Origin of the sequence: Lachnospira pectinoschiza, from assembly GCF_900103815.1 — a bacterium.
In the GTDB taxonomy this organism is placed as follows: domain Bacteria; phylum Bacillota; class Clostridia; order Lachnospirales; family Lachnospiraceae; genus Lachnospira; species Lachnospira pectinoschiza_B.
The window spans coordinates 461371-576713 of record NZ_FNHZ01000001.1 but is presented as its reverse complement, the minus strand read 5'-3'; the positions used below and the strand labels follow the sequence as shown (position 1 = coordinate 576713).

Sequence of the window (115343 nt, the reverse complement as noted above, 5' to 3'; positions counted from 1 at the left end):
CTGATGAAAATGCTCACACAAACAGCAATCTTATCGAAATGATTAGCGACCTTTCCTACGATGCTCTAACTGGTGTCTATAACAAAAAGACTATTACAGAGTATGCAAAGAGCCTGATTTCCGCTAATAATGACCACAAACACGACAATTACATGGACGCCTATCCTACAAATCTAGCCATTATCATTCTTGACGTGGACAATTTTAAGAAGGTAAACGACCTTTATGGTCACATGTATGGCGACAAGATTTTGGCAAGGATTGGTAGGAAACTTAAGGAAATCATTGGTGATGGCGGAGTTATTGGACGTATCGGCGGTGATGAATTTTTAATAATCCTCTTTGATATTACTGATGAAAATCTTTTGCGAGGTTATCTAAGAGCGGTTAGAACCCAGATAAAATGGGAGTTTATAAATGATTTTGCGGACTTTAACATAACCTGTTCTATTGGTTCTTCCATCTATCCAAAGGATGCAAGTAACTACGACGAACTCTTTAGAATTGCGGATTTCTGCCTCTATATTGCCAAGGAAAAGGGCCGCGATAGATACGTTTTCTATAGAAAAGAGATTCACGAAGAGGCATATATTAAGAGCATTACAAGTTCGGATAAAAAAAATGTTTCCGGCCGTGAGGTTAACGAATTACGCTATATTTCTAAGGTTATCGAGCATTTTGCAAGGAATAAACGACAAGCTGTATCTGACCTCTTAACTCACATTCAAGAGACCTTTAATGTGGATAGCGTAAACATTTACAGAGGAGAGAATCTCGAGCTTCACAAGACTTTCGGTCAGGTTCTTGATAACTCTTCTAACGCCCTCTACGCAAAGAGTCCAGGCTTTAAGAGCATGCTTTGTGAGAAAATGTTTCTTGAATCTAGCTTTGTTGGCAGAGTTGCAGATGTAGCACCAGAATTTAGTGAGGCTATGCATCAGCGAAATGTTATATGTACAATTCAAATTGTCCTTGGAAATGATATGAATAATATTACCGGCCTTCTAACCATTGATAAGGCAGGAAATGCTCCACAAAAGTGGGCAGAATATGAGATTCAAACTAGCCTGATTGCAGCTTATCTAATAAATGTGCTGATTGCTGATGAGGACAGGCCTTATTTAAAGTAATAGGCAATACATTTTCATAAAAATATAAAGACCTTAAGTCTTCGTGATGTTTCTATACTCACTAAACTTAAGGTCTTTTTTTATTATCTATGCTAAAGCATCTTCTTTTTCTTCATATACCAAATTACAAAAATACAAACCACCACGATGCCTATACAGATTATGGCAAAGCCGTAAGGAACTGTGGCAAATGGCATATATTTCTCTGCAGTGTTCATTCCCCATATTCCTGAAATAATGGTTGGAATGGCCATTAAAACAGTAAGGGATGTAAGTCGCTTCATTACATTATTTAGTCTATTGTCAATTACTGATGAGAGAAGTTGTCTTGTACCATCAATGACATCTCGATAAATAGAGGTCATCTCGATAGCCTGCTGATACTCGACGGTTACATCTTCAAGTAATTCCATATCTTCTGGGTACTGTTCAATTCTTTTGTATCTTCTAAGTCTTTCTAACACGATGCTATTTGACCTAAGCGATGTGGCGAAATAAACCAATGTAGATTCTAATTCATGAAGCTCGATTAAATCCATATCAGTTGTGTTTCCCATAACTCTTTCTTCTATCTCGATTCGCTTCTTATCAATTAAACGAAGGTTTATCTGATAACTTGCTGCGGAACGATAAAGAAGCTGATAGATAAAACGCATCTTCTTTTTAGTGCTAAATTCTTTTATCTTGTTTCGAATAAAATAAGTAAGAATAGGTGTTTCTTCCTTACAAATCGTAATTATCGTATCTGATTTCAAAATAATACCTAAAGGAATTGTGGTATACATCTTCTTCTCATGTCTAACCTCTGGAGTTGGGATATCCACTAAGATAAGAGTATATCCGTCTTCAAGGCTGATACGAGAGCTTTCTTCCTCATCAAGAGCTGTAGCTAAATCGGTTAAATCGATTTCGTACATTTCAGCAATTTCATTTAGCTCTCTGCTTGTGGGGCCAACCATGTTGATCCAGCAACCTTCCTTAGGCTGTTCTAATTGTGATAAAACTCCATGATCAGTTCTAAAAACTTCATACATGATTGAATTACCTCCTAGCACCAATTTTATTCTTCTTTTTTGTCGCACTCCTTATTATGCTGTCCGGCCATGGCGCAAGACGCACAGTTACCGCTACAGACATCTCTAAGTCCATCTTTTTTATGAAAATATGACACTGCCAAAAACATTCCTACTAAAACAACTAGTAAAACGACAGCCACTAAAATATTAACTAAATCCATATTAAGCACCTTATTTCTATAAATTCAAGTCTCTCCTAGGAGATATTACCGCACTTAATTTTAGCATATTGAGAAAAGTTTTTACAGTAAAATTATTTTCTAACCTTATCGCAATCTTCCCAATTTCTTCTTCTAGGATTAATCCTAGATGTGAAAGCACTCTTCCAAATTGTTGGATTAAAGAGCATTAACATTGGGAATAACTCTAATCTTCCTGCTAACATATCAAAGATAAAAACGAATTTACTAAGTACGCTAAAGGATGCAAAATTGCAGGTTGGTCCTACATTTGCAAGACCAGGACCAATATTATTAATTGTTGCAGCTACGGATGTGAAGGTAGTTACTAGGTCTTGATTCTCTAGGGCAATCAAAAGGCAAGACACAGTGAAAACGCAAATAAAAGTCATGAAATAAACATTAACTGATCTAAGGGTCTCATGTTCTACTGTCTTTCCCTCAATTCTAATAGCCTTAACAGACTTTGGATGAATATAAGAATGGAATTCCTTAATAATAGTCTTAAAGCTAATTATAAATCTTGAAACCTTGATACCACCACCTGTGGAACCTGCACAGGCACCTACAAACATAAGTATTACCAATATAAATTTTGAGAAAGCCGGCCAGGTATCAAAATCCACTGTTGAATAACCAGTTGTTGTAATAACTGTGGCAACCGCAAAGCTTGATGCTCTTAGGGCCTGCTCTAAATTTGAAAACATATGGGCAATATTTATGCAAATAGCAAGTGTACTTGCAACAATAATTCCAATGTAAACCTTAACTTCTTCTACGTTTAAGGCCTGTCTAAAATGCTTAAATAAAAGATAGTAATAAGCATTAAAGTTTACACCAAATAAAATCATAAAGATTGTTACAATCCACTGAATAAGCGGGCTGTAACCACCAATACTTGTATTCTTAATACCGAAACCACCAGTACCTGCTGTACCCATTGATGTACAGATTGAGTCAAAGAAACTCATACCTGCAAAAAGTAAAATAATAATTTCAATTACTGTAAGTCCGATATAGATTCCATAAAGGATTCTTGCTGTTCTTCCAATTCTAGGAACCAGCTTTCCTACCTGAGGTCCCGGGCTTTCTGCCTTCATAAGATTGATATTAGATCCACCAGTCATAGGTAAAATGGCAAGAAGGAATACTAAAACTCCCATTCCGCCAATCCAATGAGTGAAACTTCTCCAAAATAGAATACTTTTTGAAAGACTCTCAACTTCTAGTAAAATTGAGGCACCAGTTGTGGTAAAACCAGAAACTGTCTCAAAAAGCGCATTTACATAATTAGGAATTTCACCACTTATTGTAAAGGGTAAGGCACCAAAAATACTCATAAAAATCCAGCTAAGAGCAGTGGAAACACAACCCTCTTTTAAATAAAAGACGGTATCCTTGGGCTTTTTTATTACCATTAATTGTCCTATTACAATAGCTAGGGCAGCTGATATTAGAAAGGCAGGAACTGTACTTTCTCCATAAATCAAAGCCACCACTACTGGGATAAGCATTAAAACTCCCTCGATTTTTAATACATTTCCCAACACAATTCGTATCATGGAACTATTCATAATTAAACTCCGATTTCATTCATTTTCTTAATTTATGCCAAAATGTCTTCGATTCTGTCAAAACCTGTATGAGTTGTAATGATAACTACTGAATCTCCCACCATAATTTCGTCATTACCAGTTGGAATAATTATCTTACCCTTTCGACTAATCAAGGCAATAAGTAAGCCTTTCTTAAGCTTAATGTCCTTTAAAGGCTTGTTAGTAAGCTTCGAATTCTCACGTACATAAAATTCAATACCTTCAGCTCTTGAATCAAAGAGGTGATAAAGGGTTTCAATCTCGCTTCCCATAGATTCCTTTAAGGCTCTAACATAGGCAATAATAGCCTCACTAGTTATGTATCTTGGGTAAATTACGCTACCAAGGTCTAGGCTATTGATTACATTTTTAAAGGCTGTTCTGTTAACCTTAGTGATAACTTTGGCGTTACTAACCTGTCTTGCATGAAGGGTTAGCATAACATTTTCCTCATCAATACCAGTTAAAGGTACGAAGGATTCTACATATTCGAGCCCCTCTTCCTTTAAAACCTCCATATCAGTTCCGTCGGCGTTAATGATTGTAGCCTCTGGTAAAAGGTCAGTAAGTTCCTTGGCTCTATTGACATTGTTCTCGATAATCTTAGTCTCAATGCCTGCAGAAATTAGCTGTTTTGTTAGATAAAATGAGGCACGACCGCCACCAACAATCATTGTGTTCTTTACAGATCGTGTCTCGAAACCAAACTTCTTTAGGAAATGCTTAGACTCTTCTCTTGAACTAATAAAGGAAACTACGTCTCCTGCTAAAACCACATCCGCACCTGATGGAATAATAACTTCGCCGTTTCGCTCAATTCCACAAATCAAGCCCACAGTCTTTGAATCGCCGCAAATATTGGCAATCTGGTTATTAACCATTGGACTTTCCTTAGGTACCTTGAATCTAATCATATCAGCTCTGCCTCTTGCAAATGTATTCACTTCCAAGGCAGTTGGCAAATAGAGCAATCTTGCTATTTCCCTTGCTGCTTCAAGCTCTGGATTAATCACCATAGCAAGGTCTAGCTTACTTCTTAAGTATTCTGTTTCTTCGCTGTAATCTGGAGTTCTAACTCTTGCAATAGCTGAGCAACCTGAAACATGCTTAGCCACTGTACAGCATAACAAATTAAGCTCATCAGAACCTGTTACAGCAATTAGTAAATCTGCATCGGCAACATTAGCACTCTTTTGTACTGTAAGGCTTGCACCATTACCAATGATTCCTAAAACATCATACATTCCTGACAAAGCTTCAACTCTTGTCTTGTTCTTATCTATAATTGTAATATCATGTCCTTCTTTTGAAAGCTGCTCCACTAGTGTAGAGCCTACCTTACCTGCGCCCACAACAATGATATTTAAACCTTTATGGTCTTCTTTGTGGTTCTTAAATATGTTCATGACAATGCCTCTCTTTTCAAACTAATTATCTACTTAATTCTTTAAGCTCATTTAAGAGTTCTAAATCTGATTGAGTAACTCTGATATTAGTTGTAACCGCTTTCTGACCAGGCTTTGTTACTGTTAATTCAATAATTGAATCAGCAGGAATGCCACTTGAGAAAGTGTCTGACATAAACGCTACAAATTTAGGATGGTTGCCGCTAAATTTAGACAAAGCATCCTTGATTTTCAACATATTCATTGGGTTAAAAGCCATATTTTACACTCCGTTCTATTATAATCACATATAAGATTGTAGATTATAAAATAATAAAGTCAAGACAATTTTAGCACACTTGAGAGCAGTTTCCATGCAAGTTAATAATATTTATACTAATGTATTGAAACTTGCTATATAAGTGTTTTATTTATGATTTTTCTGTAAGTCAAGACTCGCTCGTAAGTCTAGCGCCGGATTCGGGTCTGCTAAAGGTGTAGCAAACAAATTCCTGTCCGAATCCGTGCGCATCCTCGCAAAGCGTACAACTCAGTCGGAGCTTGTACTCCGACTGAGTTAAAATGGGAGTGAATGCCCTATTATTATAACCCCTAAGTTAATCCCCTATACTAATATGTCGTCATATTGTTTGTATATTATTAGTATTTTTGAATTTTTTTGAAAAAATTGGTTGACAAAAAATCTAATATTGTGTAATATATAACTCGTGCTTGAGAGCACAACAATCTAAGACATGCGCGAGTGGCTCAGTGGTGGAGCACCTCCTTGCCAAGGAGGGGGTCGCGGGTTCGATCCCCGTCTCGCGCTCTATAGTTAAGAAGAAGCAATTTTGCTTCTTCTTTTTTTGTCGCGTAGGGGCGGGAACGAACCTCGCGACCCCGGTCGCGTCTTCGATCTCTCGCCTGTCGGCTCGGTCGTTTCTTCTGCCTTTCAGGCAGAGGTGTCCACTGGATGATGTTGAACCTTCGCCATTAGATGTTGCTTCGCAACTCGGCTCAGGCTACATAACAACTGCAAGCAGTTGTTACATATACCCGCAACGTCTCGCACTCTTCCCTCCCCAATTATGAGAAATAAGTTGTGAAAGTCCCACCAGCACTGCATTCGAGGGGTGCATTCGAGTTCCGGCAATTCAGAGAATTATTAAGCAAGTCCTGTATATCACACTAATTCCGTTCTTCAATTTCACTTTTTGGACTTTTATGAGAGATTTCTTTATTTACAGGCACTGCTTTACGGGGATTCCTACTTGCTTTCCTATTCCTAAAAGGCTTGTTTGTGCCTATATCATCTTTTATTTCGCTCCACAAGCACAAATTTTTCTTCTATATTTATAGCTCCAAAAATTTCTTGTGACTTTTTCCAGCTACTATTAAAAAAGAAGCACAGGATAACTCTTCTTACTAATGAGAGCTTGAAATTCCTGTGCTTTTATTGTGAATATAAGCTCATTACAGGCACACCATGTCTTTTTTATTCAAAAATCAAGAAAAGGGTCTGTGCCTTTTAGGAGACAAAACAAGATTTCCAAGCACAATCCCTAGGTTTGCAGCCTACCTCACAGCTTCCGAGGCCCAGAAGCCCCACCATTTCTAAGCAAGTTGTGAAAGCCCCACCAGCACTGCATTCCAAGGACACTTTCGAGTTCCGGCAATTCAGAGAATTATTAAGCAAGTTCTGTATATCACACTAATTCCGTTCTTCAATTTCACTTTTTGGACTTTTATGAGAGATTTCTTTATTTACAGGCACTGCTTTACGGAGATTCCTACTTGCTTTCCTATCCCTAAAAGGCTTGTTTGTGCCTATATCTTCTTTTATTTCGCTCTACAAGCACAAATTTTTCTTCTATATTTATAACCCCAAAAATTTCTTGTGACTTTTTCCCGCTATTATTAAAAAAGAAGCACAAGATCACTCTTCTTACTAATGAAAGCTTTAAATTCCTGTGCTTTTATTGAGGATATAAGCTTATCACAGGCACACCATGTCTTTTTTATTCAAAAATCAAGAAAAGGGCCTGTGCCTTTTAGGAGACAAATCAAGGTTTTTAAGCACAATCCCTGGGTTCACAGCATGCCAAACCGGCTAAACAGCAGAAATCCCCGGGTTCACAGCGCACCAAACCGGCTAAACAGCACAAATCCCCAACCGCAAAAAAGCTGGCGCTTTCGCGCCAGCTTTCCCACTAATCTATAGTCTATTTATTTTTGTTTCTTAAAGCCTGTAAAACCTTTAATTACAACTCTTCCCACTGATCTAACAAATCTTTGAATACCTTAAGGGCGTCGCTAACCACTTCTGGCTTTGTCATGTCTACCTTGGCGAGCTTTAGAAGCTCGATTGGGTGCATGCTGCTGCCGCTCTTTAAGAATTTCTTGTAGCCCTCTAGGACTTCCTCGTCACCTTCTAAGATTTTTAAAGAAATGGCGATTGCAGCAGAATAGCCTGTTGCATACTGGTAAACATAGAAAGGTGTGTAGAAATGAGGGATTCTCGCCCACTCATAGGCAATGTTATCATCAATTATCATGTCCTTGCCAAAGTACTTCTCATTAAGGCCCTTGTAGAGTCCGCAAAGGTTGCTAGCTGAGAGAACCTCGCCATTTTCCACCATTTCGTGAGCCTTCATTTCAAACTCAGCAAACATAGTCTGTCTATAAAGTGTACCCTTAAACTGCTCAAAATAGTGATTTAGCAAATACTTCTTCTGCTCCTTATCAGTACAATTCTTTAGAAGATACTGCATAAGAAGTGACTCATTTACAGTTGATGCAACCTCAGCTACGAAGATTCTGTAACCCGCATAAACATAAGGCTGTGTGTTATTTGAGTAGTAAGTGTGCATTGCATGACCTGTCTCGTGAATTAAAGTAAAGACATCATTTAAAGTGTCTGTGTAATTTAAGAAAATATATGGATGTGTTCCATAGCAGCCCCAAGAGAAAGCCCCTGAACGCTTGCCTTTATTTTCATAAACATCAACCCAGCCATTCTCATAGCCAGACTTAACGATTTCAACATAGTCCTCCCCCATTGGTGCAAGAGCCTTTAGAGCCATCTCCTTGGCCTCTTCATAGGAAACTTCCCAGTTAAAGTCCTTCACCATTGGAGCATAGATGTCGTAAAAATGTAACTCTGATAGTTTAAGCTCCTTCTTACGAAGAGAAACATATCTATGCATCAAGTCAAGGTTCTCATTTACTGTGTTTATGAGACTTTTGTAAACATCAGTAGGGATGAAAGAACCGGATAGATATCTTTCTAGGCTTGAGTTATATTTTCTTACATCTGCATAAAATACGGCCTGCTTTACATTTCCATAAAACATGGCTGCAATGGTGTTAATGTTATCCTTATATGAAGCGTAGAGGTTCTCAAAAGCTGACTTTCTAAGCTCTCTGTCTTGACTCTCCATTAAAGCGCCGTAGCGGCCATTTGTAAGGTCGTGCTCCTCGCCCTTTGAATCGGTAACCTTCTTAAACTTCACATCTGCGTTATTAAACTTTGAGAAAATGTCACCACTGACGCCAGTTACGTTAGCAACCTTTGCAAGAATCGCCTCCTCTTTATCTGAAAGAGAGTGCTCCTTTGTGGCAAGCATATCCTCGATTAAATGAGCATACTCACACATTGGCTCTGTCTTTATGTAGCCACGAAGAGTTTCTTCATCAATGGCCAAGATTTCAGGCTCTAAAAATGAGTACTTCTCTGCCATCTTTACAGCTATAGCCTGGGCTTTTCCTGACATCTCCTGATACTGGGCATTTGATGTGTCCTCGTAATATTTCATAAATGCGTAGACATAAACTCTCTCGACTTTATAATCCACCTCATCTGATTCCTTAATTGCAGCGTATAGATTTTCAACGCCTTTGGCAATCTCGCCCTTATATTGGCAAGGGATAGCCGCTAACTTTTCAAGTTCCCCTAAATCCTCTTTCCAGGCAGCATCACTAGCATATATGTCATTAACTGCCCACTTAAATTTATCATTAATTTCCTTACGTTCCTTAAGTGCCATAGTTTTCTCCTTTCCCATTCCTTTGACTTTAACTATTTTAACAAATGTATTCTCATGAGTAAATTCTTTTATTCATCATAATTTCCCATTAGCTAAACAAAAGCTTAAAATAAAAAAAATCCAAGCAAGTATTACCTGCTTGGAAATGTTCTTAATTATAGGCTGCGACTACATTTTTAGCAAAATCCTTAATGTTCATTAGGTCACAACTATTCGGTCTGTCCTTATGCATCAGGCCAAATTCACCCTTGCAAAAGAACTCTTTATCTGAAAGCTTTAGGCCTGTCTCGCCCTTTCTCTTTCTCTCTTCTATACATTTTTTTATCTGACTGTGAGTGGACTTTCTTATAGCAGAAGAGGAAAAATTATAAATCGTCCCCTTCTCTAATTCAAGATTATCTATAAAAGACTTCACATTAGGATCTGCATCCTCGTAATAAACCGAGTTTCCAAGAAACAAGATGTCTGTGTCCTTGTCCACCGGATGGCTTATATCAAGGGCTTCCACTCCAAGGGCCTCTGACATTGCCTTCGCAAGCTTTCTGGTATTCCCATTCTTACTTCTGCTAAAATATCTTACTGCAATTTTCATCTACACAACTCCTTATAAACTATACACAAATCCTAAAATGTATAATCTATAAGTCCTGATTCACGTACAATTTAGTCAATTATATATGCTATGTATATTGATTGCAAGTTAATAATTTGACAATTCTGTAAATAATTTGTAAGCATTTCTAAAAAATTTTATGCCTCAAGCTCAGGTAAATAAGCTGACACAGCTACTGCAAGTGCGCCCTTACCGATATGACATGAGATACTAAGGGATAATGGATCCATGTGGATGTCGTATCCTGGGAATTCCTTAGATAATAATTCCTTCCACTCTGCTGCCTCTTCTGGATTTCCTGAATATGCAGCCTCAAGGTGAAGCTTACCTTCCTTTGCGAAGTTAGCAAAACGGTTCTCGAAGTCATTTTTCATAGCTTCAATCATCTTCTTTTTAGCAGCTTCCTTACCTCTTGTCTTAGTGTAGGCATCAAGCTTCTCGCCTTGAATCTGTAAAACTGGCTTTAAGTTTAAAACTGTACCAATTGCTGCAGCTGCAGGTGTGATTCTTCCACCCTTCTTAAGATACTTTAAAGTCTCAAGTGTGATATAGATACTTGAATCAAACTTATGCTTCTCTAGGATCTCCTTGATTTCCTTAGCTGAATAACCCTTCTTTGCAAGCTCAAGTGCATCTAGGGCTGACTGTCTCATAGTAACAGAAATTCTCTGGTTGTTAACAACACAAACCTTTCCGTCATAATCATCAGCAAGCATTGTAGCTGTCTGGCATGTGCCTGAAAGGCCGCTAGACATTGGGATAAATACAAGTTCATCGTAGTCCTTTAAGACCTCATCAAATGTATCCTGTAATTCACCAACTGATGGCTGAGATGTAGAAATATCAGCATCTCCTTCAAGCTTTACGTAAAATTCTTCCTGTGTTAATGTAATATCTTCAAGATATTCCTTACCATCAATGAAAAATGGCATAGGAATTACTCTTATTCCTAATTCTTTGCTTTGTTTTTGTGTAATACCACTATTGCTGTCTGTAACAATCGCAACTTTGCTCATAAGTCCTCCTTAAATCTAAATAAGCTACCAAATAAGTAGCTTAACTTTTTTCCAAGAAATCAAACTTGCTTATAACTTGTAACCTTTTGTTAGGCAATGATATAATCATAATGCATTTAAAACATTTTGTAAATAAAAGTTTTAAAAGGTCTAGGCCTCAATACCTAGTATTTAAAACCACTTGTCGTGATTTTACCCGTAAAAATTTCCGCTAAATTCTAAAAAAACGCGACAAATATTCGTATAAAAGACATTTTGGAGGAACAATAATGGAAATCAAAAAATTAGATTATATAGATGAAACAATCTCAGCCGCTTTTAATGACTTCTTAGGAAAATGTAGTGACTACGAGCCTTACTACTCAAACCAGTACAACCCTAAGTTTCTAGGCTACGCTCTCTTTGAAGGTGACACTATCATTAGCTACCTTGGAGCCCTTTTAATTAACTTTGAAAAGCCAGTAACCTCTGATATAGAATTAGATGAGGCTAGCAAAAACATTTTCGAAATCTCAGCTCTTACCCTTCCAGAATATAGAAACAAGGGCTGTTTTACTAAGTTGCTTGGAAAATGTATCTCTGACTGGCAGAATAGCTCAAATTTTATTATGCCACTAGAGGAGGAGTTTAAGGAGGCTAGCTTTGTTTCTGACTATCTTTATTCAGAGTATCTCTATGTTTTAAAGAAAGAGGATTTTGTAGCTAATCAGGAGACGCTTTCAAAGGACAGCTTAAAAATCGACCACTACTGCGCCTTTACAGAAGATCACCAACATTATTATTTATATTTATCAGCAGAAGATGCTTCTAATTCTGGTGAAGCTCTTGAAGCAGATGAAAGCTTAGAATCTAGTGAGGTTTACGGCCTCGAAGATGAAGATGTTCAGATTCTTAATGCCTGCTTTAACGAGGAAGAACCTGCTGCCGTGATTAATATTAGTTTTGAAAAATCTTACGCTACAATTTACGGAGTTTTTGTTGATGAAGATAAGAGAAATTTAGGACTAGGCTATGCTTTGCTTTATGACTGTTTAGAGGAACATTTTTCTAATTATGACTTGCCTCTAATTCTAAATGTAACTAGCACTAACATTCCAGCTTGTAAGCTATATAAAAAGGCTGGCTTTAAAGCAGCCAGCCAAGTTAATTTCTATGCAATTACATCGCCCATGTCATAAAGGCCAGCGCCCTTGCCCTTAAGGAACTTAGCAGCGCTAACTGCTCCCTTTGCAAAGACTGCCTTTGAATAAGCAGTATGTTTAATTTCGATTACTTCGTCTTCGCCAGCAAAGAATACTTCATGCTCGCCAACGATTGTACCGCCTCTAACAGCACTAATACCGATTTCCTTAGGATTTCTCTTCTCTCTAAGCTGACTTCTATCATATCTATAGAAGTAATCATCATCTAAAACTTCCTTCATAGAATCAGCTAGAGCAAGTGCTGTACCAGATGGTGCATCAATCTTCTTATTATGATGCTTCTCAACGATTTCAATATCAAAGCCCTCTGGTGCGAATACCTTTGCAGCTTCCTTTAAAAGCTTGAAAATTGTATTAATACCAAGGGACATGTTAGCTGACTTTAAAACAGCTACACGTGTTGAAACATCCTTAATTCTTGCTATCTGTTCATCAGATAAACCAGTTGTACAAACTACTACTGGAACCTTCTTTTCCTCTACATAATCAAGTAAGGCATCAATAGCCTTAGCTGCTGCAAAATCAATAATTACATCAGCTTCAATATTACAATCCTTTATTGAGCTAAATACAGGATATGTGTTATGTCCATCGTCAAATGGATCAACACCTGCAACTATCTCAATGTCCTTATCGTTATCACAAATTCCTGTAATAACTCTACCCATATGGCCATTACAGCCATGCATAATTGCTCTTGTCATTTACTACCTCTTTTATATCATTTTACTTTAGTTATTAAAGTACGCCGTATTCCTTAAGGGCACTTTCAAGTCTCTTAAGATTAGCATCTTCCATTTCGCATAAAGGAGCGCGAAGTGGACCAACATTCCAACCCATTAAATTAAGGGCATGCTTAACTGGAATAGGATTAACCTCACAGAATAATGCATCTACTAAATTAAGAGCCTTAAACTGTAATTCCTTAGCCTTCTCAACGTTACCTGCCATAAACTCAGCGCAAATATCATGTGTCTGCTTTGGTGCTACATTTGATAATACTGAAATAACACCCTTAGCTCCAATAGACATAAGTGGGACAATAAGTCCATCTTCACCTGAATACATATCAAGTCTACCTTCAGCTAATGCCATCATCTTACTTTCCTGTGTAAGATTACCTGTAGCTGCCTTAATAGCAACGATATTCTCAACATCCTTAGCTAACTTAACAGCTGTCTCTGGCTGAATATTGCAGCCTGTTCTACTTGGAACATTGTACATAATAATTGGTAAGTCTACTGACTTAGCAATGGCACTGTAGTGCTTATAAAGACCTTTTTGTGTAGTCTTATTGTAGTAAGGTGTTACAACTAATAAACCATCTACACCTACCTTTTGAGCTTCCTTAGATAAATAAATTGCTGACTCTGTGCAATTAGAACCTGTACCTGCAATAACAGGAACTCTCTTGTTAACATATTCAGCTGTAAATCTAATAGCTTCAATATGTTCTTCGTTAGTTAATGTTGAAGCCTCACCAGTTGTACCACAGATAATAATAGCATCTGTAGAATTGTTAATCTGGAAATCGAGAAATTCTCCAAGCTTCTCATAATTAACTTCACCATTGTCCTTCATAGGTGTAATAATTGCTACACCTGCTCCAGTAAATACTGACATAACTTTCCTCTTTCTGCCATTTGCGGCTACTTAATATTTAAAAAGTTCTAGTTAATTACCTAGGTAAAGGTTAAGGCAAAACAAATGCCAGTCAAATAGACTGGCACCTAAAGAATCTTCCTAAATATTAATTAATCCTTAAGTAGCCCTCCATCTTATGATGACAGTCGTATGGTTATTGACCATACTCCCAGCATAAATACTCCGGCATATCTACACTTCGGCGCAATTCCCTTTCACACTTATTCTTAGGACTCCGGGTCCTCCTAATAGCTACTAATCAATCACGCAACCTCTACCTTATATAGAAATAAAATTCCTATCACTTATTAAATTATATTGTAAATAACTTCTTATTTACAAGTGTCAATATAGCACTTGAAAATATCGATGTCAACCAATTACAACTAGTTAAATGTATATATTTTATTCTGAAATTTTCTTAATCTGACTTACTGAAACTTCGTATGCTACTCTAATCTCAGTTTTGTCCTCAGAAATCTTCTTTGAATACTCTCTAGACTGTACTCTACCAACAACCTGAATGTTAGCACCAATCTTAATATCTGAAGCATATTTTGCATTACGGCCCCAAGCAATACATGGAATGTAATCTGACTTACCGTACTGTCTGTTAACAGCTACTAATAAATCTGCGATTTCTCTACCAAGTGGAGTCTTTCTATAAACAGGTGGCTTACAAACGAAACCATCAAGGAAAATCTGATTAGAAGGAATCTTATGTGGATGCTCTTCTGTTTCCTCTTCCTCTGCCTTTACAACTTCCTGCTTCTCAGCTGCATATAAATCATAGTATTCATTAAATTCATCATGATTTTCTAATTCTTCTGCAAAAATAATTTCCTTAACGAAAACAGATAATAATAACTTTCTACCTGTCTCTTCATGTCTGTTATATGATCTAAACTGACCTAAAATAACAACATCCTTACCCTTACAATCTGAATGCACATCAAATAATCTGTCTGAAACAATAATAGGAATAATATCTTCCATATCACTAAGTCTTGAAACTGCTACATTACAAATGTAGAAACCTTCACCAAAGCTTTCGTGACTGAACTGGAAATCTGAAACAACCTTTCCTACTATTCTGACTTTGTTATTCTCTGCGATTTTCTCTAACATTTCTCGTTTTCTCCTTCCTTTATCCCAAAAAAGTATCAACAACAGCTAGTCTTTTGTTTTCTCTGTTGCTTGACTAAAAAATAGTGTAAAATAAAACTTTGTAGATTTTGTGTTCAAAATACATTTTTTTACTAATAACTATCTTATATTAAGAATTTTCTTATGTAAAATTTACTTAAATATAGCATACATTTAAAATATTGTATACACAATTTTTCTTAAAAATTTTAGTTTAACTATTGTACTAATTAAGATACAATATTTTCTATTTTTAGACTATTGTAATTTGAAAATATTATGATAGAATTAAAAAGTTGCTATTACAACAGGCTTAATTTTTAAGCCCTACTTGCTAATTAATAAATTAGATTTCGTATTTATAAAGAAGAAAGGACTAAACAATGAGGACAAAACGTGAAGATATTCGTAATATCGCTATTATCGCCCACGTAGATCATGGTAAGACAACTCTTGTTGATGAGCTTTTAAAGCAGAGTGGTACTTTTAGAGCTAATCAGGAAGTTGCAGAACGTGTCATGGATTCTAACGATATTGAACGTGAAAGAGGAATTACAATTCTTTCTAAAAACACTGCTATCACTTATAAGGATACAAAGATTAACATTATAGATACTCCAGGCCATGCTGACTTCGGTGGTGAGGTTGAGCGAGTTTTAAAGATGGTTAATGGTGTTATTCTCGTTGTCGATGCTTTTGAAGGTGTTATGCCACAGACAAAGTTCGTTTTACAGAAGGCACTCGAACTTGAATTATCAATTATTGTTTGTATCAATAAGATTGATAGACCAGAAGCTAGACCAAACGAAGTTATCGATGAGATCTTAGAATTATTCATCGACTTAGACGCTAATGAAGACCAGCTTGATTGCCCATTTATTTTCGCTTCAGCTAAGTCAGGTTATGCTATGGCTGATTTAAATGATGAGAAGAAGGATATGGAACCATTATTCCAGTGTATCGTTGATAACATCCCAGCTCCAGAAGGAGATCCAGATGCTGATACACAGATGCTTGTTTCAACAATCGATTACAACGAATTCGTTGGTAGAATCGGTGTTGGTAAGATTGATAACGGTTCAATCAAGGTAAATCAGGAGGTTATGATTGTTAACCATCATGATTCTTCTGTTCATAAGAGAGTTAGAGTTACAAAGCTCTATACTTTCCAGGGTCTTAACAAGGTAGAAGTTAACGAAGCTACAATCGGTGAAATCGTTGCTGTTTCAGGTATTGCAGATATTCACATCGGTGATACATTATGTTCAGTAGATAACCCTGTAGCTATTCCATTCCAGAAGATTTCAGAGCCAACACTTTCTATGGATTTCATGGTTAATGACTCTCCACTTGCTGGTAAGGAAGGTAAATTCGTTACATCTAGACATTTAAGAGATAGATTATTTAGAGAGCTTAACACTGACGTTTCTTTAAGAGTTGAAGAAAACCCAGGTTCAGAAAACTCATTCAAGGTTTCTGGTAGAGGTGAATTACATCTTTCAGTTCTTATTGAGAACATGCGTCGTGAAGGCTATGAATTTGCTGTAAGTAAGGCAGAAGTTTTATTTAAGACTGATGAGCGTGGTAAGAAGCTCGAGCCTATGGAATTATGTTATATCGATGTTCCAGATGAATTCTCTGGTTCAGTAATCCAGAAGTTAAGCCAGAGAAAGGGTGAGCTTCTTGGTATGACACCTATTAATGGTGGTTACACAAGATTACAGTTTAACATTCCTGCTAGAGGTCTTATCGGTTACAGAGGCGAGTTCATGACAGATACAAAGGGTAACGGTATTATTAACTCATCCTTTGAAGGTTATGAAGAATATAAGGGAGATATCTCTTATAGAAAGACTGGTTCATTAATCGCTTATGAAGATGGTGAAACAGTTACATACGGTTTATTTAATGCTCAGGATCGTGGTACATTATTCGTTGGACCTGGTGAGAAGGTTTATGCTGGTATGATTATCGGTGAGAACCCTCGTACAGAAGATATCGAAGTTAATGTCTGCAAGACAAAGCATCTTACTAATACTCGTTCATCAAGTGCTGATGAAGCATTAAGACTTGTACCACCTAAGGTATTAAGCTTAGAGCAGGCTCTTGATTATATCGATACAGACGAGTTACTTGAGGTAACTCCTACTCACCTAAGAATCCGTAAGAAGATTCTTGATTCAACAGCAAGATATAGAGCTAACAAGAAGTAATTTCTCATCTACTTGCTTTTCAAACACATTTATTTATGCTAGATTATAGAAAGTTAAATCTAGTTTTAGCAAATTTTAATATCTAAATCAGAGGGCATTATTGCCCTTCTGATTTGATAATATAATCGCGATTATTCCCCAATTTTCGCGCCTTTAGCTTAAGAGATCCCCAATTTGTTCTTAGCTAAAGATTGGATTTAGTTTAAAATTTTTCACTTTTAAACTCAGAAGATTTGTAGTATATTCTTTAGGTACTACACTAAATGGTAATGTTTTAAAATTATTAGAAACATTGCATCACGTTTTATTTTATTTTTTTGGAGGTTGCAAACATGGAAAACGATTTAGGTGCAAAGGTTAAGAAGTTAAGAATTTCCCACGGTCTTACACAGGAAGATGTTGCTAAGGCATTAGACGTAACACCTGGTTATATCAGTAACGTAGAGAATGGACGTAATCTTATGACATTAAGAATGCTTTCATACTATGCTGAACTTACAGGAGTTTCACTTGATTACTTAGCAGGTTCTGTAGATAAGGAATATCAGAAGACAGCTCTTGACAACGAAATTATTCAGTTAGTTCAGAAGCTTGATACTGACAAGAAGGAAAAGCTTATTTCTACATTAAGAATTTGGGCTTAATCACATATTCTTGTAAATAGTGAATATAAATAAAAGAGGTTAAATTATCATCCCCCTATGTAGATAATTTAACCTCTTATTTTTTTATTTATGAAAATGTCACAAAAAGGCTTAACTGTAAAGCTTCCCTACGCTTTTCCCTGCGATAAGGCTCTTAGACTAACTTTGTAATGACTTCATCTTATAGAAATGTCCCTTAAGTGCCATAAGCTCATCAAAGCTTCCGTACTCAATACATTTTCCATCAGCTATAACTGCGATCTTGTCAGCATCTCTAATAGTTGAAAGTCTATGGGCTACAATAAATGTAGTTCTATCCTTTGTTAGGTTATTAATAGCGGACTGAATAAGCTTTTCAGAAATACTATCAAGAGCTGATGTAGCCTCATCAAATACAATAACCTCTGGATTTCTAATAAGGGCTCTAGCAATGGATATTCTCTGTCTTTGACCACCAGATAATTTTCCACCGTGCTCTCCCACCATTGTTTCAAGGCCTTCCGGTAATCTATCAATAAGCTCGCGAAGGTTTGCTGCATCTACTACCTTTGATAGAGTCTCCTCATCTGCATCCTCCATACCATAAGTGATATTGTCTCTTATAGTTCCTGAGAAAATAATAGAGGTCTGCGGAACCACCGCTATATGCTTTCTATAGGTCCTTAAATCGATTTCTTCTAGATTATGTCCATCAACACTAACAATACCCTCAGAAGCGAAATTAAAGCCAATAACAAGGTTTAAAACCGTAGATTTACCAGCACCCGATTCACCCACTAAAGCTATAGTCTCTCCCTTATTAACATGGAGGTTAAGGCCCTTTAATACATGACTTTCGGAGTTGTTATATCCAAATTTAACATCTTTAAAGTCGAATTCTCCGTATACATTTTCAAGGGCATACTTGCCTTCATTATCCTCAATGTCTTCCTCAAGTAATACCTCGCCAATAGAGTTAACGGATTCAATACCCTTAGCAATTGTAGGAACTAAGGCCATAAGTGAAGATACCTGATTAACAATAGTTGCAAAGTAACTTTGATAAAGGGTGATATCACCAGGAAGGACTGTGCCCTTAATTGCAAGAAAGCCTGTGAAAGCTAGACAAACCACCTGGAATATCTGGAAAATAGCCCAACCAACGGAGCCAAACAAAGACTGGATAATATCTAGCTTATAGCCTTTTTCTGCTACAGTAAATAGCTGGCCGCTGATTTTTTCAACCTCTTCCTCTTCTAGGGCATGGGCTCTAGTAACAGGAATAAGCTCCACCATTTCCATAACTCTTGCAGAAGTCTCTTCCATCTCTCTTCTAAACTCGTTGTTACGCTTCTTCATAATATTTCTAAAGAAAACCATAGTTGCTGCAGCAATAGGTGTTGTTATAAGAAAGAAGCTAAAAACCAACATACTCTTAGAAATTGTTACACAAAGAGCGATGGTAATATTAAGTGCGATATTTAGAATACTTAGAAACATCTGAGTTGAAAGAGTTTCTACTGCTTCTACATCTCGCATGATCTTTGATTGTAATCTACCAGCCATGGTTTCCTTATGATAGGAAATGGATAGCTGCTGTAGTTTTCTAACTAAAGCCTTACGTAAACCTGTTTCACAATATCTTGTGGCAAGGGATTTATACCTTGTGTAGAGATAATTCATAGGTACATTAAGTATAATAAGACCTATCATAATAACAGCCTGAATAATAATTCTTGTATGAAGATTTGGGCTGTTTCCTGTAACATCGTTAATAATATTGGCTGTTACGATTGGTAAAACCCACACTGGTGCATGCTTTATAAAGAAGAAAATTACTGCAAGTAGGAACTTGTTGTAATTGCCCTTATAAAGTCTAAAAAGGATAAAGAGCGGATGACCTTTATGCCTTCTATAGCACTCAATGAACCAACTTTCCACATCAATTCCTTTTGGTGCTTTTAAATTCATTTTTTGCCCCCTTAAATAAGCAGATTCTTTAGATAAACTAAGATAAGCTTCTAAAATAAATTTCTTAAGCCATCCTTACAATCTGCCTCTTTTAAAAAACTAGGCCTCGATGCTTTTACACCAAGGCCTAAAAAATCACTTATTAGTTTCTCTCAATTTCATCAACATTTGTTGCAACAATTGCTTCGCCTTCATTACCTGTAATGTTTACATTTTTAAGAATAAGCTTCTTGATATTGCTTACTACTAAGCCCTGCTTGCTAGCCTCATCACAACCAAGCATCATAGCAGCTACGCCAGACTTTGCATTCTCAGCATAGTTAAAGTCAATATTTTCAAATCTTAATTCTTCAATCTTCATCTCTGGAAGACCGCAGATATATGCGCCTGCAACGTGACAATTTGTTGCCTTAATGTCCTTAAACTTTAATCTCTTAATTGATGGAGTTCTATCATCCACTGGAAGAGGATTCTTTGAACCAACGTATTCTGTCTTACCATCTGGATCGCAGAAATAGAAGCTGTTTACAACAAATGGAGTCATTACGTTGTCCATGTCAATATTTTCAAAGCTAATATCATCAAGAACTGATAACTTACCTCTACCACGTCTTGTCTTAACTCTTAAACCTCTATCAGTGTTCATAAAGAGACAATCCTTAATGTGAACATCCTTAACACCTGCAGCAATCTCAGAACCTACAGTTACAGCACCATGGCCATCTCTCATACAGCACTGTCTTACTGTCATGTTGCTTGTAGGAGTCTTTAAGCTCTCAGCCATGTAAATCTTACCTGACTTAATAGCGATACAGTCATCACCTACTGAAATGTATGTACCAAGTACTAATACATCCTCGCAGCTCTCTGGATCAAGACCATCTGTATTATGTGAATTTGCAGGGTTCTTAATCTTAACGTCAATAAACTTTAAGTGCTTACTAAAGTATGGATGAATTGTCCAAGAAGGTGAGTTCTGAACAGTAATACCATGCATTGTCACATTGCTACAGTGGTTAATAAAGAATAATCTTGGTCTCCAAGCGATGTTACGAATCTTGCAGTTATTCCACCAGTTTTCAAAGCTTGTGTTACCCTCGATTGTACCTTCACCAGTAATTACAACATTTGATACATTTATACCACAAACAATTGCTGAAAATGTATCAAGTGGGTTACCTTCCCAAGAGCCTAAATTGTACATAGTCTCTTCATCGTAGCTCTCAATCATACCAGGTAGGATTGGGAACTTCTCTCTATCTGTGTAAGCTGAAAGAACGGCACCCTTAGCAAGCTCAAGAGTTAAGTTATCCTTAAGGAAAATGCTTGAAATCTTATAAACACCTTCTGGAACCAATACTCTTGAATCCTTTGGACAAGCCATAATTGCGCACTGGATAGCATTTGTATCATCATGCTCTCCATCACCATAAGCGCCAAATTCTCTAACATTTAATGTAACGAATTCGTAATCTGTATGAACTGTGAGCTTTTCAACCTTCTCGCCCTCGTAGTTAACTGCGATTTCATAATCCTTATCAGGCTTTAAACCATAGATTGATGTAATAACCTGCTTAGATTCCTGATATTCTTCACCGTTTACTAAAACTGTAAACTTCTTCTTTGTGTAATATTTCCCACCATCGTCTAATTCAATAACGATGCTTCTTGCTGTCTTATTAACTAATTTTAACTCCATAATACGCCTCCCTTTAAACGGCCATAATCCTGATATTCTCTATTCTTGATGCTTTCTGTTGCTGCTAAAATGTATGCAGATTTTACATTTGCACTAGCATCCATTAAAGATTCAAGATCTTCGTTTACTAAATCAAAGAGTGAAGCTGCCTCGCACTCATACTTTTCTGTATGAATAAGGTTCATTCTACAACCCTTAAAGATTGCATAAGCAAAGATTAAGTCATATTCCTTGTTCTTTCCAAGTGTAAATCTAGCAGAATTAAGGATTGCCTTAATAGTCTCCTTGTAGAATTCTCTAAGCTTAGCCCAAATCTCATAAAGAGCCTGGTCCATAAGTTCTAGTGTATCTACTAAAGCTGCTGCGAAGTAAACTAAAGGCTTTAATTTCTTCTCTGTGCCGTTTTTAAGATCAAGTACAGTATCTCCTAACATATTTGAAAAAATGGCCTTATACTGAGCGATAATGTCGTTGTAGCGCTCCTTACCACCATTCTTAGTTTCATAATTCATATAGAAAGAAAATGCCTTAAATGTTACACATAAGCATTCCTTGCCGTGGCTATTAAGGAAATAACCCTTGTCTGACTTCTTAACCTCATCAAGTGTCTTTGCAATAGCGCAAGCAAGGTCTGTGTACTTTTCTTCACCTGTAAGGCTTGCTGCCATATAAACTGCGTTACCTGCAAGGAAGTTTTCAACATCGCCTGTCTTTGCACAGTTAAGGCCTGTTTCTGACACTGCAGCAGATAAGCCATTTTCTAAAAGCTCCTTAAAATCTTTGCCAAAATCCTTTGCGCCATAAGCAACTGCATTAAGATACTTTGCTGCCTCATCAGCCTCAAGACCCTTTAAGTCCACTGACTTTGCTAACTTAATCGCTGCTTCATACATGCTATTTACATCATAATTAGCCATATCTTCTCTTCTCCTTTTATTTACATTTCTGGATTGTAATTAAAGTAATCAAATTCGCCATATAATGGCTTCTCAAATCTAGTATCTAGATTCTTTTGATGCTCCCCGCCATAGACGTAAAGTCCAAGCATAGCACCTGTAAATCGCTTTCCCTTCTTAATACCCTCATCGCATAGATAATAAACATTATCCAAATGCAGATATTTTGTATAATGACGTCCATCATAGCTGTAAGAAAAGCTTCTTTTAAGAAAATGTGTATCCACTCGCAAATACAAGAAGGATTTAGTCTCGTCAAGCTCGATATCTGGGTAAGAAATATAATCATCCCCGATACGCTCCTCTACCTTTAAGACAAATCTCTCGCTCTTATCTTCAAGTCTATAAACTCCAAACTTAAGATAGGTATTCTCATCATAATAGCAAGTCATACCCATATTCTGTCCTGCCTTTAATTTCGGCATTCTAAGGCAAGTATCAGCACTAAATTTAAAGGAAGTCTGTCTTCTTAGTAAAATGTTTTTCGCCTTGATAGAATCAAGATCATAGACACTTCCCTTAATTTTTACATAAGAGTTTTCAAGTACTATTCCATCCATTTCAGGTACTCTTGGGAAAAGCCACTCTGTACTTAAATAAGACTCCTTAAAGTCGTCTTTATATTCATTTTCCCAGACAGTTTCTGGTAAATCCGGCTTTTTCTGTAGGTTTGAAGGGCCTTTAAGATTATTAACAAGTGGCCAACCATCCTTAGTCCAAGTTATAGGATCAAGGGCTGTCTCTCTACCAAGAAGTGAATAACCCTCACCAATCTTTCGACCACAAAGATAAACCATATACCAGTCGCCATTTTGTGTCTGAACTGGCTTACCATGGCCACAACGCTGAATAATTGCAGACTCATTAGTCTGTCTCATAATAGGATTGTAAGGACATGGTGTGTAAGTTCCCATAAGTTCCTTACTTCTTGAAACAGTAATTCTATGTCCTGGTCCTGTTCCACCCTCTGCTTCAAAGAGATAGTAATAACCATCTTTCTTAAGCAAATGTGGTCCCTCCGGTGCTCTCTTATTATCCCCATAGAATAACAACTTAGCCTTTGAAATCTGTGTTGTTGCATCTTCACTTAATTCAAAGATTCTAGCACCTCTATTAAGAAGCATATATCTTCTTCCATCATCATCATTAAAGATTGATGGATCAATTCCGTCTTCATCAATAATTGCCGGCTTACTATATGGGCCTTCTGGATTAGTAGAACTAACCACAATCTGCTTTCTATATACATTTCCATCATCATTAAGTCTATATGTGGCGGTTATGTAAAATTTACCATTATAGTAAGAAATATCAGGAGCCCAATAACCTCTTCCACCTTCAAGCTCATCTAAATTAGCCCAAGCTGGATTAGTTATGGCATAACCTATTATTCTCCAATGCACCAAATCTGTAGAATGGGATACTGGAATACATGGATAATAGATAAAAGATGAATTAACCATGTAGTAGTCATTGCCAACCCTACATATTGATGGATCTGGGAAAAAACCAGTTCTTATGGGGTTTTTATACATTTGCTCCAAACCAACTCCAAGAACAGATTCATAATACTCTTCCAAATCAAAATACTTATTGTCATGGGCAATATCAAGAGGTGTAACTAAGTCGTTATCCCCCTCAACAATTGACATTCCAACTCTTTCTACCAAATACTGACAAGTTGGCACATTTCCCGACATACTTGCATAATGTAACATGCTCCTGTGATTATCATCGTAAATGTTCATACTTGCCCTAGAATACTCAACTATATATTTAACAATATCTAGATTACCTGTCTTAGCTGCAAGAAATGGCATCATTACGCCATCCTTATCAAGGCCATCAATTAAGCTAGGTTCTTCTTCAAGAATCTCTTTAATTGCTGGTAAATTCTCTAGATAAATTGCATCTTCTAATGTATACCTGACCATACTGCCTACCCCTTTTGCATCAAAATCTTTTAACATTGTATCATACAAAAGATTTCTATTCTACTTATTAAAGTCAATTAAAGACATGTTTTACATATAATTTTGCTTTGGTAAAAAAAGGGTCGCTACCCCAAGGATAGCGACCCCTATAAAATTCCTTAAAGGAAATTATTCCTTAACGGCACCTACATTAACACCCTGAACAAAGTACTTCTGACAGAATGGATAAATGATAGCGAATGGTAATACCGCAACGATAGTAGCTGCACTTGAGATTGTCTCAGGTGAAACTGATGAATCATTAGGAATATCACTATCAGAAACCATTGAACGAAGTCTGATCTGGAAGTTATATAAGCTGTTCTTAGAAATATATAACTTGAAGTTTGTATAATCATTCCAGAATGAAACTGAGAACATCAAACCGATTGAAGCAAGAGCAGCCTTTGATAATGGAAGGACGATCTTGAAGAAGATACCCATTGGAGAGCATCCATCGATCTGAGCAGCTTCAAATAAGGATTCTGGAATACCTTCGAAGAAGTTTCTCATAAGAACTAAGTTATAAACGTTGATTGACATAGGTAAGATAACAGCCCAAAGTGTGTTCATTAAGCCTAATTCCTTAATAACGAGGTACTTTGGAATCATACCACCATCGAAAATCATTGTGAATAACAACATATATGCAAAGAAGTTTCTTCCTGGCATTTCCCACTGAATAAGTACATAACCACCAAGAGTAACAAGTAATAAACCACAGAATGTACCAACAATAGTTGTTACTACTGAAATTAAGAATGGCATATATAAACTTGTTCTGTTGATAATAGCCTGGTAACCACCAAGTGTAAATTCTACTGGATGTAAATTGAGACCATAAGCTGAACGAGCATCTAATGAATCACAAAGTACCTTCCAAATAGGAATAATAATTATTAATGAAATTAAAATAAAGATAAGTCCATTAACAAGTGGGAAGACCTTGAATTTCTTCTTTTTCTTTCTAACTACAATCTTATCATCACTCATTATATTGCCTCCTTATACAATTCCACGTCCGCGGACCTTCTTAGATGCATAGTTACAGCCAAGTACGAGAATCATACCAACAAATGACTTAAACAAACCAACTGCTGTTGTATAACCATAATCTGAGTTACCACCAGCGAATGTCTTATCATAAACATATGTCTGTAAAACAGATGCAACTGAGTCTACAGCCGAACTCTTAGTTACGAATACTGATTCGAAAAGGTTCATAACCTTAGCAAGGTTAAGAATGAATACAGTAATAATTGTATTAGCAAGTGCTGGAAGAGTGATGTAAATCAATCTCTTAAATCTGTTAGCACCATCAATCTGAGCAGCCTCATATAAATCAGGACTGATACCAGATAATGTAGCAAGGAAGAGGACTGTTCCCCAACCTGTATCCTTCCAAAGGTTCATTACGTAGAAAGTTCCTCTCCAGTAATGTGTATCTGCAAGGAATGAAATAGGTGAATCAATAAGGCCTACATTAATTAAGAAACCATTAATAACACCTGAACTATTAACTGATAAAATCATTCTAAATACAGAGAAGATAACAACCCATGACATGAAGTGAGGGAGGTATACAATAGTCTGTACTGTCTTCTTAAATGGCATATTAACAATTTCATTAAGAAGTAAAGAAATAATAACTGCAAATCCTGTATTAAGAATTAACTTAACAATAGAAAGGATAAGAGTATTTCTAAATGCTCTCCAGAAGAATGTATCGTTTGTTAACATTGTCTGGAAATGATATAAACCAATGTAATATGGATTACCAATTACATATCTTGTGAATGCATAACGACATCCAAGCATTGGCCAGTAGTTAAAGATGAGAATCATAATTAATACTGGTAAATACATGAGGTAGAAACCTCTATAATAGTAAAGCTTTAAACCTAAACTCTGGTTAAGTGAGTTAGATAAATACTTTGAATCTACTCCAAGATCCTTCTTGAAGTGCTTTAAAACATCGATGAATACACCAGCGATAGCAACGATTAAACCAATAACCATTACATATACACCAACGCCAATATGATATGTATTTCCATCATATCCGTTGTTAAGAATATCCATTAATGTTGTATATTCTTTTCTAAGTCCACCGCCTGTTGTCTTACCAACAACGATTTCATAAGTAAAGCCAAAGTAAGAAATTACCCAAACAATCATAGCTGCAACTGATGCGCAGATTGAGAAGATTTCTTTCTTAGCTACAACGAGAAGCACACCTACTACTAAAAGTAAGATAAATAAGTACCACATAACTGGCACTGAAATGTTCATAAAACTGAATGCAAAAGCCTTTGGTACATAACCATCAAGAACTTCTTCACCAGACTGTACGAATGGTAGCATAGAAGCAATAAGCATAATTATAAAACCAAAAATAGAAATAACCTTAAGGTTACCTGCTGGCTTGCTTACCTGTGCGCCACACTTTGGACAAATCTTAGCGTTCTTAGGTAATTCTGAGTTGCAAGATTTACACTGCATCTTTATACCTTCTTTCCTATATTTTTTCATAGCTATCATCAGTACTTGATAACTAAAATATAGAATCCACATCGGGGGGAAACCCCCGACATGAATTCTTATGATGTGGCGTCGCCACAAATCTAGCTTAAGCTAGCTGAATTATTTCTAATTCGGATTATTCACCTAAAGAGTTAAGTGACTTAAGTACAGCTTCAACCTTAGAACCAACTGTATCTGTATAGTACTTCATACCATCTTCAACTGTCATCTGACCAAGAGCAACCTTAGAGATAACTTCGTTTCTAGCTGTGTTGATATCTGTAATGTTGTTACCAAGAGTCTCTGTCATTGGAAGTGGAGTAGCCACATCTGAATGAGAAGAGAACATCTCGAAGTTTTCAGTAACATTTTCTGTTAATGACTTAGCACCAGGATCTGTACCATTGAATGATGCAATAGCAAGAACTGGATCAATGTGATTCTTCTTCATAAGAGTTGTTGGATCTTCTGGAGAAGGTAAGAAGTGGAATTCACCTTCGCTGTATGTGTAAGACTTAACAGCATCGCCTTCCTTAGCTGTAGCAAGTGTTACAGTTTCTGCCTTATCATCCCAGTGAGTTCCCTTAGCACCGTATTCCCAAGCCATCTGTACATCGCCACCATCGAGCATTGTATCGATGAAGTACTTGTAAATACCTTCTGCCTTACCTGCATCAGCAGCAGCAGATGTAATACACCAAGCTGTTGAAAGTCTTTCTGTGTAAGTACCAAGTTCTTCGATTGGGTAAATAGCAACTAATTCTGAGTCAAGACCCTTATTAGCAAGGTTAGTTACTAATGTATCAGCCCATGTACCAGCCCAGTATGTGAATACACCAGATTCTGTTGAAGGATCTGTTGAGTAGAACTTGTTACGAGCCTGTGAAGTTGTCTGACCTTCTGTTTCAGAATCAATGATGCCATCCTTAACAGCGTCCTGAATTCTCTGAAGAGCGTCCTGCATAGCTTCTTCTGAGAAACCATCAACATATTCACCATCAGCATTCTTATAGAATGTATATTCAGCATCCTGATAGAATTCTGGTAAATAGTTAGTATATGGAGCTTCTGTTCCGATCCAGCCTGGAGCTGAAATTACGTAATCTGAAGAAGAAGCATCCTTCATCTTCTTTAAGATGTCATAGTACTCTGAATATGTAAGAGTCTTATCCTTAACATCATCTACTGATAAACCAGCAGCCTTTAACCAAGAAGCCTTGATGTATGTACAGCAACCATTACCACGGAATGGTGAGAAACCATACATAGCTGATTCGCCATCAGCACCTAAAACTACGTTAGCTGCTTCGATCTTCTCTGCAGCTGAGATAAGTCTGCCTGAATTCTTTGTTTCAGAATTTTCCCAAGCATCTGTCATATCCCAAAGGTAACCGTTGTTAGCGTAAAGTGCTAAGTAATCAGATGAAAGAAGAACTACATCAGGAATATCACCTGATGCGAATGTACTTGCTACCTGATCATAATAAGCACTGTGTTCTGGACGGATCCACTCGATGTCAAGGCCTGTTAACTCAGCAAGATAATCATAGAATGCCTGACCACCGTTAGTATCCTTTACAACTGTACCATCGACCATTACTGAAAATGTTCCTGGCTTTTCAACTGAACTCCAGTCCACTGACTTAGACTTAGAGTCGTCGCTTGATGAATTTGAAGCACCACAAGCAACAAGACCCATTACTGATGTAAGTGTTAAACCTACAGCAGTAAGCTTTTTAATTGTCTTTTTCATAAACCTTAAAACCCTCCTTAATTGGTTTTGGGGAACAACCCCCTTTTGTTGGTATTCCCAACATGGCTATATTATCATTTTTGTAATATTTTAACAAGGCTATTTTTAACATTTCTTGTATTTTTTTTGGATTTTTTATGAATGTCAGTGTTTATGCGGGTTTTAAATGTTTACAATTTCTTCATTTTTGTTAAATCTTTATCAAAACTTTAAATTAACAACTTAAATTATAGTTTTCAGAAGCTTAATTTTATGTAAAATGTGCACAAATCATTTTGACATGTTTGATTATTTTTCACTACTTTTACAAATAAAAAGGGAGTTTATTTGTAATTTGACCTTTGTATTGTAACTTTTTACTACTCTTCATTTTTTATTCATAATTTACTACTGTTAATATTGGTCTGCTATATCCTTTTACAGATTTTTTGTTGCACTTTGTTAACAATTTGAATTTCACCCGAGAATTCGTTTTGGAGTTTTTGCACAAAATCATCAATTTTTTCGTTTTCGATAACTAACTTCATGTGCACTTTTTCAGTATATTCTGTTTCTTGAATATCTATTCCAAAGTTATCGCAAATGTATTGTACCTTAGAGAGATTGCCATATTCAAAGTCAATTTCCCCCGTAATTCCATCTATAAGATTAGCAAGTACACTATTATTAAGTCCTTCAATAGTTGCACCCTGATAAGCTCTTACAAGTCCACCAGTTCCAAGTAAGATTCCACCAAAGTATCTTGTTACTACTACAAGGCAATTTGTAAGCTCTCTTGTTGTAATTAAATCAAGTATAGGCTTACCTGCAGTACCTGAAGGTTCTCCATCATCTGAAAATCTCTGGATTTCTCCTTTATCTCCTAACACATAAGCATAACAGTTATGTCTTGCATCCCAGTATTTTTTCTTTAATTTATTAATATACTCCTGGGCCTGCTCTTCATTTTCAATATATAAAACATGGGCTATAAAACGAGACTTTTTCTCGATAATTTCACCAATTCCCTTTTCTAATACTAGTTTCATTTTAATTGCTCCTATATCTCTTTTATGATATAATTTAGACGCATATCAGTCAGACATCTAAAGTTTACACATCTACATCTATACGTAAACTATGTGGTCGCTGGGAGATCAGCTAAGTTTATTTCAATCGAAGTATATTTAGCTTAAGTAAGCAATTCACATTGTTTACTTTCTATTTCATATCTATTCCAGCACACACCTGATATAATATCATGCCATGTACAATCGGTACAAGAAAAATGAGGTGAATATATGAATTACGGTGGACGAGGCATTAATGACAAGAAGAAGCTTCTAAACTCATCTGCCACTAAGCTTGAAACTAAGCTTGGGGTATTTTGTGTAAAGATTCTTCTTATATTTGCTATCGCTATTGTTGTTGGTGGTTCATGTCTAGTCTTTGGTGCATTTCAGGGTATTATCGAGAGTGCCCCTGATATATCTACTATTGATGTATCCCCTAATGGGTATGCTACTAAAGTCTATGATAGTAACGGTGAAGAGATTCAAACTTTAGCCTCTTCAGGCGCCAACAGAACTTATGTAACCCTTGATCAGATACCAGTTGAACTTCAAGAAGCCTTTGTTGCTATTGAAGATGAACGTTTTTATGAACACAACGGTATTGATGTAAAAGGTATTATACGAGCTGCTGCTATTGCTGTAACTCACGGAGGTCTATCGCAGGGTGCCTCAACAATTACACAGCAGTTGCTAAAGAACAATGTATTTAATGCATACAACGAAACTACAATCGAGAAGATAAAGCGTAAAATACAGGAACAATATCTAGCAGTTAAACTAGAAACGGTAATGTCAAAGGACGACATTTTAGAGAATTATCTAAATACTATTAACTTAGGTAATGGATATTATGGAGTTCAAGCAGCCGCAGAAGGCTATTTTAATAAAGATGTTTCCGAATTAACGCTAAGTGAATGTGCAGTAATTGCATCAATCACTAAGAATCCACAGGGATTAAACCCAATCAACTATCCGGATAAGAACAAATCTCGTCAGTTACAGGTTCTATCTAATATGTTAGAACAGGGCTATATAACACAGGCTCAATATGACGATGCTGTTGCAGACGATGTTTATGCAAGACTTGAGGGTCTTACAGTTACTGCATCAAGTTCTACTTATTCTTATTTTGTTGATGAGGTTATTGAACAGCTCACAGATGATTTAATGGAGCAGTATGGTTACACAGAAACTCAGGCTTCTAACCTAATTTATGGTGGCGGCCTACAGATTTATACAACCCAAGACACTGGTATGCAAGAGATTGCAGATGATATCATTAACGATACATCGAACTGGCCAAGTTCAACGCAATTCTCAATTAACTTATCCTTCACAGTTAAGGAGACGGATGGCACATACCACTACTACTCACATAGTACGATGTATACTTGGTTTACTCAGACTAAGGGCGATTCTTCATTTTCATTAACACAGACAAGTGAGGATAAAGCCAATTCCTTAATTAAGGAATACGAAGAGGCTATGTTAGCAGATGGCGGTACACTTTCTTACGAATCAATTGATTTCGTAATTCAGCCACAGGTATCCTTCTCAATGATTGAACAGTCTACAGGATATGTTAAAGTCTTGGTTGGTGGTCGAGGTGATAAAACTGGTAACAGAACTCTTAACAGAGCAACAGATGATGTTACTAGACAGCCTGGTTCTTCAATTAAGCCATTAGTAGCTTACGGACCAGCCCTTGATACTGGTGCTATCACACTTGCAACAGCAATTGATGATGCTCCATACTACTACAGTGGTTCAGATTCAAAACTTGTAACTAACTACGATAAGTCTTACAGAGGTTTAATGACAGTTAGAGAAGCTATTACTATTTCAGAAAACGTACCTGCAGTTAAGGTACTCACACTTATAACTCCACAGGTTGGTTATAACTACCTCGAAGAGTTTGGTATTTCAACACTTGTTTCACCATCTAATGCTATTAATGGTAATCACGATGTGGTTCAGTCATTAGCTCTTGGTGGTATGACACGAGGTGTTTGTAATGTCGATATGACAGCAGCCTATGCAACTATTGCTAATGGCGGTGTTTATACAGAACCTATTTACTATACACAGGTTCTTGATAGTGAAGGCAATGTATTAATTGATAATACAACAGCTAACACTCACAGAGTTTTAAAAGAGACAACAGCATGGCTATTAACTTCAGCCCTTCGTTCAGTTGTTACAAATGGTACTGCTAAAGCTGCTAACTTCTCAGGTCAGCCAGTTTGTGGTAAGACAGGTACAACACAGAACGATACAGATAAGTGGTTCTGTGGTTACACACCATACTATACAGCTTCAATTTGGGTTGGTTACGATGATAACTCAACAAAGGTTAACAACGTAAGCCACACTAAGATTTGGGGCCAGATTATGTCAGCAATTAATAGCTACACCGGTGATGCGGAAGGAAGCTATGAACAGCCAGAAGGCATTGTTCAGACGGAAGTTTGTAGCAAATCAGGTGATTTACCATCAGACCTTTGCTCACAGGATGAAAGAGGTAGCACAATTATTAGTGAATACTTCTCAGAGGACAATATCCCAACTGAGACATGTAGCACTCACGTTAAGGTTACAATTTGTAATGAATCAGGTGCAATTGCAGTAGCTGGTTGTACATCTACAACAACTAGAATCCTTACATTAAAGGAATCTGTAACAACACCACTTGGTGCATCAGATGACGCATCAAATTACACAACGGCAGATGCAGCATACTCTATAACAGCTGATCAATTGACGAATTTCTGTACAATTCATTCAAATACAGCCACGACGACGGACTCAAGTGGAACATCGACGGGTACTAGTAGCTCAAGCACAAGTTCGTCAAGCACTAACACTCAACAAGAAACAGAAAGTTCTGAAGAAGAATCTTCTACAGAAGAAACAACTACTAAGAAATCTTCAAGTTCAAGTAGTTCGAACAGTTCAAACAAGAGCAACAACAGTGCTAACAGTAGCAATAATTAATTAGAATTAAATCTCTAATATAAAAAAAGACTGGTAAGTAAATTATTACTTACCAGCCTTTTTAATTTCTTTATTTTCTTAAAATATCAAGGGTATGACCACCTGCTCCAATCAAATCCTGTCTTTCACAGGTTGATAGATGGTATTTAATGAATTCCTCATACTCCTCTTCTGATAAGGCATTAAGGAATTGTCTAATATAATTTGCAGGGCCATCAGGAGAAATAATCTTCTCTCTTTTAAGTCCTAGTTCTTCATTTAATTCATTAATGTTCTCAATTCGCATATAGTCGTATAAATCCTTAGTAGAAGAAATTGTCTTATAATCCTTATCAAATCTTCCCTCTTCTAGACATTCCATTATATGCTTTTCCTTAAAGGCATAAGTTATAACGCTATATTCATTCATAATATAGGCAACCAAGATATATCCTCCTGGTTTTACAATTCTCTTAGCTTCGCTAAGAGCCTTTAACTTATCTTCCTTTGAAAATAGATGATACATTGGTCCAAATAGAAGTGCCATATCAAAGCTATTATCCTCAAAACGCTTTAACTTAAGAGCGTTACCTTGATATGCCTTTACATTTGCACCCTTAGCCTTTAAAAGGCCTAGGTTATGCTTAACAAGTTCTACTGCTGTTAAGTCATAACCTTCATTGGCTAGGGGAACGCTATAAGCACCTGTCCCTGCTCCAATGTCTATAATCTTGATGTCACTTTTTGAAGTGACACCTTTTAAAATCTCGTCTAAATAAATATGCACATATTTCATAGTTGTAACAAATTCAACATGACCATGTCTAGATAAGAGCCTCTTATCTTCGTTGAACTTATTATAGTGCATCTCTATTTCTGTCATTGCCATTTATAAAACTCCAATTAATGTGATGACACATATTCGCTGGCTTCCTTCGCATATGTACTATTGCTTGTTGAGAAGTCATCAATAATAATCTGATAATAAGTCTTAGCATTCTCTGTATCATTTAATGCTGCATAGCTTAATGCTGCATAATATACATAATTAACGTTAGTACTGTCGCACTTGTAAGCCTTTACAAAATACTGTGCTGCTGTTTCGTATTCTTTACTCTGATAAGCTGACCTACCACTCTGATAGAAGCTTGAAGCTGCATTAGATAAGGTAGCACTTGCTATTGTATTATAAAGTGCCTTAGCTTCATCTGATGGAAGTGAACTTACATCAATATCCATAATATATTCAGCGGCTGCTGTTGTATCGCCGTCAATGTATGCATTTGCACTACTAATTAATGAAACTAATAATGCATTAGAACCGTCTGTTCCTGAAACACCACTAAGCTGTGACTCAAGAGCTTCCTTTTGAGCTGTTAAGTCATCCACCTGTGTCTGAAGGGATGTAACCTCAATATTAGCTGATGAGAGCTGTTCAGAATAATCCGATAATGTCTTGTTGTAATCACTTGTTAAGCCCTTATTTCTTGCTGGCATAACAAGGAACCAAATAAGAGCTGCACCAATTACTACACCTGCTAAAATGTTAATAATTGTAATACCGCCATTGCTTGGCTCTTTATATGTTGATTTTGGAATAATAACATCATTACCGTTAAGAGGCTTATTCTCTTCATTATTCTTCTTACGCTTTGGTAAGAAAGACTTAGAAACATCCTCTTTCTTTAATGCCTGCTTGCGCTTAATTTCAGTATCATATCTTAAGGCAACTGTGTTATTCTTATCCACCTTTAATACATAGTTAATACACTTTTGTGCTCTCTGATCATCATCATTCTTAAGATAGAGAAGAGCAAGAAGCAACTGTGCCTTAAGTAATGAAGGATTAGAAAGTGTAATCTTCTTTAACTGAATAATAGCTAAATCAGTATTATCCTCTTTAGCATACTTTAAAGCCTGATTAAACTTCTTAATAGTACCTGTCACCATCTCAAATCTATTCTGATTAGACTGAATTCTTTTGATGTAGTCACTAGCCACATTGTCATCGATTGCAAAATTCTTAGAAATTACCCACTGTGTAAGGGCTTCAACAACTTCGCCCATCTCGCAGTAAACTAAACCTAAGAGGTTTCTTGCATTAACATTATACTTGTTAATCATTAAAGCAATCTTTAATGTCTCAATTGCACCAGTTAAATCACGAACTTTAGCCTTCTCAAGTGCAAGATTATAATATTTATCTGAAGCCTGGCATGTCTTTTTGTAGATTCTTACATCTTCATTACACTTAGGACATGTATTATTAGCTGTGAGAAGACTTCCACATTTAAAACATCTCATAATAACTACTTGTCCTTTCTATCGCCTGAAATAATATTCTTCATTAAATCTGTAATATCTGGTATATCGTTATTATAAATTGCATCTTCAGCATCCTCTACCTCTAAACTAGGCTGAAACTTCTGAATTTCTTCATCAAAATCTATCATCTATTTATCCTCCAATTCTTAATTAACACATTCTTTTATCTCTCCCACTAAATAAAGAGAACCCACTGCAAAAAGGAGTTCCTCTTCATCATAGGAATTTATAAACTCACCGGCATTATCTACTGACCTAATTTCCTTATTGGTATATTTTGAAAATGTATCAATAATATTTTCCTTAGAAACCTTCCTTAGGCCTCCCACTACTGTTATGTAATATTCATCAAAACAAGCTGATTCCACAAGCTCGCGAATCATCTGGCTATAGTCCTTATCACTAACAACTGAAAAAAGTAACTTAGTCTTCTTATCACTTATCTTGATAATCTCCTTAACAGACTCAATAAATCTAGCAATACCCTCTGGATTATGTCCTCCATCAATGAAGACATTCTTCTTTACTAGTTCCATTCTGCCTGGCCATCTTGTATTCTTAATGCCTATTTTAAATGCTTCTCGATCAAAATTTATCACTTTCTCACGTGCTAAAACTGCAAGCGCTGTTAAACACAGTGAAGAATTCAAAACTTGATATATTCCATTAGACCCTATCGAAAAACAATCATTCTTATAATAATCATTATCAAGGAAAAAATCAATATTTGCCAAAGATATTTCCTTAATATGATACATCTCTTTATTCACACTGTAGATTTTAAAGAAATTATTGTTCGAATTTACTTCATTAAATCTGTTTCGAATTACTTTTGTAACCACCGGATCATTTGAATTAAAGACTAGAGGCACATTTTCCTTAATAATTCCTGCTTTTTCTGTGGCAATCTTCTCAATTGTGTCTCCAAGAATGGCTGTATGCTCAAGACTTACTCCCGTAATTATTGAACAAATCGGACTTTTAACCGCATTAGTTGCATCAAGTTTTCCACCAAGACCTGTTTCTAATACTACAAAATCCACATTATTCCTTTTGTAATACACCATAGCCACCGCCATAAGTAAATCAAAGTAGGCATACTCCTCATCCTTTGCGGCAAGCATTACAGTGTTTAAGCAGGCCAAAAAGTCCTCATCAGAAATATCTATATTATTTATCTTAATACGCTCATTAATCTTAACTAAGTGTGGGGAAGTAAAAAGTCCCACCTTATAATTTAGCTCCTTTAAACAGCTAGCTAGAAAGGCACAACAAGAACCCTTTCCATTAGTTCCTGCTACATGAATTACATTTAAATAATTTTCCGGATTTTTAAGACTCTTAAGAAGTCTAGTCTCTCTTTCAACTCCAGTTTTACTAGCAAACTGTCCTAGCTCGTCTAAATATTTACACGCACTCTCATAATCCTTAAATTGCATTACAAGTCCTCTTTCTAAATCTTACAAGTTTTGTCCTTTAGCTTATGTCGCATTTCTTCAATCCGCGAAAGCTTAGGCTAGATAATATCCTTGCAAAGAAAATTTTCTATCTTTATAGTGGCATATTCCCTTATGGAAATATAAACCTTAATCTCCCTTTCTTCAAGAGATAAATCATAGTAATTATCCTCTTGCTCAATTTCAAGAAGCATCCTCTCAATTTCAAGTCTCTCCTCAAAGCTAAAGCGGATAATTAGATTTTGGAAAATGCTTGGGTCAAATTTAAGCTTATTAAAACGCTTACTCCACTTCCCCATAAGCTCATCTGCCCTAAGACTAAGCTCTGAAAAGCTCTTCTTTTTAAGCTCTGACAAAGTTTCTTTTTCAAGCTCGATACTTTTTTTATTTTCCTCAAGTTGCTCTTTTGTTTGAAGCAATTTATTAGACTTCTTCTCAGCAATATCCGAGCTTCTATCCATTTTACGCTTTGTTTCATTCACCTTATTATAATAGACCTTTGTTTCTGGCTGAGGTCGCTTTTTTTCAAGATAGTCAGCCTTCTTTGCATCAAGCAGATCAAACTCTTTCTTGGCCTCATAAAAGCCCTCCATAACCTCTTTAATCTCCTCATCTAGCTTAAGAGCTGTGGCCTCAAGACTATCTCTTTTCTTTTCTAACTCATCTATCTTTTTTTGAACCGCAATCTCTCCCTTTAGGCTCTCCCTAAAAAGTCTGTCCTTCTCTTTTTCTTCCTCTAAGATTGTGTCACTAGCCCCTGATGGCAGCTTCTCATTACCATAAGAAAACTTCCTGCCTGAGCTCCTACTTAATTTGAAAATGAGTCTCGCTATCAAGATTCTAGAAACCCTTCCAAGACCTCTAATAGTCTGGAATACCACACTTAAATCCACATCTAGAAACTTAAAGGCATCCTCCCCAAGTAATTCTAAGCTAAGCTTTAGCTTCTCCACATCCTTTCTCTTTCTTAGAGCCAAGATAATTCCCTTAGCATTAAAGGCTGTGGGCATAATAGCCTCCTGAAGCTTTCGCTTATTTTCAAGACTAAGTCTAGCAAGGGCCCTGTCTAGTAACTTAATAGTTTCTTTTAAATCATCCTCAGATAGATTTTGCAAATGCGAATAGAAGGCGTTAATTAAAAGCTTCTCGTAATTTGCAGCAATCTCATCAATCTTTGAACCCACCGGCTTATAAAGATTTATATTAAAGCCGTAAGCTGCAATATCCACCAAGGCTTTTGTAAAAATCGGACTTTCAACATCCCCTTCATATTCCTTGCCATTAATCTCCTTGTAAGCCTGCAAAAGCTTTTTATACATGTCCTCCATAAGCTCTTTTCTAGATAGCTTTGAAAGCTCCACATACCTATCCATGACCTCGTCAGAACTTGTCTTATATTTGTAATTTATCACCTGTTTACTTGTAAAGGTTTCTGAAAATGCATTTGCCACATCCGCAAGGCCAGACAAGATGCGGTTTCCCGCCTCCTTTGCCACGCTAGACATATTTACTCCATCAAATAGTGCTATCTGCATTCTTATTTCATTATCAACAAGTAAATTCATAAGCTTTACAATATTAGCCATAATTCTATCCTCTCAAAAGCTTTAAGCCAATCCCCTTTAGGCTCTAGTCAAACTGAAATGTATTAATAATCTCGTTTCCTGCTTCCTTATAAGTTTCAAACTCCTCTTCTGCACAAGCAAAGGTAACAATATAGACCTTCTTGTCCCCTTCATTATAGAAGTAAGTCTGCTGACCCTTCACCACGTATCCATTAGTTGTATAGCTATATATAAGAGAAGTTGTGTAAACTCCGTTAATATCCTTACTCTCTCCATCCTCAACTGCATAGCCAGACTGCACAAGCTTAGTCTTTGCAGCATCTAAATACTTATCTGCATCCATTGAAGAATATGCTGATAAATCTTCAATGATAATATTAAGGTTTCTTGCAAAATCCCCAGTTATATTAGTGTCATAAATCATTAAATCTAGACTTTCATTACTTGTCTTTGCATCTGCCCAGTTACTTGGAGCAGAAATTGTGTAACCTGTTCCCTCGTAAAGGTTACCTAGATTCACCACATTTCCTTCAGAATCCACTTCTGTCACTTCTGTACTCTTATTTGTTGTTCCCTTAGACTTTTTCTTACCTCCGCAGGCAGCCAATGAAAATACACTAATTGAAACTAAACCTAATAGCGCCATTTTCTTTAATCTAGTCTGTAAAGTCTTGCTTATCATATAAGCCCCTCCTTATTTATTATGTGGAAAATGTATCTCCACTTTGTATCCAAAAAATGCAGGAATTCATTCTATCCTGTAAAATTGCTATCTTAAATAATTTTAATACAAAAAAGAACAAAAGAAAAGCGTATAAAAGCTATATCTGTAAAAAACAAACATCTCTTTTATACGCTTAACAATCGTATGAACTAATATTTATAAAAAACTAAAATCTATAATTTAAGACTTTCTAATCTATGATTAGCAAACGCCCTGAGCAAGCATTGCTTCAACTACCTTCTTGAAACCAGCAATGTTAGCACCAGCTACGTAGTTGCCTTCCATGCCGTATTCCTTAGCAGCTTCATCGATATTGTGGTAGATACCAACCATGATGTTCTTAAGCTTAGAATCAACTTCTTCGAATGTCCAGCTAAGTCTTTCAGAGTTCTGGCTCATTTCAAGAGCTGAAGTAGCAACACCACCAGCATTAGCAGCCTTACCACCTACGAAGCAAACGCCGTTAGCCTGGAAGTATTCTGTAGCATCAATTGTTGTAGGCATGTTAGCACCTTCACAAACATACTTAACACCGTTAGCTACTAAAGCCTTAGCATCTTCAAGGTCAAGTTCGTTCTGTGTAGCACATGGAAGTGCAACATCTACCTTATACTGCCATACACCGTGCTCACCATTCTTCTTTGCGAAGTACTGAGCAGATGGCTTAGCTGCAGCATATTCTGTAAGACGAGCTCTCTTAACTTCCTTAACTTCCTTAAGAAGTTCAACATCGATACCTGACTCATCATAGATCCAACCTGTTGAATCTGAGCAAGTAACAACCTTAGCACCTAACTGCTGAGCCTTCTCAATAGCGTAGATTGCAACGTTACCTGAACCAGAAACAGCAACTGTCTTACCAGCGATGTTATCGCTATGGCACTTAATTAACTCTTCTGTTAAGTATAATAAGCCGTAACCTGTAGCCTGAGTTCTTGCAAGAGAACCACCGTATGTAAGACCCTTACCTGTAAGAACACCTTCGTAAAGGTTCTTGATTCTCTTATACTGACCAAACATGAAGCCGATTTCTCTAGCACCTGTTCCGATATCACCAGCAGGAACATCGATGTCAGCACCGATATACTTAGCAAGCTCTGTCATGAAGCTCTGGCAGAATGCCATAATTTCTCTATCTGATTTACCCTTAGGATCGAAATCAGAACCACCTTTACCACCGCCGATAGGAAGTGTTGTAAGTGAGTTCTTGAAAATCTGCTCGAAACCTAAGAACTTAATAATACCTAAGTTTACTGATGGGTGAAGTCTAAGACCTCCCTTGTATGGTCCAATAGCGTTATTGAACTGTACTCTAAAACCTCTGTTAACCTGAACCTGACCATTGTCATCAACCCAAGGTACTCTAAACATGATCTGACGATCTGGTTCTGTGATTCTTTCAAGGATAGCGTTCTTTCTGTAAAGCTCCTCATTCTTCTCTACAACTGGTCTTAATGAATTAAGAACCTCTGTTACTGCCTGAATAAATTCTGGCTGGCTAGCATCTCTCTTTGATACTAAGTCTAAAACTTCATCTACATATCCCATAATTTCAAACTCCTTTAGATATTTTTATAGATGTAGGCTACGTCACATTCTTTAAGCTTCCTTCATTTCTTAAAAAATGTGTCTAACACGTAGCGCTAGCATAGCTTTTATAGGTTTTAAAAGCTGTGTATAAAAGAATTAAAACTCTTTTATATCTCTACCTTGCATATTATAATTTACCAACTTAATTTTGACAAGTTGATTTAGGGTGCCACCTAAATAATTTTAGAAAATCCGAAAAATATTAATTTTAATTTGGTTAAACTATGCTTTTAGCTGGTGTTTAGCTTAATTATATAAAGCGTTGTATGACAAATATTTAACGTTGTCTAACAAATGTAATACATTTTCATAAAAACCCCTTTAGAATCTTAAATATGACACTAGCAAAAACTAATTAAAAAAGCTCCTAGGAGGGAGTTAGTATTCTCTTCCTAAGGAGCTTTTAGTAAAAGCTTTATGACAAAGCTTAATATATTAAGTTGTCTGCTCTCAGACTAAAGATTATTAATCTTACTCTGCTGTTGTTGATAAGCTCTCAACATACTCATCAACGTCAAATGTCTCACCGTTCATAATCTTACTCATAAGCTGAATAGCTGTGTTAACGCTATCATCATCAAGGAATACAACTGACATTCCTGAAAGTCCGTAAACCTGTCCGTTAGCGGAACCTGTTGAACCAGTTAAGCTGTAGCTCTGGATATTCCAAGCTGTTGTATCTGATAGCTGTTCCTTAACCAACTGAGTAATAAAGGATGTTGGCATATCTGTAAGAATCATATCACTTACTGCATCAAGTACTGTTGCGTAATTAGATAGGATTGATGCTGAAGTTGCCTTATTAATAATACCCTTAATAGCAGCAATCTGGTTACGTGCTCTCTGGAAATCTCCATTAGCAAATGCCATTCTCTCTCTTACGAAAGCAAGTGTCTGCTCACCATTAAGTTCATTCTCACCCTCATTGAATGTGAAGTTCTCATACCAAGCATTATCACCATTAGTAAATGCAACCTCTGAATCAACTGTAATTCCTCCAAGTGCATCTACAACGCCGATACAGCCTGAGAAATTAAGTCTTACATAGTAATTAACATCAATGCCGTAAAGGTTCTCTAATGCTTTAATTGTATTATCAACACCTGCATTACCTGCATGTGTTAACTTATCAAGTCCCGACTTACCACTATCTGTCCCAATAGTAATGTAAGAATCTCTTGGTGTAGATACAAGTAAAATCTGTCTTGTATCTGGATTAACTACAGCTAAGATATTAACATCACTATGTCCGTTATACTTAACTGTTCCATAATCATCATTTCCTGAAACAAAGATAACAAATGGCTCGCTTGCGCTTACCTTATCTGCCTCTTCAACTGTAATAGTTGTAACAACTTCAACTGTACCAATAACCTTGATATTAGATGCTAAGGTATCATCTGCTTCTTCAAGGGAAGTAAGCATCTCCTCAGAAACTAAAACTGCCTGTACATCTGAGTTATCTAAAAGTTCATCGATTGTTGTGTCCCAATTATCATAAGTCTTAAGAGATGGATGAATATTATTCTCCTTCTCTAGCTGATTAACAGCACTTGCATAAATTTCATCATCTGTAATATCAGAATAAGCATATGTGTACTTAGCTGTGTCTGCAATTGACTCTGCCTCATCATCAGATAAAACAATTACATCCATAATATCAGTTCTTGATGTAACACCCGTAATCTTTGTAAGAGTACTTACAACCTTTGCTGAGAAAATGTAACAATATAACATTACAAAAGAAAGTAATACTGCTAGTATCTTTCCCATAAATTTCGAATTAGTAAACTGCGATGTAAAATCGTAAAGTAGCACACATACAAGGAAAACTGTAAGCGCTATCATATATTTCGTTGGTAATATATCTAATATAAAAACATTCTTAAGCATTAACACTGTTAAAACCAACTGTATTAAAACTAGGATAATTCCTATAACAGTAGCCCAACCACGCCTTTTCCTTCTACGTTCTTTCTTTGACAATTCATCTTTATTAGCAAAAAGATATTTCATGTCATTTTTTGATCTGGTAAAGAATCCTGCCATAAATGGCCTCCTTAATTTCTTTTTTATCCATAATTTTGCCATTTCGCGGTTAAACAGCACTTATAAATCTAGCACAAAATCGTGAAAAAATAAAGTCTATCTACTTATAATCATTAATATGCTCTTCTGCATACTCATCTACATTAAACACATCACCATTCATTGTCTTAGACATTAAATCATTAGCCATGGCAATACTTGCGTCATCTAGATATACAACAGACATATTCTTATAGTGATATACCTCACCTGTAGGACCCTTACCTGGCTCTGATGGTGTACCTGTTACTGCATAGCTTTGGATGTTCCAGCTCTTACCATCAGATAACTGCTCTTTAACAAGATCAGTAATAAAGGATGTAGGCATATTTGTAAGAATCATATCACTAGCTGCATCTAATACCTCATCGTATTTTGTAAGGATTGCCTTTGATGTAGCCTTATTAATAATACCTGTAATGGCTGCTTCCTGATTCTCACCTCTCTGGAAATCTCCACGAGCAAAGGCATGTCTTTCTCTAACAAAGGCAAGTGTCTGCTCACCGTTTAAGTGATTAATACCTTCGTTAAAGTGGAAATTTTCATACCAAGCATCATCACCATTAGTAAATTCCACGCTTGAATTTACATCAATACCGCCAAGGGCATCCACCACATCTATACAACCTGTAAAATTAATTCTTAAATAATAATCAATATGTAAGCCCTCATAGATATTCTCTAAGGCTATAATTGAATTATCAAGACCCGAATTACTTGCATGTGTCAATTTATCAAGACCTGATCTTCCATCATCTGTTGTAATAGTTACATAGGAATCTCTTGGTGTTGTTACAAGTAAAACCTGCTTTGTATCAGGATTTATAACCGCTATGATATTAACATCACTACGTCCTGTATATTTTGCTCTACCAAATGCATCATCTCCCGAGAGATAAACTACAAATGGATCATCGGCATCTACCTTCTTAGACTTCTCTAATTCGATTTCTGATACCACTTCCACACGACCTAAGATTTTTATTTCTGAAGAAAAATTCACATAATTTTCTTGTAAGGAAATCAAACTATCCTCTGAGATTAAAGCTACCTGAATGTCTTTATTTTTCTCTAATGCACTAACTACAGCATCCCAATCACTGTAAAGATTAGTCTCAGGAGTAATCTTATCTTCCTTTTCTAATTTTCCCATCGCTGATTCATAAATATCAGCATCTATCATATTGCAATATCCGTAAGTATAATTTGCTGTATCTGCAATAGACTCCGCTTTGTCATCTGCAAGTACAACCACATCAAAGACGTCTGTACGAGTTGTAACTCCGGATATCTTCGATAAAGTATCTACAACTTTTGCTGAGAAAATGTAACTATATAGCATCAAGCCTGAAAGGGCAATCGCTAATATTTTTCCCATTAACTTTCTTTTACTAAACTGTGTAATAAAGTCAAACAAAAGCACAAACACCAAGAATAGCGTTATAGCAAGCATATACCTTAAAGGTAAAATGTCTAGCGTTATAGCATTCTTTAGTACAAGCACTGTTAGTACGAACTGAATCAAAACTAAAATCAAGCCTATAACAGTTCCCCATGCTCTCCTTTTTCTTCTTCGTTCCTTTTTTGATAAGCCATCTTTTTTTGCAAAAAGATATCGCATATCATTCTTCGTATTTGTAAATATTCCTGCCATGATGGTCTCCTTATTAGTTTATTTCCATAACGTTGCCATTTAGCAGTTAAATAGCATTTCTATAATTTACCACAAAATGCAATAAAAATTAAGATTCTAACGTCATTTTTTATATTTTTGTTATTTCTCGTAACAGCTTATTATGTTTATATTTCCTGCTAGTTTTTGCTGTTTACTCTTCTCCGGCATCTGAGTATCTACCGTAGTATTTTCCATAATATTTTCCATAGTACTTATTATCGTTTACATCTACCTTATTAAGCACAGCCCCTAGAATAGTTGTATTAGTCTTTTTAAGCTGCTCTATGGCTTTTTGCGCGTATTTATAGCCCACCATATTAGAACCTACAACAACCACAGTTCCATCGCATTCCTGAGCTACAATAGCACTATCAATTACGCTACCAATAGGTGGCGTATCAATAATTATATAATCATAAAGATCTCTTAAAACCTTAAGCAGTGTCTTAAAGACCTTATTGCCTAAAAGCTCTGTAGGATTTGGTGGAACCGGGCCCGAAAAGACCACATTTAAATTGTCCACATTAGTTCCATACATCACATCCTCAAACTTATTAATTCCTGATAGAAAATGTGTCAAGCCCTTTACAGACTTATTAATCTTATATCTACCTACAAGGACAGATTTTCTTAAATCCGCATCAATAAAAATTACCTTTTTACCAGCCTCTGCTAAGGAAACTGCTAAGTTAAAGGAAACAGTAGATTTTCCCTCGCCTGGTGTAGTGCTAGTAAACATAATCGTCTTAATATCAGAACCACACAACTGAATGTTAGTACGTAGATTTTTATAAGATTCATTTGCCCTGTAGTCTAACTTAATCAAACGCTCAATATTTATAGTCTGCATATCTACTTCCCTCTTTTCTTTGACTTTTTCTTAGATAGCTTACTTCTTCCATCATCCATTTCCTTACAAAGAGGAATCATCGAAAGTGTGCTAATTCCAAGGTATTTCTCCACATCTTCGCTAGTCTTAATTGTGTCATCAAAAAGCGACTTAACAATAATTACTCCCGAAGAAAAGATTATTCCTAGTAAAACACCAATGATTGTATTTCTCTTAATGCCTGTAGACTCAGGAATTGTAGCTATATTGCCCTCTTCAATAATCTCTACATCTTCAATATGCATAATCTCGCAGATTTGTGTTGCTGAAAATTGAGCAATAGAGTCGGCAATTTCCTTAGCCCTATAAGGATCTGGATTCTTTACAGAAATTTGCAAAACTCTTGAATCTGAAATTGTAGTAACAGAAATCATATCTGAGAGCTCAGAAGTAGTCATATCAAGGCTTAAATCCTCAATAACATACTCAAGAACCGGTCTTGACTGTACAAGGATAATATAATCCTTTGTAAGCTGTGTTGAAGTTTGCAAATCTGTTAAAGTGGTCGTGGAATCATCAGCTCTATTAAGAACATAGAGTTGAGTAGTTGAATCGTAAACAGGAGTTATAAAAAACTTCGATGCTAGGAAAGTCGCCGCACCAAATAAGGCTCCTGTAAAGATAATTAAAATTATTTTGTCCCAAAGAATAGAGAAAAGACGACCAAGGTCTATTTCTCTTTCACCTGCTTTATTATTATCCATTTAAAACCCCTCTAATCAATAAATTCATCCCTAATAATTCTATCAGGATTATCTTTCGAAATCTTTTTAGCATAGTCATAGCCATACTTATTAGACACCCATTGCACCACATCACCCATAATTGGGCATCTCCTACCTGCGGTATGGGCATCGGTAGCTATAACATCTACTAATTTTCTCTTAAGCAAATGTTTCGCAAGCCTTTTTGCATCAGCGCCCTCTTCTCCAACTAGGGCATCTGCGTTAATCTGTAGGATTGCACCTTTTCTCTTTAGCTCTTCTGCTAAATCCTCATTAAGCATAATACTTGGATATCTCTCGATATGAGCAAGTATCGGAATTAGTCCTTCGTTTAAAATGTTTACCACTCCGTTTCTAATTGTCTGTCTGCTATCCCTATAGTCAAACTCAACTAAAACATACCTAGAGTGATTTATTGTCATGCCCCTAGCCTTAATAGACTTAGGAATATCCTGGCTATATAGAACTTCTCTACCAGCATATAGCTTAAAGTCATCATAAAGCTGTGTGGCAATTTTTTCAATTTCTCCAACTCTTCTTTCTATCTCTGCCTGTGGCAATCTACATTTTATCGGATGATAATGAGGCGTACAAACCAGTGTCTTTATGCCATCTTCATGGGCAAGCTCTAGCATTTGCACAGTAGTCTTAATATCTGCTGCCCCATCATCTGTCTCCGGTAAAACGTGGATATGTAAATCCGTCATCGAATAATCAATTCTCTTTTTTAATAATAACATCCCTCTTATCCCCTCTTTAACTGTCTTTACTCTTAGTAATCTAAGGGTTTAATTAAAGCAAATACTCCTCAATAATTGCTGCAACACCGCAATCCTCGTTGGATGGTGCAATTACATCGGCATATTTCTTTACTTCGTCATAGCCATTCTCCATAACCACTGATAAAGCTGCTACTTTTAGCATTGGAATATCATTCATGCCATCTCCACAAGCAATTAGCTCATCAGTTGTAAGGCCAATCTTTTCAAGTAATATTTTAAGAGATTCGTCCTTTGCAACATTTGCAGGAACCACTTCTAGGAAGTAATCCTCTGAGAAGAAGGCATCTACCTTACCTTCGTACTTAGCAAGAATTGCATCTCTAACTGGTAAAAGTTTTTTATGTTCACCTACTACTAAAAACTTAGAAACCTCGTAATCCACGTAATCAATAAGGCTATCTACCTTCTTAACTGTTGTGTAATTACATTTCGCCTCACGAACTACATAAGGGTCGTCATCACTTTCGCAAACCACAGTTGTATCCTCATAAGTAAGCGCCCAAACTCCATTGTCTCTGGCAAATCTGCATACATCCTCCATACAATCTCTTGGAAGTATGCGCTTATGAAGGCATTCTCCTGTTTTGCAGTCAATGATCTGACCACCATTATAGGCAAGTATATAACCGCCTCTCTCCTTTAGCTCTAAGGCGTCGGCTATTGGCGTAATACCAAATAAGGGTCTTCCTGATGCTAGGATAACACTTACTCCTTTCTCAATAGCCTTAAAAATTGCCTCCTTATTTCTCTCTGGCAATTCCTTATTATTATCTGTTAATGTCCCATCTAAATCTAGGGCAAGTGCTTTATATTTCATAACTAAATCCTAACTGGAGAAAAACTCCTATTTTCTTAAATTTATCATATAATTTCATTATTTACAATATGCTTTACATTTTTGCTTCTAGTAAATCCTGACCTCGCATTGTAATAAGAGGTGCTCCTTTATTCTCGATATAGTCCTTTGTAATAGTTACAGTTCCAATATTACTGTCCTTAGGAATCTCAAACATAATATCAAGCATGAACTCTTCTATGATAGAACGAAGAGCTCTAGCACCGGTTTCTTTCTTAATGGCCTTCTTAGCAATAGCTTCTAGGGCATCATCAGAAAATTTAAGCTCTACCTCATCAAGGGCAAGGAGCTTTTGATACTGAGCAAGAATGGCATTCTTTGGCTCTTTTAAAATCTTAATATAAGCTTCTTCATTAAGCTTTTGTAAGCTATACACAATTGGCAATCTACCAAGGAATTCTGGAATCATACCGTATTCTCTTAAGTCCTCTGTAGTTACCTTAGATAAAATGTTAGTATCCTCGTCATACTTATCCTTTAAATCAGCGTTAAAGCCGATTGAAGCTGACTTTGTAAGACGATTCTTAATAATCTCTTCAAGATCTGGGAAGGCTCCGCCACAGATGAATAAAATGTTACTTGTATCCATAGTTACAAGTGGCACCATAGCGTTCTTGCTAGTTGCACCTACTGGTACCTCTACCTCGCTACCTTCAAGAAGCTTTAGTAAGCCCTGCTGAACTGACTCACCAGATACATCTCTACTTCTTACTTCCTTCTTCTTTGCAATCTTATCTATCTCATCAATAAAGACAATACCCTTCTCTGCCTTCTCTACATCATTATCCGCTGCCATTAAAAGCTTTGATAATACAGATTCAATATCATCACCAATATAACCTGCCTCTGTAAGAGATGTGGCATCTGTAATAGCTAGTGGCACCTGAAGGATTCTTGCAAGAGTCTTTACTAAATATGTTTTACCTGAACCAGTTGGTCCAATCATAAGCATGTTAGACTTCTCAATTTCAATCTCTTTTTGAGTATCTGTTGCAACTCTCTTATAGTGATTATAAACAGCTACAGACATAACCTTCTTTGCATAATCCTGACCAATAACATAGTCATCAAGCTTAGCCTTGATTTCATGAGGAGCAGGCAAATGTGCTAAATCAATTTCAGGGAAGTCCTTCTTCTTTTCTTCCTTCTTCTTAACCTTACCCTTCTTTGTCTGATTCTCATTATTAGGCGTAAACATATTCATACCAAATCCATTTAAATAGTCATTAGGTAATGGATAGTTATTTAACTGGTCGAAAGTTCTTTGCATGCAGTCATCACAAACTGTAATGTTATTAGGTAAATCAATCATTCTACCCTTAACCTGAGACTCTGATCTTCTACAGATAACGCAGAACTTCTCATAGCCTCTTTTATTAGTATCATTAGAATTATTATCATCCTTAGTTTCAGAATTATCACTAGTAGATGTATCTACTTCTTTATAATCATCATTACTCATGAGTTAACCTCCAATATCACGTAAATCTAAACTTATTCCTTTGATATTATATCATAGCGTTAATTTTAAACCCATAAAATAAGCATAAAAAAATCTTTGGAGATTATTATCTCCAAAGATTTTTTATAAATATATCAATTGTACGTTAATTAATTCTTAGAACCTAAAGTTACATCTACTGTCTTTAATACGTATGATGAACCTTCTAGGTGATAATATTCAATGGTTACTGTCTCACCTGCACTATAATATTGCAACAAGCTTTGTAGTCCGGACATACTTGATATTGTATTATCATCAAAGCCTACAATAATATCATAGCTTTCAAGACCAGCCTTTTCAGCTGCTGAATCTGACTGAACTGTTCTAATGAGAACACCTGTAGGATAGCCATATACTGATGCATAGTAGTCTGTAATATCTACACCTGCAATACCAAGATATGCTGCTTCATCTTCTGATACCTTAGTACGTGTTTCCTTATTCATAAGTGAATTGATTAAGTCAACTACATTTGAAATAGGAATTGCATAGGCCATACCCTCTACACCATCGCTACTTGTCTTAGCAAAGTTAATAGCAATAACCTTACCGTCTGAATTAATTAAAGCACCACCTGAGTTACCTGAATTAATTGTTGCATTTGTCATAATAAGACCAGTAAATTCTGTGTTATCTACTGTGATTGATCTATCAAGGGCTGAAATAATACCTGTTGTAACAGACTGTCCTTCACCAAGGGCATTACCAATAGCTACTACCTGCTGTCCAACCTTAATTTCTGATGTGTAATCTAACTCAGCAATTGCAATGGCACTAATTGTGTCACTTGAAAGATCTGAGATGTTAATTGCAACTACTGCAATATCCTGGTCTGATTTTGAACCCTTAACTGTTGCAGAAGCTGATGAACCATCAACAAATACTGCTGTTAAATCATCGATATCATCAACTACGTGGGCATTAGTTACAATAAGGATTTCACTATCATTTTGACCAATAATAATACCTGTACCTGCACTTGTTGCCTCATAAGACTGTGTTCCAATTCCATAGCTAGAACTACTTGTTACTGTTGTAGTACCGTTAAGCTCAACCATTGCTGGTAAAAGGGCTTCTGCAATTGACTCTGTATCAATTGTTGTAGATCCAGATGAAAGGTCCGTATCTGAATCTGAGGAAACTGATGATACAGTTGAAACTGTTGCTATTGAAGCTGTCTCTGTGGAAGATGAGCTTGTATCTGAAATGTACTTATTAGCGTAGTAGTTAACGCTATACATAACAGATCCTGCAATACCGCCAAAAAGAATAGCTATCATTACAAAGCAGGCAGCCTTCTTTAAAAACTTTCCTGTAAACTTAATAGGCTTTCTTGGCTTCTTTGGCTTCTCAACCTTTATATTTGACTGGTTGTATGTGTTAAAACCCTGAGTACTTTGTCCTGTAGCTGAGTTAAAACCATAGGCTGTGTTATTATTATAAGTTCCTGTTCCATAGTTTTGATTATATGTGTTAGTTGTATCAGCTCCAAAATTATTTGTTGTGTTTGTGTAACCTGTGTTAGCACTTGTCTCCGATGTATTAGCAGTTGTGTTCTGTCCTGCATTGTCAGATTGATTAATGTCGCTAGCACTCATACGATACTGTGAATCGTCATTATTGTACATTTTTATCAGCTCCTTATCTTCTTTGTTCTTAGAATGAATTGGGTCTTCCTCTATCCAATCTCTTTAGCAACATTTCCACTTTTTAATCTAAAAAAGACACATCGTTGCTATGCTTTAAATATAGCAACGAAATGTGTCTTAATTGTGTTTCTATTATTAAGATTATGTGTTCAATCTTATTCCTAATTAAGCAGTAAATGCCTAAATCACAATCACGATTGAATTAAGCCTCAACAATGTCCATAACAGCCTTTGTAAGCTCCTCTAACTTAGCGTTAGCATCATCAAGCGATGTACCCTTAACGCCCATGTAGAACTTAATCTTTGGCTCTGTACCAGAAGGTCTTGCACAGCACCAAGCATCATCTGTTAAGTCGAAGTAAAGAACGTTAGAGCTTGGAAGACCTGTCTTAGACTTAGCACCTGTTGCAATATCTGTCTTCTCATCGATCTTATAATCTCTAAATTCCTTAACATCCCAAGCACCAAACTTCTTAGGAGGATTGCTTCTTAAGCTGTTCATTAATTCCTGAATCTTCTCAGCTCCTGTAGCACCCTTCATAGTAATAGCCTTCTGGCCTTCCTTGAAGTAACCGTACTTGTTAAAGATGTTCATCATCTGATCCCAAAGAGTGATACCCTTTGACTTATAGTAAGCTGCTGCTTCAGCAAGTGACATAACAGCAACGATAGCGTCCTTATCTCTAGCATGTGTACCAACAAGGCAACCATATGACTCTTCGAAACCAAATTCATAGAAGTGGCTGTTGTTGTTCTGCTCAAAGAACTTAATCTGTTCACCAATGAACTTAAATCCTGTTAATACTTCAATAAGCTCTAAGTTATATTCCTTAGCAACTGGAGCTGCCATATTAGTTGAAACGATTGTTGTAACTAATGCGCCATTATCATGAAGCATTCCCTTTTCCTTACGAACTGAAAGTAAGTATTCAGCAATAATCATAGCTGACATATTACCTGTAAATGCCATATATTCGCCAGTCTTTGTATCCTTAGCATAAATACCAAGTCTATCAGCATCTGGATCTGTTGCAAGGATGATATCAGCATCAACTTCCTTAGCAAGCTTTAATGCATATGTGAAAGCCTTAGGATCTTCTGGGTTTGGATATTCAAGTGTTGTGAAGTTAGGATCTGGATCCTTCTGCTCTTCTACAACATAAACATGCTTAAATCCTAAGTCCTTTAAAATTCTTCTTACTGGAATAGAACCTGTACCATTAAATGGTGAGTAAACAATCTTAATATCATCAGCTACGCTCTTAATGATGTCACCGTTGATGCACTGTGTCTTAAGTGCTGCATAGTACTTCTCATCAATATCGTAACCAATTGTATTGTAAAGACCAAGTGCTTCAGCTTCATCCTTAGGCATTGTCTTTACTGTTGACCAATCATTGATAGCGTTAACTTCTTCAATGATCTGCTTATCCTTAGGTGCTGTAATCTGAGCACCGTCTTCCCAGTATACCTTATAACCATTGTATTCTGGTGGGTTATGAGAAGCTGTTACCATTACACCTGCTGTACAACCAAGTTCTCTTACTGCAAATGAAAGCATTGGTGTAGGACGAAGTGATGGATAAATATATGCCTTAATGCCATTAGCTGCAAGGCAAAGAGCTGTAGCTTCTGCAAATTCTCTAGACATTCTTCTGTTATCATGAGAAATTGCAACGCCCTTGTCCTGTGTTCCTTCCTTTAAAATGAAATTAGCAAGTCCTTGGGTAGCCTTACTAACAACGTAAATGTTCATTCTGTTAGTACCAATACCAATTACTCCTCGAAGACCACCTGTACCAAACTCTAAGTCTCTATAGAATCTGTCTTCGATTTCTTTCTCGTCTCCTTCAATAGCCTTTAATTCGGCCTTTGCTTCGTCACTAAAATAGTCATTAGTGAGCCATTCCTTATAAGTCTCTAAATAACTCATTAACTTATACCTCTTTCTTTTTTTATATTTATTTCCCTCTTACCCTGCCTAGCAGGGAACAATATAATAAGACACCCAAGTCGTCTTTTATATCGTTAACCTCAACTAAAAAAGGGTATAACCATTTTCAGCCAAGGCTCTGACTCAAAAACGATTATACCCCATTATTAAATTTTTATCAATTCTCATTCATTGATTTCACGAAAGCATTTGTAACATTTTCCAATGCTTCCTCTTCATCCTCACCTTCAGCTCTAAGTTTTATAACGTCACCGCTATTAACTCCTGATGCAAGAACAGATATGATGCTTTTAGCATTCGCTCTTCTTTTATACTCTCCATATTCAAATGTGATATGTGATTCATACTTCATTGCTTCATCGCTCATTGCTCCTGCTGGGCGCAGATGAATTCCTAACTTACTCGTTATCACAATATCCTTCTCAACCATCATTCCCTCCAAAAACATCTAGCCGCTTGCTGTGGTTGCCTCTGTATCTGATTTCAAACTAATGGATACGGTATAAGAGCCCTGCAGGCTACAACCTGTCGGCAAAGTTATAGTCACTGCCACACTATATGTACCCTCTTGATATCCTGAAAGGTCAATCGACATAGCAATATTGGAAGCTGACACGCTATTTAGCACCTCACCTGCCCCAGTTATAGTTATGTCAAATGTGTCTGAATCACTATAAGTTAAACTAAGGTCATCAGATAAACCTTTCACCACGATAGCTGACTTATCCATTGTAATTACTTTTGACTCCTGTGGCTCAATATCCACAGTAACTATAAGTGTTCCATCTGATATTATTGTAACATCATTGCTTACATAATTCGATAGGTTAAACTTATATTCTCTATTATTTGAGAAACCTTCTATATTAAGATTAGCAGAAGGAATCACAATTGCATCCACGCCTTCAATATCTTCGCTAGAACCAGCAATAGTTGCCTCCGACTGATTTTGAGTTACACCTGCTAAAATGTATCCCGTTGCCGGAGTTCCCGTGGTCTCCACTATAATTGGCACAACCTTTGTCTTACCAATATCTGCCGAATAACTTGCACTAGCCTGTGATAATTCTATAGTATCATCTGTTACTACATTGTAGTCCTCATCATAAAGTGTTATGGCAGAATCTCCTGTCAAATTAGAGCTTGCATCTGTTAAATCAATTGATACCACTGCGTGAGCAATGGACTCAATTACTGAAGAAGCCCCTGTAACATCTACTGAAGTAGGGCTAAGTGTTACATTTGACAAAGCGTAACCAGAAGCCACATCGCCTGTAGTCTGGGATTCCAATGTAAATGTAGTAGTAGTTCTATTCTCAATACTTAATTTAATAGCTGTAGTCTTTGGAGTAGCCTCAACGCCCTCCACTACACTACCATTTTTCACAACAGACACCTTAATATCCACATAATCAGAGTATGCAGTTACATTACTAAGATCTGCTGTAGCAACGATATCACTAGCTGTAATATCAGTAATAATGCTCTTTGGGCCACTAACGCTAACGGAAATCTTACTGCCCTCAACCACTTCATAAGAATAGTTCTTATCCGTTAAATTCTCAGTGTTTAATAGCGTAACCGTTACATTACTGAAAGTGTAACTAGTACTTGGATCATAAATATTTACTATAACCGTCCAGAGAATCATGGCAACGATTATAGAAAGGATTTTTAATGTGAAATTCTTAAATATCTTTTCCTTCATTCCTTAGCCTTCCTCTCCATAGTCTGAATGATTTTACGTCCATATTTCTATTTCTTGTATACTCTAACTTATTTCTTAAAGAGTCTTCATCAATATCATGAATAAGCTCACCACCTACAGCCACTGATACCTTACCTGTCTCCTCAGAAACAATTAAGGTAATACTGTCTGTAACCTCGCTTATACCAAGACCAGCTCTATGTCTAGTTCCCAAAGCTTTATTAATATTAGTACTATCAGAAAGTGGCAAATAGCAAGTAGCTGCCACTACTCTGTCCCCTCTCACAATTACTGCACCATCATGAAGAGGAGTATTATGTTCGAAAATGTTAATAAGTAACTGGCTTGTAACAATACCGTCAACTTCAATACCAGTTCTTTCATATTCATCAAGTATCATATCCTGCTCAATTACAATTAAGGCACCTGTGTAAACTGCGCCCATCTCGTAACAAGCTCTAACAATAGCATTCACTGTATCTGAGCTAAATCTTTCATTCTTAGACTTCTCTCCAAAATTAATAAAACCTGTAACAATTCTTTTTCTACCAAGCTGTTCAAGTGCTCTTCTTAATTCTGGCTGGAAAATAATTACCAGGGCGATAATGCCAACGCTAATAGTCTTACTTGCAATCCATAAAATGGTTTTAAGATTAAGTACGTAAGCAAATAGAGCAAATACGACTACTATGATGATGCCTTTAAGTAATGCCCAGGCCTTTGTATTCTTAATCCAAACTAATACGTTATAAATTACGAAAGCAATAATTATAATCTCAATTATGTCTGACCAAGATATTCTTGGTATGTAGAGACTCGACAAATATTTTTCTAAAGACATCTTTTTCACCCCAATCTTTTTTATCTAAAGACACGAATAACAAAGCATGTTACCACGCTTTGTTATTCATGAATTAATTACAATTTATCTTTCATTATCATCATAGATAGAGATATCATCTTCATCCTGATTTAGTTTCTGACTAGATTTCATCTGAGATCTTATATCCTCTAAATTAGTTGTTTCCTTAGTTCTTTTAGCATCGATTGTCTTAATCTTAAAATCTGTTGCTGAAACATTAATCTTTGGCACTGCCTTAACATAGTAGTAATACTCATCATCTTCATACTGAACATACTCTGTTCTCTTATAGTCAAGAGCAAAGAATACGATCTTGCAAATGTAGGCAACAACCACACCAAGTAAAACACCAATAACAATTAAGACGATATTAAGCTTAGCATTTAAAGCAATCTGGCCAACAACAAGAATAATAAATTCTACTGCACTAGCAAATGCAATTGCATAAACCCATGAATTATCAATCTTAAGTCTTCTAATTACATAAACCACAATGATTGTAGCAGTAAAGGCTACAAGTAATGTTACCATACCCTTATCACCAAATAAGCTCTGGCTAAGATATGAAATCTGTTCTACAGAATCAGTTAATGAAGCATCTGAAATAGCTGATTCATACTGACTTGCTGTTCTAATGATATAATAAATAATTACACCAAAAGAAACTGGAATGCATGCTAACCAGCTTGATAATAAGCCAATTGAAACAATAGCTAAATATGGAAGCTTTAACATACAAAGAACTGCTGTAATGATTACAATGTATCCTGACTTTGGAGTAAATCTAAAGTATAAAAGATACATAATGATAATTACGCAAAGAGCAATTAATGCAAACTCTGCTGATATCGAATATAAATGAACTAACATAAATACTGATAAAAGAAGAATTGTTCCTCCATTTGGAATGAAGGCACAAATAACTGCTGCCACAAAAGCAAATACTGGATTACCAAGCTTTGAGCTATCGCCAATACTTACATTTAAAATTATAAATGCCACAAGGGCAACTAAAAACTTAACTGCTGGTACAAAATAAGTATCATACTTATTATAGAACTTTTTAAATCTATCCTTTAATTCTAATAAAAAAGCCATATATTCCTCCTAGTTTACTTTTTCTTTTTCTGTCCATTGTAAAATCTGTCTAGCTTGTTAAGTCTTGAAAAATACTTCTTAAGACCCTTTCTAGACTTTTCATACTTGTAGCTATAAACAAAGCCGGAAATAATTGAAAAAGCAACTATAAGTCCTATATAATAAGCCGCTACCTTTTTTCCAAGTGCTACATAATCTAAATCATTGATGTTGGCTACTATGCCTTCTGCATTACAAAATGCATATAAAATCATTATAATAATAAAAGCTAAAGTAGTAGTAATTAAACTCTTTAATACTCCAAGAGCTATATAATCACTCTTATAGTATTTCGCAGTTTTTACCATGTCCTTACCTTCATTTTTCTCGTAAATAGCCATCTTAGTCATCATTTTAACTTTATTTTCGTTAAGCAAAACCATTCACCTCAAAAAAATTTATATTCGCTAATACTATAACACATTTTAAATTAATTGTATATTACAATTTGGTAATGGCCATCAACATTAGGCACTACTATGCGCACTAAACGGTTATCTTCTCCGATGTAAAAAGACTGGGAAACTCTAGCTGTAATAAACTTTTGCCATACAGTATCTGCATAACTCCCCACTAGATTTGACAATACATTTTTCACACTTGCATCAAAACTAGATGTTCTTGAAATCAAATAAATGATTGTGTAGTTACTATAAGTAACAATCTGTCCACAGTAGACTGAATTCTCTTCGTAATAATAGACATTAGTAACTGGTGAGCCATTGCTATAGAGCTGCTGAAAGCCTGCGTTAATGGCATATCCTGCAGCAGAACTCGAACCGGCTATACTAGCAGAACTTCCATCATTATAGGAAGGCACTGCATTACTTGTGGCTGCTCCAGTATCTGAATAGTTTGTAGTTGATGTGCCTGATGAACCGCTACTAGCTGCGCTGCTGCCTCCTGTGCTTCCAGAGCCACTTGAGCCACTGCCACCAGAGCTAGATCCTCCCAAGCTAGAACTTCCGCTACTTCCTGTACCAACAGAACTACCGCTATTAGCTGTGTTTCCTGTATCCCCAGAACTTGACGCAGAACTAGAGTCCGAATTAGTTAAATCCGAACTTCCTGTATTTGAATCTGAATTTGTAACCACTTCACTTGCTGCCTGAGAGCTTGCACTATCTGCATCCCCTGCTACATCTCCCCAAGTCTTATTGTGATAACTACTGTTAGCGTCCTTAAGATAGGTGTCCTCTAGGCTAACGTCGCTGCCTGCATCTTTTGACGCATTTTTACTAACTCCTACAATTATTAATATGGCTGCAAATGTAACGGCTCCTGTAATTAGTGCAATTAACACAGGGAGGCTTCTACATTTTTCCTTAATCACTTCAAAATTAATCCTCATAAAAGCACCTCTTATTTAGTTTGCCAATTTGACATGCCTCAAGCTCTGTCAAAACGACGCACGTATCCTTCTACTTATACTATACATTATTTATCGGCGGCAGACCAACAAAAGTTAATCCTTTTATCACGGATTAAACAAATTTTTTTCACAAATAAAAGTTATAGTAACATCACACCAAGGAATTGCTAAAACACTAGAGGATAATTATTAAAGAAAAGAGGTTATATGAAGAAAAATGCGATAATACGTTTTTTAACAAAACCTTACGTTTATGCAATTATATTTTCAATAGTACTTATTGCATGCACAACTTATTCATTACTTGATATATTTGTAATACCTCATTACATTTCGGCAGCTACTGATACGAGCGACAATTCAGATACCAGCTCGACTACTAGTTCAGGTGCTTCTACTGAAACGTCAAATACAGGTAACGTTACAACTACAAGCACAAGTTATGAGGACGACAACATCAAGGTAACTATTACTACTATTGAGAAGTACGATACCACAATTTATGTTGCAGACGTAGAGGTTTCCTCACCAGAATACCTACAGACAGCCCTTGCAAATAACGCCTACGGCACCAATGTCACAGCCACAACTTCTGACACTGCCGAGTCCGTTAATGCAATTTTGGCCATCAATGGTGATTACTATGGTGCCAACAAAACTGGTTATGTAATTAAGAACGGTACAGTTTATCGAAGCAGCGTAAGAGATGACTATGAAAACGGCGATTTGGTCATTTATGAAGACGGTAGCTTTGGAATTATTTATGAAAATGAAATTAGCGCCCAGGAATTAGTTGACTCCGGTGTAGTACAGCTTTTCGCCTTTGGCCCTAGTTTAGTAGAGGATAGTGAAATACAGGTCAGCACGGCAACGGAAGTGGATCAGTCCATGACTTCAAATCCACGAACTGCTATAGGTATAATCGATGAATGTCATTATATTTTAGTAGTTTCTGATGGAAGAACTTCTGAAAGCGAAGGACTAAGTTTATATGAGCTTGCAACTATTATGCAAGACTACGGTTGTACAACGGCTTACAATTTAGATGGTGGCGGATCATCTACAATGTATTTTCTTGGTGAAGTTGTAAACAAGCCTACAACCAATGGAAAAACTATAAAAGAAAGGGCGGTGAGTGACATTGTTTACATCGGATATTGATAGAAAAAACAATATAAAGCACATTAGAAATTCCCTTATTGGATATGTCTTAATAAGCCTATTTTTAATTGCCTTTTATAAAATATACATATCCTTTAGCTATGGACAGGATTCTTACTACATGCGCTACATGTTCTTAGTGTCCTTAATTGGCGGACTGATAGAAGTAACAATTTTACTTGTTTGCCACAAAAACAACTACAGACCCCGCAGTTCCTTTAACATGTGGAACTCTGGTCTAGCCCTGATTGTATCAGGCTGTTTAATAGAAGGTATTGTAAGCATTTCCGGTAGATACACAGATGCAGAGGAAGCTTACTTTATGGCAGGAGTTGCATTCCTAATACTTGCACTAGTTGTGGCAGTTATTAGACTAATATCAGCGGTGCGTATAAATAATGCAAGATTAAGTCAAGAGGCTTAAAAACATTTTCCAATATCTAAAACTTAACGTTAGAATCTAACAACCAGGCAATCCCTTTAGCTAACCTTAATTGTGGGTTATTAAAGTGGTTGCCTTCTTCTATTTCATACTTAAAATCTAGTAGAGTTCCCTCTTTTGCGGCATGGTTAAAAAGCACTGATAACTGTCTTGTAATATCGCCAACACTTGCCATAAGCCTATTCTTTGACTTTTCTTCTTTATTACCTAGACTTAGATAAATCTTAGTATCATCAATTAGCTCATGTTTACTAGCATACTCAATAAAGCCTGGATACCAAAGAGAACCAGAAGCTGAGGCAACCCCGCTAAATACGCAGGATTCAAAATAAGTCCAAAGGCTAAAAAGACCCGCAAGGGAATAGCCAGCAATATAGTAATCCCTATACCACTCTTCTTGTTCCTTAGGATTATCCTCGGTCATACTCCAAGCCTCGCTTAAGATATAGGCCACATTTAACTTCTTCTCTAATTCTGGAATGCAGCTATTTACCAACCATTCAAGAACAGACTCTCCCCCGCCTTCAAACTTTCTTCCTTTGAAAACCTCGGCAGGCCAAGGGCTCATTTCATAGTCCCAAGCATTTACTTTAAAGCCAATAAGGGTGAAGTCCTTATCCGGTGTCATTTCATGTACGAGATTTGCTACATTTTCCCAAGACTCATCCTCTACAGGGTCTAGGGGCCAGAACACGAAGGGGCCGCTATTTAACTCATTATTACAATCTGCAATATAAAGTTCTCTACCTTCTATTTCTAATTCGTAAGTTACCATTATACTATCCCTTTCAAATATAAATTTCACGAAACATCACTCTTTTATTATAATATATTAAATATCCAATTTCGTAAAGTCAAAGGGCAATTGTTTAGGGCAATTGTTTAGAGAAGGATTTTTTGATAAGATAGGCTTGTTAGGGGTGAATTTTTAAGATTCATCTGATAAATTGAGTAAATCAAGAAGGAGCGCTATGAACTTAAACGAGGCCTATAAATTACTAGGTGTTAGTGAAAATGATACTAACAAGGTTATAAAAACTAAATACCGCGAGCTGATTTTTAAGCATCATCCAGACTCCTCTGATAATGATGAGGCCTCCATTAAGAAGGCTCAGTTAATAAATGAGGCTTTTGATCTTATAAAGAAGGATAAGAAAAAGCGACCAAGGGGAACTAGGGGCTACGGTGCTAATTCTGGGGCTAGAAAGACTTATTCTACTGATAAGGACTTTTCTAACTTCTATGAATATGACTACTACAGTGAAACGGATGAGAAAAAGGATGAAAGCCACCACTTTAGAGGTAAGACTATTAATAATGCCTACACTAGTCGTGACATTTTCGAATCTCCAAAGGATAGCGTCATTAGAACTGATGGCTTTATTAAGCTTGCTAGAGGAAAATTTTTATGGGAACCTGATAAAGAGGACTTTGAGTGCTTTATTCACTCTATTATTCTTGAATCTGACAGTTTACTAAAGGATGTAGAGCTTGCTGTTGGGGACAGGCTTAATGAGGATATTAATCTTGAATCCACAAGGAATTTCTTTAGAATGAGACTTTTCCACCTCTTAGCTAAGGACTATGTGAATCCCATCTTTTCTTTAAGAAAGATTTTAAAGGCCAATCAAAAGGATGAGAACGGGGCTAGGGTCTATGAGATTAAGGCAAATCTAGCTACTGTTGGAGTGGATGATTATTATAAGCGGCTCTACTCCCTTAGACTAGGAGATAATCTATATCCATCTAAGCTAAAGAATAACCGCCTTCAAGTAGAGACAAATACTGGCGTTACTCTTGGTAATCTAACTATTGAGGATGATAGAATGCTCTATATTGTAATACCAATCCTTGAAAGGAAGCTTGCGAGAGTTAAGATTGTGGTTAGAGATATTAATAATAACAGAGCAAAGAGGCCCTATAGAATCAATGTGGGCATTAGCTTATTTTTGAAAATAGAAAAAGAAGTCCTTGAAGAGGAAATTAAACTTAGTAAGTTTGAAGAGCTAAGTAAGGAAATAAGCGAGGAAATTGGCACTGTATTAAAGGAATACGAGGAAGCTATTAAAGAGTAGTTTTAGCGGTCTTGATACATTGTAAAGCGGACATTCGGAATCCGCTTCGCTACTTCCTCATGAACGCAGTGGCACTTTGTGCCACCTGTCAGAAGGGGCTTTAACCCCTTCTGACACTAGTAAGCTTTATACCCCCGCTTAAAGCTTACGCTTTTGAAGCGGGGGATTGCTTACACTGCGTTCATAAAAAAAAGCCTTGATAAGCAGCCACTTATCAAGGCTTAAATATTACCTAATCTGAAATATCTCTATCTAATATTACCTGTAATTTATAGTCTGGATAATGTTCCTGTACTGCACTTATTACCTCGTGGTAAACCTCCTTCATACTTGGTGCAGCAAAATCAACAATTACATCGAATTGCATATATAAATCATCCATTTTGATGTAAAATCCATGCATCTGAATTACGTATTCAAAGGCTGTTACGATGCGGTTTACATCAGCTCTTATCTTAGCTGCCTCATCGTCGCCTGTGTTTACGGCGTAAATACCGACCCCAACGATATTTACATTAAACTCTTTGTATACCTTTCTTTCAATTTTTCTTGTTATCTCATCAATTTCACTTGCTGTTAGCTTGTCGTCTACTTCTATATGAATAGAGCCAACGGTTCTATCAGGTCCGTAATTATGAAGCACTAAATCGTAGGCGCCTTGCACCCCGTCGACAGTGGCTACGCATCTTTTAATCTCTTTTGAAATTTCAGATTCTATCCTTTCACCTAGAATCTTACTAATTGTATCACTAAGCATTTCTACACCAGACTTAATAATTACAATAGAGATAACTCCTGCAAGGTAACTCTCGATACCTATATTTGTTGTTAAATACAAAATTCCAGCAATAAGTGTTGCTGTAGATATAACCCCGTCAAATAAGGCATCTTGTCCTGATGCTATTAAGGCATCAGATTTCTCTTTGCTACCGACCCCCTTAAAATAAAGACCTAACAATATCTTAACTACTACAGCAATTGCCACTATGACTAAGGAAACTACTGAGTAGTCGGCTGCCTGTGGTTCAATGATCTTTTTAACAGCTTCTACTAAAGATGTCACGCCTGCATATAAAACAATTACGCTAATTACGGTAGTGCTTAAATACTCTACTCTTCCGTAACCCATAGGATGTTTCTTGTCTTCAGCTTTCTGTGATAACTTAGTGCCAATAATTGTTATAACCGAAGATAGGGCATCTGATAGGTTATTCACTGCATCTAGTGTGATGGCAATTGAATTAACCATTGTTCCAATAACTGCCTTGATTGCTGCTAAAACGACATTAACTATTATTCCAATTATACTTGTTTGTACTATCTTTGTTGCACGATTCATGCGCTAAAATTCTTCTCCTTAATTCTTGCTTGTATAAGCTTTCTATGTTTAAGAACCGTGTTATATGCCTTATCAATATTGCTTTCTGTAGCTGGAATTCTAAGTTCATATAACATCTTCTTAATGTCTTCTACTCTCCAATTTACCTGTGCCTGTTCATCTCTACCCATATCGTTAACCTCCCTAAAACTACAACGATACCATTGTTTCTAAACTCTTTTCTTCAATTTCAGATGGATTCCCACTCCATCTTTTATTCACGCCTATCCTGTTTCGATTATGAGTATATATTATCCCTATATTTATAAATATTCATCACCCTAATAAAGGATAGGCTTTTAAAAAATAGTTCGCAAGTCCTATTTTTTTAGTTTTTATTTCACAAAAACTAATGCGAAAGTATTAATTTACTAGACTATTTCTACTATTGGAAATTTCTTTTCTCTTTATATTTTTCACAGAATGTTACGATTTAATACAAAAAGTCGTCACATTAGGACATTATTATATAAGCATAAGTTAAGCAAGCGCTTGACTTAGTGGTTAATTAGGAGAGGTTAGAAGACACACTCCCCCCTCATTTTCGTCTTCTAACAACGTGAACTTTCCTATATAAATCTTTTTCATAAAAAAATTTATTTTTTAGGTAAGATGGTTTACCTCCCCCTCACATTTTTAAACCATCTTACAACGATTAGCTTATTAGATAAGCTAATCCTCCCCCTCATTTAAACATTAAATAAAAAAGCAAGTTACTTATAGTGCGGACGTAAGCAGCTTGTTTTTTTATTGCCCTAATGCGGCTTCTATTTTATTCTTAATTTTTATTATATTGTTTTTATAAAAAACACAAGTCAAAATCCCCACACATATAGCCTAAAAGAGGCAGAAATATTATACACAATCTATATTTACTATTTGACGTAAAATTTTTTTCATTGTAAAATTGCATACAGTTGATGAAACAATTAAAGAGGTTTAGTTTATGGATAAGTTCGAAGTTCTAGCAAGGATGTCAGCAAACTCACTGTTCATCTACGATTTAGCGAATGATACCTTAGAATTTACTGGTAATTACAATAATAGACTTCACGCAAAGAGACACTACGAGCATTTTGTAGAGACCATAAGTACTAATCCATTGGTAGAGGGAGATTCAAAAGAGGGTTTTGAAAAACTTTTAAAGGACACTTGTAGCCAGGGGCATATAGTATCACAAAATTTATCGCTACTTACTCATGAGGACAAATACGAGACATTTTGCGTAAAGACATTTTATTTACAAGAGAATAATGAAATTTTAGGCTTTTGCCGCAACATTGAATTCATAATGAGAGCAGATGCTGACTCACTTACAGGCCTTTATAACAGGTCAGGAATTGAGAAGCAATTAGATGACATTTTAGCTAATACATCTAAGGATTCAATCACAGCCTTAATTATGATTGATCTAGACAATTTCAAATTAGTCAATGATACGCACGGGCACTTAGTGGGGGATGAGGTCTTACGTGACATTTCCCAGATTTTAACAGATAGTTTTAATAAGAATAGCCTTATTTCTCGAATTGGCGGAGACGAGTTTTTAGTCTGTTGTCATTCTATGACTAACATTATAGAATTGATTGCTAGTGTTAATAGCTTTATTAAAAATGTATTGCTATATGGTGGCAACCGTTTTGGAATATCAGCTAGTGCCGGTATTGCTATTACAACAGAGCCAATGCCATTTCAAAAGCTATATAACCATGCGGATGTGGCAGCTTATGCCGCTAAGAATTCCGGCAAGAATACCTATAAGATTTATGACACAAGCATGGAAGCCAATAAGTATATGGACATAACAAGCATTAATTATCTCTACGATAACAGAGATAATAGAGAGGCTTTTACTAATACTGAGACAAGAACTAGTTCAACAACTAACTACTTGCCTCTTATTACAGCAATTACAGAAATCAACAATAAAAATATTGATCCTAAATATAAGATTGAGGAGACTTCAAGACTTATTGTTAATTTCTTTAAAACCGACTGTGCTTATGCTAACTGCTTTTATCCAGATGGCAAGGGATTACTTACTTCCTACTGCTATTCAAGAGATACTAGTCGTGGCATGACAGTTGAGACAGATTTTTCTTTAAGTAAGAAAGACTTTGTTAAGAATTTCGATGAAAAATCTATCTTCTTTTGCTCAGATGTCAAAAAGATTAATGAGCCCCTTAGATCAGAGTTTTTAAAGAAGCATACATCCTCATTTTTACAGGTTCTTATCTTTGATGATAAAGATAGGGTTATAGGATTTCTAGGGGCTAATTCAAAGGAAAAACGCCTTTGGAACCAAGATGAAATCGATGTAATGATTACAATTTCTAAGATTATTACAAGAACCGTTAGAGAATTACATGAAGATTCAATGCACATTTTAAAAAAAGGACTTAAAAAGATCCCATGTTAGCAATGGCTAGCATGGGATTTTTCCTTTATCTAATTAGCTAAAATTTATTACCTCTACATTAGTTACATCTACTTTTCCTTATGGATTCTTTTATATCTTAATCTCTTAAAGAAAAGCTTATCTTGAGTAATTCTTTTGATTATCAGTCCTATTCCTGCTGCAAGACATATTAAAAGACCTATAAGGGCAGATACTGCTGCCTGCTTGTTATAGCTAGCACTTTCTTCCTTGGCATACTTTCCCTTAGCTGTAGTTGCAGTACCACTTTTATACTTAAGGTCTACCAAGCTATCATTTAGCTCTAATTCAAGCCTTTCTTCCTGTGCTAATAACTTTTCATCACTTGCATCATTAGTTACTACAAGCTCTGCCTCAGTAGCTACTGCTTCTTGGTCTGCTGCCACATTTTCAGTTGTGGTGTCTGAAATGGTGCTAGCATTTGTATCACTACCAAGTACAATGGTTGCCATGGAACTAGTTGTAGTCACACCTCCTGAATGTTCTGAATAATACTTGTTCTCTGCTGCTTCTACATCTGCTGCAGTTCCTGCATGAGCTGAGTCGTAACTATTTGAAGAAATGCCAATTCCGTAAATATCTGATAACATGTTAGTTCCAAATAGCAACCAACTATCACTCTTATAACCGGCACCATAGGTACAATCCACATAATACCAGCTATTATTTACATAAACTGCATTCCAAGCATGACCAACTCCTGTATTTGTAAGACCTGTTACAATGTAGCAAGGAATACCCGCTTTTTCCATAATATACTGGAAAGCTGATGCATAGCCTGCACAGACGCAGTTATTTGTAATCAAGGCATCATAGGCATTTCCCCTAGTGTAAGAATAATCATAGCTAACATTATTCTTAAACCAGTTAAATACATTTTTAACGGTCTCAACATTAGAACCCGCTCTACAGCTTGATAGAATCGCATTAGCCTTCCCGTCAACGGCGCTTCTTTCGCTATCTGTTAGATACATTTGAGTTGTGGTGTCAGTCTCAAAGCACATAACCTGATAGCCGCCAATCGTTGCATTTCCGGCTGTTGTTCTAATTGTGTACTTATATGCAATACTAGCAAAAGAGCTGTAAAGGCCAGACCTGTTAACTAAATATGAAACTAAATTTTCCCCCGCGCTATCCACATAAAAATAGCTTTCATTAACCGTTCCGCCATTTGCATATTGATTCTTTAGTACATTAATTAAATCGCTTTTCTCAATATAAGTGTATCCACTAGCTTCATAAAACTCAGCAAATGAGTTGTACCAAACGCCATTAATATTGATTTTGCCATTATTTTTACTTCTTGTTTCCTCTGTAGTTGAGCTTGATTCTTGAATGCTTGTTGTCTCTGCCGCACTAGATTCTGCATAGGTCGACTCCCCAGTCGTCTCAGAGGTGCTTGACTCCATATCAATGATTACAGTCTCACCCTCTGTTGCATAAACTCTAGTAGCTCCATAAATACTAACAAGAAGAAAAATAGCTATCCCTAATAGCGCATGTGTTCTTTTTACTCTCTCCATAATTATCACACTTTCACGCTTCTAATTTTCCCTACTCATCCGCCAATACATTTTTACTTATACTTAATCCCCATATCTTAAGCCTGCAGACTCAGCCGCACGCTCTAAAATGTCGCAAACTGAAATGGAATGGGATAAAGACTTATTAACCTTATCGTAGTCATCCTCTTCAATTGCCTTAATAAAGTCTTTAAATTCCTGAACCATTCTGTGATGAACTGGCTTAGGTCTAAACTCTTCCTTCGCGATATTTTCCCCATGTCCTATGAAAATGTCTAGACCACCTAAAGTGTTTGCTTTATCCGGAACCTTGAAATATCCCTCCTCGCCTTGAACCATAAGAAATGATTCGCTGTCTGAATCCTTACATGCCACAAGTTCAGCCACAAAATCTTTATAAACTAGTAAAAGTGTACCGGACACATCAATGCCGTTAAAGCCCTTATTTGCTACATATAAGACATCTTCTGGCTGACCAAATAAGCCAACAACAAAATTAATGTTATAAACATTAATGTCCATTAGTGCGCCACCGTAAGCCTCAAGTGTAAAGGATGGTGCTGGATAGCCTTCCTTATATTTTTGATATCTTGAAGAATACTGCGAAAAGTTACACTGAACCATTCTAATTCTTCCAAGCCAAGGAAGTGTCTCCACGGCCTTGGCATAAGTCTCATTGTGGAATACTGTCATTGCCTCAAAGATAAATAAATGATGATCTAGAGCAATGGATGCTAAATCCTTTGCCTGCTCTGCGGTAGCTGTAAATGGCTTTTCCATAATTACATTTTTACCAGCAATTAAGGCAAGCTTAGCGTAGTCATAATGCATGCTATTAATGATACCAATATAGACTGTGTCTGCATTTGTCTCAGTAAGCATCTTCTCATAGTCTGTGTAGACCTCCATAATGCCATAGTCATCTGCTAAAGACTTAGTTCTATCAAGGCTAGTTGGTCGTCCCCAGATGGAAACCACCTCTACCTCTGGTACATCCTGTAATGCAAATAAGCACTCCGTTACAATTTTTCCGTTACCTACAATGGCTAATTTCATAAATCAGTCTCCTTTACATTCTTAAAAGTTTAGATAATCTCTTTGTTCATAAACCTCCGTCGGTATCTCAAGCCCCTTAGAATCTAGTTTTCTAATAAGGTTATCTACCTGACTTACTTTATCTTTATGTGCAATTACAAACCTCTTCATGCTCTCTGCATATTGAGGGTTCGACATTAGGCCCGTTCTTATTTCCTTTGAAAATGTGCAATAGTTGGCAATTATGCCTCTTGCCACCTTATTTAATCTAAGAGAGCCATTTCTTTCATACTTCATATAAGAAAGATAGTCTGCTATAAAAACCTCTCGGTAATTATTATTATGTTTTTTAAGGGCAGTTCTAACCTTCTCCTTATGGTCAGAGGAAAGGCTAGAATTCTTTTTATAAAACTGAAGATAGTCACAATACTCTGAAGTAAGCGATGGGTCCTGAACGTTATTCCAATAAACGCCCTGAACGGTTTTACATAGTTCCCATCTAAATTCTCCACAAAGTTTTAAAACTGTATCCTCTAAATCCACCATATGAAAGATGGATATTAACATTCTGCCAGGAGTATCCCTTTTCCTGCCTTCAATGTCCTGCCACAAAAAGCCTCTGCTGCCTAGGTTTGGCATAAGTATTACATAAGGAATAATCTCTTGGTCCACAAAGAATTTAGTTATGCCAAGGTCTGCATTGGCATATACTCTTTCCCTATAAAAGACGCTATAATCCGTCTCTCTTACCTTATTTATTACCTTAGTAATTGTAGCCACGTCCACATAGGCTAAATCTAGGGGCTTTATTATATTTGCCTTATCAAAAATAGGAATATAAGTTGTAACTCTTCCGTAAGTTACTCTATTACCAGAAGCAAACATATTTCTAATCTCAAAGTCTAACTTAGCTTCATTACTAGTTAAAAGCCTGTTATACTCCTTCTCATCAATATCTCCGCTTCTCTTTTTCTCTTTTAAGTCCCCTTCAAAGTCCAAATCAAAGTCGTTTCTTGAAGGTGGCACTTCACCGTTATATACCTTTATAAGCCAGTCATAAGCGGTTAAATACTTGCCCTTCTCATCTGCTTCCCAAAGCTTAGCAAATTTATAAAGAGTCTTTGTATTATCCTCTCCTGCTAAGTCTTCGTCCACAAAGCCAAAGTATAAAAACATTCTTGCTTCCACTGGCATATCGGTAATTAAGCTGTTTAGAAGTACAGCCTTATATAAATCAAGATAATCTCTTCCAATATCTTTTCTTAATTTTCTTATGTGATCTGTAGATTCGAATTTATTTTCAATTTCTTTATAGTTATTTACATTTACCTTAAAACGTCCTGCAATCTCGGCATCTAGGCCAGAATAGTGAAGGATTGTATCTAGGGCATTTTTAATTGCTGGTGCATTTTCAATATCCTGGGCCTCGTTTCGCTTATTCTCTTCAAATCGAGAACGAAGTAGGACAAATTCCTGTCTAAAACTTAGAGCATGTCTAACAAGCGCCTCATTATAGAGGTTTAAATCCTCCATCTCATGAGAAAACTTAATTAAAAGTTCATCCGCCATTAAGATAACACCCTTTGCTAACTTAGAATCAAGGGCAAAAAAGCTATCGTTTAGCTCCTCTTTATGCCTTGCTAGAGCGTATATAAAATCATATTGCCAACTATTAGCATTAACTTCCTTTGCTAGTGCAGCAATCTTTCCCAAATCCGTAAAATCTCTTGGCTCCTGCCCTAGCTGCTTACAGATTTTAGGGTATTCTTTTAAATTGTCCATAAGCTGTGTGTATTCCGTGCTAACTCTCTCATACTGCTTAGTTACTACATTTGCAGAAAGTAAAACCGCATCAATAGCAGTTCTTGCTAAGATAGGCAATATCTTTTCGTTAGCATCTAAAACCCTTTCCACATCTGCTAGACTGCTGTAATTGTAAGAATAGTAACTACCCTCAGTTTGGGCTACGTAGCGGAATTTGTAGCATTTTGCAATCTCTTCACCAATGCCAATAATACTGCCGGCCTTAATGACGAAATTACCTTCATTACAATCCGTAACCTTAATACTACCCTTAGTTACAATCTCCATTGTGGAAATGCTATCGCCTACATCATGAATCACATCACCTGCTTTAAACTTCACGATTCCCATATTAATGCTCCTAATCGCCTCTATTTAATCCTATTAAATTCTCTCAAAAGTCTAAGTTTATTATATATCTATAATTGTTTTTATGCAAATAGATTGGTAAATACAAGTGTATAGTATAAGGCTAAAAAAAATAATGGCACAAAACTGCGCCATTATTCATTACTATTCGTTATTGAATTGTTTGTCTGAGAACTGCTATCCTCATCATCAAATTTAAGCTGACTAAAATCAATTAAATCTGCCATTGTAAATACTGTAGGTGTAAAGGCTTCAGTAAAGGCCTTTCGCATCTTCGCATAATCCTCTGAATTTCTCGAAGCTCTAAATAAAAGCGCGGTATTTCTAGCATCAATTAAACCATCATGGGCTTTACCTTGGAAGGCAAGGCCACTTAAATCCACAGCCTTTGATAAGGACATGATATGGCTTAAATGGAGCTCCTTCTTAAATTCATTCTGATAATCTATCCAGTTGTCATACATATAGTTAAGTCCTGGATCTGTGTCAAACTCAACTAATCCCTTGGCTTTTATTTCATGGAGTAATTGAGCCTTGTCACAATCGCTCCACGAATAAATCTTATAGTCGGAACCACACCACTTTATAAATCTTCTTAGTACATTAGCAAATGTATCTGCGCCCGAAACGTCAGCAGTAGTAATGCCAGTTAAATGCACAAATTTCGGCTCTATAATGGTATTATACTGAGGCTTTACGTATTCTTTGAATTCGTCCTCAAGCTCATATTTATCATCTAATTTAACAGCACCAATTTCAATGGTTTCCTGTCTACTAATTTTAATAAAGTCTTTATGTTCCTTAGCCACATTATTCATTTCAAGATCAATAAAAATATGTTTCATACGGCCTCCGAAGCATTTTTTAAATATATAAATAATTGTATCACAACTTAAAGGCCGCCTCAATTATTCTTTCCAATGAAGTCTATGAAGTTCACCCTCTAAACTCAAATCAGTAAAGCCCTGCTGTCTCATGGCCTCATAGGCAACAATAGCAACTGAATTAGAAAGGTTTAAAGATCTAATATCCCCAAACATTGGAATTCTTACGCAAGTGTCCTCGTTATCAACAAGGATTTCCTCTGGAATACCAGCGCTTTCCTTACCAAACATAATATAGGCATCTTCCTCATACTTTACCTGTGTATATGTCTTATGCGCCTTTGTAGTTGCCATATAGATCTTAGCATTAGGATTCTTATCTAGAAAATCCTGATAATCTCTATAAACTGTGACATCAAGCTTGTCCCAATAATCAAGACCGGCTCTTTTTAAAGTTTTATCATTGATAATAAAGCCAAGAGGCTCTATTAAATGTAAGCGGGCACCAATAGCCACGCAAGTTCTTCCGATATTTCCTGTATTTGCAGGCATTTCTGGTTCATGTAGTACTATATTTAACATTAAAAACTCCTTAAAATTTATTCCCACATGAAATTATACTCGCAAATAACAAAAAAGCCAAAGCTATTTTACTAACTTTGGCTTTAAAATAAACTAATTGAAATCTAAGTTATTCTGTCTTTACAGCAATATCAAGTTCCATGGCTGTATCGTTTTCATAGCTGAGTGGAATACATATATTCTTTGTATAATTCTGAGTAAGTTTCATTGCACCTCTGCATAGAGTTGGTGGTGTAATATCAATACCAATACCCTTAGTAGAAAGAATTGTTGCTGCATTACCCATAATCATATTACCAAGCTCTGAAATCGCACTTGTAGACATATCATCAAGTTCAGCTACTGGCATGCCCATCATCATCTTTGAAGCTACTGTTAAAGCCTTCTGATATGTAAGAGCAATAAGCACCTGACCTCTCATTTCCCCTGTGACACCAATCATAATAATAACTGAATCACCCTCAAACTCGGTTGTCTTTACATATGGTTTTCCTACCTTAAGCTCCATCTGACAGGCATCCTTAAAAATGCTTACTGCTGCCATAAGAAAAGGGTTGATGTAATCTACGTTAATATCAGCCATATATATATCCTCCTTCGGATTAATTTGATTCTCTTGTTACTTTATTTCAAAACAAATCCAAGTAAACCATTCATCCAAGCTCAGACCCTAACTTACTTAGACTCTAATTCTGAAATAAATTCTTTAATTCTTCCTAAGCCTTCTTTTAAGTTGTCTATTGAGTATGCATAAGATATTCTAAGGAAACCTTCACCACAGTCTCCAAAGGCTGTACCTGGCACTACTGCTAATTTCTTCTTCATAAGAAGCTTAGTTGCAAATTCATCTGATGTCATACCGAACTTTTTGATTGAAGGAAATATATAGAACGCCCCAAATGGTTCAAAACATTCCAATCCCATCTCCTTAAATGCATTCACAAGATACCTACGTCTCTGATCGTAAGCCTCCACCATCTTGTCTACATCCTCATCACAATTCTTCAAAGCTTCCACAGCTGCGAACTGACTATTAGTAGGAGCACACATAATAGCAAACTGATGTAATTTAATCATCTGCTTAATAATAGGTGTTGGTCCACATGCATAGCCAAGTCTCCAACCAGTCATGGCAAAAGCCTTTGAAAATCCATTAATAACTATTGTTCTTTCCTTCATTCCAGGGAATTCTGCAATAGAAACATGTCTTTCTTTTCCATATGTAAGCTCAGAATAAATCTCATCTGAAATTACAAATAAATCATGTTTAATTATTAATGGGACAAGTTTCGCTAATTCATCTCTATTCATTATAGCACCTGTTGGGTTATTAGGGAATGGTAAAACTAAAATTTTTGTTTTATTAGTAATATTTTCCTCTAACTCTTCAGGAGTTAATTTGAAGTCATTCTCTGCCTTAAGATTGATAATTACTGGCTTTGCATCTGCCATAACAGCACAAGGTAAGTATGATACATAACTTGGCTGTGGAATTAAAACTTCATCTCCTGGATCCACCATACATCTAAGTGCCACATCAATAGCTTCACTACCACCAACTGTGACCATAGTCTCATTAATTGGATCGTATAATAAGTTATATTTTCTCTTAAGGTAGCTACAAATCTCGATTCTTAGTTCCTTAAGACCTGCATTAGATGTGTAAAAGGTTCTACCCTTCTCTAATGCATAGATACCCTCTTCTCTTACATTCCAAGGAGTATCAAAATCAGGCTCGCCTACGCCTAATGAAATTGCATCCGGCATCTCACTAACAATATCAAAGAACTTTCTAATTCCTGATGGCTGGATGCCCATTATCTTGTTTGAAAGTGGGTTTCTCATGGTGTCACTAACATCCTTTCGTCCTTATTCTCTGCCTCAAATACTGTTCCATAATCCTTGTACTTCTTTAATACAAAATGTGTTGAAGTACTAAGAATTGATTCCATAGGGGCGAGCTTCGCATGAACAAACTGTGCCACCGATTTCATAGACTTACCTTCTATAATTACAGTGAAATCAAAACCACCTGACATTAAGTAAACGCTTGTTACTTCTTCGTAGTTATAGATTCTTTCTGCAATACTATCAAAGCCTAAGCCTCTTTGAGGTGTAACCTTAACCTCAATAAGAGCTGTAACCTTCTCATCATCTGTCTTATCCCAGTTGATCAAAGTATTGTAACCACAAATAACATGTTCTTTTTCCATGTCTGCGATTTCATTTGCAACCTCTGCATCTGATAAACCTAACATAATTGCCATGTCATGAATGTCGATACGACCATTCTTTTCTAGCATATTTAAAATCTTGTCTCTCATAATTTACATCCTTCTCTTATAACTTTAAAAACTAGATAATCTAGTTATTAATCACTTTATAAATTTCATCCTGTCCTGGCATTTCAACAAATCTTTCATCTGAAAGGCTTCTTAATATTTTTTTGTTATCACTTTTAAAGCAACCAACTTCAAAAGCTTTCACATTCTTTTCGTTTAATATATTTACTATACCATAATTTCCTGAATATGTCACTAACAAACTTCCGATGGATTCCATCTCATAAGGGTTAATAGAAAACATTTCACAAATCTCGATTATCTCTTGCCTTACAGGAATTTTTCTGATATCAACTTCAAATCCAATGTGATTCTTCTCAGCAATATTCCAAAGGCAGTCAATTACGCCACCCTCAGATAAAGAGTATACATTTCCCTTAATACCTTCTTTTCTAAACTCTTCATATACTAAATCAGAAATACTAGTTGTATCTAATTCCTCTAATTTAGCTAGAGCCTTATCAAGAACATCTCTTGTATATCTTTTAAGGATTTCCTCTTCCTTCTCCTTAATCACACGTCTGATACCACTTAGTCCTATAACACCAATAGCCACAATTACATCCTCTGGTTTTGGTTTATAGCTTTCAGTAAGTTTAAAACTTTCATCAGTTTCTACTTGTGCATGACCTAAACCAAAGACTGTCACTATTGGTTTAATCGCTCGTGCACTCACCCTGACATCTGTCTGGGCAATAGTTATATTAAAATGTCTGCACTGCTCCTCAAGATCATTAATGATTTCCTTTAATCTAATCTCTCTAGATGCAGCATCCATTACTATATTCACAGTTACATAATCAAGCTTAGCGCCACTAGCCGCCAACTTATTGGCCACGTCATAAACCGCCATTGGCTTAGAGCTAAGGCTTGTTACTACATTTGCATTATCAAGTTTTTTAGTTGCAGCTTGCTGACCTAAGTAAGCTCTTTTAATTTCCTTACTCTGACGGTCTTTTATAAGCTTAAAAACAGATCTATCAAAAATAGAACTCTTAATTCTTCCTAAATCCATGTTTCCTCCACTTATCGTTGATTGTTAATGTATTTGTATGCTATACTTAAAAAAAATGATGTGATGACCTTTTAAGGAATCAACGAATAAAGCATAGGAATAATCATTGCAAGAACGAGTATTACTACGACAATTACTAGAATTTTTTTATTTTTCTTATTATTAAAATTTATCATACTACCTCCGAGGTGACATTTATGAGATTATTACTACCATACATCTTCGTAATGATTGTAATCTTTAATTTTTTACTTAGACGCGGTTCTAATAAACAAGAACAGCGTACCAAAGCCTTTTGGGATAAGGAATCGAAAGCGAATCTTACCCGAAAACAAGACATAAGCAAGTTAAATTATATAACAATTCCTAATAATCTTCCACAATTAAATGAGGGGGATGCCCAATTTGACCTAGCGGTGTCAGAAAATAAAACTTTAATGCGAAGATTTGAGGAACTTGAAAGTTTAAGAGAGAAAAAGATACTTAATCTCTCCTCTATTTCCAATACAGATTTGAAAATGGAGTACGGAGCCGCTAATTTAACAGAATTATCAAGTTATGATGACAATTACACCACACTTATTAAAAATCTATCCACTATTGGACATGAATTAATTAATCTAGGTTTTAAGGATAAAGCGGCTATTTATTTAGAAACAGGAATTGAACTAGGAACAGATATTAAGTCAAATTACTATGACCTAGCAAGTTTATATATAGAAACAAACAATGATGAAAAGTTAGCTTACCTCATAAAGAAAGCGGAAGAGCTAGAATCTATTAATAAAGAGGTAATCATTGAACAGCTACAGGAAATGTCTGATAAGAGAAAGGTGATTTTATCAGATGACTACTAACTTAAAAATAATAATCAAAATAAAAAAAGAGGCGGTAAACTCATTTGTTTACCGCCTCAAAATTTTATGAACTTTAGTTGCTTAACTAACGCTTAATATGTTAACCGCTAGTATTACCCTCTGTGCTTGTGCCCTCTGTACTGCCGGCTTCTGTGCTATTTGCTTCAGTGCTTCCACTTTCTGTACTGCCGTCCTCGCTACTAGTGGTCTCTACATCCGTAGAACCAGATTCACTACCTGTTTCAGACTGACCTTCACTATTGGTCTCAGATGGGCTCTCTGTCGTTGTTTCAGGCTCCGTAGGTTTAGTCGTGACGACTAAAGTTGCCGCTTTTGTTATATATCCATTCCTAGGATCCACAAAGCTATAAGTAACTGTGTAGCGTCCAGGAGAATGAATCGCTGTCCAGTAATCTACCTCATTTCCAGAAGAATTCGTTATTACCATAGATAGATTAGCATCATATCCGATACAGTTTTTACCTGTTGCATTCTCTCTTAAATAAGCTGCGTAATCGCCACCGTCATTATTTGCCGGCAAGCTATTACCATTAAGGTCACAGCCTTCAATTAAACTAAAACTATCTCTCTTTAAACTAATATACGGGTCTTGCATACCCTGAACCTGATAATTTCCATAGCTAAAGAAAGCAATATCCATATCACACCAACCATCAATACCTGGAACAGTATCAGTAACACCATACTGCCAAATATCATAAGGAATATCTGGATATTCTGGAACTGAATTACCATAATCCCATGCTGTAGATGTGTAATAATAGGCATTGTAATATGTTGCAAGCCAAGTCTTATACTTGCTTGTAAGTTCTGATGTATTAACTGCATTTCTCCAATCATTACGGTTAAAGTAAATCATTGGAGTATATCCATAACTTGAAATTACCCCAGCAAAGGTATTACAAATATCAGTTAGCTGCTGTCTTCCTAGCTTTCCTGACACTCTATATCCACTTGCTGATTCCCAGTCAAAGGCTACTGGATAAGTAATCTGATATTTTCTAATAAGCTGAACTGTCATAGATGCTTCTTCATAAGCTTCTTCAACTGTTAAAGCCTGTGAGAAGAAATAAACACCTACTTGAATTCCGTTTGCTATAGCACCTTGAATGTTTTTTTCAAACTTTGGATCTTCATATAAGGTACCTGCCTCGCCTGTAGATCTACCTGCACATTTAATAATGGCAAATTTAACACCTGAAGCAGCTACCTGTGACCAGTTAATGTCACCCTGCCATTTTGAAACATCGATACCCTTTACGATACCACTAGTTTCATAAATGTTTGTTGAATTGGAAGCAGTTTCTTCTACAACCTCACCGGTTGGTGCATCATTTGTAGAATCATCTGCTCCAATATCCAAATCTTCATAGTTAATAATTTTAACGGGTTGAGAAGTATTTGAAATCATATCTAGAATAGCCTCGTCGTTAACTTCTTCCCTTGATGCGTAAACCTCTTCATTAGAAATAGTGTCGGCATCGTCTGTTGAATACGGAAGGACTGCATTAAGCAAATCCCCATTGGACACGTCTGCTGCCACTTCAGTTGCTGCTTTGGCTGCATTTTTAGACTCATTATGAATAGTAATTGCCGCTACAGTACCACCTACTGCCACCGCAGATGTTGCAATTACAACACTAGAAGCTATTGCCACTTTTGTTCCCACAATACTAGTAATACTGTGACTTAGCGCATTAACCCCCAACTTAGTCTTTAGGCCCTTAAGAAATGTAAGAATAGTTCCCTTCATAAACCCAATCGCTCCTAATATTATTTTATTGTATACGAAATGTATAAAAATATTATATACTATGTCCCACTCATTTGCAAAAACTTTAAAAAATATTTTAAGGGTAGTCTAGCATACTATAAGTTCACTTGTAAAGCATAAATAGTACTACACTCCTACCTGTATAGTATTTTGGTATTGATATAGTCTTATTTAACAAAAATTATCAGCAATATGTATTTTTTTATAGTATAATAATATACATATTTATGGTTTAATTTTAATACAGGAGGCATAGGAATTATTATGAAGACAAATTATTTCGACCTCACAGGTCAGGTTGCCATTGTAACAGGATGCTCAACAGGTTTAGGCGTTCAGCTCGCAAAGGCTCTTGCTAATCAGGGAGCAAATATCGTTGCATTGGCTCGTCGTAAGGAATTAATCGATCAGGTAGCTAAGGAAATTGCTGAAGAATACGGTGTTAAGACACTTGCAATTCCTTGCGATATCACAGACACAAGTAAAGTAGAAGCAGCCGTTGACCAGGTTTGCAAGGAATTTGGTCGTATCGACATCCTTATAAATAATGCAGGTACAGGCGCAGTTGCACCTGCTGAAGAAATTACAGATGAGCAGTTTGAAGGCGAATTTAACATCGATTTATTCGGTTCCTTCAAGATGGCTCGTGCCGTAGCTAAGAAGGCAATGTTACCTGCTAAGTACGGTAGAATCATTAACATTGCTTCAATGTATGGCTTAGTTGGTAACAAGATTGCTCCAGCTTCTCCATATCATGCTGCAAAGGGTGGCGTAGTTAACTTAACTCGTGCACTTGCTGCTGAATGGGGTGAGAAGGGAATCAATGTAAATGCCATCTGCCCTGGCTACTTTGAGACACCACTTACAAAGGAAACACTCGATTCTGAGTACTTCCAGGAATATGCTAAGACAATGATTCCACTTTCAAGATATGGTAAGGAAGGCGAGCTTGATACAGCAGCAATCTTCCTTTCATCTAAGATGAGTTCATATGTAAATGGTCTTATCTTACCAGTTGATGGTGGTTACACAGCTCTTTAACACAGTCGGAGTACAAGCTCCGACTGAGTTAAACGCTCCGCGAGGATGCGCACGGATTCGGACAGGAATTTGTCTGCTGAACCAGACCCGAATCCGGCGCGCAAGACTCGCAAGCGAGTCTTGACAATTTAGTTTTCATTTTAACTTTTTTCTTTTCACGGCCCCGGCTAGATATTTCTAGTCGGGGTTTTTTGCAGCAGGCTAATAGTCAGGCAGATTATATTTTGAACGCAGTGTAAGCAATCCCCCGCTTCAAAAGCGTAAGCTTTAAGCGGGGGTATAAAGTTTACTAGTGTCAGAAGGGATTAAAATCTTATTATTTTCAATAAACTATGATATAATTTAAATAGTATTGAAATATACCCTTACATCCTATGCAAAGGGCTATTTTACATGTTTAAAACCAAAGGAAGGAAGTGATTGTATGAATTACGACGTAATCATTATTGGAGCTGGTCCTGGTGGTATTTACTCAGCCTACGAATTAACTAAACTATCTCCTAACTTAAAAGTGGCGGTTTTTGAGGAAGGCCACGAACTTGCAAAGAGGCACTGCCCTATTGATGGGGACAAAATTAAGTCCTGCATCCACTGCAATAGCTGCTCTATCATGAGTGGATTTGGAGGGGCTGGCGCATTTTCAGATGGAAAATATAACATCACTAACGACTTTGGTGGCACTCTTTACAAATACATCGGTAAAAACAAGGCCCTAGAGCTTATGGAATACGTGGACAAGATTAACCTTGAATATGGTGGGGAGGGCACAAAGCTCTACTCTACTGCAGGCACAGGTTTTAAGAAGCTCTGTATCCAGAACGGACTTCACCTACTAGATGCCTCTGTAAGACATCTAGGCACTGATATAAACTACATCGTCCTTGGGCATCTTTATGACTATCTAAAAGACAAGGTGGATTTTTACTTTGATACAGCCGTTGAGACTGTGAAGGCCCTTGAATCTGGCTACGAGATTGTCTGTCCTAAGGAGAGCTTTACTTGTGGAAAATGTATCATAAGCGTAGGTCGAAGCGGCAGTAAGTGGATGGAAAAGGTATGTAAGGAGCTACACATTAGCACACTATCTAATCGTGTGGATTTAGGTGTTAGAGTTGAGCTTCCAGCTGAGGTTTTTAGCCACATTACTGATGAGCTTTATGAAAGCAAGATTGTCTATCGTACTCAGAAATACGAAGATTTAGTTCGTACATTTTGCATGAATCCAAGGGGCGCTGTGGTAAATGAAAACACAAACGGTATTGTTACAGTTAACGGCCACAGCTACGAAGACCCTGAAAAGCAGACAAATAATACAAATTTTGCCCTATTGGTAGCAAAACATTTTACTGATCCTTTTAAGGATTCCAATGGATACGGTGAAAGTATTGCTAAACTAAGCAACATGCTTGGGGGCGGCGTTATTGTTCAGAGATTCGGTGATTTAATTAGGGGACACAGAAGTTCTCAGTCAGATATTGACGAGTCCTTTACAACTCCTACACTGAATGCTAGCCCTGGCGACTTAAGTCTTGTACTTCCAAAGCGAATTCTAGATGGCATTATTGAGATGATTTACGCCCTTGATAAGGTGGCACCTGGTACTGCCAATGATGACACACTCCTCTATGGCGTGGAGGTTAAGTTCTATAACATGGAAGTGTTAGTAGATGAGCACCTTGAAACAAATTACAAGGGGCTATATGTAATTGGTGATGGTAGCGGAATTACTCACTCATTATCACATGCATCCGCTAGTGGCGTTTTCGTTGCAAGAGAAATTGCAGGTTAGGAGGTCTTATGGGATTTTTAGATGATATCTTAGATGGTTACGAAGATAAAATGAGGCATGAAGGTTATGATTTTAATCGTGACGGACATATTGATAGGAAAGAGCGTGCTTTCTACGAAGAAGATTTCGAGAAGGATTTTAGACGTACTTATAATCTAGATAATGATGATGACGACGATGATGACTGAATGTTTTCTTTACCGGATGAGGCAGATGATAACAACTACAATAAGGCTTACCTTAATGCTTACAACAAAGAAAAGGCTGAAATCAAACAAAAAGATGATTATCGTACTGCCTATGAACTTCGACGCTTTAACTATCTTAAAGAAGACGCTAAAAGGCTTAACTCCTACAATTATTATCTAAAAGATATGACTAATGCAGAGATTGATAATAGCCCAAAAAGAAAAAAGCTTCTAAGAAAAATTCTTAGTATTAAGGGTTACAGCTATTTTAAATATTTATTTATGTTTAAAGTAGATAAGGCACGATTCATTCGAGAAATCGGCTTAGATCCTGAATGTTTTGGAATTTATCAAAGATTGGATCAAGCCCTAAAAAAATATTATTACACCTGGGAAGATTGCGATAAATTAAGCACTATGGAGCGATATTACCTTGTAATAGATAAGCCAGAACTTGTGTCACTTCGTTCATAGGTAAGTAGCGAAGGGGATTTAGAATGTCCGCTTTACGCTATAAATAAGAATAAATAAAAAGCACTCAAGGATTTGATATGTGTCCAGTAAAGATGGTATATATCAAAATTTCTTGAGTGCTTTTTTATTATATGAAATTAAATCTAAATCTTAATCTTAATTAGTCTTCCTTAACGCTAACTAATTCGATATCGAAATTAAGTTCCTTACCAGCTAATTCGTGGTTAGCATCAAATACGATATCTTCTTCAGTCTTCTCTGTTACTCTAACAGCTACAGCTCCGCCGTAAGCGTTCTGTAAATAAGCCTGATGACCAACTTCTAAGTCTTCAGAACCTGGAAGGTCCTTAATCTTTAACTTAATGATGTTGCTTTCGCTTGGCATACCGTAAGCTTCTTCAGGTGAAAGGTGGATTGAAACCTTATCTCCAACTTCCATATCAACTACTGCCTTATCAAAGCCCTTAATCATCATACCAACACCAGCTAAGAACTCAAGTGGCTGTCCTCTATCATAAGATGAGTCAAACTGTGTACCATCATTTAAAGTACCCTTGTAGTGAACTCTTACTGTCTTACCAGCGTTCTTACCTTCATAGATAACTTCTGGCTCACCAGAACATCCTGAACAGCTCTCGCATGAACCGCTACATTCTTCTTCAGAATCGTCGCAGTTACATTCCTTCTTTTCTTCTTCCTTAGCCTCTTCATGGTGATCATGATGTCCGCAACCATGGTCTCCACATGTATGCTCTTCGCCACCGTGCTCATGATCGTGATGATCACAGTTAGCACCTGTTGAAACTAATTCACCCTTTAAGTAGCTCTCTACTGCTGCATCTGTGTTACCTTCTGCACCAGCAATAACCTCGATACCAGCTTCTCCTAAAGCGTTAAGAGCGCCGCCACCAAGACCGCCACAAATAAGAATATCAACGTTCTGATCCTTTAGTACACCAGCAAGTGCGCCATGACCTGCGCCATTAGAGCTGATTACTTCGCTTGAAAGAACCTTTTTATCTTCAACTTCGTAAACCTTGAATTCTTCTGTCTTACCAAAATGTGGGAAAACATTGCCATTTGAATATGTTACAGCTATTCTCATTACAAATCTCCTTAAAACAAAAATATTATCTTTCCTATTCTACAAGATTTGCGAAGAATTCTCAATAGTTGTTATCTTTAATGCATAATTATTTGTGAAAATATATCTCTGAAGCTTACTCCTACACCCCTACTGTACTTTATTTACTGCAGTTGAGCTTGAATCAGTAGCAGTTATGCTAAGGCTTGAAGATGCAGAGCCTACAAAGACAGATTTTCCTGATAAATCCTGATTAGTAATGCTCATAACAACCTTACCGCCGTTAGAACCTGATTTGCCCCACTGGTTTGTACCCTCAGCAATCAAGAAATAATCATCTGTTGAGGCACTATTAAAGGTGTTGCCATTAAGGGTGATTTCAGCGCTAATATTTGTAATATAAAACATTGGAACGCCCTCAGTTGTTACAGTAAAGGTTGAATTTGTAGCTGTGAAGTAATCTGTACCATCACTTGCATCCCCTGAGAAACTTTGATAGATGAAGATTCCACCTGCATCTATCACGTGAGATGAGCTATTTGACTCGGAAGTACCGGTTCTATTACCACTACCTGTACAACTAAATACGCAGCTGTCCACATTTGCCGAACTTCCGCCCTCAACAACTACCATCTGAGCATTGTTTGCCACACCTGTTGAATTAGAAACATTGATTGTTCCTGTTGAGTAGACAAGTGGTGAACCTGAGCTATTGGTTTCAAGGGTCATATTTGTGGCATTTACAGTTCCGCCACCTCTATCTGTTGCAAGGCTAGCGCATGACGAGCCTTGAGTTGTAATCTTTACTGTGTCTGCATTAATTGTGCCCTCGTAAGTTGCGTGAAGACCTCTTGAGCCTGCACTTCCTGTAGTTTCAATTTCACTATTTAAAATGTTAACTGTTGCCCCGGCTGTACTAACTACCGCATTTGAGCCATTTGCCGCAGTGGAAATGTATGCATACTGAATTGTTGCCTCAGAGCCTGAACCTGCAACAACTATTCCACTGTTAATGCCATAGAAATTATAGTCATCTCCCACCTGTCCTGATGAGGCAGCAGAGCCTGTCTTGGTAATTCCTACGTACTTGCTTGCTGTACCTGTAATTGTAAGCTTACCGCCATTTACAACTAAAAATACTACCTGATCTGAAGAGCTTGATGCTGACTCATAAGCACCAGCACTAATCTCAACTTCTACTCCATCAATAAGGTAAGCTGCACTAATAGTCTTTTTTGTACCACTAAAGGATACGCTTGCCGAACCTGAACTAATAGTGTTTCCGTTAACATCCTTAACTTCTAACTTTTCGGTATCTACTTCGTAGCTAGTCGCTGTTGCTGCTACGGACTCTGTTGCATTTTCACTAGTCTCCTCAGAAACCGCTGTTGTTGTCTCACTATCGCTAGTTGTTGTCTCTTCGCTCTTACATGCTGTAAAGCTGAAAACTAATAAAAGTGATAATGTTACCGCTAAAATTTTTTTCATAGAGTTCCTCCTTAACGCTATACATTTGATATTAAATTGTATAATCTTAAATCTAATTGGATTATATTCTAAAACTATGGATATTTTATGAACGAAAGAGAATTTTGAGAAATAATATCATATTTTATTATTAAGATTGATTTTTTTCTTATACTATTGTATTGTAGACTTAACTTAAAACGAAAGTGGTGAACAATATGGTACTTAGCAACACGGACATACTAATCATAGGCATCTTGATTCCTTTTCTTGGAACAACTATAGGTGCTGCGATGGTTTTTCTGTTTAAGAATGATACCATGAATCCTTTGATTCAAAAGATCATGTCAGGTTTTGCGGCAGGCGTTATGATGGCTGCCTCTGTCTGGTCTTTACTGATTCCTGCAATGGAACAATGTGAACCAATGGGCAAACTTGCTTTTGCACCTGCATTAGTGGGTTTCATGCTTGGTATTTTATTCTTACTTTTAATCGATTTTATACTCCCTCATCTTCACGCAAATAGTGATAAACCTGAGGGTTTACATGCAAACTTACCAAAAAGTACAATGCTTGTATTTGCAGTAACTTTGCATAATTTCCCAGAAGGCATGGCCGTTGGTGTAGCTCTTGCAGCCTACATCTCAGGGGAAAGCGCAATTACTCTTTCAGGAGCACTTGCTCTTGCAATCGGTATTGCAATTCAGAACTTCCCAGAAGGCGCAATTATTTCCCTTCCTTTAAGACATGAATTAAAGAGCAAGTGGAAAGCCTTTATATACGGCTTTGGTTCAGGTGTTGTGGAACCTATCGGAACAATCGTTACGGTTTTACTTACAAAGTTAATGGTTCCAATCCTACCTTACCTTCTTTCTTTTGCAGCTGGCGCAATGGTTTACGTAGTTGTAGAAGAATTGTTACCTGAAGCTTCCGAGGGCGAGCACTCAAACTGGTCAACACTAGCTTTTGCCATTGGTTTTGGCCTTATGATGGTGTTGGATGTGGCTTTGGGATAGATTCGGATTGTGTAAATTTCGAAATTGTGAAATATGGCAAATAGGGAAAAGATGGCGAAGCGCGGAGCGCTTTGGCCATCTTTTTTTAGTGGGAGAAACGACTTTTAGGGCGGTTTTGCTGTATATGGGACTGGACTTGCTAGATCGGGGTTTGGTGTCGGGGCGGGGGCTGTGCCTTTTGGGGGCGTTTTTACTTTCCGTAGCCACTACTTGCTAAATTGGAAGTTGGCACTGATTCGGGGCTTTTGACTTTTTGGAGAGAAATTGCTATTTGTGGCCACTACTTGCTAAATTGGGGTTTGGCGCTGATTCGGGGTTTTTGACTTTTTGGAGCGAATCGCAGTATAACAGGCACCCAAGAATTCTTCTGTTAGTCCCGGGAGCACTTCATTTTCGGTTTTTAAATCTCGTAAATTGACTTTTTCACCAAGAAACTAAGGTTTACGGGCACAAGATTTTAAAAGCTAAAAAATTTCCTTGTGACTTTTTTCCAGTATTCTTTAGAAAGAAGCACAAATCCGTCCTTTTAGGCTTTCAAGAAGCTAGTTACTGGCTTTAAAGCCGTGACTATTTTTCTTATATTCCCGGGTTATAGCCAAACCATGTCTTTTTTATTCAATTTTGCCTATGGCCAAAATCTCCATATTTGAAGTTTCTAGCCACAAAACCCATTTTAGCGAGAGAATAAAGGGCTTCGAAGCCCGGAAAGCAGCGATTAACTGAGCAAGTTGGGAAGTGACACACTAAGTAGCGAGAGAATAAAGGGCTTCGAAGCCCAGAAATCAAAAAACTCCAGAAAGCATACGCTTTCCGGAGTTCGTTATCTTATATATTTATGTAAAGCGGACATTCGGAATCCGCTTCGCTACTTCCTCATGAACGCAGTGGCACTTTGTGCCACCTGTCAGAAGGGGCTTTAACCCCTTCTGACACTAGTAAGCTTTATACCCCCGCTTAAAGCTTACGCTTTTGAAGCGGGGGATTGCTTACACTGCGTTCAACTTGCTTAATCCTGCTTTGGTAGGTATTGTCTACCGGTTGGTGTCATGGCAAGACCGCCAGTACTTGTCTCTCTTAAAGAGATATCCATCTTTCTGCCGATTTCTCCCATGGCATCTATAACTTCATCAAAAGGAATTCTACTTTCAATTCCAGCAAGAGCAAGCTCTGCGGAAGTTACTGCATTTGCAGCACCAGTAACATTTCTCTTGATACAAGGAACTTCAACGTAGCCGCCCACTGGGTCACAAGCAAGACCGAGTAAGGCCTTTAGAGCAAGAGCGCCGGCGTGCATGATCTGCTCTATGTTTCCGCCGTTAAGATAAGCAAAGGCACAAGCTGCCATTGAACTTGCTGCGCCAATCTCTGCCTGACATCCACCTTCAGCACCAGCAATTGATGCTCTAAAAGCGATAACTTCGCCTACTGCTGCCGATAGATAAAGGCTTCGTACGATTTTATCATCAAGAGTGAAATTGTTATCGTCCTTTGATACATTTTCATTCTTAATAAGAGTTGGCTGGAAGCTAGCTAAATTGGCCTTTCTGTGATTATAAAGAGTAATCAAAACCGCTGGAATTACGCCACAAGAACCTGCTGTTGGTGCGGCAACAATTCGCTTCATACAAGCGTTAGACTCTGAAACCTTGAGGGCATTTTTAATAAGGTTTGCAAGCAAATCTCCAACGACACCGCCTCCGGCATTACGAAAATCCTCATACTTCTTGGCATCCCCGCCTGACAAGCCGCTATTAGACTTAAGGCTGCCATCGTAATTATTAACTGAGGCAAGCATAGCCTCCCAAAGAGTCTTCATTTGTTTAAAAGAATCAATGCAATTAATTCCGCGCTCGTTAGCGTCGGCAGCGATGATTCTATCTATAAGTTCTTCCGGATCTTTGCAATTATCAACTAATTCAACAATACTTGTATAAGCCATTTTAATCCTCTTTCTATTTCTCGATATTAATATAAGTTACTTTAATAATTCCTTCTAAATGTTCAATCCATTTGATGGCTGTTTCTGGAATATCTTGGTCTGTTTCCACAATCATAACTGCGTAGCCGCCGCGCTTATCTCTGTAAAGATTAAGGGTTGCGATATTTACACTTTTATGAGCAAGTGTTGATGTAACCTCGGCTACATGCCCTGGTTGATCGAGATTGTGGACGATAAGTGTTGGATAATCTCCTGAAAAATGTGTATCAATCCCATCAATCTGTTCAATAGAAATTCTTCCACCTCCCAAAGATGCAGCAACAATGCTTAAACTTCTACCCTTTACCGATTCAAGATTTAATAGGCAAGCATTGGCATATTCTGTCTTTAATAAAACTTCTCCAACGCTTATCTCAATTCCCTTTTCCTTTGCAATTTCAAAAGCATCTGGAATTCTTTCATCATCTGGCATCATGCCCATAAGTCCTGCAACTATGGCCTTATCTGTACCATGTCCTTTTCCTGTTGCAGCAAAGGAGCCATGAAGTAAAATCTCTGCCTTCTTCAAATCTTCTCCAAGTAGCTGTCTTGAAACATAACCGATTCTTGCAGCTCCTGCTGTATGTGAACTTGAAGGTCCAACCATGATTGGCCCCATAATGTCAAAAATATTCATAAAATCTCCTAAGCGTTACTTCTCTTCTGCCTGTAAAGCGGACATTCGGAATCCGCTTCGCTACTTCCTCATGAACGCAGTGGCACTTTGTGCCACCTGTCAGAAGGGGCTTTAACCCCTTCTGACACTAGTAAGCTTTATACCCCCGCTTAAAGCTTACGCTTTTGAAGCGGGGGATTGCTTACACTGCGTTCAAAAAAGTTTCTTTGAAGCAGCCTCTAAGCAACATCATCCCTTCAAATAAAAAAGAGTCGCAAGCTATTCGCTAACGACTCCCTTGTCTACGTAGGGTATTCTATCATACTTAAAATAAAAATCAAGTTATTGATGTAGCTTGCTAAAGTGTGGGGGGAATGTAGGGATTCTGCGGAAATTCTTGGAATTTCCGCTGACTCTTGATTTGTGGGGATTCTCATTGGATTCTCACTAATTGGTGGCTTTTGCTCCCTTCCGGAGCTTTATTTGTGGCCTTTCCTTTGAAGCTCACTATTTCCGGGATTAACGCCCTTCCGGGGCCTTATTTATTGGGGGAATGTGGCTAAGAATTCAAATTGGGTCTCTTATAGCCACAGCCAAATTTAGAGTAAAAAGACGCGTTGTGCCTATAAAGCAATAAGAAATCTAATTTAAGCCACAAGAATTCAAAAGAAGAGACAGCCTTTCCCCATTTGTAGACAGGGTTTTGTGCCTTTCTATACATCTCATGTAAAGCGGACATTCGGAATCCGCTTCGCTACTTCCTCATGAACGCAGTGGCACTTTGTGCCACCTGTCAGAAGGGGCTTTAACCCCTTCTGACACTAGTAAGCTTTATACCCCCCGCTTAAAGCTTACGCTTTTGAAGCGGGGGATTGCTTACACTGCGTTCAAAAAAGTCACAAGCAATTTTTTCAAGGCTTCAAAAACAGTGGCTATAACTTGCTTTATTAAGCAATAAAGTCAAAAAGTGAAACTCAGGAGCCGGAAATTCTACGCTACCGGGCCATACAGAAGAATTCTTCTGTGCCTATTGGCAGTGATTTCTCTCCTAAAAGTCAAAAGCCCCGAATCAATGCCAAATCCCGATTGTTATTTCTTAATTTCTTTAACACTTAATTCGTATTATATGGTGTTACTGAAAAATCCGCAATCCCTTGATTTTCCTAAAGTTTTGGCAGGTGAGCTTTCCCTTATGGTTTCCCTTGTATTATATCCTTTTCCCTCGTGTTATGAACCCTCATAAGGGAAAAAAAAAGGGAAAGAAAATATGGTAACAGCTAATAACATTATATAAATCGGCTGGAACTGATGATTACGCTTCTTAATGTAAATTATAACAGATAAGATTAAGGAAAGGACTAAAATTATGAATATCGTTCATGCTGAATACAATAAATATCGCAACACCATAGACATCAATTATTATAACGGCTACATTCTTCGGATTGACTGCGGCAAGGCAGAAGATGAATTAATTACGACACCCAACTCTCAGAGAATGTTGGATGCACTTGCAATTGATGATCCGATAGAATATGCTCGTCTGTATCTTAATTCTGAGATGCAAGATTGGGTAAATGCGGCTGATATGGAATAAATAGACTTTCTAGTCACATTATATGGACACAAAAGCGATACACCAATACCTTAACTTAAGATTATGGGTATCGCTTTATGGATAATAGGAGCTATATTCTTATTTGTATTTATACTATACAATGCTTAATACCAATCGTGCTTCTCATCACGATTCAAAGCACGAATCTGATTCATTTCATCCTCTGTCAGTTCAAATCCAAATACATCCAGATTCTCTTTTATATGATCCGGATTACTTGAACCCGGCATTACGATAACCCCATTTTGTAAATCCCATCGAAGAATTATCTGTGCTGCTGATACATTGTGAGTCTCTGCTATAGCAACAATTGTTTCGTTCGTAAGCAGCTCCTTTGTACAACCTCGTCCTCCAAGCGGATACCAGCTTTCAACCACGATTCCTTTTTTCTGAATATAAGGAATTACCTTCTGCTCTTGATAATATGGATGAATCTCATTCTGTACTACTGCTGGTGTAATCGATATCTGTGGTAAAAATTCTTCCAATTCCTCAATATACCAGTTTGATAAACCTATAGATTTAATCTTTCCATCTGCAACATACTGTTCCATTGTCTTATACGCTTTTACATCTCCACTCCCCGGATGATGAAGTAGCATAAGGTCAATATATTCTATGTCAAGAGTCTTCAAGGCTAAATCAATCGCTGCCTTCGGATCACCAAACTGAGAAGGATATATTTTTGTTGTCACAAAAATCTCTTCCCTTGGAATGCCCGAATCACGAACAGCTCTTCCAACCGCAGCTTCGTTGTGATACATATAAGCGGTATCAATTAGTCTTCCACCATTCTCAAGAAGTGCAAGAATAGAGTTGCAACATTCCTCATCGGACAATGCGTAGGTTCCAAGTCCTACGATTGGCATATCATATCCACTATTTAATCTTACTATTTTCTTATCCATATCAAATGCACCTACCTTTTCCTCTGTTTCAGTATTTTTCTCTATATTATCCTCATCCTTAACTGATTGTGTTGTTGTTTCTTCCGTCTGAACATTTGAGTTTTCCTGCTCAGTAGCTTCTTGTTGTATATTATTTTTTCCACATGCCGATATTGCTAAAAGTGACACCAGCATGACAATACAGAATTAAATCTTTTTCATCATTATTCTCCTTTTCTACCAAAACAGGGATATCTAACTACGCAGATATCCCCAATCCTTTGCTGCATCTCTTATAAAGATGCTCCTAAATTTTTAGCTTCCTCCAATTTGCTCCTTGTCACACTTCCTGCAAGCGTAAGGACTCCCATATCTTCCAGATTTAAGAAATCAAGAAAATCTCCTTGATAAGAGAATTTTGCACCCTCATACATATCTGGATCTCCAGAGCATAAAATCATCGCAATCTTTTTCAGTTTTGGAAATTTATAAGGATACACAGGCGCATAAAAACGGTCGATTGTGCATTTTAACTGTCCTGTCACATTGTGATAATAAATCGGTGAAGCAAGCACCAGCATATCAGAATCCCTTAGTACCTCTGCCACCTCAGCAAAATCATCCTTCTGAATACAAGTTCCATTTCCTTTGGTATGGCAATACTCACAGGCAAGACAACCATGAATATTTTTCTTACATACATCAATGGTCGTTACCTGATGTCCACTTCCTGTTGCTCCTTCTGTAAATGCTTTCACGAGCTGACTTGTATTTCCATTTGGTCGTGGACTTCCGTTTAATACTAAAATATTCATAGATCCACCTTTCTTTTTCTGACGAATACTCTTAAATAATCGCATATCCACCTTCGCCTATTATTTTAAGTTTGTTGTGAAGAACTCTGTAATCTTATCAAATGGGATCTTATCCATCTGATCATAAAGGTCTGGATGATTAGCTCCCGGTACAATTACAAGTTCTTTTGGTTCATTGGCTGCCTTATAAGCATCCTCAGAATAATAGCGTGAATGTGCATTTTCTCCTGCTACAAACATAACTGGTCTTGGTGAAATTTCTTTGATATTGGTCATCAGTGGATACTCGAAAAATCCAACCGGTGTTGTTGCTGTCCATGATGATACAAAATTGACTGCTCTTTCGTGACGAGCACGTACAACATAATAATCAAAGAAACTTCCTGTTGTCTCGTCCATCTGATGAAGCATCTTGCTAAGTTCATCCAATGGAAGATCTGGCAGAGATGGTGCTGCTGTATTTACTTCTCCATCCTCTGTGAAGGAAAGTTCATGAGAGCCGAGAGAATGTGTACCATTTACTGCATCTTCCCATCTCTTCTGTCCGAGATAATCCTTGATCTTAGTTCTCTGTTCCTCTGTGTAGTAGTCCATATGACCACGAGAGATATCTCTTGACATGTCATACATGGAAACCGTTGCAACTGCTTTAATTCTTGTGTCTGCACCTGTTGCAGTAACTGCCATTCCTGAAAGTCCGCAGATACCGATGGCTCCGATACGATTGCGGTCTACATAATCTAGTGTGCCAAGGAAATCAACTGCCGCTGAATAATCTTCTGTGAAAATCTCAGGGGATGCCACATTTCTCACTTCTCCACCACTTTCTCCACAGAAGGAATTATCGAATGCAACTGTTACAAATCCTTTTGTTGCCATTTCCTGTGCATAAAGACCGGATGACTGTTCTTTCACTGCTCCGAATGGTCCGGAAACTACGATTGCCGGATTTTTCTTATCTGTATAGTTTTCCGGAAGATATAAATGTCCTGCAAGTTCGATACCATAACGATTCTTAAATCTTACTTCCTTCATTTCGATGTTCTCATAAACCTTAAATGTTCTTGTATCCATATTTAACCTCTTTCTGTGCCTTTGCACTTTTTATATTTGTCCTAGTCTTTGTTTCTGCAGCTGATACATCAAATAATCTAAACTCTCAAGCTTATCCTGTTCCCTGTGCACGCGGTCCAGTTGACAAGTTCGATATTCCTGTAAGAGAGGCAGTATTTTTGCATCAGCATTCTGGTCTGCGATGTTCATACAGGTATCGATCATTTTTTGATCACATCCGGCGTCCCGAAGATTCTGTAAAAGCATTGCTTTCTTATTGGTTATGTCTGCCATTGGTTTGTCTCCTCTCTGGTTATTATTATATGAGCAGGCGGGCTGAATAGCAAATTGACATTTTCTATATCGTGTTATGCTTGTTTGGAATACCTAGTTGTGATATGATAATACAGGATATAAACCTAACAACTTACGGATAAAATAGTAATTCTTTTAAAATGGAGAAATCATATGGAAATCAGAGTATTAAGATATTTCTTGGAAGCTGCCAGAGAAGGCAGCATGACAAGAGCTGCGGAACGACTGCATGTTACCCAGCCCACATTATCAAAACAGATAAAAGAGTTAGAAAATGAATTGGGAAAACAGCTCTTTCACAGAGGTTCTACAAGTATTTCTCTTACTGAAGAGGGTATGATCCTTAGAAAACGAGCAGAGGATCTTCTTGCAATTGCAGATAAGATTGAAAATGAATTTAGGTCTTTGGATGAAATCACAGGTGGAATTGTATCGATTGGCTGTGCAGAATCAAAACTGATTAAATACCTTGCAAGAGCAGTTAAAAACTTAAATGTAACCTACCCACAGATTCAGTTTCGTATTACCAGCGGAGATACCTCACAGGTGGCTGAAAAACTGGAAAACGGTGTCCTTGATCTGGCATTTATCGTAGAGCCACCAGATTTGTCCAGATATAACTATATCGAGATTCCCGAAGAAGATATATGGGGTGTGTATATGCCGCAGGACTGTCCTTTGGCAGAAAAATCATCTGTTACCATCGAAGACCTTTTGCCCTATCCGGTTATGTGTTCTGAGCAGGCACTTCGAGCAGATATTCCTAGATGGGGCGGTGAATTAACCGAGAAATTGAATGTGGTTGCCAATTTTAACCTTGCCAATAATGGACTCGTATTTGTTCGTGAAGGTGTGGGAATAGCCCTCGGTTTTGAGGGACTTGTAGAAACAACCGACAATACCACACTTACATTTCGCCCGTTAGAACCTCAGCTTACCACTAAGATGTATGGTATCTGGAAGAAATATCAGGTATTTACACCGGTTGCCTGCTTGCTTGCTAAAGAAGTAAGAAAAGTGATGGGTTATCCTGTAGACTAAAAAGAAGTAGAAAATCCGCCAATTTAGACGGATTTCTGCTTCTTTAATAATTTTATGAGATAATATCCCAGAATTGCGAACATCATCATAATCACAACAAAGTCAAAGAAAAAGAGTATTCGTGGCTCTGAATAATCGATATATACAAAGTATCTTTGCAAAAACAGATACGCTATAAAGTCATGCTTTATAAATGCAGCACATCCATATATAACGATGATAATCTGACACAGAATACTTATTATCCTGTATTTTCCCATTTGAGCTATTTTCTTATTCAATCCTGTCATAGCGAATACTGTCTCCATGTGCATTCCTATATGCAGACTCATAAGTACAAAACCAAGATACGACAGTAGCATATGAGTTCTTCTTATAAGAATCATCGGTATTCCCAGATCAAGCCATGGAAATAAATGTCTCGACATAAGCATACCACTGACTGGCAATAATATCATAATTACTGCCAGCAGTCCGTTGACCAACTCATTGAAAAAAATGGACCAGCGAAATGCTACTTTCCTTTTTCTATGTTTCCAGTTTAATATATGATGTGTAATGAATAATAGAAAAATAGCCATTCCCATCCATTCATGTAACGCTTCTCCAATTAACGAATATCCCATGAGTAATGGTAGCAGGATAGTCATTGCCACATCAATACCAATTTTTATACCTTTTCTATGTTTTTTGATTATCATAAAATTTCACCACCGTTTACTTCATTCCTATTTCTTTAAGCCACTTCTCTACCTGATCTTCTGATAGATTATCAATATCAAAATGTGTAACTGATAAAACATTGTCAACGACAGACGCATTAGGTTCTAATTGTGATACCTTATTTACACAATCAACCGCTCCATTTCCACCACTGGTGTTGAACATCACAATTGTTTTTCCAGACAAATCATAATCATCAAAAAACGAATATAATGGCATTGGCATATCATAATACCATGTCGGGAATCCAATAAAAACAGTATCATAATCATCCAAATTTGAGATTGGATTGATTAGTTTTGGTCGTGCACCTTGTCTCTGTTCCTTAGCTCCTCTCTTATCCGTCTCGTCATAATTAGAAGAATACACATCCTCGACCTGAACCAGATACAGATCTCCGCCCACCTGCTTTTGAATCAACTGAGCCATATATTCCGTATTTCCTACCAAATGATCATCTTTTCGCAAGATGCTTGCAGATGATACAGCATCAACATTATCATTGTCATTCATATTTCCGTAACGAGAAAAATAAACAATCAAAGTGTTACCACCGTCCTTGTTTGAATCCACCTTTTGTACTACTGACCCAGAGGAACAGCCACATGCAGTCATGCATACAGTCAATATTATTGTGAGCAATGTTAAATATAATCTCTTCGCCATAATATAAAATATCCTTTCTGCTAGATGTATTTTCATTCTTGTAAATTTAATTTATAATGACTGCTGATAAATTACAAATTGACATTTTCTATATCGTGTTATTCCATTTAGTAATGAGTTCAGTCTGATTTTCTATTTTATTATTTTCTTTTTCCCTATAGTTATCTATATACAATTAAAAGAGGTCACAATGACCTCTTTTAACGGATTCTTTATAATGACAGAAATATTGTTTTACGCGTCTTTTTTTATAATAACTCCTTCACAATCATTCCACCGGAAGATAGGTAGCAAGGTATTCTTCCACCTTTTCCATGTATTCTATGTATTTCTTGCTATCATTTTGTAACCCATGACCAGAATGCTCAAAAACAATATATTCATGCTTGACTCCGCAGTCTGTCAATCTTTGATCAAGACGAATAGAGCTTTCATAAGGTTGTCCTTTATCATGTTTTCCATATGCTAATATAGATGGAACTGTATTTTTATCAACCCACAACAAGGCTGAAATATCCTTCATTACTTCATCATATTCCACTGTCCCAAACATATCTGCGGTTATGTTCTTTCCCGACATTACACTAAATAATCCTGCTGCGTTTTCTTTGTGATCTGGCAGATCAAGTCCATAGCATTTCCAATCTTCTGGATAAAAACTGGATGGTCCGACAGCTTCAAAAAGCATTTTTACTGGTACAGGTGATTCACTTGCATCTCTATATGCGTAAAGCATAGCAAGACATCCACCTGCAGATCCACCTGACATTGCCATTGCATCAATATTATATCCCTTTTCTTTTGCCGCATTTACAACATATGGCATAGCTTCCTTTATTTCCATTGATTGTGTATAAATGTTTGCATCTGGATGCTCATCATCACGAAGTGTATAGTTAATTCCAGCAGCTACATATCCCTTTGAACACAGCCACTGTAACATCTCCTTATCATCGGATTTATCACCTGTAGTAAAACCACCAGCATGAATATACACGACCAAATTATAAGTATCCTTTGATACATCTGCGGGAACATACAGATCAAATTTATTGGCTTCTTTTGTTCCATACTCTATATCTGTATATACTGTTCCAACCTCATCGTTCCAATCTGCCATATATTTTCTCGTTGCAGCTGATTTGTGAGTAAATTTAAATAGTGCTGATCCCGCGAAACTGACAACAAATACAACAATACATAATAATACATACATTCCTGTTTTCTTTCCCTTCTGTTTCATCATAGAAAATCACCTCCAAACATAGTACCCCCAAGCATAAGGTTGAGAACAGCTCTCACAGCCAATCGACCCAAAACAATACCAATTATGATGATAACGATAAGAATAATAATTCTCTTTGGTGTAAAAAAATCTTTCATCGGTTTTCCTCCTGTAAATTAACTATTGACTTATCAATAAAATTGCTATAACATTTGATGTAACAAATGTGATGTCATAATTGTAACGTCACAAAGTTGTTAAGTCAATAGAAAATAAAAAATGGTACAAAGCAGGAGGTTTTGTGACGTCGTGAACAATGAAGAAAAAAATACATATGCTAAAACACAGCTAAAAAATGCAACAATCAAATTATTAAAGGATTACGATTTATGTGACATTTCCATAGGTTTGATTTCCGAGACTGCTCAAGTCAGTCGTAATGCTTTTTATCGTAATTACAACACAAAAGAAGAAATTATAACAGAATATATCTCAGATTTAATTCATGGATGGCAAACCGATTATCAAAAAGAAAATCACGATTCCAATTCAGAGTTATATGGAAGTTTATTTAAGCATCTATATGACCAGAAAGGCTTTTATCTATTATTAAAAAAGAGAAATCTTTTCCACTTATTTCTTAGTGTTATGATTTCTCTCTTTGGTCCTAAACCTGAATATGATAATATGGCAGCTTATACGACTGCATTTGTTTCTTATGGTACTTACGGATGGATTGAAGAATGGATTGCCCGCGGGATGCAGGAATCCGCTGATGTAATGACAGCTTTGCTAACTGCTAATGGTATGAAATAACGATTTAACAAAAACTATTTTAAGCATTTATAAAAAGAGGTCGTTATCAATGCGACCTCTTTTTATCTTGCCCCTCTGTTCGTTGGTGGTCGATAGATATAATCCTGTTCTTCCTGCCTTTTCTTTACCTCGGCTTGTTTCTCTGCCAATTTTCTTTGGAGAGACTTTTCACCATACTTAGCTTCCCAGTTCTTCACTTCTTCCTTGTAATCGTAGTAATCAGATGAAGCATTATTGAATAATCTGTAGAACTCATCCACTGTTTGATAACCATATTCCTGCACGATTTTTTCAAGTCGGGCTTTCATGTTGTCAATCTTTTCTATCGGTTCATCAAGATAATTTCGCTCTGCAAAGATAAGATGGATATGATAATTCGTCTTTCTCTTGTTGTGGTGGAGTGCTGCAATACAATCAACCCCATACTGACTTTTGAATTTATCCGTCATATACTTTAGCAGTCCATCAGGCGAATAATCTACAAAGGATTCTGGCAAAGCAATAATCAGTTCTCTTGCTTCGATACATTTTCCCTCTGTACCGCTTTTCTTAAATTCTGCCTGATTGCACTTTGCAAGGTCTGTCCAAAATTTACGATCTGTTGTTTCATATACCGCATAGAGATTTTCCTGCTTTTTGTCACTGGAGATATAATAGATTCTTCCACGAACATTGGAGAGCTTTGACATCTGCACAAATGAATTTCTTTGCATTGTGTATCTCCTTTCCCAGATTCATTTTTAGGAAAAGAGGACGGATAAGAAAGATGAGATGTGAGTAGTAAACTTTCCCTGTGAGCGAGTGCATAGGCACTCATCTTGCGAACACATCCGCCTTGTGGCGGCTAAGCCTCGCAGTGCGAAATACACAGAGTGCAAATCGAAGATTTGTGCGATGGGTGTATTTCGCTCTCAAACGCCGAGGGCTTGTCTAGGAAGTCCACTTATAGCTGTAATTGTTCCCTCTGCACATATTTTTGTGCCTTAAATGGCACACCTTTTTATGTGCCGTATCCGGCACCCTTTTTTAACAGGAATGCTTGAAGAACTGCTATGAAATTCAGCGAAACAATAGCACAAACAATAGCACTTTTACTATTGTTGATTTTCGCCCATTTTTGAGACAATAGCAATTTTGCTATTATATTTAGCAAAACAATAGAATGATCTACTATTATCCTAGGGCTGACAATAGCACTGTGCTATTGGTAGGACTTCTCACAGCACTTTTCGTAAATTGGGTGGACTTGTCTTACCACTTGGGTGGATGATTGCACCCACTTCAATTTCTGACTTGGGTGTACTATTCATAACACCTTTTGCATCTTGGGTGGACTTGTCCTACCACCTGGGTGGACTATTGCACTCACTGGCACCCTTGTGTAGCAATTTTCATACACTTCCAGCGATTTTAATTTAGAAGTTCATACACATTTGGAAATATTACTTTGAAAGTTAATACCATTTCCAAAATTAACATTGGTATGAATCTTCATATGAAAATTTCGCCATTAGTATGAAAGACCATACATTTTTTTCTACATTGGTATGAAAGTTCATACCAAGCACATTCTTCTTGTCCTCATTTTCCAAAAGTTCTGGTTGTATCTGAGGAGTAGCACATGCTATAATCTATTTGCGTGTAGGTATATCATGGCTTCGGTCAGATACATACCAGAGGGATGGTCTTAGGACTGTCCCTTATTCATTTTTCAAGGTTCTTTGGACAGCTTTTACTGCGTGTCTGTCTCGTAAATCTTTTCCTTCATTGAGTATTAGAAACTCATCCAATCGCTCTGTGCGAATTAGGATTTTTCTTCCAACTCTAAGGATTGGTAACTTTTCCCATTCCACCAGCTTTCTAAGAGTGTTTCTTCCAATACCTGTATAGTCGGCTGCTTCTTCAATAGAGAGTGCAAACTTTAGTGGCTGAAAGGTGAGACGGACGAATACGAAACAGACATTACGGATAAAAGAGAATTACAGATTCGTGATGTGATGACTTCCATTCTGAATAAACTCCCTTATGATATGGAACAGTCCGAAAGTGATTTTTCCAAAGACCTGCTACTACTGATGTTACAGGAATACGAGCTGTTCGTGGATTCATTCCAGTTCGCTTGTAAGAATTTCAAAGGAAATGCAGACAACAAGGCACTCGCCCAGACTATGGGGTTTGAATCAAATAAGGAATACAATGAGATTATGTTCCTTAGAGAAATCACCCACACCGTCAACGCATTGAATGATATGGGCGATATTGTAAGATTGTATTCAAAAAATCCTGAGACAGCGAAAAATCGACTAGCCAATCTTTTATCAGAAAAAGATCTCGATTCGGTATAGAACGGCAGACGGAGCTATGATACAATGAGTGCAAGCGAGTCATCAGATTTATCTGTTTGACGAGCGACGAATTGGCTTGCAGGCTATGCCTGCAAGATGCCTACACGCAAGAAGCATTTCATCAGTTCCGATTGCCGACAACGAAAGGAGTCACAATTATGGCAAAAGGATCTGTAAGAAAGAAAGGCAAGAAATGGTACTATCGCTTCTATGTAGAGGACGCGAGCGGTAACTTAGTACAAAAGGAATACGCTGGCACAGAAAGTAAAGCTGAGACAGAAAAGATGCTTAGACAGGCTATGGAGGATTACGATTCCAAAAGATTTGTCGCAAAGTCTGAAAATGTCACATTAGGCGAATTGCTTGATATGTGGGCTGAGGAAGAGTTAAAGACAGGTACACTTAGTAATGGAACTGTTGAAAATTATTTACAGGCTCTTGGAAGAATCAAGCAACATCCTATCAGCAAGAGAAAGCTAAAGACTGTAACCGCTGAACACTTACAAGCATTTTTTGATCTTCTGGTATTCGGTGGCAAGGTTGAAGATTTTGAATCAAAGGGATATACAAAAGATTATGTCCACTCTTTCTCGGCAGTATTGCAACAGTCATTCCGCTTTGCAGTATTTCCAAAGCAGCTTATTACTTTCAATCCAATGCAGTATATTGTTCTAAAGAAAAAGACGGATGATGTAAACTTATTCGCTGATGAAGACGAAGAACCCCTTGACACTACTCCAATCACTTATGAACAGTATTTACAGCTTATGGAGTATCTGGAAAAGAAAAACAAGCCAGCTATCCTACCGATTCAGATCGCGTATTTTACAGGTTTACGACTTGGCGAAGTATGTGGACTGACATGGCAGGACATTAACCTTGAGGAACAGTATCTAACTGTAAGACGAAGCATCCGCTACAATGGAGCAAGACACAAAACTGAGATTGGACCGACAAAGAGAAAGAAAGTCCGTATCGTAGATTTTGGTGATACTCTAACTGAAATCCTGCGAAAAGCCAAAAAGGAGCAACGCAAGCAACCCTTAAAGTACGGAGAACTCTATCAGAGAAATTATTACAAAGAGGTCAAAGAGAAAAACAGAGTGCATTATGAATTGTATCACTTAGATGGTACAGCCGATATTCCTCTGGACTATCAGGAAATCAATCTTGTATGTATCAGACCTGACGGAGCTTATGAATCTCCAAGCACAGTCGGAATTGTTTGCAGGACTATCAAAGCAAAGCTCCCCGGATTTGAGAATTTTCACTTCCACGCTTTAAGACACACCTACACAACCAATCTGCTCTCTAATGGAGCACAGCCAAAGGATGTGCAGGAATTACTCGGTCACTCAGATGTGAGAACTACCATGAATGTCTACGCACACGCTACCAGAGAAGCTAAGAGGGCATCTGCAAAACTCTTAGACAAGGTAGTCGGACAATAATGAAAACAACAAAATAAAACGAACTTTCCCTTGTAGATACCTCATAAGGGCAAAAACAAGGGAAAAGGATACATAAATAAGGGTCTGACATACCGCCAGACCGCATAAATCAAGAAAAGTTGGAATTACTTATAGACAAACCCCGATTTAGCAAGTAGTGGCTGTAGGTGTGGAATTCGCTTCAAAAAGTCAAAAGCCCCAAAACAACATCACTTCCCCATTTAGCAAGTTGTGGCCACTAATAGCTATTTCCCTCCTAAAAGTCAAACCTCCAAACCTGCATCGCACACAAAAAGCAGCTACGCCTATTGAAGCGGACATTCGGAATCCGCTTCGCTACTTCCTCATGAACGCAGTGGCACTTTGTGCCACCTGTCAGAAGGGGCTTTAACCCCTTCTGACACTAGTAAGCTTTATACCCCCGCTTAAAGCTTACGCTTTTGAAGCGGGGGATTGCTTACACTGCGTTCATGCGCAGCTGCCATCAATATCTTTATTAAATTTAGGGCAATCTCTCTATCAAGCTAGCACCGTTATCTGCCAACCACTTCTTTGCTTCCTTATATTTAGGCATAACGCCCTCAACCTCTTCCCAGAATTCCTTGGAATGATTCATATGCAATCTATGGCAAAGTTCATGCACCACCACATAATCCTGCACCCACTTTGGGGTAAGCATAAGTAAGCAGTTAAAGTTTAAGTTGCCCTTTGTTGTGCAACTTCCCCATCTTGTGCGTTGCGCTCTGATAGTGATCTTATAATACGAAACCTTCATAAGCTTTGCAAAGTAAGCAACTCTTAAAGGCAACTCTTCCTTTGCCACCTTGTAAAGGTCTCTTAACTCTCTATCCGATAATTTAGCTACGTCTCCAAATTCAGATTTGTTTTCTTTAATTTTTTCTTCTGTCTTTTTTATCCAAGAATCACTTCTTGTTATAAAGTCGTTAATTGCCTTAGAACTAGCTCCAATTGGCACTCTAGCAACTAGACTTAAATCATTTTTCATTTCTAGTGAAAATGTTTTTCTCTTCGACTTTATGATTTTAATGTCTGATTTATTCAAAACTAAACTCCTAAAAAAACTAATTAATTCTATTTTTTAGAATCTTTATTTTTTAAATACTCCTTAACCTTAAATGCGCAAAAATATGGGAATGTATATATATCATTAGCATGTCCCACATTAAAATCACCAAGTTTTATTCCATAAGATATATCACTGTAGTTTTTATTTTTAATTAATGAAGATAAAGATCTTGATTTGGCATCACCAGCCTTTACCTCGACAGGAACAAGGTTCTTTTGTGTTCTTACAAAGAAATCTTCTTCCAATGAAGAGTTCTCCTTTTTGTAATAAAAAAGTCCAAGTCCTTGTTTTACAAATGCTTCAGCTACAAAGTTTTCATAAAGTGCTCCTTTATAAACACCTAAATTTTTATTAACTCTAAGATCTTCTTGAGCTTCTTCATCTAATGACGATACTAAAAGTCCTGTATCTGGGTAATACAACTTGTACTTATTCTCTTCAATATTTCCCTTTAAAGGTAATTCTGGAAATTGTAAACAATTGCATTCCATTATAACTCCTGCATCAACTAACCATTCGATACATCCCGTATATTCTCTCGATCTTGCATTTTTCTCAATCTTGTTAAATTGAAACTTCTTATTCTCCTTTGCAAGCTGAGCTGGAACACTTCTATATACGCTTATTATTTTAGTTTGGTCGAGGCCTTCGGCATATTTTCGAACATCTTCTTCATAATCAAGTCTAATTTGATTTTGTATATCTAATGTTCCTGAAAATGTTCCTGTTTCAATATACTGTTTTACAACATCAGGCATTCCACCAAGCACACAATACTCTAAAAATAAGTCCTTAAAAATTTTCATTTCATTGTCATTAAAAGGCTTATTATCAATCATATGATTCAAAATAGAATCAATCTGCTCCTTATTATAAGCTTTTGCCCATAAAAATTCTTCAAAATCCATGGAATACATCTCGTAATCCGTCTTAGCACCAACGCTATTACTATGTATCTTCTTATAATTAATTCCCAAAATATAACCGCTACATATTACATCATAATTACCATCTATCTTAAAAGACTTAAGTGTTGTTGCAACATCTGGGTTTTCTTGAATTTCATCAAAAATAATAATAGTTTTACCAGGCACAAATTTAATAGATGGGTCGACCAATGTAATATTCTTAATTACACTTGCTACATCATAACCATCTACTATAATATTTGAAAACTTTATATCTAGAACAAAATTTATATATACAACATTCTCGTAATTTTCTTTAGCAAAATGCATAATAGACTCTGTTTTGCCTATCTGTCTTGCCCCTTTTACTATGAGAGGCTTATGAGCTGGATCTGCCTTCCAGTTTTCAAGGAAATTATCAATTTTTCTTTTATAATACATAAAAGTACCTCCAAGGCTATTTTAGCGTAAAGATTCAGGTACTTCAAATTCTCTCTCATTTTATGAAAAATACAGTATTAATTGTATTCTTTACGGATTGCACTTCTTGCATGGTTCATAGCCCTGATTTATCAAGTCTTGTCTTGAGCCTGTGTAATCACTACGATTTGAATCTTTTATAGTGCTTACTGAACCACAACTTGGACGGTGAAACTTCTTAGTATTTGTATTTAGTACATACGAGCTTGAGGAACTTGAACCTGCTGCCACAGCCCCGGAGGAGCTAGACGATGATGAAGAGCCAGAGCCCGAACTGTAAGCTGAACCCGATGACGATCCGCCAGATCCCGAACTGTAAGCTGAGCCCGATGACGATCCGCCAGAACTACTAGAGCTGCTGCCTGAGTTACTAGAACTACTACCTGTAAACTCAGGTCCGCTTGAATCTCCTGTTGCATAATCTATTGTCACTCCTGGCTGGACGTTATAGCAGTAAACGCAAAAACTAAGGCCTGTGCCGTTATCCTCCACGGATTTTGCTTCCATAAGAACCCCTGAGGCAAGAAGGTTGTCACCCTCAAATACAGGTGTTACACGATACATTACATGATTGCCTGTGGACTCAATGTAGTCTGCAGTTTTATTTTCAAAAGGAAGCATACCCTCTACGTTTAAGTAACGAGTGCCAGTAATTAAATTCTTTGTGTTTGCATTTTCACCAGTAAGCTGATAGCCGATGAGGTGACACCTGTTATATAAGTAGTTACCGTCGATTCCGGCATACTTAACCAAATGCCAGCCCGTTGGATGCACATTTCCAATGTTGCCACGCTTCTCAGTGGGCATCAAATCCTTGCCGATGGAAGCAATACAAGTCTGGCATCTGCCGAGACTATCAAGCTCAGCGTAGCTCTCAAAGCTATTTGCGGTGATTTCTTCATTTGTAAAAAATGGACAATTGCCGTTAATCTCACAATAAGGGCTGCCTGAATAAGCCGGAACTTCTGCCAAGTTAAAGGCATCAAGGCCGGTTGCGTAAGCAGCATTATCGTTAATGCTCTCCCCAGAGCTTAAGATTTCTTCACTTGCGGTATCGGATACATTTTCATTCACAAGCTGATTAGGCTCTGTTGCTTGACTATCGGTGCTTGCAGCCTGACAGGCAGGTAGGCAAATTAGCAAAAGCGATAGCCACAATAAAACTAGTAAATTTTTCTTTCTCATAAAACTCTCCCTAAGTCCTAACTAGCATCAATGCTAGCTTATCACCTATATTCTAAACTAATATCGGCAAATTTAAAATATAAAATAAATCTAAACTTTTTAATTATTTTGCGCCAAAATAAATTTACTGGGTGTATAATGTGGGTCAGTAAGACGTTTTACTAAAAATTTAATAACAAATATATCACTTAACAATACCTAATTCTATTGAATTTGAAGGCTGCTAAGCGAGGAGTTTTTGGAGGTAAAAGACAAATGGATACTTTAAAAACACAGCGCAGAGATATCGCCGCCAAAGCTAAAAAGCTTAGACGAGAAGGTTTTGTAGTAGGAAGCCTTTTCGGAAAAGAGATTAAGGACTCACTTTTATTTAAGGTGGACAAGTTAGAGTTAGCAAAATTTTTAAGAAACAATGGCAAGGGTTCAAAGGTAACTCTTGATATTGACGGAGAAAAGCACCTTGCTCTAATCAAGTCAATCGACTACGATCCTTTCAAGGGTGTAATCAACGAAATGTCATTACAGGAACTTTTAAAGGACGAAGTTGTTAAGTCAGTTGCAGAAATAGTTATTGAAAATAGAGATAAAGTACAGTCAGGTGTACTTCAAGAAGACTTAACTGAAGTCTCATATAGCGCACTTCCTGCCGATTTGGTAGACAAGATCGTTATCGATGCTTCAAAGCTTAAGTTCGGTGAAGTAGTTAAAGTAAAGGATCTTGAGATTTCAAAGAATCCTAAACTTACAATACATACAAATCCAGAGGCTATCATTCTTAGCGTCAGCGCTTCAAGTATCAACGAAGAGGATACTGACGAAGATACAACTGAGAGCACAACTGGAGTTGCATAGATTAAGAGAAACTAGAGGGTTTTAACCCAAAGTCTAAGGAAAGAGTTTCCCTAGGCTTATGATTAACTTAATAATAACCAAAAATCAAGGACTCGACTAAGAGACTCCCGAAAGGGATTTCTTTTAATCGAGTCCTTTTATATGTCTTATTTTTTCAATTATTTTGAAAATGTATTCGCTAGCCTTGCATCTTCCACTGCCCAATCTAGGCTATAGCTTGCCTTACCTGAAAGGAAATCTGCGATGCCAATTTCGTCATTAGTAAAGCCACAAGATAAATAATCATTAGTCCAAAGCTCTCTACCCATAAAGCTAATGGATTTTAAATCTCTCTTAGAATCGTAGTTATACTCTAGCTTTCCTGACTTATATTCATAGCTTTCCTTGCCAGCCTCGCTATAATCCTCAAGATCTGAATAGCCAATAGCAGCAGAAGAAACTGAAGAACTAAGACTAAACTTCATATCAGGATTAGCCTTTAATACCCCGCTTTCATCTTCCATATTAGTTAGGAAGCCTGAAAGGCCCGCAGCCACACCGTAAGCAAGCTTTCCAGCTCCAAACTTTTCACTAGCGACCGCAGCCACCACATTTTTATCCTTAGCCTTCACTGCATAGGAGAATCTATCATCCATCATCTCACCTAAGCTTCCCTGAATGTTCACCCTAGAAGATTTGATTTCTGTGTGGTACTGAACGCCACTAAAGTCGTAGGTTACATGTCGATTTTTTTCAATTTCAAGAACTGTGATGCTTCTTTTATATTCCTTTAACTGGCCAGTGTTGGTAACTCCTGCTCTAGCGCCAGTTTCAAGCATAGTAAGTGGATAGCTAACTGAAGATAAAACCTTAGCCTTTGACAAATCCCCCATGAAAAATCGAATCAAGCTTACCCCGTGATAATCATGGCAAAAAGACAAATTCATGTCGATTAAATCCCCAAGAATGTTCTCATCTAGGAGCTTTTTCATAGCCTGGAAACGAGGATATCTGTGGTACTGCTCTGCCACCTGAATTCTGTCCTTATTTTGAAAATGTGTCAACTTCTCAAAGTCCTGCTCATTAACTCCAGCGGGTGTCTCCATAAGGACCTGAAAACCTAAGTCTGCCCACTCCATAGCTGTATCTACTATATTTGTTTTGGAAGTCGCAACTACCACTAATTCTGGCTTAGCCTCAATGCAGGCTTCCTTGTTTGTTGTTACATTAATTCCGTATTCCTTTGAAAGGCGTTCTGCCTTTTCCTTGGTTCTAGTAAGCATGGCCACTAGATTGAATTTTTCTGGCAACGCCTTGATTACTCTATAGTAAAAGAATGCGCGCCAACCTGAACCCACAATTAAAATATTTTTTGCCATAATTCCTCCTTAAGGTCGATGAGCTAGCCGCGCCGGCTACAGCGGTGGTGCGGCGGCATCCCGGCTACAACGTCCCCGCGGCGTATCCTAGCTCTTATATCCGTTTCTAATGTTATCAATATCCTCCATTGAACCTTCCCCATCATCATTTGGATCCATGAACTCGCCTTTTTCTACCAGGGATAAAAAGGCCTCCACTACTTCGCTAGAGAGCTGCTTTCCGCTGACTTCCTTCATGATTTCCACCACGCGATTAAAGTTCATTCTCTTTCTATAAGGTCTGTTGGAATACATGGTATCAAAGGTATCTGCCACGGCAATAATCTGGGCAACCTTTGGAATCTCATCTCCTGCAAGGCCTCTTGGATATCCCTTTCCATCAATACGCTCGTGATGTGAATAGGCACCAATGGCAAGTTCCGGCATGATGCTAATATTTTTAAGAACATCGTAACCAAGCTCACAGTGAGACTTTATAATGTTATATTCCTCTTCTGTTAGCTTGCCAGGCTTATTTAGCACCTCTGCAGGAATGCCGATTTTACCTATGTCGTGAAGCAAGGCGATGTTGTAATAATTCTTAACCGTATCCTCATCATAGCCAAGTTCTGTGGCAAGCATCGCTGTATAATGGGCAACCCTTGAAGAATGGCCGTTTGTGTACTTATCCTTCATATCGATTACCTTGGCGAAAGCCTCCACAATCTCACGAACCAACTGCTTTTGCTTAGCTTCTTCTTTTTTATAACGTTTAGTTCTAATGATAAGATATATTTGTATTATTATTAAAATGCATACAAATATCAAGATTATCTTTAAAATTTTTATTCCTGTGTACTCGTAATAAGCCATGCGCTTCACGATGCTTATGCTAATGGTTTTTGACGTATCCCCGTAAGTGTCCTTAATACTTAAGACGAATTTGTACTGACCACCGGCTAAATTACTGTAACTAATAGGCGTCAGCTCGCTTCTTCTAAGAGAAGTCTGGCTGTCCTCAAAACCCTCAAGCTTATAAGTAACCACAGGGTTCATTAAGGAATAGTTGAAAATGTAACTATAAATTGTAAGCTTCTTAGTTGAGGAAGGGATTACAAAGTTTCCATTTTCATCTGGTAATATCCTCTCTCCATCGGCATCCACATATGGAATAGCCATTTTAAAATTCGCCACATTTTCTACACTAGATTCTATATTAACCTTAGCAACCCCCGTAGTTCCTGCAATGTAGAGGTCTCCATCTAGAGTTAATTCACTGTAGGAATTAGAAGTTGCGATACAAGGAAGGCCATTATCTAAATCATAAAAGAGGTACTCAATCTCCCCATTAGCAAGCATAGTCTCTGTTTCCACAACATAGATTCCATTACTGCTAAGTATCCACATTTCATCCTTTGAATTCTGGAAAAAGTCAAAGTTATTAGAATATGGGAACTGCTCCACCTTAAAGATTTCGTGATCTGCGGTCATGTAGCTAATGGAGTTACTAGTTACAATCCAAAGAATATCTCTCGTTTTGTCCTTTTTAACCTTCATTACCACTTCAGAACTAAGGCCCTCATCGATACCTATATGGCTAGTTCCATTTTCATCTAAAATGTAAATACCCCCGCCATCGGTAGCCACAACCATCTCTCCGTTCATAAACTGGCAAACCGATAAAATCTCAAGGTTATTAATGTCATCGTCATTGTCATAAACCCTTGTAACCGCGTCCCCTTCAAGGATTGCAAGGCCGTCTGTGCAGGCAGCCATTATAGCGCCATCTTCTCTTTCATATATGGCACGAACCCTGTTTGAAGGCATGCCATCCTCTGTTGTAAAGAGGGTTAGCTCCCCATCCTTATATCTCATAAGGCAGAAATCGCTAAAGGTTGAAATCCAAAGATAGCCCTTGGAATCCTTAATTATGGAACGAATCTTAGTCTCATCAAGCATGCTAATTAGATCTGTGTAGTTATAATTCACTCCAGAAGCGGATTTGCAGCTAGTTAGAGGGATTGAGTCCACTTTATTTTCACCATCCACAACCTTAATGCCATCAGATTTTGTGCCTATAAAGAGCTTGTCCTCATACATGCAAGTAGAATTTATAACCTCTTCATCAAAACCGTATTTTTCATAAATATCTAAAAATTGGTTTACTACAACCTTCATAACTCCCTGCTTTGAAGAAACAAACCAGAGATTTCCTAGATAGTCTGCCATTACATCCATAACGGAAGAGTCCATTGGAAGATTGTCTACCTCAACCACTTTCCCCTCCTCTAAATAGCCAATGCCATTATCGCAGCAAAACCAAAGCTTATCTCCAATCTTTTCAATGGAATTGACATAGCGAAGCTCTTCTAGGTCATAGCTTTCTACAATCTTAAAGCCATCGTTAAAATCGCAATAGTAAGCGATTGAATCACTAGTTCCAATGTAGGCAAAACCTGGATTTTCATTATCTGGTGCCACCACGTGGGAATTATTAAAGCCTAGAGTATCTGTGTCATAAAAATCCACTACCTCACCGTCTTTAATCTTAAAGATCTCGCTGGCCTTTGTAACTACATAGACATTATTATCTAAGTCTGTGTAGAGGTTTCTGATATATTCATTTTCAATACGATCATCATCAATTGTGTGCACCTGTAAATCTGTGTCCACATAGGCCACCCCTTGGGTTGTGCCAAGATATATTATTCCATTACTGTCTTGGGAAATTGAACGAATAGATAGGGAATTTAGACCGTCATCCCTATTTAATTTTGTTACATTCTCATGATCTAAGATAAACACGCCACTGTCGTTAGTGCCGACCCAAAGGCGCTCTAAAGGATCTACATAAAGACTTACAACATTGGCAATTCCTGTGGAAGAATCCAGACGATAAAAGCTATTGCCATCATATCTTGTAAGTCCGCTATAACTTCCAATCCAAAGAAAACCATCCTCAGTTTGGACGATGGCATTGGCCTCAGAAGTTGAAAGTCCGCTGGTATTGTCGTAAAGTACGGCAGAATATCCCGTGTCCGTTTTATCCATATCAATAGATACAACGTCATTGTTTAACTCATAAAGATTTTTTTGATTTACTGCCAGTACATTTTTATATTCTAAGAAAAATGAAAATACGCACAGCAAAACCACAGCTAGAATAAAAAATCCTAACCCCTTTAAGTGTTTTTTTAGTGCTATAGCCGCTTTCATTTAAAAGTCTCCTTGTCCCCATTTTTTTAATCCTTCCTCATTCTAGCATATCTAGGGAACAATAACTATATATTATTAATAGTTATTAACTATAATTTATCAATACTGTCCTTGGCAATTTCAATAATTTCATTCCTAGACTTTACAAATGCGTCAACTACCAATGGGTCAAAGAGCTTAGCGGACTGACTATTTATATAAAAGAAAGCTCTGTGAAGGTCTAGTTCTTCCCCTTCATGGCCAATTATTAACTTATCGTATTCAATGGCAACTGCCATAACTCTTCCTGCAAGAGGGATTTCCTCTCCCTTAAGGCCTTTTGGATAACCGCTGCCATCCCAGTTTTCATGGTGATATAAAGCAAGGTTTTTGGCTTCGGCAAGGAAGGCGGCATCTGGCATATTTTCCATAATCTCAGACATAAGCTTGTAACCTATAACTGTGTGATTATTTAAAATCTCCTGCTCCTCCTCATTTAGGCTTCCTTCTCTTGATAGAATGTCCTCTGAAATTCCGATTTTACCTATATCATAGAAAGGCGCACAAATTACAATATCGGTTATTAGACTCTTTGTTAAAATGTCCTTATAGTAGCCTAGTTCAAGCATCTTATTAAGAGTAACTTCAACGTAGCGCTTTCTTGTCTCAACCCTTTCAATACCGTCATAATTTCTATATTCTAGAATCTTTGAAACAAGAATTGCCATATTTTCTTTGGCCAGTTCGATGTTTTCCATCTTCTGTCTATTCTCCATGGAATATTTAGCATTTTCCTCTGTAAGAGATAAAATATTTTCATAAAGACCCTGAATTTCATCTCCTGTTCTAATATTTATCTTTTTGAAAATGTCTACATTTTGCTGTCTATCATACTCATCCTTATACTGAAACTTATCTAGTGTTACAGTCATAGAATCTAGTGGGTAGACAAGGCCATACTTTGAAATCCAAATTCCAAAGCTTATAAATAAAACTAAGGCACCAAAGAAGATGCTTAGATATTTTCCAAAAAATACAAGTAAATGATTAACCATCTCATCGACTTTTATGTCTACTGCCACGTAGCAGACACATTTTCCATTAGAATCATAAACTGGACTATAAGAGGTAATAAGATAGCCGTACTGAGTCTTTGCAAGCACTGGCACAGTCTCATCCCCATTAAGGAAGTCATCGATGTAGGGCAGGAAGACTGTATCAAAGGTAACAACAGAGCCTAGGGCTTGTGTGGTTTTAGTATTTTCATCTAAGTCAAATATAACATGGCAGCCGTCGGACTTAAATTTATAGGCATAGATGAATCTGCAGGAGCTTGTATTTTCTAAAAGGGTTAGAAGGCGCTGCTCTGTCTCATAATATTCCTCATCCTTTGTCATGCTCTCTAAATAGTTCTCTACTGTGTCTCCATCTATCATCTCCGCCGCCACACGACTAGCATTAACTGCCATATCTGTCCTTGTATCAATCATGTAATTTCTAAATAAAGTCATGTAAATCATGATAGAAATAAAGGCTATAAAACTAGAGAAAATAATAATTACCGTCACAATTTTATGTCTTATATTAAACTTAAAACGCTTCTGCCTTTCATAGGCAATAATCTCCTCTAAAGACATAGGCTCCTGAAACCATAAGGATAGATCAAATTTATAGTAAAGTTCCCTTGGAACCAGGTTAAAGAGCACTAGGGCAAAGCAGAAAGCAAGAGTCTTATCTATAAGCTCAAAGAATAAATTTGCAATATACCAACCTGTACTAAAAGGCATTCCCTTATCAAGGAAATAATTAACAATAAAAGCATTGTAATTACTATAGCCGGTATTTCCAAGGGCAATGCTAATAAGACCCCCAAGAATTCCTCCAAAGAAGGTATAGATTAAAACTAGAAGTGTATGACTTTTAATACTTCTTTTCATACCAGACCTAGTAATAGCCACAGTGCTTAAGGCAATCATTATGTTAATAGGGTCATAAAACATAGAATTTGAGCTAATTAGCATGCCGAATATGTTTGTTAGCATGGCCACTACAATACTTGGGAGATAACCGCATAAAAGGGCGCTAAGAATAGTTCCTGATGTATCTAAATACACAGGAAGTCCAAGTTTTAGTGCCACAAGCTTTCCACCGATATTCATGAAAAGTCCCACAACCACTACTACAATTGGTATCTTTACTTGTTCCCAATATTTTGATTTCTTATGCCTTTTTAACATAGTTTTCTCCTAATCTTTTCTAGCCCATTTGTTTGATTTCTTAGCCTAAATTTTAGCCGATTACTTGCTTTATAGTTGCCACTAGCTTTGCCTGACTTACAGGCTTTAGTAAATATCCGCTTGGTAAGAGCTTAAGTACTGCCTCAATGTGTTCCCTATCATTAACCCCTGTTAAAAACACTACAGGAATATCCTTCATGTCGTTATCTGCCTTAATCATTTCAAGAGTTTGTCTGCCATCACAAACCGGCATTTCATAATCTAGTAAAATTAAATCTGGCTTGTTTTGACCAATGGCTGCCATGGCTTTCATACCTGAATTGGCTAGAGAAACATTATAGTATTCGTCTAGCATTTTCTTAATGGAGCGAAGGGTCATGGCATCGTCATCTACAATTAGAATGTCCTTTTTTTCCACTTCTCCTTCTGCCTGTAGACTTTCTGGTTTGATTTTTAAAATGCTACAAACACTTTTAAAGATCAGCTCTGCATTTATACTTCTTTCAAATCTGTAGTTTGACATGCTTTTATTGATATTCTCATAGCTTTTAATTTCCTCTGAAGACCCTACTGTCATTAGCGGTAAACCCGGATAATTCTTTGGAATAATCCCTAGCTTTGATATGTCATCTTTTGTCATGTCTAGTAACATGCATAGTACGAAATCTGGCTCAAAGAGCTTTAGCATGGACTCCACGCTGGAAAAATTATCTAGGCAAAGCTGAATTCTAAAGTATTTTTGTAGGTAGTCGTTTATTTCTTTAGATTCATTATTTGATTTTGAGATTAGTATAATTTTCTTCATAAATGTCCTTTCTACAAGAATTCTCTCATTTTTTCGGCGATTTCTTGTACTTTAGTCTCGTCTAGATCTTTAACGGCCGTATTTAATTCTGGCATTAAAGCATCAATTTCCTCTCCAAAACTATAGTCTTTAACTTTTAGCATAATTTCATCTGCAGTATCTATATCAAGGCTTTCCATGGCCTGATTTAGCATGTTTAACATGGTTTCAAGCATCTGCTTATCTCCGGCTTCCTTCTCTCCTGCCTCCACAGGTTTTGCAAAGGCCGATAGCTTGTCGCTGTAAGACAGCCATTCATTTATGAAAATGTTATGCATTCCCTCTATGATGGCAATCTTTCCGTCTTTTGCCGCAAACTCTAAGATCTTGGCCATACCTGCAAGAGGCACAATGCCGATGATGGCAGCAGCACTCTTCATGGCATGGACTTGGATGCGGTAGTTCTTGGTGGCTTCAGCGCTGGCCGTGTTGTCGGCGCTCATGAGCTCGTCGTAGAATTCATTAAGCTTTTGGGCCTGCACATTTATTAATTCTGCAAAGGATTCAAGGGATTCCTCTAGCATCTCCTTTTCTGGAAGGTGCATATAGGCATAATCCCAGTCAAGTCCCTCTACAGCTGGAAGCTCTTCTAGGAAGTCTGGGGCTTGGGCGGCTGCAGGACCGGTTGCTGCGGCTCCGGAAGGGTCGGTTGCTGCGGTGCCTGCGGCTCCAGAGTATATCTTTTCCGCCTCTTCGTCAGATAAATAGTATAATTTTGATTCAGGTATTTTATCTATCAGAGCTTTCATAAGCTTGTCTATATTTATTGGCTTTGATAGGAAGCCATCAAAACCTTTTTGCATATATTCTTCTTTTGCTCCTGCCATGGCATTGGCAGTAAGGGCAAAGATTGGTGTTTCCTTACCGTTTGGAAGCTTTCGTATTTCAAGCATTGCCTCAAGGCCATCCATTCCTGGCATCATGTGATCCATAAAGATAATGTCAAAAGTTTCTGACTTTGCCATGGTTATGGATTCTTCGCCACTAGCGGCCTCGCTAATTTGAATCTGGCTACGCTTAAGAAGACTTTTAAATACCTTTCTATTCATGGCGTTATCATCCACCACTAAAAGCTTGGCATTAGGTGCCACAAAAAGCTTTTCTTTATTTGCCTTCTTGTCCACATTTGTAGTAGTCCTAATATCCCCCATTGGGTCGTGATTGATGATTGGCTGCGCTAAGTCAAAGGAGAACTTTGAACCCTTACCATAAATACTTGAAACCTCAAGCTTTGAGCCCATAAGGTCTAGTAACTTAATAGTGATATTCATGCCAAGGCCAGTGCCCTCTACGCTTCGGTTTCTGCCAATATCAAAACGCTCAAACTCATCAAAAAGCTTAGATATATTTTCTTCTTTAATACCAATACCCGTGTCCTCAACTTCTACGTGGAGCATGACCTTGTCTCCAAGGCTGGTGCCATCCACTCGAAGCCAGATGCTGCCTGCGTCCGTGTATTTTACGGCATTGGATAAAATGTTTGTTATAACCTGACGGATTCGCACATCGTCTCCAAGTAAAACCTTTGGAAGATCTGGATTTGCCTGAACTATGAAGTTTAAGTCCTTAGCTTGGGCCTTCCAAGAAATCATATTTACTAATTCGTGAAGGAGTCCCGCAAGCTCGTACTCTATTGGGGCGATTTCCATTTTTCCAGAATCTAGTTTTGAAGAATCTAAGATGTCATTAATTAGGGATAGGAGGGTGTTACTAGCTGAGTAAATGTCGTTTGCATAGCCTCTAATATCCGCCTCGTTACTTTCTCTTAAAATCATCTCATCCATGCCAAGAATGGCATTAATAGGGGTTCTGATTTCGTGAGACATCTGGGCAAGGAAACGGGACTTGGTTTTGTTAGCATTTTCTGCCTCCTCCTTAGCCTCTCGAATTTCGTTATACTGCCTATTAATAACCGCCATGTTGCCCATCTTTGCAATAATCCAAACTAGAATTGCCACTAGTAAAATAACGACTGCGGCAAGGTAAATTCTGAAGTAAAGGTGTTCATACATTTTCGCATTTTTATATAAAAGGAAAACTGACTCCTTGTAGCTAGTGGAAAGGGAGTCGCTTAAAACCCTGATGCGAAGCTTGTGAAGACCGTAAGGAAGCCTGTCATAATTTAGAGTTTCAAGGCCGGACTGCCTGTAATAAACGCCTTCCTCATCAATTCCCTCAAGCTCAATATAAACTAAGGGGTCTGACACGGTGTAATTTAGGATACAAGGGGTGATAGAAATCTGTCCCCTGCCAGCAGGGATGTTGTAAAGGCCGTTGGTAAGCTTAATAGCCTCATTTCCTTGAGTAAACTCGCTAATAGTTATGGAAAAATGTGTATCCATATCGCCATAACTGTCTAAATCAAGGATTCGCACCCCGTCACTGCAACAAATATAGAGCTTGCTATTTTTATGATAGTTAAAGGAATTTGCCACCAAGCTTGTGTCTAGGCCGCGCTTGTAATCTAGTAAGGTGAAGCCATAGCTTTCTTCATTGGCAAGCAAATCCTTCTCCTCTAAAACATACATGCCCGTACTAGCGCTAACATAGGCCATATGGTTACTATCAATATAAACGTCATAATTGTTGGTATATGGAAAATTGTCTAGTCGAGTAATCTCCCCGGCATCGCTGTGATAGTAAATATCATTACTTGCAACATATAGGCGACCTTCAGAACAGTTGACTATTTTAAGGACGATCTGGGATTCTAGCCCTTCCTCCTTTGAAAAATGGTTCACAATATGGTCGTTACGAATCTCGTAAACTCCTGCGCCATCAGTACCAATGTAAATCCTAGACTCCGGCTCCCCTGTCACCTCATCCCCAATGGTCTCCTCTAGGGCAGACAAAATCTTGGTTACCTCAATGCCATCCTTTTTTCCAAGAGTAGTGGTAACCTCATAATTTTCAATAAAATTCACACCTAAATCAGAAGCCGCTAAAATCCTGCCATCTGTTAACTCCATACAGAATCTAAAGTGCTCCCCAAGAATCTCTGAATTACTTGAATTGTAAGTTCTCACGCTGCCATCCGCCTTAATTAAAACTAGGCCATCGGAGCCGTTATTACTAATCCAGAGATTTTTATTACTGTCTTTGAAAATGTTACGCACTCGTATACCCTCAAAGATTTTAAAGGCTTCGTTTTCCACAATTTCGCCCTTACTATCCACCGTAAGTATTCCAGAATCTGTGGCAAGGTAGAGATATTCCCCATCTGCAATCACTGAGTTTACTGAGCCTACGTCGGTGTTTTTCGTAGAGATTGCATTTACAAAAGGATTAAGGGAAAGCTTTAAAACTCCATGCATTGAGGAAGTAAACCAAACATTTCCCTGC

At 37.2% G+C, this 115343-nt stretch carries 96 protein-coding genes, 1 tRNA gene, 1 pseudogene and 1 riboswitch (2 of these 99 only partly in view); of the genes and pseudogenes, 22 read left to right on the top strand and 76 right to left on the bottom strand.

Annotated elements, in window-relative coordinates:
• Nucleotides 1-1130, top strand: partial view of a GGDEF domain-containing protein gene (locus BLQ66_RS02460; protein ID WP_074520762.1) — the 3' portion only. It extends 727 nt beyond the left edge of the window; 1130 of the gene's 1857 nt are visible here — the last part of the coding sequence; the start codon falls outside the window, past its left edge; its stop codon occupies nucleotides 1128-1130.
• Nucleotides 1131-1222: 92 nt separating this feature from the next.
• Here the strand turns inward: BLQ66_RS02460 and BLQ66_RS02455 are convergent, their stop codons facing one another.
• From BLQ66_RS02455 to BLQ66_RS02435, 5 genes are all read right to left on the bottom strand, one after another.
• A complete protein-coding gene (locus tag BLQ66_RS02455) occupies nucleotides 1223-2164 on the bottom strand; it encodes a magnesium transporter CorA family protein (protein WP_074520761.1) in 942 nt (313 codons plus the stop codon).
• Nucleotides 2165-2190: 26 nt separating this feature from the next.
• Complete coding sequence (locus BLQ66_RS11855; RefSeq protein ID WP_143452966.1) at nucleotides 2191-2367, bottom strand: FeoB-associated Cys-rich membrane protein; 177 nt, start codon at nucleotides 2365-2367, stop codon at nucleotides 2191-2193.
• 92 nt (nucleotides 2368-2459) lie between these two features.
• Nucleotides 2460-3959, bottom strand: coding sequence for a TrkH family potassium uptake protein (locus BLQ66_RS02445; RefSeq protein WP_074520760.1), 1500 nt, complete (start codon nucleotides 3957-3959; stop codon nucleotides 2460-2462).
• 32 nt (nucleotides 3960-3991) lie between these two features.
• Entirely contained in the window at nucleotides 3992-5386 is a 1395-nt protein-coding gene (gene trkA / locus BLQ66_RS02440) for a Trk system potassium transporter TrkA (protein ID WP_074520759.1), read from the bottom strand.
• A 25-nt stretch (nucleotides 5387-5411) separates the two neighbouring features.
• Nucleotides 5412-5645 (bottom strand): hypothetical protein, encoded by a 234-nt coding sequence (locus BLQ66_RS02435; RefSeq protein ID WP_034245087.1) that lies wholly within the window; start codon nucleotides 5643-5645, stop codon nucleotides 5412-5414.
• Nucleotides 5646-6122: 477 nt separating this feature from the next.
• Here BLQ66_RS02435 and BLQ66_RS02430 point away from each other — a divergent pair.
• Nucleotides 6123-6194 (top strand) — tRNA-Gly (locus BLQ66_RS02430).
• Nucleotides 6195-7626: 1432 nt separating this feature from the next.
• Here BLQ66_RS02430 and pepF read toward each other — a convergent pair.
• The 3 genes from pepF to BLQ66_RS02415 all read right to left on the bottom strand — a co-directional run bounded on the left by pepF (nucleotide 7627) and on the right by BLQ66_RS02415 (nucleotide 11040).
• Nucleotides 7627-9411 carry an oligoendopeptidase F gene (pepF, locus tag BLQ66_RS02425; protein ID WP_242869312.1) on the bottom strand — a complete coding sequence of 595 codons (1785 nt, stop codon included), beginning with the start codon at nucleotides 9409-9411 and terminating at the stop codon, nucleotides 7627-7629.
• Between the two features lie 151 nt (nucleotides 9412-9562).
• On the bottom strand, nucleotides 9563-10003 hold the full coding sequence (locus tag BLQ66_RS02420) for a flavodoxin domain-containing protein (protein ID WP_074520757.1): 441 nt from the start codon (nucleotides 10001-10003) through the stop codon (nucleotides 9563-9565).
• Nucleotides 10004-10161: 158 nt separating this feature from the next.
• Complete coding sequence (locus BLQ66_RS02415; protein ID WP_074520756.1) at nucleotides 10162-11040, bottom strand: DegV family protein; 879 nt, start codon at nucleotides 11038-11040, stop codon at nucleotides 10162-10164.
• A 269-nt stretch (nucleotides 11041-11309) separates the two neighbouring features.
• Between BLQ66_RS02415 and BLQ66_RS02410 the strand changes: the two genes are divergently transcribed.
• Nucleotides 11310-12218, top strand: a complete 909-nt coding sequence (locus BLQ66_RS02410) for a GNAT family N-acetyltransferase (protein ID WP_074520755.1) — start codon at nucleotides 11310-11312, stop codon at nucleotides 12216-12218.
• On the opposite strand, the gene dapB is transcribed toward BLQ66_RS02410, so the two are convergent.
• The 3 genes from dapB to BLQ66_RS02395 all read right to left on the bottom strand — a co-directional run bounded on the left by dapB (nucleotide 12191) and on the right by BLQ66_RS02395 (nucleotide 15014).
• Nucleotides 12191-12946, bottom strand: coding sequence for a 4-hydroxy-tetrahydrodipicolinate reductase (gene dapB, locus BLQ66_RS02405; protein ID WP_074520754.1), 756 nt, complete (start codon nucleotides 12944-12946; stop codon nucleotides 12191-12193). The two genes, BLQ66_RS02410 and dapB, sit on opposite strands and share 28 nt — an antisense overlap.
• Nucleotides 12947-12980: 34 nt before the next feature.
• Entirely contained in the window at nucleotides 12981-13865 is an 885-nt protein-coding gene (gene dapA, locus BLQ66_RS02400; protein WP_027430247.1) for a 4-hydroxy-tetrahydrodipicolinate synthase, read from the bottom strand.
• A gap of 135 nt (nucleotides 13866-14000) precedes the next feature.
• Nucleotides 14001-14171: riboswitch (Lysine riboswitch) on the bottom strand.
• Nucleotides 14172-14291: 120 nt separating this feature from the next.
• Entirely contained in the window at nucleotides 14292-15014 is a 723-nt protein-coding gene (locus BLQ66_RS02395; protein WP_074520753.1) for a single-stranded DNA-binding protein, read from the bottom strand.
• A 401-nt stretch (nucleotides 15015-15415) separates the two neighbouring features.
• On the opposite strand from BLQ66_RS02395, the gene typA reads away from it, so the two are divergent.
• Nucleotides 15416-17245, top strand: coding sequence for a translational GTPase TypA (gene typA, locus BLQ66_RS02390; protein WP_074520752.1), 1830 nt, complete (start codon nucleotides 15416-15418; stop codon nucleotides 17243-17245).
• Nucleotides 17246-17577: 332 nt separating this feature from the next.
• Complete coding sequence (locus BLQ66_RS02385; protein WP_027430244.1) at nucleotides 17578-17889, top strand: helix-turn-helix domain-containing protein; 312 nt, start codon at nucleotides 17578-17580, stop codon at nucleotides 17887-17889.
• A gap of 159 nt (nucleotides 17890-18048) precedes the next feature.
• On the opposite strand, the gene BLQ66_RS02380 is transcribed toward BLQ66_RS02385, so the two are convergent.
• The 8 genes from BLQ66_RS02380 to BLQ66_RS02345 all read right to left on the bottom strand — a co-directional run bounded on the left by BLQ66_RS02380 (nucleotide 18049) and on the right by BLQ66_RS02345 (nucleotide 29771).
• Nucleotides 18049-19839 (bottom strand): ABC transporter ATP-binding protein, encoded by a 1791-nt coding sequence (locus tag BLQ66_RS02380; RefSeq protein WP_074520751.1) that lies wholly within the window; start codon nucleotides 19837-19839, stop codon nucleotides 18049-18051.
• A 142-nt stretch (nucleotides 19840-19981) separates the two neighbouring features.
• The gene (locus tag BLQ66_RS02375) at nucleotides 19982-21538 is read right to left on the bottom strand and encodes a glycoside hydrolase family 28 protein (protein ID WP_074520750.1); all 1557 of its coding nucleotides are present in this window, start codon (nucleotides 21536-21538) and stop codon (nucleotides 19982-19984) included.
• A complete protein-coding gene (locus BLQ66_RS02370) occupies nucleotides 21529-22455 on the bottom strand; it encodes a hypothetical protein (protein ID WP_074520749.1) in 927 nt (308 codons plus the stop codon). Before BLQ66_RS02370 ends, BLQ66_RS02375 begins: the two co-directional genes overlap by 10 nt.
• A 20-nt stretch (nucleotides 22456-22475) precedes the next feature.
• Nucleotides 22476-24464 carry a family 43 glycosylhydrolase gene (locus tag BLQ66_RS02365; protein ID WP_242869311.1) on the bottom strand — a complete coding sequence of 663 codons (1989 nt, stop codon included), beginning with the start codon at nucleotides 24462-24464 and terminating at the stop codon, nucleotides 22476-22478.
• 132 nt (nucleotides 24465-24596) lie between these two features.
• A complete protein-coding gene (locus BLQ66_RS02360; RefSeq protein WP_074520747.1) occupies nucleotides 24597-25460 on the bottom strand; it encodes a carbohydrate ABC transporter permease in 864 nt (287 codons plus the stop codon).
• 12 nt (nucleotides 25461-25472) lie between these two features.
• Nucleotides 25473-26969 carry an ABC transporter permease subunit gene (locus tag BLQ66_RS02355; protein WP_083330233.1) on the bottom strand — a complete coding sequence of 499 codons (1497 nt, stop codon included), beginning with the start codon at nucleotides 26967-26969 and terminating at the stop codon, nucleotides 25473-25475.
• 157 nt (nucleotides 26970-27126) lie between these two features.
• Complete coding sequence (locus BLQ66_RS02350; RefSeq protein WP_074520746.1) at nucleotides 27127-28743, bottom strand: type 2 periplasmic-binding domain-containing protein; 1617 nt, start codon at nucleotides 28741-28743, stop codon at nucleotides 27127-27129.
• A gap of 407 nt (nucleotides 28744-29150) precedes the next feature.
• Entirely contained in the window at nucleotides 29151-29771 is a 621-nt protein-coding gene (locus BLQ66_RS02345) for a YigZ family protein (protein WP_074520745.1), read from the bottom strand.
• Nucleotides 29772-30023: 252 nt separating this feature from the next.
• Between BLQ66_RS02345 and BLQ66_RS02340 the strand changes: the two genes are divergently transcribed.
• Complete coding sequence (locus tag BLQ66_RS02340) at nucleotides 30024-32789, top strand: transglycosylase domain-containing protein (protein WP_074520744.1); 2766 nt, start codon at nucleotides 30024-30026, stop codon at nucleotides 32787-32789.
• Nucleotides 32790-32859: 70 nt separating this feature from the next.
• Here the strand turns inward: BLQ66_RS02340 and BLQ66_RS02335 are convergent, their stop codons facing one another.
• The 22 genes from BLQ66_RS02335 to BLQ66_RS02235 all read right to left on the bottom strand — a co-directional run bounded on the left by BLQ66_RS02335 (nucleotide 32860) and on the right by BLQ66_RS02235 (nucleotide 57609).
• Entirely contained in the window at nucleotides 32860-33651 is a 792-nt protein-coding gene (locus BLQ66_RS02335; RefSeq protein ID WP_074521056.1) for a class I SAM-dependent methyltransferase, read from the bottom strand.
• Nucleotides 33652-33671: 20 nt separating this feature from the next.
• Nucleotides 33672-35072, bottom strand: coding sequence for a tetratricopeptide repeat protein (locus BLQ66_RS02330; protein ID WP_074520743.1), 1401 nt, complete (start codon nucleotides 35070-35072; stop codon nucleotides 33672-33674).
• 5 nt (nucleotides 35073-35077) lie between these two features.
• A complete protein-coding gene (locus BLQ66_RS11955) occupies nucleotides 35078-35221 on the bottom strand; it encodes a hypothetical protein (RefSeq protein ID WP_169449133.1) in 144 nt (47 codons plus the stop codon).
• Between the two features lie 18 nt (nucleotides 35222-35239).
• Complete coding sequence (locus tag BLQ66_RS02325; RefSeq protein ID WP_074520742.1) at nucleotides 35240-36532, bottom strand: bifunctional folylpolyglutamate synthase/dihydrofolate synthase; 1293 nt, start codon at nucleotides 36530-36532, stop codon at nucleotides 35240-35242.
• Between the two features lie 77 nt (nucleotides 36533-36609).
• On the bottom strand, nucleotides 36610-38136 hold the full coding sequence (locus BLQ66_RS02320; RefSeq protein WP_074520741.1) for a hypothetical protein: 1527 nt from the start codon (nucleotides 38134-38136) through the stop codon (nucleotides 36610-36612).
• A gap of 43 nt (nucleotides 38137-38179) precedes the next feature.
• A complete protein-coding gene (locus tag BLQ66_RS02315) occupies nucleotides 38180-38797 on the bottom strand; it encodes a DcrB/PsbP domain-containing protein (RefSeq protein WP_074520740.1) in 618 nt (205 codons plus the stop codon).
• A gap of 243 nt (nucleotides 38798-39040) precedes the next feature.
• Complete coding sequence (gene gdhA, locus BLQ66_RS02310; RefSeq protein ID WP_074520739.1) at nucleotides 39041-40387, bottom strand: NADP-specific glutamate dehydrogenase; 1347 nt, start codon at nucleotides 40385-40387, stop codon at nucleotides 39041-39043.
• A gap of 513 nt (nucleotides 40388-40900) precedes the next feature.
• Nucleotides 40901-42478 (bottom strand): LCP family protein, encoded by a 1578-nt coding sequence (locus BLQ66_RS02305; protein WP_074520738.1) that lies wholly within the window; start codon nucleotides 42476-42478, stop codon nucleotides 40901-40903.
• 100 nt (nucleotides 42479-42578) lie between these two features.
• Entirely contained in the window at nucleotides 42579-44171 is a 1593-nt protein-coding gene (locus BLQ66_RS02300) for an LCP family protein (RefSeq protein WP_074520737.1), read from the bottom strand.
• A 172-nt stretch (nucleotides 44172-44343) separates the two neighbouring features.
• Nucleotides 44344-45042 carry a polysaccharide biosynthesis tyrosine autokinase gene (locus tag BLQ66_RS02295; RefSeq protein ID WP_027430227.1) on the bottom strand — a complete coding sequence of 233 codons (699 nt, stop codon included), beginning with the start codon at nucleotides 45040-45042 and terminating at the stop codon, nucleotides 44344-44346.
• A 2-nt stretch (nucleotides 45043-45044) separates the two neighbouring features.
• A complete protein-coding gene (locus BLQ66_RS02290; RefSeq protein ID WP_074520736.1) occupies nucleotides 45045-45785 on the bottom strand; it encodes a YveK family protein in 741 nt (246 codons plus the stop codon).
• Between the two features lie 11 nt (nucleotides 45786-45796).
• Entirely contained in the window at nucleotides 45797-46546 is a 750-nt protein-coding gene (locus BLQ66_RS02285; RefSeq protein ID WP_074520735.1) for a CpsB/CapC family capsule biosynthesis tyrosine phosphatase, read from the bottom strand.
• A 52-nt stretch (nucleotides 46547-46598) separates the two neighbouring features.
• Nucleotides 46599-47405: a Cof-type HAD-IIB family hydrolase gene (locus BLQ66_RS02280; RefSeq protein WP_074520734.1), complete on the bottom strand. Its 807-nt coding sequence runs from the start codon at nucleotides 47403-47405 to the stop codon at nucleotides 46599-46601.
• Nucleotides 47406-47478: 73 nt separating this feature from the next.
• On the bottom strand, nucleotides 47479-48906 hold the full coding sequence (gene clpX, locus BLQ66_RS02275) for an ATP-dependent Clp protease ATP-binding subunit ClpX (RefSeq protein WP_074520733.1): 1428 nt from the start codon (nucleotides 48904-48906) through the stop codon (nucleotides 47479-47481).
• A gap of 149 nt (nucleotides 48907-49055) precedes the next feature.
• The gene (locus BLQ66_RS02270; RefSeq protein ID WP_074520732.1) at nucleotides 49056-50576 is read right to left on the bottom strand and encodes a S1C family serine protease; all 1521 of its coding nucleotides are present in this window, start codon (nucleotides 50574-50576) and stop codon (nucleotides 49056-49058) included.
• Nucleotides 50577-50799: 223 nt separating this feature from the next.
• A complete protein-coding gene (locus BLQ66_RS02265; protein WP_027430221.1) occupies nucleotides 50800-52530 on the bottom strand; it encodes a phospho-sugar mutase in 1731 nt (576 codons plus the stop codon).
• Between the two features lie 178 nt (nucleotides 52531-52708).
• The gene (locus BLQ66_RS02260) at nucleotides 52709-52981 is read right to left on the bottom strand and encodes an HPr family phosphocarrier protein (RefSeq protein ID WP_027430220.1); all 273 of its coding nucleotides are present in this window, start codon (nucleotides 52979-52981) and stop codon (nucleotides 52709-52711) included.
• 18 nt (nucleotides 52982-52999) lie between these two features.
• On the bottom strand, nucleotides 53000-54259 hold the full coding sequence (locus BLQ66_RS02255; RefSeq protein WP_074520731.1) for a CdaR family protein: 1260 nt from the start codon (nucleotides 54257-54259) through the stop codon (nucleotides 53000-53002).
• Nucleotides 54240-55100, bottom strand: coding sequence for a diadenylate cyclase CdaA (cdaA, locus tag BLQ66_RS02250; protein ID WP_074520730.1), 861 nt, complete (start codon nucleotides 55098-55100; stop codon nucleotides 54240-54242). Before cdaA ends, BLQ66_RS02255 begins: the two co-directional genes overlap by 20 nt.
• A gap of 84 nt (nucleotides 55101-55184) precedes the next feature.
• A complete protein-coding gene (locus BLQ66_RS02245; protein WP_074520729.1) occupies nucleotides 55185-56219 on the bottom strand; it encodes a hypothetical protein in 1035 nt (344 codons plus the stop codon).
• A 14-nt stretch (nucleotides 56220-56233) separates the two neighbouring features.
• Complete coding sequence (locus tag BLQ66_RS02240) at nucleotides 56234-56611, bottom strand: hypothetical protein (protein WP_242869310.1); 378 nt, start codon at nucleotides 56609-56611, stop codon at nucleotides 56234-56236.
• Between the two features lie 77 nt (nucleotides 56612-56688).
• The gene (locus tag BLQ66_RS02235) at nucleotides 56689-57609 is read right to left on the bottom strand and encodes a hypothetical protein (RefSeq protein ID WP_074520727.1); all 921 of its coding nucleotides are present in this window, start codon (nucleotides 57607-57609) and stop codon (nucleotides 56689-56691) included.
• Between the two features lie 228 nt (nucleotides 57610-57837).
• Here BLQ66_RS02235 and BLQ66_RS02230 point away from each other — a divergent pair, with 228 nt between their 5' ends.
• On the top strand, nucleotides 57838-58791 hold the full coding sequence (locus tag BLQ66_RS02230; protein ID WP_207645128.1) for a phosphodiester glycosidase family protein: 954 nt from the start codon (nucleotides 57838-57840) through the stop codon (nucleotides 58789-58791).
• Nucleotides 58772-59215, top strand: a complete 444-nt coding sequence (locus BLQ66_RS02225) for a hypothetical protein (protein WP_083330231.1) — start codon at nucleotides 58772-58774, stop codon at nucleotides 59213-59215. Before BLQ66_RS02230 ends, BLQ66_RS02225 begins: the two co-directional genes overlap by 20 nt.
• Before the next feature lie 16 nt (nucleotides 59216-59231).
• On the opposite strand, the gene BLQ66_RS02220 is transcribed toward BLQ66_RS02225, so the two are convergent.
• Nucleotides 59232-60008, bottom strand: coding sequence for an alpha/beta hydrolase (locus BLQ66_RS02220; RefSeq protein ID WP_074520725.1), 777 nt, complete (start codon nucleotides 60006-60008; stop codon nucleotides 59232-59234).
• A 196-nt stretch (nucleotides 60009-60204) separates the two neighbouring features.
• Here BLQ66_RS02220 and BLQ66_RS02215 point away from each other — a divergent pair, with 196 nt between their 5' ends.
• On the top strand, nucleotides 60205-61308 hold the full coding sequence (locus BLQ66_RS02215; protein ID WP_074520724.1) for a J domain-containing protein: 1104 nt from the start codon (nucleotides 60205-60207) through the stop codon (nucleotides 61306-61308).
• A gap of 232 nt (nucleotides 61309-61540) precedes the next feature.
• On the opposite strand, the gene BLQ66_RS02210 is transcribed toward BLQ66_RS02215, so the two are convergent.
• The gene (locus BLQ66_RS02210; protein WP_074520723.1) at nucleotides 61541-62647 is read right to left on the bottom strand and encodes a cation diffusion facilitator family transporter; all 1107 of its coding nucleotides are present in this window, start codon (nucleotides 62645-62647) and stop codon (nucleotides 61541-61543) included.
• On the bottom strand, nucleotides 62644-62817 hold the full coding sequence (locus BLQ66_RS11950) for a hypothetical protein (protein ID WP_155885902.1): 174 nt from the start codon (nucleotides 62815-62817) through the stop codon (nucleotides 62644-62646). The genes BLQ66_RS02210 and BLQ66_RS11950 overlap by 4 nt, the downstream gene beginning before the upstream one ends.
• 815 nt (nucleotides 62818-63632) lie before the next feature.
• Here BLQ66_RS11950 and BLQ66_RS02205 point away from each other — a divergent pair.
• Entirely contained in the window at nucleotides 63633-65105 is a 1473-nt protein-coding gene (locus BLQ66_RS02205) for a sensor domain-containing diguanylate cyclase (RefSeq protein WP_074520722.1), read from the top strand.
• Nucleotides 65106-65173: 68 nt separating this feature from the next.
• Here BLQ66_RS02205 and BLQ66_RS02200 read toward each other — a convergent pair whose 3' ends face one another.
• From BLQ66_RS02200 to BLQ66_RS02160, 9 genes are all read right to left on the bottom strand, one after another.
• A complete protein-coding gene (locus BLQ66_RS02200; protein WP_074520721.1) occupies nucleotides 65174-66646 on the bottom strand; it encodes a transglutaminase domain-containing protein in 1473 nt (490 codons plus the stop codon).
• Between the two features lie 63 nt (nucleotides 66647-66709).
• Entirely contained in the window at nucleotides 66710-67702 is a 993-nt protein-coding gene (locus BLQ66_RS02195; protein WP_074520720.1) for a Gfo/Idh/MocA family protein, read from the bottom strand.
• Between the two features lie 21 nt (nucleotides 67703-67723).
• Entirely contained in the window at nucleotides 67724-69835 is a 2112-nt protein-coding gene (locus tag BLQ66_RS02190; protein WP_074520719.1) for a hypothetical protein, read from the bottom strand.
• 152 nt (nucleotides 69836-69987) lie between these two features.
• Complete coding sequence (locus BLQ66_RS02185; protein ID WP_051195293.1) at nucleotides 69988-70698, bottom strand: 3'-5' exonuclease; 711 nt, start codon at nucleotides 70696-70698, stop codon at nucleotides 69988-69990.
• Nucleotides 70699-70761: 63 nt separating this feature from the next.
• Nucleotides 70762-71259 carry a tRNA (uridine(34)/cytosine(34)/5-carboxymethylaminomethyluridine(34)-2'-O)-methyltransferase TrmL gene (trmL, locus tag BLQ66_RS02180; protein WP_027430209.1) on the bottom strand — a complete coding sequence of 166 codons (498 nt, stop codon included), beginning with the start codon at nucleotides 71257-71259 and terminating at the stop codon, nucleotides 70762-70764.
• 109 nt (nucleotides 71260-71368) lie between these two features.
• Nucleotides 71369-71842: a chemotaxis protein CheX gene (locus BLQ66_RS02175; protein ID WP_083330230.1), complete on the bottom strand. Its 474-nt coding sequence runs from the start codon at nucleotides 71840-71842 to the stop codon at nucleotides 71369-71371.
• Nucleotides 71843-71934: 92 nt separating this feature from the next.
• Nucleotides 71935-73104 (bottom strand): pyridoxal phosphate-dependent aminotransferase, encoded by a 1170-nt coding sequence (locus BLQ66_RS02170; protein WP_074520718.1) that lies wholly within the window; start codon nucleotides 73102-73104, stop codon nucleotides 71935-71937.
• The gene (locus BLQ66_RS02165; RefSeq protein ID WP_027430206.1) at nucleotides 73101-73583 is read right to left on the bottom strand and encodes an Lrp/AsnC family transcriptional regulator; all 483 of its coding nucleotides are present in this window, start codon (nucleotides 73581-73583) and stop codon (nucleotides 73101-73103) included. Before BLQ66_RS02165 ends, BLQ66_RS02170 begins: the two co-directional genes overlap by 4 nt.
• A 40-nt stretch (nucleotides 73584-73623) precedes the next feature.
• Nucleotides 73624-74616 (bottom strand): AIR synthase related protein, encoded by a 993-nt coding sequence (locus tag BLQ66_RS02160; RefSeq protein WP_074520717.1) that lies wholly within the window; start codon nucleotides 74614-74616, stop codon nucleotides 73624-73626.
• Between the two features lie 197 nt (nucleotides 74617-74813).
• On the opposite strand from BLQ66_RS02160, the gene BLQ66_RS02150 reads away from it, so the two are divergent.
• Nucleotides 74814-75473, top strand: coding sequence for a hypothetical protein (locus BLQ66_RS02150; protein WP_074520716.1), 660 nt, complete (start codon nucleotides 74814-74816; stop codon nucleotides 75471-75473).
• 100 nt (nucleotides 75474-75573) lie between these two features.
• Here the strand turns inward: BLQ66_RS02150 and BLQ66_RS02145 are convergent, their stop codons facing one another.
• On the bottom strand, nucleotides 75574-77247 hold the full coding sequence (locus BLQ66_RS02145) for a GH25 family lysozyme (RefSeq protein ID WP_074520715.1): 1674 nt from the start codon (nucleotides 77245-77247) through the stop codon (nucleotides 75574-75576).
• A gap of 285 nt (nucleotides 77248-77532) precedes the next feature.
• Here BLQ66_RS02145 and BLQ66_RS02140 point away from each other — a divergent pair, with 285 nt between their 5' ends.
• The 4 genes from BLQ66_RS02140 (at nucleotide 77533) to BLQ66_RS02125 (ending at nucleotide 80760) form a co-directional block, all read left to right on the top strand.
• Nucleotides 77533-78309 carry an SDR family oxidoreductase gene (locus tag BLQ66_RS02140; RefSeq protein WP_074520714.1) on the top strand — a complete coding sequence of 259 codons (777 nt, stop codon included), beginning with the start codon at nucleotides 77533-77535 and terminating at the stop codon, nucleotides 78307-78309.
• A 424-nt stretch (nucleotides 78310-78733) separates the two neighbouring features.
• A complete protein-coding gene (locus BLQ66_RS02135; RefSeq protein WP_074520713.1) occupies nucleotides 78734-80098 on the top strand; it encodes an NAD(P)/FAD-dependent oxidoreductase in 1365 nt (454 codons plus the stop codon).
• A gap of 8 nt (nucleotides 80099-80106) precedes the next feature.
• The gene (locus tag BLQ66_RS02130) at nucleotides 80107-80286 is read left to right on the top strand and encodes a hypothetical protein (RefSeq protein WP_074520712.1); all 180 of its coding nucleotides are present in this window, start codon (nucleotides 80107-80109) and stop codon (nucleotides 80284-80286) included.
• Nucleotides 80287-80760, top strand: coding sequence for a hypothetical protein (locus tag BLQ66_RS02125; protein ID WP_074520711.1), 474 nt, complete (start codon nucleotides 80287-80289; stop codon nucleotides 80758-80760).
• A gap of 160 nt (nucleotides 80761-80920) precedes the next feature.
• Here the strand turns inward: BLQ66_RS02125 and BLQ66_RS02120 are convergent, their stop codons facing one another.
• Together BLQ66_RS02120 and BLQ66_RS02115 are read right to left on the bottom strand one after the other, a co-directional pair.
• Nucleotides 80921-81865, bottom strand: coding sequence for an FKBP-type peptidyl-prolyl cis-trans isomerase (locus BLQ66_RS02120; RefSeq protein WP_074520710.1), 945 nt, complete (start codon nucleotides 81863-81865; stop codon nucleotides 80921-80923).
• Between the two features lie 129 nt (nucleotides 81866-81994).
• The gene (locus BLQ66_RS02115; RefSeq protein ID WP_083330229.1) at nucleotides 81995-83332 is read right to left on the bottom strand and encodes a hypothetical protein; all 1338 of its coding nucleotides are present in this window, start codon (nucleotides 83330-83332) and stop codon (nucleotides 81995-81997) included.
• A gap of 197 nt (nucleotides 83333-83529) precedes the next feature.
• Between BLQ66_RS02115 and BLQ66_RS02110 the strand changes: the two genes are divergently transcribed.
• On the top strand, nucleotides 83530-84327 hold the full coding sequence (locus tag BLQ66_RS02110) for a ZIP family metal transporter (protein ID WP_074520709.1): 798 nt from the start codon (nucleotides 83530-83532) through the stop codon (nucleotides 84325-84327).
• 1006 nt (nucleotides 84328-85333) lie between these two features.
• On the opposite strand, the gene BLQ66_RS02105 is transcribed toward BLQ66_RS02110, so the two are convergent.
• Nucleotides 85334-86266, bottom strand: coding sequence for an L-serine ammonia-lyase, iron-sulfur-dependent, subunit alpha (locus BLQ66_RS02105; protein ID WP_074520708.1), 933 nt, complete (start codon nucleotides 86264-86266; stop codon nucleotides 85334-85336).
• Nucleotides 86267-86279: 13 nt separating this feature from the next.
• Nucleotides 86280-86942 carry an L-serine ammonia-lyase, iron-sulfur-dependent subunit beta gene (gene sdaAB / locus BLQ66_RS02100; RefSeq protein ID WP_074520707.1) on the bottom strand — a complete coding sequence of 221 codons (663 nt, stop codon included), beginning with the start codon at nucleotides 86940-86942 and terminating at the stop codon, nucleotides 86280-86282.
• 1345 nt (nucleotides 86943-88287) lie between these two features.
• Between sdaAB and BLQ66_RS02095 the strand changes: the two genes are divergently transcribed.
• Nucleotides 88288-88518, top strand: a complete 231-nt coding sequence (locus BLQ66_RS02095) for a DUF6061 family protein (protein ID WP_074520706.1) — start codon at nucleotides 88288-88290, stop codon at nucleotides 88516-88518.
• 125 nt (nucleotides 88519-88643) lie between these two features.
• On the opposite strand, the gene BLQ66_RS02090 is transcribed toward BLQ66_RS02095, so the two are convergent.
• The 4 genes from BLQ66_RS02090 to BLQ66_RS02075 form a co-directional block, all read right to left on the bottom strand.
• Complete coding sequence (locus BLQ66_RS02090) at nucleotides 88644-89621, bottom strand: aldo/keto reductase (RefSeq protein WP_083330228.1); 978 nt, start codon at nucleotides 89619-89621, stop codon at nucleotides 88644-88646.
• Nucleotides 89622-89719: 98 nt separating this feature from the next.
• Entirely contained in the window at nucleotides 89720-90241 is a 522-nt protein-coding gene (locus BLQ66_RS02085; RefSeq protein WP_074521051.1) for a flavodoxin family protein, read from the bottom strand.
• A 60-nt stretch (nucleotides 90242-90301) separates the two neighbouring features.
• Nucleotides 90302-91315, bottom strand: coding sequence for an alpha/beta hydrolase (locus tag BLQ66_RS02080; protein WP_074520705.1), 1014 nt, complete (start codon nucleotides 91313-91315; stop codon nucleotides 90302-90304).
• 30 nt (nucleotides 91316-91345) lie between these two features.
• Entirely contained in the window at nucleotides 91346-91588 is a 243-nt protein-coding gene (locus tag BLQ66_RS02075; protein ID WP_074520704.1) for a hypothetical protein, read from the bottom strand.
• Between the two features lie 174 nt (nucleotides 91589-91762).
• On the opposite strand from BLQ66_RS02075, the gene BLQ66_RS02070 reads away from it, so the two are divergent.
• The gene (locus BLQ66_RS02070; protein ID WP_074520703.1) at nucleotides 91763-92650 is read left to right on the top strand and encodes a LysR family transcriptional regulator; all 888 of its coding nucleotides are present in this window, start codon (nucleotides 91763-91765) and stop codon (nucleotides 92648-92650) included.
• Nucleotides 92651-92673: 23 nt separating this feature from the next.
• Here BLQ66_RS02070 and BLQ66_RS02065 read toward each other — a convergent pair whose 3' ends face one another.
• The 4 genes from BLQ66_RS02065 to BLQ66_RS11945 form a co-directional block, all read right to left on the bottom strand.
• Nucleotides 92674-93351 (bottom strand): DUF4405 domain-containing protein, encoded by a 678-nt coding sequence (locus BLQ66_RS02065; protein WP_074520702.1) that lies wholly within the window; start codon nucleotides 93349-93351, stop codon nucleotides 92674-92676.
• A gap of 16 nt (nucleotides 93352-93367) precedes the next feature.
• Nucleotides 93368-94039, bottom strand: coding sequence for a flavodoxin (locus tag BLQ66_RS02060; RefSeq protein ID WP_074520701.1), 672 nt, complete (start codon nucleotides 94037-94039; stop codon nucleotides 93368-93370).
• 268 nt (nucleotides 94040-94307) lie between these two features.
• Complete coding sequence (locus BLQ66_RS02055) at nucleotides 94308-95285, bottom strand: alpha/beta hydrolase (protein ID WP_083330226.1); 978 nt, start codon at nucleotides 95283-95285, stop codon at nucleotides 94308-94310.
• A complete protein-coding gene (locus BLQ66_RS11945; RefSeq protein WP_180364677.1) occupies nucleotides 95282-95422 on the bottom strand; it encodes a hypothetical protein in 141 nt (46 codons plus the stop codon). The genes BLQ66_RS02055 and BLQ66_RS11945 overlap by 4 nt, the downstream gene beginning before the upstream one ends.
• 151 nt (nucleotides 95423-95573) lie before the next feature.
• Between BLQ66_RS11945 and BLQ66_RS02050 the strand changes: the two genes are divergently transcribed.
• Nucleotides 95574-96080, top strand: a complete 507-nt coding sequence (locus tag BLQ66_RS02050) for a TetR/AcrR family transcriptional regulator (RefSeq protein ID WP_207645127.1) — start codon at nucleotides 95574-95576, stop codon at nucleotides 96078-96080.
• A 62-nt stretch (nucleotides 96081-96142) separates the two neighbouring features.
• Here the strand turns inward: BLQ66_RS02050 and BLQ66_RS12330 are convergent, their stop codons facing one another.
• The gene (locus tag BLQ66_RS12330) at nucleotides 96143-96793 is read right to left on the bottom strand and encodes a MobA/MobL family protein (protein ID WP_330389767.1); all 651 of its coding nucleotides are present in this window, start codon (nucleotides 96791-96793) and stop codon (nucleotides 96143-96145) included.
• A 987-nt stretch (nucleotides 96794-97780) separates the two neighbouring features.
• On the bottom strand, nucleotides 97781-98050 hold the full coding sequence (locus BLQ66_RS02040; RefSeq protein ID WP_074520699.1) for a helix-turn-helix domain-containing protein: 270 nt from the start codon (nucleotides 98048-98050) through the stop codon (nucleotides 97781-97783).
• On the opposite strand from BLQ66_RS02040, the pseudogene BLQ66_RS02035 reads away from it, so the two are divergent.
• Together BLQ66_RS02035 and BLQ66_RS02030 are read left to right on the top strand one after the other, a co-directional pair.
• Nucleotides 98006-98425, top strand: a pseudogene (locus BLQ66_RS02035) (helix-turn-helix domain-containing protein); the annotation flags it as partial. The gene BLQ66_RS02040 and the pseudogene BLQ66_RS02035 sit on opposite strands and share 45 nt — an antisense overlap.
• A gap of 158 nt (nucleotides 98426-98583) precedes the next feature.
• Nucleotides 98584-99876, top strand: a complete 1293-nt coding sequence (locus tag BLQ66_RS02030; protein ID WP_074520697.1) for a tyrosine-type recombinase/integrase — start codon at nucleotides 98584-98586, stop codon at nucleotides 99874-99876.
• Nucleotides 99877-100378: 502 nt separating this feature from the next.
• Here BLQ66_RS02030 and BLQ66_RS02025 read toward each other — a convergent pair.
• The 3 genes from BLQ66_RS02025 to BLQ66_RS02015 form a co-directional block, all read right to left on the bottom strand.
• A complete protein-coding gene (locus tag BLQ66_RS02025) occupies nucleotides 100379-100882 on the bottom strand; it encodes a M48 metallopeptidase family protein (protein WP_083330264.1) in 504 nt (167 codons plus the stop codon).
• A gap of 86 nt (nucleotides 100883-100968) precedes the next feature.
• Nucleotides 100969-102312 (bottom strand): ATP-binding protein, encoded by a 1344-nt coding sequence (locus BLQ66_RS02020; protein ID WP_074520695.1) that lies wholly within the window; start codon nucleotides 102310-102312, stop codon nucleotides 100969-100971.
• A 90-nt stretch (nucleotides 102313-102402) separates the two neighbouring features.
• Nucleotides 102403-103536 carry a DNA/RNA non-specific endonuclease gene (locus BLQ66_RS02015; protein ID WP_074520694.1) on the bottom strand — a complete coding sequence of 378 codons (1134 nt, stop codon included), beginning with the start codon at nucleotides 103534-103536 and terminating at the stop codon, nucleotides 102403-102405.
• A 255-nt stretch (nucleotides 103537-103791) separates the two neighbouring features.
• On the opposite strand from BLQ66_RS02015, the gene BLQ66_RS02010 reads away from it, so the two are divergent.
• Nucleotides 103792-104388: a hypothetical protein gene (locus BLQ66_RS02010; protein ID WP_074520693.1), complete on the top strand. Its 597-nt coding sequence runs from the start codon at nucleotides 103792-103794 to the stop codon at nucleotides 104386-104388.
• Between the two features lie 158 nt (nucleotides 104389-104546).
• On the opposite strand, the gene BLQ66_RS02005 is transcribed toward BLQ66_RS02010, so the two are convergent.
• The 5 genes from BLQ66_RS02005 to BLQ66_RS01985 all read right to left on the bottom strand — a co-directional run.
• Nucleotides 104547-105746, bottom strand: a complete 1200-nt coding sequence (locus BLQ66_RS02005) for a Gfo/Idh/MocA family protein (RefSeq protein WP_074520692.1) — start codon at nucleotides 105744-105746, stop codon at nucleotides 104547-104549.
• 87 nt (nucleotides 105747-105833) lie between these two features.
• Nucleotides 105834-108941, bottom strand: coding sequence for an HD domain-containing phosphohydrolase (locus BLQ66_RS02000; RefSeq protein ID WP_074520691.1), 3108 nt, complete (start codon nucleotides 108939-108941; stop codon nucleotides 105834-105836).
• An 89-nt stretch (nucleotides 108942-109030) separates the two neighbouring features.
• The gene (locus tag BLQ66_RS01995; RefSeq protein ID WP_074520690.1) at nucleotides 109031-111157 is read right to left on the bottom strand and encodes an HD-GYP domain-containing protein; all 2127 of its coding nucleotides are present in this window, start codon (nucleotides 111155-111157) and stop codon (nucleotides 109031-109033) included.
• Between the two features lie 52 nt (nucleotides 111158-111209).
• Nucleotides 111210-111962, bottom strand: coding sequence for a response regulator (locus BLQ66_RS01990; RefSeq protein WP_074520689.1), 753 nt, complete (start codon nucleotides 111960-111962; stop codon nucleotides 111210-111212).
• A gap of 11 nt (nucleotides 111963-111973) precedes the next feature.
• Nucleotides 111974-115343, bottom strand: partial view of a hybrid sensor histidine kinase/response regulator gene (locus BLQ66_RS01985; protein ID WP_074520688.1) — the 3' portion only. The gene runs 1715 nt beyond the window's last position; 3370 of the gene's 5085 nt are visible here — the last part of the coding sequence; its start codon lies beyond the right edge, outside the window; it ends in the stop codon at nucleotides 111974-111976.

What these genes read in the sequence shown, in the direction of transcription:
- BLQ66_RS02455 (WP_074520761.1), bottom strand. Translation starts at nt 2,164, where the DNA reads ATGTATGAAGTTTTTAGAACTGATCATGGAGTTTTATCACAATTAGAA.
- BLQ66_RS11855 (WP_143452966.1), bottom strand. Translation starts at nt 2,367, where the DNA reads ATGGATTTAGTTAATATTTTAGTGGCTGTCGTTTTACTAGTTGTTTTA.
- BLQ66_RS02445 (WP_074520760.1), bottom strand. Translation starts at nt 3,959, where the DNA reads ATGAATAGTTCCATGATACGAATTGTGTTGGGAAATGTATTAAAAATC.
- trkA (WP_074520759.1), bottom strand. Translation starts at nt 5,386, where the DNA reads ATGAACATATTTAAGAACCACAAAGAAGACCATAAAGGTTTAAATATC.
- BLQ66_RS02435 (WP_034245087.1), bottom strand. Translation starts at nt 5,645, where the DNA reads ATGGCTTTTAACCCAATGAATATGTTGAAAATCAAGGATGCTTTGTCT.
- pepF (WP_242869312.1), bottom strand. Translation starts at nt 9,411, where the DNA reads ATGGCACTTAAGGAACGTAAGGAAATTAATGATAAATTTAAGTGGGCA.
- BLQ66_RS02420 (WP_074520757.1), bottom strand. Translation starts at nt 10,003, where the DNA reads ATGAAAATTGCAGTAAGATATTTTAGCAGAAGTAAGAATGGGAATACC.
- BLQ66_RS02415 (WP_074520756.1), bottom strand. Translation starts at nt 11,040, where the DNA reads ATGAGCAAAGTTGCGATTGTTACAGACAGCAATAGTGGTATTACACAA.
- BLQ66_RS02410 (WP_074520755.1), top strand. Translation starts at nt 11,310, where the DNA reads ATGGAAATCAAAAAATTAGATTATATAGATGAAACAATCTCAGCCGCT.
- dapB (WP_074520754.1), bottom strand. Translation starts at nt 12,946, where the DNA reads ATGACAAGAGCAATTATGCATGGCTGTAATGGCCATATGGGTAGAGTT.
- dapA (WP_027430247.1), bottom strand. Translation starts at nt 13,865, where the DNA reads ATGTCAGTATTTACTGGAGCAGGTGTAGCAATTATTACACCTATGAAG.
- BLQ66_RS02395 (WP_074520753.1), bottom strand. Translation starts at nt 15,014, where the DNA reads ATGTTAGAGAAAATCGCAGAGAATAACAAAGTCAGAATAGTAGGAAAG.
- typA (WP_074520752.1), top strand. Translation starts at nt 15,416, where the DNA reads ATGAGGACAAAACGTGAAGATATTCGTAATATCGCTATTATCGCCCAC.
- BLQ66_RS02385 (WP_027430244.1), top strand. Translation starts at nt 17,578, where the DNA reads ATGGAAAACGATTTAGGTGCAAAGGTTAAGAAGTTAAGAATTTCCCAC.
- BLQ66_RS02380 (WP_074520751.1), bottom strand. Translation starts at nt 19,839, where the DNA reads ATGAATTTAAAAGCACCAAAAGGAATTGATGTGGAAAGTTGGTTCATT.
- BLQ66_RS02375 (WP_074520750.1), bottom strand. Translation starts at nt 21,538, where the DNA reads ATGGAGTTAAAATTAGTTAATAAGACAGCAAGAAGCATCGTTATTGAA.
- BLQ66_RS02370 (WP_074520749.1), bottom strand. Translation starts at nt 22,455, where the DNA reads ATGGCTAATTATGATGTAAATAGCATGTATGAAGCAGCGATTAAGTTA.
- BLQ66_RS02365 (WP_242869311.1), bottom strand. Translation starts at nt 24,464, where the DNA reads ATGTTAAAAGATTTTGATGCAAAAGGGGTAGGCAGTATGGTCAGGTAT.
- BLQ66_RS02360 (WP_074520747.1), bottom strand. Translation starts at nt 25,460, where the DNA reads ATGAGTGATGATAAGATTGTAGTTAGAAAGAAAAAGAAGAAATTCAAG.
- BLQ66_RS02355 (WP_083330233.1), bottom strand. Translation starts at nt 26,969, where the DNA reads ATGCAGTGTAAATCTTGCAACTCAGAATTACCTAAGAACGCTAAGATT.
- BLQ66_RS02350 (WP_074520746.1), bottom strand. Translation starts at nt 28,743, where the DNA reads ATGAAAAAGACAATTAAAAAGCTTACTGCTGTAGGTTTAACACTTACA.
- BLQ66_RS02345 (WP_074520745.1), bottom strand. Translation starts at nt 29,771, where the DNA reads ATGAAACTAGTATTAGAAAAGGGAATTGGTGAAATTATCGAGAAAAAG.
- BLQ66_RS02340 (WP_074520744.1), top strand. Translation starts at nt 30,024, where the DNA reads ATGAATTACGGTGGACGAGGCATTAATGACAAGAAGAAGCTTCTAAAC.
- BLQ66_RS02335 (WP_074521056.1), bottom strand. Translation starts at nt 33,651, where the DNA reads ATGACAGAAATAGAGATGCACTATAATAAGTTCAACGAAGATAAGAGG.
- BLQ66_RS02330 (WP_074520743.1), bottom strand. Translation starts at nt 35,072, where the DNA reads ATGAGATGTTTTAAATGTGGAAGTCTTCTCACAGCTAATAATACATGT.
- BLQ66_RS11955 (WP_169449133.1), bottom strand. Translation starts at nt 35,221, where the DNA reads ATGATAGATTTTGATGAAGAAATTCAGAAGTTTCAGCCTAGTTTAGAG.
- BLQ66_RS02325 (WP_074520742.1), bottom strand. Translation starts at nt 36,532, where the DNA reads ATGCAATTTAAGGATTATGAGAGTGCGTGTAAATATTTAGACGAGCTA.
- BLQ66_RS02320 (WP_074520741.1), bottom strand. Translation starts at nt 38,136, where the DNA reads ATGGCTAATATTGTAAAGCTTATGAATTTACTTGTTGATAATGAAATA.
- BLQ66_RS02315 (WP_074520740.1), bottom strand. Translation starts at nt 38,797, where the DNA reads ATGATAAGCAAGACTTTACAGACTAGATTAAAGAAAATGGCGCTATTA.
- gdhA (WP_074520739.1), bottom strand. Translation starts at nt 40,387, where the DNA reads ATGGGATATGTAGATGAAGTTTTAGACTTAGTATCAAAGAGAGATGCT.
- BLQ66_RS02305 (WP_074520738.1), bottom strand. Translation starts at nt 42,478, where the DNA reads ATGGCAGGATTCTTTACCAGATCAAAAAATGACATGAAATATCTTTTT.
- BLQ66_RS02300 (WP_074520737.1), bottom strand. Translation starts at nt 44,171, where the DNA reads ATGGCAGGAATATTTACAAATACGAAGAATGATATGCGATATCTTTTT.
- BLQ66_RS02295 (WP_027430227.1), bottom strand. Translation starts at nt 45,042, where the DNA reads ATGCAGACTATAAATATTGAGCGTTTGATTAAGTTAGACTACAGGGCA.
- BLQ66_RS02290 (WP_074520736.1), bottom strand. Translation starts at nt 45,785, where the DNA reads ATGGATAATAATAAAGCAGGTGAAAGAGAAATAGACCTTGGTCGTCTT.
- BLQ66_RS02285 (WP_074520735.1), bottom strand. Translation starts at nt 46,546, where the DNA reads ATGTTATTATTAAAAAAGAGAATTGATTATTCGATGACGGATTTACAT.
- BLQ66_RS02280 (WP_074520734.1), bottom strand. Translation starts at nt 47,405, where the DNA reads ATGAAATATAAAGCACTTGCCCTAGATTTAGATGGGACATTAACAGAT.
- clpX (WP_074520733.1), bottom strand. Translation starts at nt 48,906, where the DNA reads ATGAGTAATGATGATTATAAAGAAGTAGATACATCTACTAGTGATAAT.
- BLQ66_RS02270 (WP_074520732.1), bottom strand. Translation starts at nt 50,576, where the DNA reads ATGTACAATAATGACGATTCACAGTATCGTATGAGTGCTAGCGACATT.
- BLQ66_RS02265 (WP_027430221.1), bottom strand. Translation starts at nt 52,530, where the DNA reads ATGAGTTATTTAGAGACTTATAAGGAATGGCTCACTAATGACTATTTT.
- BLQ66_RS02260 (WP_027430220.1), bottom strand. Translation starts at nt 52,981, where the DNA reads ATGGTTGAGAAGGATATTGTGATAACGAGTAAGTTAGGAATTCATCTG.
- BLQ66_RS02255 (WP_074520731.1), bottom strand. Translation starts at nt 54,259, where the DNA reads ATGAAGGAAAAGATATTTAAGAATTTCACATTAAAAATCCTTTCTATA.
- cdaA (WP_074520730.1), bottom strand. Translation starts at nt 55,100, where the DNA reads ATGTCTTTAGAAAAATATTTGTCGAGTCTCTACATACCAAGAATATCT.
- BLQ66_RS02245 (WP_074520729.1), bottom strand. Translation starts at nt 56,219, where the DNA reads ATGGCTTTTTTATTAGAATTAAAGGATAGATTTAAAAAGTTCTATAAT.
- BLQ66_RS02240 (WP_242869310.1), bottom strand. Translation starts at nt 56,611, where the DNA reads ATGATGACTAAGATGGCTATTTACGAGAAAAATGAAGGTAAGGACATG.
- BLQ66_RS02235 (WP_074520727.1), bottom strand. Translation starts at nt 57,609, where the DNA reads ATGAGGATTAATTTTGAAGTGATTAAGGAAAAATGTAGAAGCCTCCCT.
- BLQ66_RS02230 (WP_207645128.1), top strand. Translation starts at nt 57,838, where the DNA reads ATGAAGAAAAATGCGATAATACGTTTTTTAACAAAACCTTACGTTTAT.
- BLQ66_RS02220 (WP_074520725.1), bottom strand. Translation starts at nt 60,008, where the DNA reads ATGGTAACTTACGAATTAGAAATAGAAGGTAGAGAACTTTATATTGCA.
- BLQ66_RS02215 (WP_074520724.1), top strand. Translation starts at nt 60,205, where the DNA reads ATGAACTTAAACGAGGCCTATAAATTACTAGGTGTTAGTGAAAATGAT.
- BLQ66_RS02210 (WP_074520723.1), bottom strand. Translation starts at nt 62,647, where the DNA reads ATGAATCGTGCAACAAAGATAGTACAAACAAGTATAATTGGAATAATA.
- BLQ66_RS11950 (WP_155885902.1), bottom strand. Translation starts at nt 62,817, where the DNA reads ATGGGTAGAGATGAACAGGCACAGGTAAATTGGAGAGTAGAAGACATT.
- BLQ66_RS02205 (WP_074520722.1), top strand. Translation starts at nt 63,633, where the DNA reads ATGGATAAGTTCGAAGTTCTAGCAAGGATGTCAGCAAACTCACTGTTC.
- BLQ66_RS02200 (WP_074520721.1), bottom strand. Translation starts at nt 66,646, where the DNA reads ATGGAGAGAGTAAAAAGAACACATGCGCTATTAGGGATAGCTATTTTT.
- BLQ66_RS02195 (WP_074520720.1), bottom strand. Translation starts at nt 67,702, where the DNA reads ATGAAATTAGCCATTGTAGGTAACGGAAAAATTGTAACGGAGTGCTTA.
- BLQ66_RS02190 (WP_074520719.1), bottom strand. Translation starts at nt 69,835, where the DNA reads ATGGGAATCGTGAAGTTTAAAGCAGGTGATGTGATTCATGATGTAGGC.
- BLQ66_RS02185 (WP_051195293.1), bottom strand. Translation starts at nt 70,698, where the DNA reads ATGAAACATATTTTTATTGATCTTGAAATGAATAATGTGGCTAAGGAA.
- trmL (WP_027430209.1), bottom strand. Translation starts at nt 71,259, where the DNA reads ATGTTAAATATAGTACTACATGAACCAGAAATGCCTGCAAATACAGGA.
- BLQ66_RS02175 (WP_083330230.1), bottom strand. Translation starts at nt 71,842, where the DNA reads ATGGCTGATATTAACGTAGATTACATCAACCCTTTTCTTATGGCAGCA.
- BLQ66_RS02170 (WP_074520718.1), bottom strand. Translation starts at nt 73,104, where the DNA reads ATGAGAAACCCACTTTCAAACAAGATAATGGGCATCCAGCCATCAGGA.
- BLQ66_RS02165 (WP_027430206.1), bottom strand. Translation starts at nt 73,583, where the DNA reads ATGAGAGACAAGATTTTAAATATGCTAGAAAAGAATGGTCGTATCGAC.
- BLQ66_RS02160 (WP_074520717.1), bottom strand. Translation starts at nt 74,616, where the DNA reads ATGGATTTAGGAAGAATTAAGAGTTCTATTTTTGATAGATCTGTTTTT.
- BLQ66_RS02150 (WP_074520716.1), top strand. Translation starts at nt 74,814, where the DNA reads ATGAGATTATTACTACCATACATCTTCGTAATGATTGTAATCTTTAAT.
- BLQ66_RS02145 (WP_074520715.1), bottom strand. Translation starts at nt 77,247, where the DNA reads ATGAAGGGAACTATTCTTACATTTCTTAAGGGCCTAAAGACTAAGTTG.
- BLQ66_RS02140 (WP_074520714.1), top strand. Translation starts at nt 77,533, where the DNA reads ATGAAGACAAATTATTTCGACCTCACAGGTCAGGTTGCCATTGTAACA.
- BLQ66_RS02135 (WP_074520713.1), top strand. Translation starts at nt 78,734, where the DNA reads ATGAATTACGACGTAATCATTATTGGAGCTGGTCCTGGTGGTATTTAC.
- BLQ66_RS02130 (WP_074520712.1), top strand. Translation starts at nt 80,107, where the DNA reads ATGGGATTTTTAGATGATATCTTAGATGGTTACGAAGATAAAATGAGG.
- BLQ66_RS02125 (WP_074520711.1), top strand. Translation starts at nt 80,287, where the DNA reads ATGTTTTCTTTACCGGATGAGGCAGATGATAACAACTACAATAAGGCT.
- BLQ66_RS02120 (WP_074520710.1), bottom strand. Translation starts at nt 81,865, where the DNA reads ATGAGAATAGCTGTAACATATTCAAATGGCAATGTTTTCCCACATTTT.
- BLQ66_RS02115 (WP_083330229.1), bottom strand. Translation starts at nt 83,332, where the DNA reads ATGAAAAAAATTTTAGCGGTAACATTATCACTTTTATTAGTTTTCAGC.
- BLQ66_RS02110 (WP_074520709.1), top strand. Translation starts at nt 83,530, where the DNA reads ATGGTACTTAGCAACACGGACATACTAATCATAGGCATCTTGATTCCT.
- BLQ66_RS02105 (WP_074520708.1), bottom strand. Translation starts at nt 86,266, where the DNA reads ATGGCTTATACAAGTATTGTTGAATTAGTTGATAATTGCAAAGATCCG.
- sdaAB (WP_074520707.1), bottom strand. Translation starts at nt 86,942, where the DNA reads ATGAATATTTTTGACATTATGGGGCCAATCATGGTTGGACCTTCAAGT.
- BLQ66_RS02095 (WP_074520706.1), top strand. Translation starts at nt 88,288, where the DNA reads ATGAATATCGTTCATGCTGAATACAATAAATATCGCAACACCATAGAC.
- BLQ66_RS02090 (WP_083330228.1), bottom strand. Translation starts at nt 89,621, where the DNA reads ATGCTGGTGTCACTTTTAGCAATATCGGCATGTGGAAAAAATAATATA.
- BLQ66_RS02085 (WP_074521051.1), bottom strand. Translation starts at nt 90,241, where the DNA reads ATGAATATTTTAGTATTAAACGGAAGTCCACGACCAAATGGAAATACA.
- BLQ66_RS02080 (WP_074520705.1), bottom strand. Translation starts at nt 91,315, where the DNA reads ATGGATACAAGAACATTTAAGGTTTATGAGAACATCGAAATGAAGGAA.
- BLQ66_RS02075 (WP_074520704.1), bottom strand. Translation starts at nt 91,588, where the DNA reads ATGGCAGACATAACCAATAAGAAAGCAATGCTTTTACAGAATCTTCGG.
- BLQ66_RS02070 (WP_074520703.1), top strand. Translation starts at nt 91,763, where the DNA reads ATGGAAATCAGAGTATTAAGATATTTCTTGGAAGCTGCCAGAGAAGGC.
- BLQ66_RS02065 (WP_074520702.1), bottom strand. Translation starts at nt 93,351, where the DNA reads ATGATAATCAAAAAACATAGAAAAGGTATAAAAATTGGTATTGATGTG.
- BLQ66_RS02060 (WP_074520701.1), bottom strand. Translation starts at nt 94,039, where the DNA reads ATGGCGAAGAGATTATATTTAACATTGCTCACAATAATATTGACTGTA.
- BLQ66_RS02055 (WP_083330226.1), bottom strand. Translation starts at nt 95,285, where the DNA reads ATGATGAAACAGAAGGGAAAGAAAACAGGAATGTATGTATTATTATGT.
- BLQ66_RS11945 (WP_180364677.1), bottom strand. Translation starts at nt 95,422, where the DNA reads ATGAAAGATTTTTTTACACCAAAGAGAATTATTATTCTTATCGTTATC.
- BLQ66_RS12330 (WP_330389767.1), bottom strand. Translation starts at nt 96,793, where the DNA reads ATGCAAAGAAATTCATTTGTGCAGATGTCAAAGCTCTCCAATGTTCGT.
- BLQ66_RS02030 (WP_074520697.1), top strand. Translation starts at nt 98,584, where the DNA reads ATGGCAAAAGGATCTGTAAGAAAGAAAGGCAAGAAATGGTACTATCGC.
- BLQ66_RS02025 (WP_083330264.1), bottom strand. Translation starts at nt 100,882, where the DNA reads ATGAAAAATGATTTAAGTCTAGTTGCTAGAGTGCCAATTGGAGCTAGT.
- BLQ66_RS02020 (WP_074520695.1), bottom strand. Translation starts at nt 102,312, where the DNA reads ATGTATTATAAAAGAAAAATTGATAATTTCCTTGAAAACTGGAAGGCA.
- BLQ66_RS02015 (WP_074520694.1), bottom strand. Translation starts at nt 103,536, where the DNA reads ATGAGAAAGAAAAATTTACTAGTTTTATTGTGGCTATCGCTTTTGCTA.
- BLQ66_RS02010 (WP_074520693.1), top strand. Translation starts at nt 103,792, where the DNA reads ATGGATACTTTAAAAACACAGCGCAGAGATATCGCCGCCAAAGCTAAA.
- BLQ66_RS02005 (WP_074520692.1), bottom strand. Translation starts at nt 105,746, where the DNA reads ATGGCAAAAAATATTTTAATTGTGGGTTCAGGTTGGCGCGCATTCTTT.
- BLQ66_RS02000 (WP_074520691.1), bottom strand. Translation starts at nt 108,941, where the DNA reads ATGAAAGCGGCTATAGCACTAAAAAAACACTTAAAGGGGTTAGGATTT.
- BLQ66_RS01995 (WP_074520690.1), bottom strand. Translation starts at nt 111,157, where the DNA reads ATGTTAAAAAGGCATAAGAAATCAAAATATTGGGAACAAGTAAAGATA.
- BLQ66_RS01990 (WP_074520689.1), bottom strand. Translation starts at nt 111,962, where the DNA reads ATGAAGAAAATTATACTAATCTCAAAATCAAATAATGAATCTAAAGAA.